Raw genomic sequence first — 112,927 nt, 5'->3', positions numbered from 1 at the left:
GTATCGATCGCATGAAGGCCTTCGACCTTTCGCTCTATCTCGTGCTCGATCCGGATCTCTGCGCCCCGATCGGCATGGTCGAGACCGCCCGGCTTGCCGTTGCCGGCGGCGCGACGATCGTGCAGCTGCGCGACAAACGGGCCGGCACGCTGGAGATGATCGAGACCGGCCGCGCCATGAAACAGGCGCTCGATGGCACCGGCGCCCGCCTCATCGTCAATGACGACGTCGAGGCGGCGATCGCCATCGGCGCCGACGGGTTGCATATCGGCCAGGAAGACATGGACGCGCGCACCGCGCGGGAGATGATCGGTCCCGAGATGATCCTCGGCCTCTCGGTCGAAACCGAGGCGCTCGCCGCCGCCGTCGATCCCGGTCTCGTCGATTATACCGGCGTCGGCCCGGTGTTTGCGACGCCGACCAAGGCCGACCACAAGCAGCCGATCGGCTTTGACGGTCTTGCCAGGCTGGTGCAGCTCTCGCCGCTGCCGTCCGTCGCCATCGGGGGGCTGAAGGCGGAGCATGTCGCCGAAGTCTTTGCCGCCGGCGCCAAGGGGCTTGCCGTCGTCTCCGCCATCTGCGGCACGCCGGATCCGGAAGCCGCCACACGCCGTATCGCCGCAGAAATCCGAAAGGTCCCGGCATGATCCGCAACGTTCTCTCCATCGCCGGCTCCGATCCGTCCGGCGGCGCCGGCATCCAGGCCGACCTCAAGGCCTTTTCCGCCCGCGGCGTCTACGGCATGGCGGTGCTGACCGCGCTGACGGCGCAGAACACGCAAGGCGTCACCGGCGTGCATCTGGTGCCGCCTCCATTCGTCGCCGACCAGGTCGAAGCCGTCTTTGCCGATGTGCGCGTCGATGCCGTCAAGATCGGCATGATCGCCAATGCCGCCATCGCCGACGCCGTCGCCGCCGCACTTTCTGCAGTATTGGCCGCAGCAACCGCCAACGGACACAGCATTCCCGTCGTCCTAGATCCCGTCATGATCGCCAAAGGCGGTGCCGCCCTGCTCGCACCCGAAGCGGTCGACGTGCTGACCCTCCGGCTACTACCGCTTGCCACGCTGCTGACCCCGAACCTGCCGGAGGCCGCCGCGCTGCTGCACCAGCCGGTCGCGACGAGCCGGGCTAAGATGGCGGCGCAGGCCGAACAGCTGCGCGCGCTCGGCCCGGCCGCGGTGCTGGTCAAGGGCGGCCATCTCGACAGCGACGAGAGCCCCGACGTGCTGGCCGCCGCCGACGGGCTGCACTGGTTCGAAGCCCGGCGGGTGCCGACCAAGAACACGCACGGCACTGGCTGCACACTGTCGAGCGCGCTGGCGGCCGAGCTTGCCAAGGGCGCCTCGGCGCGAGAAGCGGTCGCCATCGCCAAGGATTACCTTGCCGGCGCGGTCGCGGCGGCCGGACACCTTACCGTCGGCTCAGGCCACGGGCCGGTGCAGCATTTTCATGCGCTTTGGAAAGACGCCGAATAGGTCCCTTCACAGAGACGGAGACATCGCGACCACGATGGAAAACGGCCCCGCCTCCCGGGCCGTTTTTGCATTGCGCCACCTTGCATTGAAACCGCGGCCGCGGGTCGACGGCCGCGAGGCGCGATTTGAAATAGCCTGTTGACAAGACGGGTGAGATGGCCAAGTCTATGACATTAAAAGGGGATATGTTCCGCAATAACGGAATAAGGGGAGGAATGACAGGTGCCAGACCTGCTTGTGAGCCTATATTCCGCGCGGCTCGCCGACCTGAAACAGAAAGCCGATCATGTCGGCGCCTCCATCCGCCCGGCCCTCCCCCCGGAGCTGCATCTCGTCGTCAACTGGGTTCGCGAACACTTCAGCGAGAACTGGGCAAGCGAGGTCTCGGTCGCCTTCTCCCGCCAGCCCGTCGCCTGCCTGATCGCCGTCGAAGATCGAGGACTGCTCGGCTTTGCCTGCTACGACACGACGGCACGCGGCTTCTTCGGCCCGACCGGCGTTGACCCGCAAGCCCGCGGCAAGGGCATCGGGCTCGCGCTGTTTTCCGCCTGTCTTGAGACGATGAAGACGCTCGGCCATGCCTATGCCTTCATCGGCGATGCCGGTCCGGTCGATTTTTACGCCAGGACCGCAGGCGCCATCACCATCCAGGCCCCCGACAAGGGCATTTACGAAGGCATGCTGAGAAGCATGCCGAAATGACCATCTGATACCGGAGCACTAGACTTGTCCTCGATCCCACTCGCCCTTTTCGTCGGCCTTCCCAATCCGGTTCTTTCGGATGAGGAATTCGCGCTGTTTCGCGAGACCAATCCGCTCGGCCTCTTCGTCGGCCGGCGCAATCAGCGCGAGCCGGAGCAGACGAAGCGGCTGATCGAACGCTTTCGCGAAGCCGTCGGCCGCGACGACGCCCCCGTCTTCACCGACCAGGAGGGCGGCCGTGTCCAGCATCTCGATGCCGGCCCCTGGCCGCTCTTCCGCAGCTTCGGCCAGTTTGCCGAACTGGCGCGCCGCGATTTCGAGCTCGGCAAACGAGCCCTGCGCCTTTCCTCCCAGGCCATGGGGGCGATGATGACGGAACTCGGCCTTTCCAGCGGCTGCTCGCCCGTTCTCGACCTCGTCTTCGAGACGACGAGCGTGGTCATCGGCGCCCGCTCCTTCGGCCCGAATCCCGATGTCATCGCCGCCCTCGGCCGCGAAGTGGTGGACGGCCTGCTCGAGACCGGCAACATGCCTGTGATGAAGCATATTCCCGGCCATGGCCGGGCGACGCTCGACTCCCACAAGGAGCGGCCGGTCGTCGACGCCAGCCGAGAAACGCTGACCACGACGGATTTCAAACCCTTCGTCGCATTGAAGGACACACCCTGGGCCATGGTCGCCCATGTCGTCTACTCCGCCTACGACAGGGAATTGCCGGCCTCCGTCTCACCGATCATGCACGACGTCATCCGCAAGGACTTGGGTTACGGGGGCGTGCTGATCTCCGACTGCATCTTCATGGGATCGCTCTCCGGTACCCTGCCGGAACGCGTCAAACAGGTGCTCGACGCCGGCTTCGACATCGCGCTCCACAGCCATGGCGATATCAGGGAAAGCGAAGCAGCCGCCAAGGCGGCGCGCCCGTTGACCGACGCCGCACTGCAGCGGATCGCCGCCGGCAAGGCCCGCCTCGGCAATCTCAAGATCGACTATCGGGCCGCCCATGCCGAGGTCGAAGACATATTTGCAAGCGCGCTGGTCTCCTGACTGGCGCGCCAACTCTCACCGTATAAAAGAAGGGGAATAAAACATGAAAAAATATCTTCTCGCAGCAGCTGCCCTGACACTGCTTTCGGGCTCTGCCATGGCGCAGACGATCCTGACGGCCAATATCGAACCGGCGACGACCTGGGTGCGCAACTTCAATCCGTTCAACCAGACCTCGGCGCGCCAGTCGACTCTCGATTTCATCTATGAGCCGCTTGTTATTTTCAATCGCTTCGACAGCAACAAGCCGGTCTACCGTCTGGCCGAAAGCTTCAAGCTTTCCGACGACCTGAAGAGCATCGATTTCAAGCTGCGCCCAAACCTGAAATGGTCGGATGGTAAGCCGCTAACCTCAGCCGACGTCACCTTCACCTATGCCTATCTGAAGAAATTCCCGGCGCTCGATTTCGTCAGCATCTGGACCTTCGTTACCGACGTCCAGGCCGTGGACGGCGAGACGGTGCGCTTCACGCTCGCCAATCCGAGTTCGCTCGCCGCCGAGCAGATCTCGCAGCTGCCGATCGTCCCCGAACATGTCTGGAAGGATGTCGCCGACCCGGTCACGTTCGCCAACGAAAACCCGGTCGGCAGCGGCCCGCTGACCGAGGTTCCGCGCTTCACCGGCCAGACTTACGATCAGTGCCGCAACCCGAACTATTGGGACAACGCCCACCTGAAGGTCGATTGCATCCGTTTCCCGCAGCTTGCCGACAACAACCAGATCCTGACGGCAACGGCCGACGGCACGCTCGACTGGGGCGTCTCCTTCATTCCCGATATCGACAATGTCTATGTCTCCAAGGACCCGGCGCATTTCCACTACTGGTATTCGCCGAGCAGCATGGTCGCCTTCCTGTTCAACCTGGAAACAGCGAACGAGAACAACAAGAAGGCCTTCAACGACCTGAAATTCCGCCGTGCCGTGTCGATGGCGCTCGACCGCAAGACGATGATCGACGTCGCCGGCTATGGCTACCCGACGCTGAACGAAGATCCCGGCCTGATGGGCGAGCTTTACAAGAGCTGGGCGGATCCGTCGGTCAAGGCCGATTTCGGCAAGTTCGCCAGCTATGACGCCGACGCCGCCAAGGCGCTGCTCGACGGGGCCGGCTACAAGGACAAGGACGGCGACGGCTTCCGCGACAATCCCGACGGCAGCAAGATCTCCTTCTCGATCATTGTCCCGAACTCCTGGACCGACTGGGTCGATACCGTCAACATCGCCGTCGAAGGCATGCAGGCGGTCGGCATCGATGCCAAGATCGAAACGCCCGAAGAAGCGGTCTGGACCGGCAACCTCATCAACGGCAGCTTCGATGCGGCGATCAACAGCCTGCCGGCTTCGGCCTCGCCCTACTACCCCTACAAGCGCGCCTTCAGCGCTTCGGACAAGGGCAAGACGCGCTTTACCGCGCAGCGCTGGTTCAATCCTGAGGTCGAGAAACTCGTCACCGAGTTCACCCATACCGCGGATCTCCCCAAGCAGAAGGAAACGATGAACAAGGCGCAGCGCATCGTCGCCGAAAACATGCCGATGATTCCGGTGTTCAACAATCCGAATTGGTATCAGTACAACACCAAGCGCTTCACCGGCTGGTCGACCAAGGAAAATCCCTTCGTCAATCCGTCGATCTCGCGGACGAACCCGGCACGCCTCCTGAACCTGCTCGCGCTCGAGCCGGCCAAGTAAAGGCCTTGATCCCGGGAGCGGTGGCGTTCAACGCCGCTCCCGCCACGACGGAGTTCCCATGGCTTTCCTGCTTCGCCGCCTCGTCTTCTACATGGCAGCCTTCATCGCGGCAGCGACGATCAATTTCTTCCTGCCGCGGCTGATGCCGGGCGATCCGGTGCAGATCATGTTTTCGAGCGCCGGCACCGAATTGCCGCCGGAAAGCCTGCAGGCGCTGAAGCTCACCTTCGGCTTCGTCGACGGGCCGCTCTGGCAGCAATATCTCACCTATCTCGGCAGCATCTTCACCGGCGACCTCGGCCGCTCGATCAAGTATTTCCCGCTGCCGGTCACCTCGGTGCTCGGCCACGCCCTCGTCTGGACCGTCGCCCTGATGGGGACGGCGACGATCGTCAGCTTTGCGCTCGGCACCTTCCTCGGCATCCTCGCCGCCTGGCGTCGCGGCAGCAGGTTCGACGTCATCGTCTCCGTCGGCGCGATTTTCGCGACCTCGGTGCCCGCCGTCGTCACCTCGCTGATCGTGCTCTTCATCTTCGGTTTCACGCTCGGCTGGTTCCCGAACGGCTATGCCGCCGATCCCTCGCTCGATCCGGCCTTCAGCCTGCAATATCTCGGCAGCGTCGCCTATCACGGCATCCTACCGATGGTGACGCTCTGCACCGTGCTGATCGGCGGCTTCACCGTCACCATGCGCAACAACATGATCAACCTGCTCGGCGAGGACTATATCGTCATGGCCCGCGCCAAGGGCCTGTCCGACCGGCATGTGATGATCTGGTATGCGGCGCGCAACGCCCTGCTGCCGACCGTCTCCAGCCTTGCCATCGCCATCGGTACCATTCTCGGCGGCTCGCTGGTGACCGAGGTCGTCTATAATTATCCCGGCCTCGGCAACATTCTCTACCAGGCGATCCTCGCCCGCGATTATCCGGTCATCCAGGGCCAGCTGCTGATCATGACCGCGACCATGCTGATCGCCAATTTCATCGTCGACGTCAGCTACGTCATGCTCGACCCGCGGCTGAAGGGAGCGTGAAATGAAGACCCTGCTTCGGAACCGCAAGGCGCTCACCGGCCTCGTCATCATCGCCTTCATCGTCATCGTCGCGATCGCAGCGCCGCTGCTGACCCAATACGACCCCGCCGCCCGCACCGGGCGGCCGCACCAGCCGCCGTCGCTCGACCACATCCTCGGCACGACCCGCATCGGCCAGGATGTCTTTGCCCGGCTGATCTATGGCGCCCGCACCTCGCTGGCCGTCGGCTTCGGCGCCGGCCTGCTGATCACGCTGGTCGGTACTGCGCTCGGCATCATCTCCGGCTATCGCGGCGGCAAGACCGACGAGGTCATCAGCTTCTTCACCAATATGGTGCTGGTCGTTCCCAATCTGCCTTTGCTGCTCGTGCTCGCCGCCTTCATCGGCCAGGCAAGCCCGCTCGTCATCGCCCTCATCCTCGGCGCCACCTCCTGGGCCTGGGGCGCCCGCGTCACCCGTGCCGAGACGCTTTCCGTCAAGCAGAAGGATTTCGTCAAATCCGCCGAGATGATGGGAGAGCCGCAATGGCGGATCATGACATTCGAGATCTTCCCCAATGTGATCTCCATCGTCGGCATCAATTTCATCGGCAGCGTCATCTTCGCGATCATCACCGAGGCGACGCTGGAATTCCTCGGCCTCGGCGATCCCCGGGCGATCTCCTGGGGCACCATGCTCTACAATGCCCAGAAGGCCTCGGCGCTTTCGGTCGGCGCGTGGTGGGATATTCTCACCCCCTGCTTCGCGCTCGCCTTCCTCGGCATCGGCATGTCGCTCCTGAATTTCGCCGTCGACGAGATCGCCAATCCGCGGCTGCGCACCGGCAATCATCTGAAGCGCTGGTCGCTGCTCGTTCGAACAGGGGAGGGCCGCCTGTGACGCAACCGCTGCTTTCGGTGAGGAACCTCACCATCGATTATATCGGAGAAGAGAAGGATTTCCGCGCCGTCGACGATGTCAATTTCGATGTGGCGCCCGGCGAGGTCTTCGGCCTTGCCGGCGAATCCGGCTGCGGCAAGAGCACCATCGCCTTCGCCATCAGCCGCCTGCACAAGCCGCCGGCGCTGATCCGCAAGGAGAGCCGCATCCTGCTCGACGGCCGCGACGTACTCGATCTCGACCAGCGGGCGCTTGGCGCCTTCCGCTGGCGCGAGGTCGCCATGGTCTTCCAGAGCGCCATGAATTCGTTGAACCCCGTGCTGCGCATCGAGGCGCAATTCTACGACCTGCTGCGCACCCATAAAGGCATGAGCCGTGCGCAAGCCCGGGAGCGCACCGCCGAAATGCTGACGCTCGTCGACATCGCGCCGGACCGCATGCGCGATTATCCGCATCAGTTTTCCGGCGGCATGCGCCAGCGCATCGTCATCGCCATCTGCATGGCGCTCGACCCGAAGCTCGTCGTCATGGACGAGCCGACGACCGCGCTCGACGTCGTCGTCCAGCGCGAAATCCTGCAGCGGATCAACGAGCTGCGCCGCAGCTTCGGCTTCTCCGTGCTGTTCATCACCCACGATCTCGGGCTGATGGTGCAGTTCTGCGACCGCATCGGCATCATGCTGTCCGGCAGGCTGGTGGAGCAGAACAGCGCCGAGGCGATCTACAGGACGCCGGCGCACGCCTATACGAAGAAGCTCTGGGCCTCCTTCCCCTCACTTCATGGAGGCGTACTGCTATGAGCGAGGCCATCCTTGCGCTCGACACGGTGACAAAGACCTTCGGCCACGGCGCGTCCGCCGTTCATGCCGCCCGCTCAATCGCCTTTTCGCTGCACGCCGGCCGGGCGCTGGCGCTCGTCGGCGAATCCGGCAGCGGCAAGACCACCTGCGCCCGCATGGCGATGCGCGAATATCTGCCGACATCGGGCCGCATCCTCTACAAAGGCCGGCCGGTCGAGACGGCGAATTCCGCTGAAATCGCCCGCTACCGCCGATCCGTGCAGATGATCTTCCAGGATCCGTTCGCCTCGCTGAACCCCGCCCACGCCATCGCTCACCATCTGCGTCGGCCGCTGAAGCTGCATCGCCCCGATATCAAGGGGACTGAAATCAACGCGACGATCCGCGAACTGCTGGAGCGCGTCAGGCTCGATCCCGATCTCGTCGCGCCGAAATATCCGCATGAACTCTCCGGCGGCCAGCGCCAGCGCGTCAACATCGCCCGCGCCCTTGCCGTCAGGCCGGAGGTGATCGTCGCGGACGAACCGACCTCGATGCTCGATGTCTCCGTTCGCCTGGGCGTGCTCAACCTGTTGAACGAGATGAAGCGGGAGATGAATCTCGGCCTGCTCTACATCACCCATGACATCGCCACCGCGCGTTACGTCGCCGAAGACATCGCCGTCATGTATGCCGGCCAGATCGTCGAATGGGGCAGTACTGCCCGAGTGATCGACAATCCACTGCATCCCTATACCAGGTTGCTGCTCTCGGCCGTGCCCGATCCCGACGTCCGTTTCGAAGATCCGAAGGCGCGGCTGAGGCCCGACGAGGTCGAGGATATCCGCCGCCGTTCGGCCGCGCCGCAGGACGATGTCGTCGAAGTGGAGCCGGGTCATTTCATGCGGGTGATCTGACGCCGGTTTGCTGGTTTCGCTCATCTCCCTATGCTAGGGGACGGTTCTTTCAAGTGAGGCGAAACCGTCATGCTGCCCTGGATTCAACTCGATTCCGCGACCATTCCCGGCGAAGGCGGTGAACTCAGGCTGAAGCAGCGCGGCAGCGAGTTCTCGATCATGCTGGGCGCCAACGAGCTGATGAACAGCCGCCTCAGCGGCTCAGAAGAGGCGCTGGCGACCCTCTCCTGGGAGCGGATCAAAACGCATCCGAAGCCGAGGGTGCTGATCGGCGGGCTCGGCATGGGTTTCACCCTGCGCGCCGCGCTTGCCGTCCTTCCAGATGATGCCGGCGTCACCGTCGCCGAACTGGTGCCGGCCGTCGTCGCCTGGGCGCGCGGGCCGATGGCCGAGGTCTTCAAGGGCTGCCTCGACGATCCCCGCGTCGGCATCCATCAGGGCGATGTCGGCGAGGCGATCCGCGCCGGCAAGAACGCCTATGATGCGATCCTGCTCGACGTCGACAACGGACCGGATGGGCTGACCCGCAAATCCAACGACCGGCTCTACGATTTCGCCGGCCTGCGCGCCGCCCGCGCCGCGCTTCGCCCCGGCGGCGTGCTCGCCGTCTGGTCATCCGGGCCGGATCCTGATTTCACCCGCCGTCTCAGGGACAGCGGCTTTTCCGTCGAAGCGGTCAATACCCGCGCCAACGGCAAACGCGGCGGCGCCCGCCACGTCATCTGGCTGGCGATCAAGCCGGCCCGCTGACGAAGATCAGCTGCCCGAAGCGATCCGACGGGCGGCATTGATGGCGCGGCGGGCGCCGGCGCGCAGCTGTATGGTCTCGGCGCCGGCGATGACCAGATCAAAGCCGAACTTCAGCAGCTCGCCGGCCCGCTCGCCATCGCCGGCATAGGCACAGGCGAATTTGCCGTGGGCGCGGCAGCGCGCAACCGCGTGCTGCATGGCGCTGTCGATCTCTGCCGCATTCGGCGCCACCTGATCGCCGTTCGATAGGGCGATCGAAAGGTCGGCGGGGCCGACGAAAATACCGTCGATGCCGGTCACGCCAAGAATGCCGTCGATCGCATCGAGCGCGGCGCGGGTCTCGATCATGGCGACGGCGACGGTGAGCTCGTTGGCAGTCTTCAGATAGACGTCCGGCGACAGGCCGCTATGGTTCAGCGCCAGGGACGGTCCCCAGCTGCGCTCACCGAGAGGCGGATATTTCGTCGTCCTGACCAGGGCTCGCGCATCATCGGCCGAATTGATCATCGGCGCGATGATGCCGGAGGCCCCGGCATCGAGCAGCCGCGAGGCGGAGGCGAAATCGCCGATCGGAATGCGCGCGATGGCCGGCTTGCCGGCAAGACGTGCCTGAGCAACGGCATTTGCCGCCGACTGCATATCCCACATGCCATGCTGCATATCGAGCACGACGGCGTCGAACGCCTCCTGTGCCAGATGGTTGACGAGCATGGCGTCGGGAATACCGACCCAGGCGGAGATCATACCGCCCCGGTGTTTCCTGATACGGTCGGCAAAACCGTCGATTTCAGCTGCGCTCATGCCATTCTCCTCATTTCGACAGGCCGCCAGCGGCCGGATTGCCACCAAACGGCAGCAGCCATTCATCCTCTGCGGCGAAGCCGCGATATGACGACCATCACGACGATGCCCGCCGTCGCCAGAATGGCGCCCCAGAGCATCCAGATCTTTTGGGCAATCATGAAACTCGACGCCGGATAGGGAAAATAGCCGCTTCCCTGCCCGATCCAGATCAGGCCGAACACGACCATGAGCAGTCCGATGCCATATCCGATGGTTCGCATGCTTCAGCCGCCTTCGCTATCGATTCGCCCCACAATGTCGATCACTATCGCTGATGACAAGGCTTCTCCTGGGCACAAACGTCGGCGTTGAGGCGTGGTGAGCCGCAAGACTGCTGCTAGCCACCCAGATCGGCGGGCATCCATATGGCGCTTCTGAAATCCCGATATAGACCAGGAGAACGAAATACACCCGCCCACTTACCGAATGCCCTCTCTATTACTCATGTTGCATAGATCGCTAGCAAGCCACGATCCAGTACGGGAGGAAGAACTCCATCGAATCTCGCAAATCCGAAGGAATCACAACTCGCTGAAATCACGCAATTCTTTTCGAGGCAGCCTCTCATGCGCTTCAGCAACCAGCCATGGTCATAGTGATTATTGCTGTACGCCCAATGAATGACTTTAGATTCGTGAAAATATCTATCACTATGAGCCGCGTACAATCCCAACTAACGAGTCCAAGGGCGAATCATATTGCTTTGCTTTTCTTTGGTGTCTGATGATGTTGCACGCGAATTCTGCTGGGTAGAGCACGCCGGACATTGCCGTGCTGGAGTTTCGATGAAAAAGGTGGCGCCATGACCCATATTGCACTTCGCTCCCTAGCCAAGGGACTGGGTTCCTTTGTCGTTCCGCAACTGCGAAATACGCACGTAGAAGGGGGCACTGCTTCTGCGCGCCACTGTTATGACCTTTTCTTTCGCCACTACGGTCACCTAGCGCCTTGGCTGAACGGCAAAAGACCTGAAGTATTGGTCGAGGTCGGCCCCGGAAGTTCGCTTGGCGTTGGGCTTGCCGCACTGCTTGCGGGCGTCGACACGTACATCGGGCTGGATTTGCAAGACCACCGGAGCATCGAGCACGATCTTGAAGTCCTGAGCGGTTTGATTGAACTCTTCGGCGAGCGGGCCGCATTTTGGGATAACACCGTATCGGGCGACATCTTTTTTCCGCCTTCACCGACAAACTTCGCCTGGAATCGGATAGATGGGATCGTGCAACAGCGCCTCAGTGCGGAGGCAATCGACGCGCTGAAGGCGGACCTCGTGAATGGCAGCGAACGATTAAAGTTCGTCGCACCATGGACCGATTTCAACGTACTGCAGGCGGGTGTGGCTGACTGGCTGATGACGCATTCAGTCATGGAGCACGTGGACAACCTCGTTGATACCTATATCGCTATTGCCCGGTGGCTGAAGCCAGGAGGGTTTGCGACGCACCTGATCGACTTCCAATCTCACGGTCTGTCAAGCGACTGGAATGGGCACTGGGTTTTGAGCGCGCCCACGTGGACGATGATGCGTGGACGACGACCCTACCTGATAAATCGGAAGTGGCGCAGCCATCACATCAATCTGATGCAGGAGAGCGGCTTCGAAATCCTTGCGGAACTCCAGTACACCCGTACGGACGGACTAGGACGGAAGGAACTTCGAGCGCCGTTCACGTCAATGCCAGATGGTGACGAAAAAGTTGCGATGAGTTTCTTTGTGACGAGAAAAATCGGCTAAGAGTCGGACTCGAAAAGGCTTCAACTATATCCATATCTTGCGAGGCGTCTGGTGAGCATGCGGATGAGGCGATGGTTATCCGGGACAACCATCGCCTCATCCGCATGCGGCGCGGCTCGAGCTAGCCGACCTTCCCCGCCTCATCCGACAGCCAGGTGCTGAGCCTCTCGCTGTGGACGTTTGGAGATCGCGGAGGCACCAGCCAGTAACCGCGGTCTCGCGCCTCCAGCGACGGGCCGGCTTCCAGCAGCATGCCCGCCGAAAGGAGCGTGTCGACGAGCCCCATCCAGCCGAGCGCCACGCCCTGCTCGCTCAGCGCCGCCTGAACGACCAACGAATAGGTATTGAAGCTGATATCACCGCGGTCGGCGCGGGCGCCGCGCAGGACGGAGAATTCGCCAAAATATGTGCGCCAATCGAACCAGGGCGATGGCAGCGGCGCGTCGAGATGGATCAGCCTCGCTCCGGCCAATTGTCCTGGATCGTCGAAGGGTCCGTTGCGATCGAGGAACCCCCGCGTGCAGACGGGCACGACCCTCTCCGGCAGCAGAAGCGTGCCGACGGCACCGAATTCCGCCCGCGTTCCGAACACGACCGCGACGTCGGCCTCGTCGCGAAACCCGACCGCAAGCCTCTGCGTCGCGACGATCTGTATGTCCGTTTCCGGGTGCAGCAGGCGAAACCCATCCATGCGCGGGATCAGCCAAAGCGCCGAGAAAGCATAGTCGGTCCTGAGCCTGACGACCGGCCTCTGGGCTTCGAGGCGGAAACTGCGGGCGAGCGCATCGATATCGCCGACCGCCTTGGCGGCAATGTCCAGAAGCCGCTCCCCTTCGGCGGTCAATTCGACGCCACGATGCTGGCGGCGCAGCAGGCTGACACCGAACTGCTGTTCCAGCCGGCGGATCTGGTAGCTGACGGCCGGCTGGGTCAGCCCGAGAAGCGCTGCCGCCGCCGAAAAGCTCCCGAGCCGCGCGACCTCGACGAAGAGGCGCATCCAACCAAGTTCGGGTGGGCGGTCTAACATAAAGATTCCTTTAGGCAGCCATCGAAAAAAGCTGGCTTTACAGGCGTAATAATAGGCGTTTCAATAAAATCTTCAAATGGCAAAAGGTATTCACATGGCACGCCCGAACATTCTCATCCTGATGGTGGACCAGTTGAACGGAACCTTCTTTCCCGATGGCCCCGCCGATTTTCTTCACGCGCCGCATCTGAAATCACTGGCAGGCCGCTCCGTGCGTTTTGCCAATAGCTATACGGCAAGCCCGCTCTGCGCGCCGGCACGGGCGTCTTTCATGTCGGGCCAATTGCCGAGCCGGACGCGCGTCTATGACAACGCGGCTGAATTTGCCTCCGACATTCCGACCTATGCGCACCATCTGCGCGCCGCCGGATACCAGACGGCGCTGTCGGGAAAGATGCACTTCGTCGGCCCCGACCAGCTTCACGGTTTCGAGGAACGGCTGACGACGGACATCTATCCGGCCGATTTCGGCTGGACACCTGATTATACCAAGCCCGGCGAGCGCATCGACTGGTGGTACCACAATCTCGGTTCGGTCACCGGCGCCGGCATTGCCGAGATCACCAATCAGATGGAATATGACGACGAGGTCGCCTATCACGCCACCCGCAAGCTCTTCGACCTCTCGCGTGGTCACGATGAACGCCCCTGGTGCCTGACTGTCAGCTTCACCCATCCACACGACCCCTATGTCGCGCGCGGCAAATTCTGGGATCTCTATGAGGACTGTGCGGCCCTCGACCCGGCCGTAGCTCCGATCCCTTTCGAGCGGCAGGATCCTCATTCTCAGCGCCTGATGAAAGCCTGCGACCACGATGCTTTCGACATCAGCCAAGAGCAGATCAGGCGGGCAAGACGCGGCTATTTCGCCAATATCTCCTATGTTGACGAGAAGATCGGCGCGATTCTCGGTGTGCTGGAACGCAGCCGCATGGCGGAGAACACCATCATCCTCTTCGTGTCCGACCACGGCGACATGCTTGGCGATCGCGGCCTCTGGTTCAAGATGAACTTCTTCGAAGGATCGTCCCGCGTGCCGCTGATGATCGCAGTCCCCGGCTGGACGCCGAAGCGCATCGACCAGCCCGTCTCCACCCTTGATGTAACGCCGACGCTTGCCGGTCTTGCCGGAATCGATATCGCGTCATTGAAGCCGTGGACCGAAGGCCAAGATCTTGCAGCCCTCGCGAAGGGCACCGGCAGCCGTGGCCCGGTACCGATGGAATATGCCGCGGAAGGCTCGGAAGCGCCGCTCGTCTGCCTCAGGGACGGGCGCTACAAGCTCTCGCTCTGCGAGAAGGACCCGCCGATGCTGTTCGATCTCGAGGCCGATCCGCAAGAGCTCGACGATCTCGCGGGAAATCCGGCGCATGCCGAGACGCTGGCGCGGCTCGTCGAACAGGCGGGCCGGCGCTGGAACCTCTCCGCTTTCGACGCGGCCGTGCGCGAAAGCCAGGCCCGCCGCTGGGTGGTCTATGCGGCGCTGCGCAACGGCGCCTATTATCCCTGGGATTATCAGCCGCTGCAGAAAGCCTCGGAGCGCTACATGCGCAACCACATGGATTTGAACGTGCTGGAAGAAAGCCAGAGGTTTCCGCGCCAGGAATAACAGACCGTTCTAGGCGGTCCTGCTGACCGGCGCCGCGCGCAGAAAATCCTCGATGAAGGTCTTTTGCAGCAGGATGCCGTCCCATTCGTCGGCGAAGAAGGGCGAATCATAGATCAGCGTGAAGGGACCGGCGTAACCTGCCCTTTCGCACATCGCCAGGCACCTGCGGTAATCCTCCGCATCGAGGCCGGCAGCATTGTAATCGGCCTTGGCGTGGCAGATTTCCGCCCGCCGCATGATATCGGCCAGACCGTCATATTTCGCGGGGGCTGACCAGTTGCCGAGGTCGCCGTTGAGCCCGACCTTGCCATCCAGCTGGTCGAGCAGCCAATTCATCTCGACCGGCGACGGTAAGAGGTCGAACCAGTTCTCGACGACGATGCGCACGCCGCTGCCTTCCGCCTTCTCGGCCAGGCAGTTGAGCTGGCGGGCCGCACGGTCAAGGTTTTCCTCGCTCGGCTTCTGCTTGCCGGCGATGACGCGCATTCTCTGCGCCCCAAGGGCCGCCGCGATGCCGATCCACTCGGCCATCCAACCGATGTCGCGCTCGGCCGTCCCGGCATGGCTGGGATCGCCGTCCTCGACGAGCAGGGTCTGGAGCAGCACGTTCGACGCCGCCATCGCATCGCTGAGTTCGCCGATATAGGCGGCATCGAGGCTCGGCAGATGGAAAGAGCAGATCTCCAACCGATTGACGCCCCGCGCCGCCAGCATCGCCGGCACGTCGATCAGCGCCGCGCCGCCGGGGCCGTAGGGCTCCCTCGGCGCAGCGCTCTTGTCGGGGTCGGGGCTATAGGCGTGAACCGCGCCGAGCAACCGATGCAGCGACCATGTCGAAACCGCGAAGCGCCCGTTTTGCAAAAGCTGCATGTTCCCTCCTCCAATTCCTCTCGCGCCAGTCAGTGGCGACAAAATCGAAATCAATCGCGAACTCAGTCAAAATCCCCGCGGATGACTGCCTCCGCGGCAAGGGCCGTTCCCAGCAATACCTCGTCGCGACGGGCGGTGGCCGAAAGCAGCAGGCCGACGGGCATGCCCGCCTCGCCCGTGCCGCAAGGCACCGAGACACCGCACCAGTCGAGAAAATTGCCGAACATCGTGTTGCGCAGCGTCTTGTTGTTCGTGGCGAAGAAGAGCTCGTCATCCTGTTCCAGCGGCGCGATCGGCGCCGCCACATGGGCGACGGTCGGAAAGGCGATGAGGCGGTCGCCGACGATGCGGTCGACATCGGCAATGAGGCGGCGGCGGGCCTCGAGAAGCGCCATGTAATGCGGCGCCGTCGTCCTCGCTCCCAAGCGGGTGCGCATGACGACACGATGATCCATGCGGTCCGCTTCCGGCCCCGCCAACCGTTCCTGATGAAGGGCATAGGCTTGGGCAGTCACCAGCGGGCCGTACGTCGTCAGCAGATCGATGATCCCATTGAAAGCGGGGATGGTGATGCGCAAAACCCGAACACCGGCCCGTTGAAGGCGCTTCAGGGCTGCCTCGAAGGCGACGATGACACCCGGTTCGGCCCCATCGAAGACGATGTTTTCAGGCACGAGCAATTCCAGTCCCTGCAAGGAACGCTCGGCGACATCGGGTGCCGTCAGGCCGCACATCGCCGCATCGATCCAGACCGCGTCCTTGACGGTGCGGCAGAGCGGCCCCAATGAATCCAGGCTTTTCGCCAGCGGATAGACACCGTCCATGGCATGGCGGCCGCGTGTCGCCTTGTAGCCGACGATGCCGTTGAGGGCGGCGGGAATACGCACCGACCCGCCGGTATCCGTGCCCATCGCGACCGGCACCAGTCCAGCGGCGACGGCCACACCGGCGCCGGAGGAGGAGCCGCCGGGGATGCGCGGGCGGTCGGCGCTTCGCGGATTTGCCGGCGTGCCGTAATGCGGATTGATGCCGAGGCCGGAAAAGGCGAACTCGCTCATATTGGTACAGCCGATGGCAACCATGCCGGCATTCCTCAGCAAAGCGACGACGGCCGCATCCCGTTCGGCCGGCGCATCCCCTGCCAGGACGCGCGAACCTGCCGTCGTCGTCCGGCCTTCGATGTCGAAAAGATCTTTCCAGGCGATCGGAATACCGTCCAGCAGTCCGAGCGAGCGCCCTTGCCGCAGCCGTTTGGAAGACGCGCGCGCTTCTTCCATCGCCCGGTCTTCAAGCAGCGTGGTGAAGACGGCCTTGTCGGCGTAATTCGCGATGGCGTCGAAGACGGCCCCTGCCACATCGACTGGATCGGCTGCGCCGCCCTGAATGAGGACGGAAAGCTGGGCGACCGACATGGCGCCGAAGGATTTGCTCATGGGACCATCCAGACGAAATATCCCTCCGGATTACCGCGGATCATTTCGATGAGCCAGAGCTTCACGATATTTTGCATGCATTAGTTCGATTTTTTGAACACTGCGTTTGCAGATCGCCCCTTCAATTGCCGCGATTGAAGACACACATGATGCTCGCATTTGGAGTAGGATTCGGCGCGAGGGTGAGGGTTTACCCTCGGGACGCGACTCTGCATGTGTTGCAGGAGTAATTAGAATGACTGATAGTGAAACTTTAAGCCGTCACCAGGATATGGTGACCGTCCATGTGAAAGAGGACGAGACCGCCGGCGCCGGCGAGCGCGATTATGCGGAACATGTCAGTGCCCAGAAACTGTCGGGCTTTGAGCGCGTTGTCATTGTCGGCGCATTGCTTGTCTTGAGCTTTGCGGGTTTTGCCGCATATTCTTCCGGCAATACCGATCCGATGACGACATCGGCTATTGCCGCCCCCGCTGGCGATAATCCGCCGCATCATCCGGCTTACGGCCATTGCCGCGACAGCAGCCCCTACGCTGAAAGGGTCTGCTGACAGCTCGGCCCCTTCGCCGGACAGAAAAGTTTCGCCGGGCATGGAGCCCCTTGGCCCAGGCTGCAAAGACAGCAGGAAAAGGGAAAGAACCATGGCCGGTGATATCGACTTTAACCTAGACCGCTTCGTCGAAGCCCAGAACGGCATCTATCAACAGGCGCTCTCCGAGCTGCAAGCCGGGCGCAAGACCTCCCACTGGATGTGGTTCATCTTCCCGCAGATATCAGGGCTCGGCACGTCGGCGATGGCGGAAAAATATGCGATCCGTTCGGCCGAGGAAGCCGCCGCCTATCTCGCCCACCCCGTTCTTTCAAGCCGGCTGCTGCGCTGCGTCGAGGCGATTTTATCGGTCAAGGGCCGATCGGCGCATGATATCCTCGGCTCGCCCGATGACTTCAAGCTGCGCTCATCGATGACGCTGTTTGCCGCGATCACCGATCACGGCTCGCCCTTCCACCGGGTGATCGAGCGTTTTTATGAGGGACAGTTCGACGAGCGGACGATGGAGATCCTCAGCGCCAGGGAGTAGCCGCTTTGTTCTCCAAGGCGGCGATCTCGTCGGAGACCTCGCTCAAGCGCTGACGCAGATCGCTGTCGGTGCCGTCATCGACCTCTTCCTCGCCGAAACAATAGCGCGCATCGTGAAGCTCCAGCTTGGCTTCAAGCTCGGCGCGTTTGGCATATAGGCGTTTGAGATAGACGTGGTTCATCTCTGCCTCCACATCGCCTTCCGGTGATGGAAAAACGGCATGGAGGCGGTAAGGTTCCCCGGAAGGTCAGGTGAAAGAGGCGATCGCCGCCCTGCAGGCCTTGGCGAAATGGCCGCAGCAGTTGGCGGCACCCATCGCCTGGCGGCTGACGCGCGCGCCTTCGAGCAGCAGCGTCAGCGTATCGGCAAGAAGTTGAGGTTCGCGCGCACCGGCTTGCGAACAGAGCGCAGCCAGACGATCGCGCTGTCCGGCCTTGTGCCGCTCGATCATCTCGTGGGCAGGATGGCCCTCGCCCTTGAGTTCGATGGCGGCATTGGCGAGATCGCAGCCGGCGGGCTCGCCGTTCAGACACTGCGCCCGCATCTCGACCCAGGCATCCAGCTGCGCGCCGGGATCGCCGGGATGGGCCGCCTCGAGATCCCGCCAGATGGCATCCGCCTTTTCGGAGGCGCGGCGCAGCGTCTCGCAGACGAGCTCGTCCTTCGAGCCGAAATGCCGGTAAAGCGTCATCTTGTTGGTCGACGCCGCATCGGCGATGGCATCGACGCCGATGCCGCGAATGCCGTGTTCGCGGAAAAGCTCCGAGGCGGTCGAGACGATGCGCTCCCGCGGAGGGATGCGATCTTCTGGAACGGCGGCGGAGATTTCACTCGAAGTTTCTGATTTTTTTGCGGACGAAGTCCTTGACATCAATGTGACCGATCGGTAACAACTGTATTGTTACTTACCGGTAACACCACAGACCGCCAAAGTCAATGCCGAGGGCTTGGCGGCGCAAAGTGGAACACGGGCGACCGCCCACGAAAGGAGGACAAGCCATGAGAAAGACCAGAGACGACCTGACGATATCCGAAGCCCTCCGCGACCCCCTGATCGCCATGGTATTGCGCGCCGACGGCGTGAAGCTTGAAGATTTCAAGCAACTCCTGGAGACGGCCGCCGGCAACCGCGAACCGCGCCCGACGCCGGTCGGCAAAATGATCGGAGCTCTCGCAAGCCGCGCCAACCTGCCGGCGATGCCCTGCTTCGGCTGAAACAACTTTCTGAATACCGGGGGATCTCTCCCTGCCCGCGACAAGGGCTGTCGTCATAACGAGGCGGCGGCCCTTGCTGCTTGGTCGTAGTGGCCGGAAAGCGCCCTGAGCGTCGCCGCCACTGCCGATGTCACTGCCGGATCGAGCCCAAGCCCTCTGACCGAATCCACCAGCAGCGCTTCGCGCACGGCGCGATATTTTAGGCAGGTTTCAAGACCCTTGTCGGTGGCGGCGATCAACTTCTCCTTGCCCGCCCGCGTGCTTTTCACCAGACAGCGCTTTTCCAGTTTCTTGATTGCATAAATCACCAGATGCGTATCCTCGACGCCGAGCACGCTGCAAAGGTCGCCGAGCCGCTTCGGCCGCTGCCGGTGGGCCACCGAATGCAGCACCAGCACGTCGATTGCGGCGCAGCCCGGCTCGCCCGCCGCCGTCATGCAGCGCACCATCCAGCGGTCGAAGGCATTGCTGGCGAGGATGAGGCCGAATTCCAGTTCCGACAGAACAGGAAGCGCGCCATCGGCCAAATGTGCGGAGGAGACGATCGGCCCGATCTCCTGTCGTCCACGCCCTTCCGCCATTAGCAACACCTCCACGATCCAAGAGGAGAAACGTTGACATTTTATCGATAAATCGTCAATAAATTTTCAGTTCAACAGGAGGCCGGACGATGGGCGGACAGTGGGATTTCTGGATCGATCGCGGCGGCACGTTCACCGATATCGTCGCACGGCGCCCTGACGGCTCACTCATCGCCCATAAGCTGCTCTCGGAAAATCCCGAAGCCTATCGCGACCCGGCGGTGCACGGCATTCGCGACTTGCTCGGCCTCAAAGCCGATGATCCGGTCCCTTCCGACCGCATCGGCGCGGTGAAGATGGGAACGACGGTCGCCACCAATGCGCTGTTGGAGCGCAAGGGCGACCCGACCCTCCTGGTGACGACGAAGGGTTTTCGCGACGCTCTGGAGATCGGCTACCAGGCCCGCGCCGATATCTTCGCCAAGAAGATCGTCAAGCCGGAACTGCTCTATGCCGATGTCATCGAGGCCGACGAGCGTGTGCTGGCCGACGGCAGCGTGGAACGCCCGCTCGACGAGGATGGCTTGCGGCAAGCCCTGGAAGCTGCCTATGCCCAAGGGCTGCGCGCCGTCGCCATCGTCTTCATGCACGCCTATCGCTACCCCCAAAATGAGCAGCGGGCCGCCGCCATCGCGCGCGCGATCGGCTTCACCCAGGTCTCGCCCTCGCATGTGGTTTCACCGCTGATCAAGCTCGTCGGCCGCGGCGATACCGCCGTCGTCGATGCCTATCTGTCTCCGGTTCTGAGGCGCTATGTCGATCAGGTCGCAGCCGAGCTCGGCGCTGTCGAGGGACAAGGTCCGAAATTGATGTTCATGCAGTCCTCCGGCGGGCTGACCGACGCGCATCTCTTCCAGGGCAAGGACGCGATCCTCTCAGGCCCTGCAGGCGGGGTCGTCGGCGCGGTCGAGGTCTCACGCATTGCCGGTTTCAACAGAATGATCGGCTTCGATATGGGCGGCACCTCGACCGACGTTTCGCATTACGACGGTGAATTGGAACGCGCCTTCGAGACCGAAGTGGCCGGCGTGCGCATGCGCGCGCCGATGATGAAGATCCATACCGTCGCCGCCGGCGGCGGCTCGATCCTCAGCTATGACGGCTCGCGTTTCCGCGTCGGCCCGGAATCGGCCGGCGCCACACCCGGCCCGAAATCCTATCGCCGCGGCGGCCCGCTTGCCGTCACCGACGCCAACATCATGACCGGCAAGCTGCTGCCGGAATTCTTCCCTGTTATCTTCGGGCCCGAGCAGGACCAGTCGCTCGATGCCGAGGCCGTGCGCGCAGCCTTTGCCGAGATGGCAGAGACGATCGGCGGCGGGCGGACGGCGGAAGACGTCGCCGACGGCTTCCTCGCCATCGCCGTCGAGAATATGGCCAACGCCATCAAGAAGATCTCCGTCCAGCGCGGCTATGACGTTTCGGGCTATGCGCTCACCTGCTTCGGCGGTGCCGGCGGCCAGCATGCCTGCCTCGTCGCCGACAGTCTCGGCATGAAAACCGTGCTGATCCACCCGTTTTCCGGCATCCTCTCCGCCTATGGCATGGGGCTTGCCGACATCCGCGCCACACGCCAGCGCGCGGTTCTGACGGAGATTGCCGAGGCACTGACGACGATCGGCGGCATCAGGGCTGAACTGGAGAAAGATGTCCGCGAGGAGCTGACGCTGCAGGGCGTCAAGGGCGTCGATATGGAGATCGTCACCCGCCTGCACCTGCAATACAAGGGCACCGACACGGCCCTGCCGGTCGCCTTCGGGCCACAGGAGGAGATGGTGCAAGCCTTCGCCATTGCCCACAAGAAGCAGTTCGGCTTTATCTTCGAAGACCGCCCTGTCGTCGTCGACTCCATCGAAGTCGAGGGCATTGGCGGCGGCGCCGACATCGAGGAAGCGGCGACGCAGGCAGAAGCCTTCGCACCGCAAGCGCTGCGCACGACCCGCTTCTTTTCCGGCGGCGCATGGCATGAGGCCGGCATCTTCGAGCGCGGTGCGCTGAAGCCTGGCGCCGTCCTCAAGGGTCCTGCCCTCGTCATCGAACCACATCAGACGATCGTCGTCGAACCCGGCTGGCAGGCAAGGCTCACGAGCCTCGATCATATCGTCCTCGCCCGCGAAATTGCGCTTGCCCGCAATGCCGCGATCGGCACGAATGCCGACCCCGTCATGCTCGAAGTCTTCAACAACCTCTTCATGGCGATCGCCGAACAGATGGGCGTAACGCTGCAGAACACGGCGCATTCGGTCAACATCAAGGAGCGGCTCGATTTCTCCTGCGCCGTCTTCGACCGCACCGGCGCGCTTGTCGCCAATGCGCCGCACATGCCGGTGCATCTCGGCTCCATGGATCGGTCGGTCGAAACCATCATCCGCCTGAACGAGGGCCGCATCCGCCCGGGCGACGTCTTCGCGCTCAACGCTCCCTATAATGGCGGCACGCATCTACCCGATATCACCGTCGTCACACCTGTTTTCGACGACGCGGGAAAAACCATCCTGTTTTACGTCGCCTCGCGCGGCCATCACGCCGATATCGGCGGCAAGGCGCCGGGCTCGATGACGCCGCGGGCAACCAAGGTCGACGAGGAAGGCGTGCTGATCGACAATTTCCTGCTGGTCGATGAAGGCCGTTTTCGCGAAGCCGAATTCGCGGCGATGCTGACAGATCATCCCTATCCCGCCCGCAACCCCGCCCAGAACCTCGCCGACGTGAAGGCGCAGATCGCCGCCAATGAAAAGGGTGTTTGGGAATTGCGCAAGATGGTCGCACATTTCGGGCTCGACGTCGTCGAAGCCTATATGGGCCATGTGCAGGACAATGCCGAGGAGAGCGTTCGCCGGGTGATCGCCCGCTTGAGCGACAGCGAATTCACCTATCCCACCGATCAGGGTGCCGTCATCAACGTGAAGATCACCGTCGACCGGCAGGCGCGTGAGGCAACCGTCGATTTCACCGGCACGAGCGCGCAGCAGCCGACCAATTTCAATGCGCCGGAACCGGTGACGCGCGCCGCCGTGCTCTATGTCTTCCGCGTCATGGTCGAGCAGCCGATCCCGATGAATGCCGGCTGCCTGCGGCCGATCCGGATCATCGTGCCGGAGGGTTCGATGCTTCGTCCGGTCTATCCGGCCGCCGTCGTCGCCGGCAATGTCGAGACCAGCCAGCATGTGACGAATGCCCTGTTCGGCGCGCTCGGAACGCTGGCGGCAGCCCAGGGTTCGATGAACAACCTGACCTTCGGCAATGCCGTCTATCAATATTACGAGACGATCTGCGCCGGCGGGCCGGCCGGCCGGCTCAACGACGGCACCGGCTTCGACGGCGCCGATGGCGTGCACACGCATATGACCAATTCGCGGCTGACCGACCCCGAGGTGCTGGAATTCCGTTTTCCCGTCGTGCTCGAAGATTTCCACATCCGCCGCGGTTCCGGCGGCAAGGGACAATATAGCGCCGGCGGCGGCACCGAGCGCACCATCCGCTTTCTGGAAATGATGGATTGCAGCATTCTCTCCTCACATCGAACGATCCGGCCGTTCGGCCTGTTCGGCGGGGAAGACGGACAGCTGGGGAAAACCGAGATCCGTCGCGCGGACGGCACCGTCGAAAGGCTGGAAGGCTGCGACCAGTCAATGCTCGCCGCCGGCGACGCCGTGATCGTCACGACGCCGACCGGCGGCGGCTTCGGCAGGCCGCACTGAAGCGCGTCGCATCAGACTTGACCGGCACGCTTCAGCTCCTCGTTTCATGCAGGTCTTTGACCCGGAACCGCCAATTCCGTCCGACCTGCATCACAGGATCGGCTTGCCGCCGGTGACCGCGATTGTCGCGCCGGAGACATAGCTCGACAAAGGATCGGCCAGCATCACGTAGGCTGTTGCAAGCTCGGCCGGCTGGCCCGGCCGTTTCATCGGCACCTGCTTGCCGAAATTGCTGACGCTTTCCTCCGGAAGCGTCGAGGGAATGAGCGGCGTCCAGATCGGTCCCGGCGCCACGGCGTTGGCGCGAATGCCTTTCTCGGCCAGAAGCTGGGCAAGGCCGGCGGTGAAATTCTGGATCGCACCCTTGGTTGTCGCATAAGCAAGCAGTGTCGGGTTTGGATTGTCCGAATTGATCGAAGCGGTGTTGATGATGGCGCTGCCGGGCTTCATATGGGGGACCGCAGCCTTGGTCAGGTAGAACATCGCATGGATATTGACCTTGAAGGTCAGTTCCCACTCCTCGTCGCTGATTTCGTCGATGCTCTTGAAGCTCGCCTGATGCGCGGCATTGTTGACGAGAATGTCGATACCGCCGAGCTCCTTGACCGCCGTGTCGACGATCTGCCGGCAATGAGCCGGATCCTGGATATCGCCGCTGACGAGCACGGCCTTGCGTCCGGCCTGTTCGACGAGTCGCTTCGTCTCGTCGGCATCCTCATCCTCGTCGAGATAGGAAATCACCAAGTCGGCGCCTTCCCTGGCATAGGCGATGGCCACCGCCCGGCCGATGCCGCTATCGCCGCCGGTAATGATCGCCCGCTTGCCCTTCAACCGCTCGGAACCGCGATAGCTTTTCTCGCCATGGTCGGGAACGGGATCCATCTGTGCGGTAAAACCCGGCATGGGCTGTTTCTGGGACGGGAAAGGCGGTGTCGGATAATTCGTCATCATGACCTCCTGGGTTCGGGGTCAAACTCAGGCTGCGGCTTGTTGTTCCAGTTTATGATGGAGTTCTTCCCGAGCAGTCGCACCGCGCCGAGAACCATCCCCGCTTCGCATCCCCGCACGATCAACCTACAAGATGTTGCGATTTGCCACAGCGACCGCTATGCCATAGTAATGTAACATGATCGCAGTGTTAACGAGGTGCATGGAATTGGACGGAAAGACATCACCCGCAGTTTACTCCGAAGATGAGGGCCATGCCGACGAAGCCGCCGGCAAGGGCGCGCGCCGCGCGCGCGTCAGCGGCATCGACCGGGCGCTTCAGGTGATCGATCATCTCTACGAGACCGGATCGCCCGCCGGCGTCTATGCCATTGCCAAGGCGGTGAAGGCGCCGCTGTCGACCGTCTACGTCATCGTCGATGATCTGGTCGAGAAGAACATGCTGACACGCCAGGCGGACGGCTCGATCTGGCTCGGGGCGCGGCTTTATCACTACGGGCTCGCCTATGCCCGGTCGCTGGATTTCATGAGCATCGCCACCCACGAGATGCACGATCTCTGCCGCCAGGCCGGCGAAACCGTGCAGGTCTGCGGCCGCGACGGCGATTATATGCTGGTGCTTGCCATGGCCGATGGCCCGAGCCACTTCCAGGTGGCATCGCGCGTCGGCACCCGGGTGCCGCTGAACTGGACAGCGTCCGGCCGCCTGCTCGTCGGGCATCTTCCGGAGCAGGAGCGCATCGAGCTCTTCAAGCGCTGCGCCCGCTCGTCGCCGACCGGCCGCGCCGAGATCGATCCCCGCACCCTGTCGGAGGCGGCCGGAAAAGCTTTCGAGTCGCGCCTGTCGATCCAGGCGGGCGAATCGGATTATGCGGTCGCCTGCATCGCCTCGCCGATCTGCGACCGCGACGGCCAGTGCGTCGCCACCATTTCCATCGTGCTGCCGGAGCAGAAAGCCTTCTCCGACGAGAACCATTACACTGCGCATGTGCGCAGTTCGGCGGAGCGGATCGAAAAACTGATGGGCTGGCGCAACCGCTGAGATCTTAGACCTGAAATCCGACTGCTAAGTGCTGTCATTGACAGCGTCTGCTGGGAGTTTGGATATGGCCGTTCTGACAGTTCGCAACGTGCCCGATGAAGTGCATCGCGCAAGCCCGGCGGCGAATCCTACCGGTAGGAATAACCATGGCTATGGCGCACCAGCTTGCGCGCCCGCGGCACATAACGGCTGGCGGCGAAAGCATCGGCGCCCATCACCGCATAGCGCGGCTCGAACAGCTTGTTGAGAACCGAGACTTCGCCGTTGGAATCCGTCGCCTCGAGCTCGGAATCGACCAGGTCGAAAATCGTGAATTCGGCCTGCGCGCCGACCGAAAGCCGGTTCTCCATCGGCAACTTGATGACCGATGCCGGCGCATAGGTGACGGCCTCAACCACCTTGTCGAAGGGCATGCCGACGCTGAGTAGCTTCGACATCGTTGTCGCCAGATCCCAGACCGGAAAATTCATCGAATGGCCGTGCAGGTCGGTCGAGATCGAAAACGGCAGCAGACCGCGGGCGATCGCCGCCTCGGCGACCTTGAAGGAGAAGGAGGCGCCGCCATGGCCGATGTCGAGGCGGATGCCCTCCGAAGCGCAGCGCTCGGCGAGATTGAAAAGGTCCTCGTCCTCCATGATGCTCGAACCGGCCTTGCCGTTGAAGCAGTGGGTGACGACGTCGCCGGGACCAAGGATTTCGAGCACTTCATCATAGAGCGCCGGCGGCTCGCCGACATGCACCATCATCGGCACTTTGAGAATCTTGGCGATCTTCTTGCCGAGCTTGACGGGGGTCACACCCCAGGAGCCGGTGATGACGTGGCTGGCGCGCACCTTGATGCCGACGATGTGCTCGCTGTTTTCGGCATAGACTTCGAGGATGCGGTCGAGATCGATATCTCTGATATCCCTGAGTTCGGCGACACGGTTGCAGGCGACAAGACCGATCGAGCCGAGGTTCAGGAAGGCCTTGATGCGCTCGCGCGAGGGCTCGATGATATATTCGCGGAAACCGTGGAAATTCGCCTCGCCGGCCGATCCGGCATCGACAAGCGTCGTCACACCGCGCTCGAGACCGCATTCGGAGGGGCGGATCGAAATGTCGGTGCCGCCATGCCAGATATGCACATGCAGGTCGATCCAGCCGGGCGAGACGAAGGCACCCTTGCCGTCGATGCGCGTGACATCTTGAGAGACCGCGAGCGACGGACCGATCTCGGTGATCCTGCCCTCGGCATCGACGAGAATGTCGATCACCCCCTCGCCTGCGCCGGCACCGAAAGCCACCGGTTTGACATTGGTGAGGAGAAGCGGCTTCTTCGCCTGGTCGCCGGACATGATATGCGTTCCTTTCGAGGTCTCGAAACCTGTCTGCAGGTCACGATGAGAGGCAAATGGGGAGGTGGGAGGCGCCGCCGCCTGCGTCACATCGCGGCAATTCCACAATTATGATACATGAGGCCTTATAATAGAATAAAGCCGGGGGCATCGCTGTCAAGAAAAATGACGCCCCGCTCACGGTCAGCAATCGGACGGCGCGCCTCTTCGAAGCGCGCGGATTTCAAAGAACCGCCTTGTTCAATCCCGCAGGATCGAAAAGTCGAGCCGCTCCAACTGATCCGGATCGGCGACGGCATCGATCGCGACGATCCTCTTCTCATCGATCGTCAGCGTCACCGCGACGCGGATCTGGCCGTCAATGTGCACGACAAAGCCGAGCTCGCCGTCGACGATGGCCATTTCCGCCGCCTGCGCCCGGCCCTTGAAGGCCGCAGCGACGTCGGTCGCGCCGCGCATGGCGCCGATACCGTATCGGGCGGCCGTCGCATCCGGCCGGAAGACGACGTCGGGGGCGAGCACCGCAAGCAGCGCCTCCAGATCGCTGTTGCGGGACGCCGCCAGAAAGGCCTCGGCGATCGCCCGCTTGCGGCCAAGATCGACCTCCGCGCTTCGTCCATGCCCTGGACGCGGCGGCGGGCGCGGCTTGCGAGTTGCCGGGTGGCGGCAGAGGAACGGCCGATGATCGGCGCGATCTCGTCGAACGGCAGATCGAACATGTCGTGCAGCACGAAGGCGACACGTTCGGCCGGCGCCAGCGTCTGCAGCACCACGAGCAGCGCCAGACCGACGGAATCGGCGAAGGCTGCTTCGCGTTCGGGGTCCCCGGCCGGATCGGCGACTGCCGCATGTACGGGCATCTCCAGCGGCTCCTCGCGCCGGCTCCTGCGGGCGCGCAGCATGTCGAGGCAGATGCGCGCCACGACCGTCGTCAGCCAACCGCCGAGATTGCCGATCCCGGTCGCATCGGTGCGGCTCAGCCGCAACCAGGCCTCCTGGACGGCGTCCTCCGCCTCGCTGCGCGAGCCGAGCATCCGATAGGCCGCGGCCCTGAGATGCCCCCGGTTCGCTTCGAATTCATCGGCCAGCCATTTTTTCTCGTTCACGTGTCACATTCCTCCGCTGCGTTGCGTCAAGGCCATGACGAATGAAACCCGGCCGGTGTGACAGCGCCGGCGCATCGTCGAAGAGCAAACACATCAAGGAGACATATCATGCAGGAGAGAATGGGAAATCCCGCCCTCGTCCTTCCCGCGGCCATGCAGGCGCTGACAGCTCTCGGCAAAGTACCGGCGGAGGTCGGCCTTTCACCGAAGCTGCTCGAACTCGTCAATCTGCGCGCCAGCCAGATCAACGGCTGCAGCGTTTGCATCGACGGGCATCCACGCATCGCAAAGAAGCTCGGCGAGACCGATGAGCGGCTCTTTGCCGTCAGCGCCTGGCGCGACACGCCCTATTTCAGCGATGCCGAGCGGGCGGCGCTTGCGCTGACCGAGGCGGTGACCCGCACCAGCGACCGCGCCGATCCGGTGCCGGACGAGATCTGGGACGAGGCGACCCGGCACTATGACGGCAGGAGCCTTGCGGCCCTCGTCATCGCCATCGCCAACATCAATGTCTGGAACCGGCTGAACATCGCCACCCGCCAGATCGCCGGCGCCTGGAAGCCGTAAACGGCGATGGCCGACAGCGCGTCATCCGCACCGCCGGCCATCCTTTGTCTTCAGTTTCGAAATTCAGATGATACCGCCGCCGCCGGCAACGGAAGCCGGCCGCTCGGCCGCCACCTTGTTACGGTAGCCGCTGGCGCGGTAGGCGGCGATCGGGTCGATCGCGCCGCCGGCCCTGCGCCGGGCTTCCGCGAGGATCGGCTCGACATCGGCGCGATAGGCGCGCTTCAACGTTTCCGACGCCATCAGCGCGTCATTGTCCTGCTGGTAGTCCTCAAGCGCCTTGCGGTCGACGATCAGCGCCTGCGCATAAGCGCGGCGGATTTCGTTGGCGCTGTTGATCAGGCTCTCGATCGGGTCGGTAACATTGTGCGACTGATCGATCATATGGGCCGGGTTGAAGTCGTTGACGCCGCGCTGCTCGGCATCGACCAACTCGTTAAAGACGAGGAACAGCCGGTAGGGATCGATCGCGCCGGCGTCGAGATCGTCATCGCCATATTTCGAATCGTTGAAGTGGAAACCGCCGAGCTTGCCGAACTGGATCAGGCGGGCGACGATCATCTCGATATTGGTGTTCGGTGCATGATGGCCGAGATCGACGAGGCAATGGGCCTTCGGGCCGAGCGTCTGGGCGATCAGGTAATTGGTGCCCCAATCCTGCACGATCGTCGAATAGAAGGCCGGCTCGTACATCTTGTGCTCGGTGAAGAGCTTCCAATCGTCCGGCAGCGCCTTGTAGATATCCCCCATCGAGGCGAGGTAACGCTCGAATGCCCTGGTGAAATTGCTCTGGCCGGGAAAGTTCGAGCCGTCGCCGATCCACACAGTCAGCGCCTTCGAGCCGATCGCCTTGCCGATCTCGATGCATTCTAGATTGTGCTCGACCGCCTGCGCCCGCGTTGCCGCATCCGTATGGCTGAGCGAGCCGTATTTGTAGGAATGGGCCTGCCCCGGCGCATCCGAAAAGGTGTTGGAATTCATTGCGTCGAAGCCGAGGCCGAGCGCATCGCCCTTGGCCTTCAATTCCCGTGCATTCGCCTTGTCCCAGGGGATATGCAGCGAGACGTTCGGTGTCGCCTGCGTCAGCTGGTTGATGACGGCGCAATCGTCGAGCTTGTCGAAAATTCCGCGCGGCTCGCCGGCACCGGGAAAACGGGCAAAGCGCGTGCCGCCGGTGCCGACACCCCAGGACGGAACGGCGACGAAAAATTCGCTGACCTTGCGTGTCACCGCCTCGATATCGACGCCGCGCCGATCTAGCGTCGCACCCAATGCGTCGTAATCGGCTTTCAGCGCCGCCGCCCGTTTTTCATTTTCCGTTGCGACCAGATCCGGCGCAATCCTGAATTCAGCCATTGTTTCCTCCCACCTCGCGAACCACAGAACCGTGGTTTGCGTTCTAACGCTTGTATGTCTTCAAAACTCAGGAGCTACGATGGACATCGTCCGCATTCTTCTTGCGATCATCCTGCCGCCCCTTGGCGTATTCCTGCAGGTCGGGATCGGCCTGCATTTCTGGCTCAACATATTGCTGACGCTTTGCGGCTATGTGCCGGGGATCATCCACGCGATATGGGTGATCCTCCGAAAATAATTAGCGCGTAAAACTCTGCACGTTGCCGGCGTCGACGTTGATGATGTTGCCGGTCGACTTGGCCGAGAGATTAGACGCGAGGAAGTATACCGCTTCGGCGATGTCTTCCGGGAATACGTTGAGCTTCAGCATGGAACGCTTGCGGTAATGCTCCTCCAGGTCGTCCACCTCGATCTTCGAGGAAGCCGCACGCTGTTCGCGCCACTCGCCGCTCCAGATCTTGGAACCGCGCAGGACGGCATCCGGATTGACGGTGTTGACGCGGATGCCGGCATCAGCGCCTTCCAGAGCCAGGCAGCGGGCGAGATGGATTTCGGCGGCCTTCGCCGTGCAATAGGCTGACGCGTTCGGCGAAGCGGCGAGGCCGTTCTTCGATGCAATGAAGACGACGTTGCCGCCGAGCGCCTGCCGGCGGAACAGCCGGAAGGCCTCGCGCGAGACGAGGAAGTAACCGGTCGCCAGGATGTCGATATTGCGGTTCCACGTCGACAGCTCGGTCGTTTCGATCGGCGCCGAGGAGGCGATACCGGCATTCGAAATGAGAATATCGATGCCGCCGAATTCGACGCAGGACTCGGCGAAGGAGGCGATAACGGCGTCTTCCTTGGTAACGTCGAGCTTCACGGTACGCACGGCATCCGCGCCATATTTCTTCACGAAATCGGCTTCGGTCGATTCAAGCGCCGCCTGGTCGATATCGGCGAGCACCACACAGGCGCCCTCACCGACGAGGCGCGCGGCCGTCGCGCGGCCGATGCCGCCGGCGCCGCCGGTGACGAAGGCCACCCGGCCGGCCAGGCTCTTCGGCTTCGGCATGCGCTGCAGCTTGGCCTCTTCGAGCAACCAGTATTCGATATCGAAGGCCTCCTGCTCCGGCAGGCCCTGATATTCCGAGACCGTCGAGGCGCCGCGCATGACGTTAATGGCATTGACGTAGAATTCGCTGGCGATGCGAGCCGTCGCCTTGTCGCGGGCGAAGGAGAGCATACCGACGCCGGGAACGAGGAAGATGACGGGATTTGCGTCGCGCATGGCGGGCGAATTGTCATGCTTGCAGTCGTTGTAATAGCGGGCGTAATCGGCGCGGTAATCTTCCAGCGCCTGGTCGAGACCGGCAATGATCGCGTCGACATCCGGCTTGGCGGGATCGAAATCGACGATCAGCGGGCGGATCTTGGTGCGCAGGAAATGATCGGGGCAGCTGGTGCCGAGCGCGCCGAGCGGACGCAGATCCCTGGAATTGACGAATTCGAGCACGGCGTCCTGATCGTCGAAATGGCCGAGCTTGCGCTCCTGCTTGCCGATGCGGCCACGAATCTCCGGCATCAGCCGGGCGGCGATGGCGCGGCGTTCGGCAACCGGCAGGCTCTGCGTGACCGCGCCGCCGAAAATCGTCTTGCCTTCGGTCTTTTCGGCAAACCAGACGATCGCCTTGTTGATGATCTCAAGCGTCAGCTCGTAGCAGGCCTTCGCATCATTCGCCCAGGTGAAGAGGCCGTGGCTTTCGAGCACGACGCCCTTGGCATTCGGGTTGGCCTTGACGAAGGCTTCGAGATCGAGGCCGAGCTGGAAACCCGGACGGCGCCAGGGCAGCCAGCCTATCTCGCTGCCGAAGATCTGCTGCGTCAATTCTTTCGAATTCTTCGAGGCGGCAATGGCGATGATCGCATCGGGATGCATGTGGTCGACATGGGTGAAAGGCACAAAACCGTGCAGCGGCGTGTCGATCGAGGCGGCGCGGCCGTTGAGATTGAAGGTGCAGTGCGGCAGGAAACCGACCATGCGGTCTTCGTCTTCGACACCTTTATAGATGGATTTCAGCGATTCCAGCTTGTCCTGGTAGAGGGTGGCGAAACCGTCGAGCTTGATGGTGCCGACGTCGCCGCCCGAGCCCTTGACCCAGAGCACTTTGACCTTGCCACCATCAAGCGGATCGGTTTCCATCACCTTCGCCGAGGTGTTGCCGCCGCCATAGTTGGTGATGCGCTTATCGGCGCCGAGCAGATTGGAGCGATAGAGCAGCTTGCCGGGCTCGTCGAGGCCCGCCGCGTAACCATCATCCCACCGGTTTTCCAGAAGCCGGACGTTCGCCGCCATATCATCCTCCCATATCAGGCTTGTCGGGGGCCGCAATCAGCACGCCCTTTCGCTCACGGTATCGCGCATCAAAAGTGCGCTTGTCAATCGAAAACGATCAAAACCGATTATGCTGCATCGCAATATGAAAATTTATGATCGTTTGTGATTGACAGCCCTTAACGGATACGAAATAAATATGACAAGAGGAGGAGCCCAATGCACGAACGCGAACGCCATCGCATCATTTTGAGCGCCGTTCAGGAAAAGTCCGTCGTTACGATCCAGGACATTTCCGAGCTGACGGAAGCTTCCGAAGCGACCATCCGGCGCGATATTGCGGCTCTTCACGTGCAGGGCAAGATCCGCCGTGTCCGCGGCGGCGCGGAGGCAGTGCATCCGCCGCAGCTCGGCAATCTTGCCGGCCGACCCTTCCGGGTTTCAGAATCAGTCAACATCGATAAAAAGCGCGCAATTGCACGCGCCGCCGTCGATCTCTGCGAAGCCGGCGACGCCATCATCATCAATGGTGGCACGACGACCTTCCAGATGGTGCATTATATGGCCGGCCACCGCATGCAGGTCATGACCAACTCTTTTGCCATCGCCGAACATCTGGTGAAGCATTCCAAAAACACGGTGACGGTGCCGGGCGGCGCGATCTATCGCGAGCAGAGCCTAATCCTGTCGCCGTTCGACAATGACGCGATCCGCAATTTTTATGCGCGGCGCATGTTCATCGGCGCCCAGGGTGTCGGCCCGCTCGGCATCATGGAGGCGGATGCCCTCATCATCCAGAGCGAGCAGAAGCTGATGCATCAGGCCGACGAGCTCGTCGTCATGGTCGATTCGAGCAAATTCAATCGCCGGTCGAGCCTTATTCTCTGCGCGCTCGACCGCGTTTCCGTGGTCATCACCGATGACGGGATTTCGGAAGAGGCGGCGCGCATGGTCGAGAATGCCGGCGTCCGGCTCGTTGTCGCAAGCCCGGTGACCCAGGCTGTGAGGGAGGATTCCTCGTCGGTCGCATGAGGCGCCGCCGAGGTGTGGAAGTCTAATCTTTAAGGGAGGAAAGCACATGAAACTCGCAAAGACACTTGCGCTCGGCGTCGCGCTCGCCGTCGCCATGATGGCCGGCACGGCAACCGCCGCGGACATCAAGATCGGCCTCGTCGTGAAGTCGCTCGGCAACGGCTTCTTCGACGCCGCCAACAAGGGCGCCCAGGAAGCCGCCAAGGAACTCGGCGGCGTCGAGGTCATCTACACCGGTCCGACGTCGACGACGGCCGAAGGCCAGATCGAAGTCATCAACTCGCTGATCGCCCAGGGCGTCGATGCCATCGCCGTCTCGGCCAACGATCCGGACGCGCTCGTTCCGGCGCTGAAGAAGGCGACCCAGCGCGGCATCAAGGTCATCTCCTGGGATTCCGGCGTCGCACCGGAAGGCCGCATCCTGCAGCTCAACCCCTCGTCCAACGAACTGATCGGCAAGATGTGCCTGACGCTCGCCAAGGATCATCTGGAAGGCGGCAAGGGTGACTTCGCCATCCTGTCGGCAACCACCACCTCGACCAACCAGAACATCTGGATCGACCAGATGAAGAAGCAGCTCAAGGACTTCCCGGGCCTTAACCTCGTCACCACGGTTTACGGCGACGACCTCTCGGACAAGTCCTATCGTGAAGCCGAAGGCCTCTTGAAGTCGAACCCGAACGTCAAGGTCATCGTCGCTCCGACGACGGTCGGCGTTCTCGCCGCCTCCAAGGTCGTCGAAGACAAGGGTCTCGTCGGTAAGGTCTATGTCACCGGTCTCGGCCTGCCGTCCGAAATGGCCGGCGCGATCAAGTCGGGCGCCACGAAGGAATTCGCCATCTGGAACCCGATCGATCTCGGCTATTCCGCAACCCAGATCGCCTATCGCCTCGTCAAGGGCGAGACCGACGGCAAGCCGGGCAGCGAGATCAATGCCGGCCGCATGGGCAAGATCAAGGTCGGCGACAACGGCGAAGCCGCCATGGCCGATCCCTTCGTCTACAATGCTTCGAACATCGACCAGTTCTCCAAGGTCTTCTGATCGTTAAGACCCCTTCTGGCCTGCCGGCCATCTCCCCCACAAGGGGGAGATAATCTGAAGCAACGCCCCGCCCATCGCGAGCCTCGGCATCGCGGTGGGTCAAGCCCCTCCCCCTTGTGGGGAGGGGTTGGGGAGGGGTTTTCAAGGTGAAACGAACAATGCACGCCGCAACGCAAAAGCACGAAACGAGCCCCATGCCAGACGCGCCCGCCATTCTGGAAATGCGCGGAATCTCCCAGATCTTTCCCGGCGTGAAGGCGCTCGACAACGTCAGCATCGCCCTTCATCCCGGCACAGTGACCGCACTGATCGGCGAAAACGGCGCCGGCAAATCGACGCTCGTCAAGATCCTGACCGGCATCTACCGGCCGAACGAAGGCGAGATCCTGGTCGACGGCCGGCCGACGAGTTTTGCCAGCGCCCAGGCGGCGATCGATGCCGGCGTCACCGCCATCCATCAGGAAACCGTGCTTTTCGACGAGCTGACGGTTGCCGAAAACATCTTCCTCGGCCATGCGCCGCGCACGCGCCTGCGCACCATCGACTGGCAGGCGATGAACGGCCGCTCGAAAACGCTGCTGACTGCGCTTGAAAGCAATATCGATCCGACCATCCGGCTGAAGGACCTCTCCATTGCGCAGCGTCACCTGGTGGCGATTGCCCGCGCGCTGTCGATCGAGGCCCGCATCGTCATCATGGACGAACCGACGGCCGCCCTTTCCCGCAAGGAGATCGACGATCTGTTCCGGATCGTCCGGGGCCTGAAGGACCAGGGCAAGGCGATCCTCTTCATCAGCCACAAGTTCGACGAGCTTTACGAAATCGCCGACGATTTCGTCGTCTTCCGCGACGGTCGGGCCGTCGGCCAGGGGCGGCTCAAGGACACGCCGCAGGACGAGATCGTCCGGATGATGGTGGGCCGCGACGTCGAGAACGTCTTTCCGAAAATCGATGTTGCCATCGGTGGCCCGGTGCTGGAGATCCGCAACTACAGCCACCGCACCGAATTTCGCGACATTTCCTTCACCCTGCGCAAGGGCGAGATTCTCGGCGTGTACGGCCTCATCGGCGCCGGCCGCTCGGAACTGTCGCAATCGCTCTTCGGCATCACCAAGCCGCTTTCCGGCACGATGATGCTCGAAGGCCGCGAGATCACCATCCATTCGCCGCAGGACGCGATCCGCGCCGGCATCGTCTATGTGCCGGAGGAACGCGGCCGCCATGGTCTGGCGCTGCCGATGCCGATCTTCCAGAACATGACGCTGCCTTCGCTCGCCCGCACTTCGCGCCACGGCTTCCTCAGGGCGGCGAACGAATTCGCGCTGGCCCGCAAATATGCCGAGCGGCTGGATCTGCGCGCCGCCGCCCTTTCCGTGCCGGTCGGCACGCTGTCGGGCGGCAACCAGCAGAAGGTCGTCATCGGCAAATGGCTGGCGACGGCGCCGAAGGTCATCATCCTCGACGAACCGACAAAGGGCATCGATATCGGCTCGAAGGCGGCCGTGCACGGCTTCATCAGCGAACTCGCCGCCGAAGGCCTGTCGATCATCATGGTTTCGTCCGAACTGCCGGAGATCATCGGCATGTCCGACCGTGTCCTCGTCATGAAGGAAGGCCTCTCGGCCGGAATTTTCGAACGCGCCGAACTGTCGCCGGAATCACTGGTGCGCGCCGCCACCGGCAATGCATGAGGTAAAAGCATGGCAAGACTGATCAGAAAACGCGAAACCCTGCTGTTCCTCATCATCGTCGTGATGATCGCGATCTTCTCGACGCGGGCAGCCGATTTCGCAACGCCGGACAATCTCGCCGGCATCTTCAACGATACCTCCATCCTGATCATCCTGGCGCTGGCGCAGATGACGGTGATCCTGACGAAATCGATCGACCTGTCGGTCGCCGCCAATCTCGCCTTCACCGGCATGGCGATCGCGATGATGAACGCCGCATATCCCGGCCTACCGCTCGCCGTGCTCATCCTCGCCGCGATCGTCATCGGCGCGGCACTCGGCACGATCAACGGCTTCCTCGTCTGGCGCCTTGAGATCCCGCCGATCGTCGTGACGCTCGGCACGCTCACCATCTATCGCGGCATGGCCTTCGTGCTCTCTGGCGGAGCTTGGGTCAACGCGCATCAGATGACGCCGACCTTCCTCGCCGTTCCCCGTACGCCGATCCTCGGCCTGCCGGTGCTGAGTTGGGTCGCGATCATTATCGTCGCGCTGATGTACATGTTGCTGCGCTACAGCCAGTTCGGCCGTTCGGCCTATGCGATCGGCGGCAATCCGACCGCGGCGGTCTATGCCGGCATCGATACGGGCCGGACGAAATTCCTGGCCTTCGTCCTCTCGGGTGCCTTGGCGGGTCTCGCGAGCTATCTGTGGGTGTCGCGTTATGCTGTCGCCTATGTCGATATCGCCAACGGTTTCGAACTCGACAGTGTTGCCGCCTGCGTCATTGGCGGCATTTCGATTGCGGGCGGCGTCGGCTCGGTCGCCGGCACGGTCCTCGGCGCGCTCTTCCTCGGCGTTATCAAGAATGCGCTGCCGGTCATCGGTATTTCACCCTTCACGCAAATGGCGATATCAGGCACCGTCATCATCCTCGCCGTCGCCTTCAACGCCCGGCGCGAGCGCAACCGTGGCCGCATCATCCTGCGCGACCGCGCCGCAGCCGACACCAGAACGGAGGCCGCAGCATGAGCGCCGTTTCCACGCCGTCCGAAAAGCGGGTCATCCCCGACCGCCTCGGCACACCTTTCCGCCGCATTATCGCAAGCTGGGAAGTGCTGCTCTTTGGCGTCGCCGTCCTGATCTTCATTTTCAATTCGCTGGCTTCGCCCTATTTCCTCGATGCCTGGAACCTCTCGGACGCGACCTTCAATTTCACCGAAAAGGCGATGATTGCCTTCGCCATGGCGCTGCTCGTCATCTCGGGCGAGATCGACCTCTCGGTTGCCGCGATCATCGCGCTCGCCTCGACGGCGATGGGAGCGGCAGCTCAAGCCGGCATCGGCACGCCCGGCCTTGTGCTGATCGGCATTGGCACCGGCCTTGCCTGCGGTATCTTCAACGGTGTGCTCGTCTCCGTGCTGAAACTGCCGTCGATCGTCGTCACTATCGGCACGATGAGCCTTTTCCGCGGCATTTCCTATATCGTGCTCGGCGACCAGGCCTATGGCAAATACCCCGCCGATTTCGCCTATTTCGGTCAGGGTTACGTATACTGGGTCTTTTCCTTCGAATTCGTGCTCTTCATCGTCGTGGCGATCCTCTTCGCCATCCTGCTGCATGCGACGAATTTCGGCCGACAGGTCTATGCGATCGGCAATAACGACTTCGCTGCCCGCTTCTCCGGCATCCCGGTCGAGCGGGTCAAATTCATCCTCTTCCTGCTGACCGGCATCATGAGCGGTGTCGCCGCGGTCTGCCTGACCTCGCGCCTCGGCTCGACCCGGCCGTCGATCGCCCAGGGCTGGGAACTCGAGGTTGTCACCATGGTCGTGCTCGGCGGCATCTCGATCCTCGGCGGCTCGGGCAGGATCGGCGGCGTCGTCATCGCCGCCTTCGTCATGGGCCTCGTCACCTTCGGCCTCGGTCTGTTGAATGTGCCCGGCATCGTCATGTCGATCTTCATCGGCCTGCTGCTCATCATCACCATCGCCATCCCGATCATCGCCCGCCGCATCAAGCTCATGAGCTCCCGATGACCACAGAAAAACACGCCTTCAAGATGCAGCTCAATCCCGGCATGGAAGCCGAATACCGCAAGCGACACGACGAGATCTGGCCGGAACTGGTCGATCTCCTGCACCAGTCCGGCGCCAGCGACTATTCCATCCATCTCGACCGCGAAACCAACACGCTGTTCGGCGTGTTGACGCGGCCGAAGGACCACACGATGGCGAGCCTGCCGGAGCATCCCGTCATGAAGAAATGGTGGGCGCATATGGCCGATATCATGGCGACGAATCCGGACAATTCGCCTGTGCAAAGCGATCTCGTCACCCTCTTCCATATGCCATGACCGCAACTTCTTATCGCCGCATCGCCGTTCTCGACATCGGCAAGACCAATGCCAAGGTCGTCGTTCTCGACAGCGGGACGGGCGCCGAGATCGCCGTCCTGAAACGGCCGAACGTTACGATCAAGACCGGTCCCTACCCGCATTACGATATAGAGGCTCTCTGGTCCTTCGCGCTCGATGCCCTGAAGACGCTGGCGCGGGAAACAGGCTTCGACGCCATCTCGATCACCACCCATGGCGCCGCCGCCGCGCTGCTCGATCGGGACGGTCAGCTCGCCATGCCTGTGATCGACTATGAACACGAATATCCGCAAGTGATCCGCGATGCCTATACGGCCTTGCGCCCCTCCTTCAACGAGACCTTCTCGCCGCGCCTTTCGATGGGCCTCAATGTCGGCGCACAGCTGCATTACCAGAGAACCGCCTTTCCCGAGGCGTTCGCTGAGGTGGCGACCATCCTCACCTATGCGCAATATTGGACGGCGCGGCTGACGGGTGTTGCCGCCAGCGAGCTGACCTCGCTCGGCTGCCACACCGACCTCTGGAATCCCAGGGCGGGCTGCTATTCCTCGCTCGTCGACAGGCTCGGCATCCGCGCGCTGATGGCGCCGATCCGCTCCGCCTTCGATGCGCTCGGCCCGGTGCTGCCCGAGATTGCCGCGGAGCTTGGGCTCGCAGCCCCCGTGCCGGTGTATTGCGGCATTCACGATTCCAACGCCTCGCTGCTACCGCATCTCGTCCATCGCGAGGCCCCCTTCGCCGTCGTCTCCACGGGCACCTGGGTCATCAATTTCGGCGTCGGCGGCGATCTCGATCACCTCGATGCCAAACGCGATGCGCTCGCCAATGTCGATGCCTATGGCCGGGCCGTCCCCTCCTCGCGTTTCATGGGCGGGCGGGAATTCGAGATCCTGTCGGCCGAAATCGGCCCTGTCGACGAAAAGGCGGCCCAGGCGGCGATCGGCCCCGTCATCGAAAAGGGCATGATGCTGCTGCCCAACATCGCCCCCGGTTCCGGACCCTTTCCGGGAAAGACCAGCCGTTGGATCGGCGCTGAAGAGGCGAGCCGCGAGGAGCGGCATGCCGCCACCTGCCTCTATCTCGCTCTGATGACCGATGCCTGCCTCGAACTGATCGGCGCCAAAGGTCCGGTCATCGTCGAAGGGCCCTTTGCGCTCAACGAGATCTATCTGAAGCTGCTTGCCGCCCTTGTCGGCCGCGAGGTCCTCGCCCTTCCCGGCTCGACCGGCACCAGCCAGGGTGCTGCCCTTCTCACCGGCATCCGGCCGGTATCCGGAGCCGAGACGCATGTTCCGCCGGCCGAAATAGCGGAGCTCGCCGCCTATCGCGATCGCTGGTACGCGGCGATGGAATAAGAGCTTTTCCAACTTCGGCCCAAGACCCACTTGTTCATTGCTGCCCTGCCGCTAGTGTGCCACCTCGAAAATCAGCTCGAGGAGACAGCATGACAGAGGCATTCGATCCACGCGCCCTTGCGGCCAGACTGCACAGCCTGCGCCAGGCCGGCCGACAGGAGGAAACCGGCACTTTCGCGCTGCCGGCCGACCTGCATCAGGCGATGGAGGCGCAGAATTTCCTGACTGCGGCCGACGGTATTTCCAGCAATGCCTGGAAGGTGACGGTCTCGCCGCAGGGTCAGGCGGTCACCGGTCCGCTGCATCCCTATGCCGAAGCCGCCTCGGGCGCGAGCATCCCCTGGTATCCGGGCATGAAGTTCGAAACCGAGATCGCCGTGCGCCTCGGCAAGGATCTGCCGATCCGCACCGGCACTGCCTATAGCCGCGCCGAAGTGGTCGAGGCGATCTCGGCTGCCCATCTCGGCGCCGAGCTGCTGGTCAGCGCGGTCAGGGAAAGCGGCAGCATCTCCTTTCTGCTGTTTACATCAGACCGCCTCGGCAATAGCGGCTATGTACTTGGCCCGAAGCTCGACAAAAGCGCTGTCGATACCGCCGCCGGCACGCCGCTCAAGGTCACCCATGCCGGCCGCACGATCTATGATGGTCCGGCGCAGCACCCGAAGGGCGACGTTCTCGCCTGGCTCGTCGATTACGCCAATGACGGCCTGCGCCCGGAGACATCGCTGAGGGCAGGCGCGCTGATCACCACGGGCACGTTGAGCGGCGCGATCGAACTGGCGGAGCCAGGCGAGATCGATATCCTCTTCGGCGACAGCCAACTCCGTTTCTCGGTGTCGAAGCCCTGATCGGTCGCGGCTTGCCGTTCCCGGATCCGGACCTCATTCGGTGATTGTCATCCGGTTCCGCCTGCTGTAATAAACTTGAGTATTAATTGAAGGTTTATCTCCCGCCGCTTGGCCGGAGGCGGAAATGGAAATGACGTTTCAACCGCGGATGCAGAACAAGATCCAGGGCTTCTCCGTCATTGGCGGCGTGCATCGCCGCCAATGGAACGGCATCGTCGCCGATGTCTGGGACGTCAAATGCGCCGCTTATGCCGGCGGCTATTATGTCTCGCGGGATCCGCGGCTCTTTATCATGCTCGACAAACGGGGACCGGGCAATTCGCGCATCAAGCTGTCGCCGAAGGCCGAGGGCGCCGTTCAGGATGCGGAGAAGCGGCCGATCTCCTATGTGCCGGCCGGCATGGAAGTCTGGGCCGACCTCACCGGCGTGCATTCGGTGCGCCATCTCGATCTCCATTTCGACGCCGACACGATCGGCCGCCGGCTGATGGAAGATATCGATCCGCGCCGGTTCGAAAGCCCGCAGCTTCTCTTTTCCGATGATCGGGTGCTGGCGCTGGCGCAGCTGGTCGCCGCCGAATGCCTCAATCCGGAGCCGCTGCATGATCTCTATGGCGACGGCCTCGCGCTGGCGCTGATCATCGACGTCTTGAAGCTATCCAAGGCCGTGCCGCGCAAACGCAGCAAGCTGGCCTCCTGGCAACTTCGCCGCGCCACCGATTTCATCGAGGAAAACTGCCTGCGCAACATCCGCCTCGAGGAACTCGCCGGCCTGACCGGCCTGTCGCAATCGCATTTCAGCCATGCCTTCAAGGCTTCGACCGGCATCGCGCCGCATCAGTGGCAGACAAATGCCCGGCTCGACAGGGCCAAGCGCCTGCTCGTCGACAGCGAATATGCCTTGACCGCGATCGCCGCCGAAACCGGCTTTGCTGATCAGGCGCATTTCACCCGCGTCTTCCGCAAGCATGTCGGCAGCACGCCGGCCAGCTGGAAAAAGGCCCAGCTTGCCTAATTGCAACGGTTATCGGGCAATTGTTTGCGAGCCGGAGAATTGCCCAAAAACGTTCAAATTTCCCCGATCCGGACAAGCCGAGCCGGTAAAATTGAGTTAAACGCTCACCTTATTAAGGCTTCGCCGCGCCAGCGTCGCGGCACGAGTGGGGTGGACAAGACATGCGCGGGCAGACCAGGGGTCGCAATTTCAAGATAAATCTGTTGGCAGGCGTTGCGATCGACGGCCTGATGGCGGGCTCCGCCGCGGCACAGGACGCGACGTCGACGGAGCTCGAACCGATCGTCATCCAGGGCGGCGGCGACACCGCGACCAACCCCGTCAAAGGCTATGTCGCCAAGAACTCCTCCGCCGGCTCGAAGAGCGATACGCCGCTGAATGAAATCCCGCAGTCCGTCTCCGTCGTCGGCACTGAGGAAATGGACGATCGCGGCATCACCAACAAGATCGACGAGGCGTTGCTCTATACGCCGGGCGTCACCTCGCAGCCCTTTGGCAAAGACGGCGACACCGACTGGTTCTATATCCGCGGCTTCGACGCCGGCCAGACCGGCGTCTTCTTCGACAATCTGACGCTTTTCAGCTACGGCTTCGGCGGCTTCCAGCTCGATCCCTTCATGCTGGAGCGTGTCGAGGTGCTGAAGGGGCCGGCTTCCGTGCTTTACGGCGGCGCCAATCCCGGCGGCATCGTCAATCTCGTCCGCAAGCGCCCGCTCGGCGAGTCGCTCTTCTATACGGAGATCGGCATCAACAGCAACGGCAACGCCTTCACCGGCTTCGATGTCTCAGACAAGATCGGCTCCAGCGGAGCGATGAGCTACCGCATCACCGGCAAGGTTGCCGGCGGCGACAATTATTCGGATTTTTCCGAGGATTTCCGCGGCTTCATCATGCCGCAGCTGACCATCTCGCCGGATGACGGCACCAGCCTGACGGTCTGGGGCAGCCTCGCCGGCATCGATCAGGTGCATACCGGCAACGGCTTCTTCCCCTATGTCGGCACCGTCGAGGATGCGCCGTTCGGCAAGATCGACCGCGACGCCTTTTATGGCGAGCCCGACATCGACGACGGCAGCTATGTTCAGAAGATGATCGGGGTCGAATTCGAGCATGAGTTCGACAACGACATCAAGTTCTCTCAGAACCTGCGCTACGGCCGGCTCGACAAACACGAGATCGGCCCCTACCTGAACGGCTGGGTCGGTGGCGTTCCGACGGGTCCGGACTATCAGCTGGCGCGCATCGGTTTCGAGGGGCGCTCCGGCGTCGACACCTTCTCGATCGACAACCGGCTCGAAGGCGAGACCGACATCGGCGGTGCCACGCACAATCTGCTCGTCGGGCTTGATTACACTTATTACCGTCTCGACAATTGGCAGGCCTGCTGCGGCTCCAATTCGATCAGCGCCACCGACCCCGTCTACGGCACGGCGCAGGGCACCAATTTCGTCTATGCCGATGGCATCGTCACCAAGAACCAGATCGGCGTCTATGCTCAGGACCGCATCCATTTCGGTGATGGCTGGCTGCTGACGCTGAACGGCCGATACGATTATGTCGACATCAACCAGGATGCCAGGATCGGCACGACCTTCAGCACCAATGAAGGCGCACTCAGCGGCCGCATCGGCCTTGCCTATGAATTCGACAACGGCCTGACGCCCTATGTCAGCGCCGCGACTTTCTTCAACCCGCTGATCGGCACCGGCGTATCCGGCGCGCTGAAGCCGGAGGAAGGCGAGCAGTTTGAAGGCGGCATCAAATATGAGCCGAGCTTCATCGACGGCTCGCTGACTGCATCGGTCTTCAACATCACCAAGCGCAACAACACGGTCACCAATCCGGCGACCTTCGCCCAGAGCCAGCTCGGCGAAGTCGTCTCGCGCGGCGCCGAACTCGAAGGCAAGGTCAATATCAACGAGAACTGGAAGCTTCTCGCTTCGCTTACCTATACGGACATGGAAGTGACCGAGAATGAGGCCAACCCGTCCCTCGTCGGCAATTCACCCTATATCGTTCCGAAGGTTACCGCCTCGCTCTGGATCGACTATACGCTGACGACGGGAGCTTTCGAGGGCATGAGCTTCGGCGCCGGCGTGCGCCATCAGGGCTGGTCCTGGGCCGATGAGGCCAATACCGAGAAGGTGCCGGCGGCCACCCTCGTCGATGCGGCGATCCGCTACGAGAAAGAAAACTGGGGCGCCGCGCTCAACGTCACCAACCTCTTCGACAAGGATTACGTCAAGGGTTGCGGCGGCCTGACCGTCTGCGGTTATGGCGACGCCCGCACCGTCACCTTCAAGCTCAGCAGAAAGTGGTAAGTTGACAATCTGAGTTTAGTTTTGCAGGAACCTGCGGGAAAGGGAGGGCAAGCCCCTTCCGAACCCCGTTTGCAGCGACGAACCTGGAGCAGACCATGCCTTCGCCTTTCCTTGCCCTGTCGGGAATCGACTATGCCGTCGGGCCGAAATCCATTCTGCACGGTATCGACCTGACGCTCGCGCAGGGCCGCATCTACGGGCTGGTGGGGCCGAACGGGTCCGGCAAGAGCACACTTTTGAAGATCATCGCCCGCCAGGTCGCGCCGAAAGCCGGCGCCGTCGCCTTCGACGGCAAACAGGCGGCCGACTGGGGCGCCCGCGAATTTGCCCGGCACGTCGCCTATATGCCGCAATTCACGCCGGCGACCGACGGCATGACCGTACGGGAACTGATAGCGCTCGGCCGTTTTCCCTGGCACGGCACGCTCGGCCGCTTTAGCGCGACCGATCGCAGCAAGGTCGAGGAAGCGATCGTCCGCACCGAGCTCGAGGATTTCGCCGACCGTCTCGTCGCCAACATGTCCGGCGGCGAACGCCAGCGCGCCTGGATTGCCATGATGCTCGCCCAGGATGCCCGCTGCCTGCTGCTCGACGAGCCGACCTCCGCACTCGATCTCGCGCATCAGGCCAGCGTTCTCTCGCTGGTCAAGGAACTCAGTCACGAACGCCGACTGACCGTCATCGTCGTCCTGCACGACATCAATCTGGCCGCGCGCTATTGCGATGCGATCATCGCGCTCAACCGCGGCCGGATCACCGCTGAAGGCACGCCCGCCGAGATCATGCAGACCGAGACGCTGCAGTCGATTTTCGGCGTCGGCATGGGCGTCTTTCCGCATCCGGTTCGCAACGAACCGGTGAGCTATCTGTTGTAGGCATGGCTTTTCTGGCTTACTTCTCCCGCAGGCAATTTCTGGCCGGTGCGACGGCCTCGCTTTCCGCCCCCGCGCTGGTGCGGGCAGCGGAGGGCGTGCGCGTCGCCACGCTCGACTGGGCGCTGCTCGAAACCCTGCTGGCCATCGGCGCCAACGTCGTTGCGGCAACCGAATTGCGGCAGTTCCGCGAGGTCGCCGTTGCACCTGACGTGCCGGCGGCGGTGGCCGATCTCGGCCTGCGCGGCACGCCGAATTTCGAGGTGCTGCGGTTTGCGCGACCGGAGCTGATCTTCAATTCGAACTTCTATGCCTGGGCCGACGAGCGCATGCGCCTGATTGCACCGGTGGAAAGCCATGCGATCTACAAGCCCGGCGAAAGCCCCTTTGCGCTGGCCGAGCAGGTAACGCTTGCACTCGGCGAGCGTCTGCAGCTTCCCGCTGCCAGGCAGTTGACCGAGGCGCTTTCAGCCCGGCTCGACCGCCATCGCTCTCTTTTTACCGACGGCGACGGGCGTCCCGTTATCCCGATCAATCTCGGCGACGCCAGGCATTTCCGCGTCTTCGGCGCCGACAGCATGTTCGGCGAAGTGCTGAAACGCGTCGGCCTGACCAATGCCTGGCAGGGAGCGACCAGCTACTCGGCGGCGGCCCCCATCGGCATAGAGACATTGGCGTCGATGCCCGACGCCTGGATCGTCATGATCGCGCCGCAACCCGCCGATGCGTTCGTCACCCTTTCGGCGAGCAGCTTCTGGAATGCCCTGCCTGCCGTGCGCGAAAAGCGCGTGCTGATGCTCGGCTCGATCAATCCCTATGGCGCGCTGCCGGCCGCCGGCCGCTTCGCCGATCTGTTGGCGGAGGGGCTCGGCCATGCATGGAATGGTTAGCCGCGCCAGGCCCGCACGAAGCCAGGGCACGCCCGTCATCGGCATGATGCTCGTCGGAACCTGCATCACCGTCTTCACGCTTCTGATCGCAACGCGTCCGCTGGTGCCGAGCGACGCCGCTGATGCGGCTCTTCTGAACCGGATGCTGCTCTGGAACGGCATCTTGCCCCGCGCAGCACTCGCCCTGATCGCCGGCGCCGCACTCGGCCTTTCCGGTGCATTGCTGCAGCGTGTGCTGCGCAATCCGATCGCCGACGCCTCGACGCTCGGCATCGCCGCCGGCGCCGAACTGGCGATGACGGCGGCCATGAGCGTCTCGCCTCTGCTCATCGGTTTGCCGCGCGAGATGATAGCGTTTGGCGGCGGCATCACGGCTGTCGCCCTCGTGCTGGCTCTGAGCTGGCGGCGCGGGCTCGATCCGGTGACCGTGGCGCTTTCCGGCATGATCGTCAGCCTGATCGCCTCGGCGCTCAGCGTCACGCTGGTCCTTTCGCGCGGCGAATATGCCATGTCGATCTATATCTGGGGCGCCGGTTCGCTCAGCCAGCAGGATTGGAACGGTGTCCTGTCGCTCGGTCCCCGCCTTATCCTCGGCCTTGCCGCCGCCTTGCTGCTGGTGCGGCCGCTGCGCATCCTCGCGCTCGACGACAGCGGCGCCAGGAGCCTCGGCCTTGCCCTGCATTCGACCCGCCTGGCGATCGTCGCCCTCGCCGTCTGGCTTGCCGCCTCGGTGACCTCAGAGGTCGGCGTGATCGGCTTTCTCGGGCTCGCCGCGCCTGCGATCGCAAGACTTGCCGGCACGCGCAGCTCCGGCCGGCTGATGGTGGCAGCGCCGCTGACGGGCGCCGGCCTGCTCTTCCTGACCGATTGCCTCACTCAGATCCTCGGCCCCGGTTTTACCGATCTCGCGCCCACGGGCGCCGGAACCGCCCTGCTCGGCGGCCCGCTGCTGCTCTTTCTGCTGCCGCGCGTGCACGCCGTTTCAGCCATTGCCGCCCGGCCGGCAGGAGCGCTGAACAGGCTCGCAACGCCGATTCAGGCCCTTGCTTTGCTCTTCACGGCCCTCGTCCTGCTCTTTGCCGTCGTTCTCACGTTCGGCCCGGCCGATAACGGCTGGCATGTCGCGACCGGCGCGCTGTTTGCCGATCTCCTGCCCTTCCGCCTGCCGCGCACGAGCGTGGCCGCCGGCGCCGGCGCCATGCTGGCGGCGGCCGGCTTCATCATGCAGCGCATGACCGGCAATCCGATCGCCAGCCCCGAAGTGCTCGGCGTCAGCGGCGGTTCCGGGGCGGGCCTCACCATTGCGCTCTTTCTCTTCGGCTTCCCCTCGCCCGTCACCATGCTGCTTTCCATGGCGCTCGGGGCGCTGGCAGCCTTCCTCGCCATGATCGCCATTTCCGCCCGCGCGGGGTTCTCGCCGGACCGCATGCTGCTTGCCGGCGTCGGCGTCGGCGCCTTCGCCATGGCGATCGTGACCATGGTGCTCGCCCAGGGCGATATGCGCGGCTATATCCTGCTCACCTGGCTGTCCGGCTCGACCAACCGCGCCGGCGCCTTCGAAGCCTGGACGGCCATCCTCTCGCTCGCCGCGCTGACCGCACCCCTGCCCTTTCTCAGCCGCTGGCTGACGATCCTGCCGCTCGGGGCCGGCCTCGGTCGCGCTGTCGGCCTTCCTGTCGGGGCAAGCCGGCTGGTGCTCGCCATCCTCGCGGCGCTGATGACGGCGATCGCCTCGTTCCTCGTCGGCCCGCTCAGCCTCACCGGCCTCATCGCGCCGCATCTTGCGCGCCTTGCCGGCTTCCGCGCGCCGGGCCACCAGCTTGCGGCGAGCCTCATCTTCGGCGCCGGCGTGCTGATGGCGGCGGACTGGCTGTCACGCGTCGTCATCTATCCCTACCAGGTACCGGTCGGCCTCTTCGCCGCGCTGATCGGCGGCCCCTATCTCGTCTGGCTGCTGTCGCGAAAGTAGGGCGGCCGGCAGAACGTCGCCCCATTCTCTCTCATTCCTGTGCCTGTCACAGGAATCCAGCGCGCCCAAGTCCTTGGGCGCGGGAGACTCCCTTCAAGGCCTCATGGGTTCATTCACCGCGCAGACGCGGGGTGGCTGGATTCCAGGCTCAAGGCCTGGAATCCACAGCCACACCCCGTCCTGCTCGGCCTTGAGCCGAGCATCCACACCGCATCCATTGGCCGGTGTCGAAGGTTGCTTACTTCCGCTCGCGGAACATCTCGATAATCGCCGAAAAATCCCGTCCACCATTGCCCTGCTTCTCGAACAGCGCAAAAAGCTGGGCCGCCTCGGCACCCATCGGCGTCGAGGCGCCGCTTGCCAGTGCCGCCTCCTGCGACAGCTTGAGATCCTTCAGCATCAGCGCCGCGGCAAAACCCGGTTTGTAGCCGTTATTGGCCGGCGAGGTCGGCACCGGTCCCGGCACCGGGCAATAGGTATTGATCGACCAGCACTGGCCTGACGAGGTCGAGGCGACGTCGAACAGCGCCTGGTGCGAGAGGCCGAGTTTTTCGGCGAGCACGAAGGCTTCGCAGACGCCGACCATCGAGATGCCGAGGATCATGTTGTTGCAGATCTTTGCCGCCTGGCCGGCACCGGCCTCGCCGCAATGGACGATCCTCTTGCCCATGGCCTCGAGGATCGGCTTCGCCTTGGCGAAGGCCTCGTCCGAGCCGCCCGCCATGAAGGTCAGCGTGCCGGCGCTCGCCCCGCCGGTGCCACCGGAGACGGGTGCGTCGAGCGACAGGCAGCCTGCGGCCTTGGCCATCTCATGCGCCTTGCGGCTGCTGTCGACATCGATGGTGGAGCAATCGATCACCAGCGTGTCCTGCGCCGCCGTCTGCAGGATATCGGTCCAGGCCGTCAGCACGTGCCGGCCCTGCGGCAGCATTGTGATGACGATCTCCGCGTCCTTGACCGCCTGGCTGGCATGACTTGCCGGTTTGACGCCGCTCGCCTCGGCCGCCTTCAGCACCGACGCCGCGAGATCGAAGCCGAGGACCTCGTGACCTGATTTGACGAGATTGGCCGCCATCGGCCCGCCCATATTGCCAAGCCCGATGAATGCGATCCTTGCCATGGTCTTCTCCTATCGATTGTCTTCGAGGATCATCGCCGCCGCCTTTTCGGCGATCATGATCGTCGGCGAATTGGTGTTGCCTGAGGTGATCGACGGCATCACCGAGGCATCGGCGATCCTGAGCTTGCCGAGCGCCCGGAACCTCAGCCGGGGATCGACGACGCTGTCCCTGTCGGCGCCCATGCGGCAGGTGCCGACGGGATGGAAGATCGTCGTGCCGATATCGCCCGCCGCCCGCTCCAGATCGGCCTCGGTCTGATAGCTGGGGCCCGGCTTGAACTCCTCCGGCTTGAACCTCGCGAAGGAAGGCTGCGCGACGATCTTGCGCGTCAACCGTATCGAACGGACAGCTATGTCACGATCGCGCTGCGTCGAGAGGTATTTCGGGCTGATCGTCGGCTGGGCGGCAAAATCCGGGCTCGACAGGTGCACCGAACCCCGGCTTTCCGGTCGCAGATTGCAGACGCTCGCCGTGATCGCCGGGAAAGGGTGGACGGGATCGCCGAATTTTTCCAGCGACACCGGCTGCACGTGATATTGCAAATCAGGCGTCTCGCGATCAGGCCCCGAGCGGGTGAAGATGCCGAGCTGGCTCGGCGCCATCGCCATCGGCCCGGAGCGGCGAACGAGATATTCGAGCCCGATCGCCGCCTTGCCGATCAGCTTCGTCGCCTTCTCGTTCAGCGTCGGAACGCCAGTCACCTTATAGGCCAGACGCAGTTGGAGATGGTCCTGCAGGTTCTCGCCGACACCCTTGACCTCGGTGACGACATCGACGCCCGCCCGCTGCAGCACATCGCCCCGGCCGATGCCGGAGAGTTCGAGAATATGCGGCGAGCCGATCGAACCGGCCGAAAGGATGGTTTCTCGGGCGGCATAAGCGCGTTTCGCCACGCCGTCGTGCTGGAATTCGACGCCGGCGACGGCGCCCTCCTCCACCAGCAGCCGCCGGACCTGCGCCTTGGTCAGCACGGTCAGGTTGGAGCGCTTGCGCGCCGGGCGCAGGAAGGCTTTCGAGGTGTTCCAGCGAATGCCGGAACGCTGGTTGACGTCGAAATAGCCGGAGCCTTCATTGTTGCCGCGGTTGAAATCCGCCGTCTCCGGAATGCCGGCTTCTCTCGCCGCCTGCTGGAAGGCGTCGAGCACCGCCCAGCGCACGCGCGCCTTCTCGATGCGCCATTCGCCGCCGACGCCATGCATCTCGTCTTCGCCGCGATAAAAATCCTCGGACTTGCGAAAGAACGGCAGAACATCATCCCAGCCCCAGCCGGTGCACCCCATCTGCCGCCAGAGATCGTAGTCGCGCGCCTGGCCGCGCATGTAGATCATGCCGTTGATCGACGAGCAGCCGCCGAGCACCTTGCCGCGCGGATAGCTCAGCGCCCGGCCGTTCAACCCCGCTTCCGGCGCGGTGGTGAAGCACCAGTCGGTGCGCGGATTGTTGATGCAGTAGAGATAGCCGACCGGGATATGGATCCAGTGGTAATTGTCGTTGCCGCCGGCTTCGAGCAGCAGCACTATGCTCTTGCCGTCGGCAGAAAGCCGGTTGGCAAGCACACAGCCGGCGCTGCCTGCCCCGATTATGATGTAGTCGTAACGATCCATGTGCCCTGCACGAAGCCCCAGATGCCGCCCGTTCAGCGGCGATAGACGAAGCCCAGCTTCCGCCCCAGCCGCGAAGCGTAGAATTCGCCGATGATACCGCGGCGGAAGATCAGCACGCAGACCATGAAGACGATGCCGGTGATGATCGTCACCGGAAATTCCGAGGTGGCGAGGTAGTTTTCCAGCACGACGACCAATCCGGCGCCGAAGAGTGGGCCGATCAGCGTGCCGATGCCGCCGAGCAGCGTCATCAGGATCACCTCGCCCGACATCTGCCAGGCGACGTCGGTCAGCGTCGCGAACTGGAAGACGATCGATTTGACCGCGCCCGCCAGCCCCGCAAGGGCTGCCGACATGACGAAGGCGCCGAGCTTGTAGCGCGCCACGGAATAGCCGAGCGAGATCGCCCGCTGTTCGTTCTCGCGGATCGATTTCAGGATCATGCCGAACGGCGAATTGATGAAACGCCAGATGATCAAGATGCCGACGAGGAAGACGGCCAGCACGAAATAATACATGTTGGTCGAGCTGTTCAGATCGATGAACCCGAAGAGATGGCCGCGCGGCACCGACTGGATGCCGTCCTCACCTTCGGTGAACTCCGCCTGCAGGCAGAAGAAGAAGAACATCTGCGACAGCGCCAGCGTGATCATCGCGAAATAAATGCCCTGGCGGCGGATGGCGAAGAAACCCATGACGAGGCCGAGAAACGCAGCCCCCGCCACCCCGATCAGGATGCCAAGTTCCGGCGGCAGGCCCCATGCCTTCACCGTATAGGCGGTGAAATAGGCCGCGCCGCCGAAGAAGGTGGCGTGGCCGAAGGACAGCAGGCCGGTATAGCCGAGCAGCAGGTTGAAGGCGCAGGCAAACAGCGCGAAGCAGAGCAGCTTCATCAGGAAGATCGGATAGAAGAAGAACGGCGCGAGCAGGAGCAGCAGCAGCCCGATGGCGAGGAAAGCGGCCTGCACCGAAAGGGCGGTTCGGCTTTTTTCCGTTCGGATGGTTTCGGTGATGTCAGCCATGTCAAGCATCCCGGCCGAAGAGGCCCGCGGGCCTGATGAGAAGCACGATCGCCATAATGACGAAGATCACGATATTGGAGGCCTCGGGATAGAAGACCTTGGTCAGGCCCTCGGCAATACCGAGCACGTAGCCGGTGATGATCGCACCCATGATCGATCCCATGCCGCCGACCACGACCACGGCGAAGACGACGATGATCATGTTCGAGCCCATCAGCGGCGAGACTTGGTAGATCGGCGCGGCCAGCACCCCGGCAAAGGCCGCAAGCCCCGCGCCGAGTGCGTAGGTGAAGGTCAGGAGCATCGGCACGTTGACGCCGAAGACCTGCACCAGCACGGCGTTTTCGGTGGCGGCGCGGAGATAGGCGCCGAGCTTGGTCTTTTCGATCAGCAGCCATGTGCCGAGGCAGACGACGAGCGAGACGACCACCACCCAGCCGCGATAGATCGGCAGGAACATGAAGCCGAGATTGGCCCCGCCGGCAAGGGCGGGCGGCGTTGCGTAGGGCTGGCCGGACGAGCCGTAGAGATAGCGGAAGGTGCCTTCGACGGCGAGTGCCAGCCCGAAGGTGAAGAGCAGGCCGTAGAGCGGATCGAGATCGTAGAGCCGGCGCAGGAACAGCCGCTCGATGACCGCGCCGGCAAGGCCGACGATGACGGGCGCCAGGATCAGCGACGGCCAATAGCCGATGCCGGCATAGGTCAGCAGCAGATAGGCGACGAAGGCGCCAAGCATGTACTGTGCGCCATGGGCGAAGTTGATCACCCTGAGCAGGCCGAAGATGATGGCAAGGCCGAGGCTGAGCAGCGCATAGAACGAGCCGTTGATCAGGCCGATCAACAGCTGGCCGAGCAGCGCCTGCAGGGGAATGCCGAAGATCATCGTCATCTGGTCACACTCCCAGAACCTTGTGCAGCGTATCCATGCGCTGCGGCAGTTCGCCGACCGGGAATTCCGACACCATCTGCCCATGATCCATCAGATAGAAGCGATCGGCAATACGGCTGGCGAAGCGGAAGTTCTGCTCGACGAGCAGGATCGTCATGCCGCGTCCTTTCAGCGTCTGCAGCACCTCGCCGATGCGCTGGACGATGACGGGGGCAAGCCCCTCGGTCGGTTCGTCGAGAATGAGCAGCCGGACGCCGGTGCGCAGGATTCGCGCGATCGCCAGCATCTGCTGCTCGCCGCCGGAAAGCTTGGTGCCCGGGCTGCCGCGACGCTCGTAGAGATTGGGAAAGAGCTCGTAAATTTCGTCGAGCGTCATTCCGCCCTTCGCCACGACAGGCGGCAGCAGCAGGTTTTCCGACACGGTCAGCGTCGAAAAGATGCCGCGCTCCTCCGGCACGAAGCCGATGCCGCGATGCGCCGTCTTGTGCAGCGGCACCTGCATCATATCGCTGCCGGCAAAGCTGATCCTGCCCGTGCGGGCGCGCACGATGCCGGTAATGGTGCGCAGCGTCGTCGTCTTGCCGACGCCGTTGCGGCCGAGAATGGTGATCGTCTCGCCTTCGGCCACCCGCATGTCGACGCCGTGCAGGACATGGCTTTCGCCGTACCAGGCGTTCAGTCCCTGGACTTCAAGGAGAGCGGCCATCAATGCTCCTCCGTGCCCATATAGGCGACGCGCACGCGCTCGTCCTGGCTGACCGTGGCATAGTCGCCCTCGGCAAGAATCTCGCCGCGCTGCAGCACCGTCACATGCTGGCAGATATTGGCGACGACCGAGAGATTGTGCTCGACCATCAGCACCGCCCGGTCGCGGGCGACGTCGCGGATGATCGCCGAGACGACGCCGACGTCCTCAAGCCCCATGCCGGCCATCGGCTCGTCGAGCAGCAGCACCTTCGGGTCGAGCGCCAGCGTCGTGGCGATCTCCAGCACGCGCTTGCGGCCATAGGAAAGATCAGCGGCGATATGATCGCGCTCCTTGGAAAGCCCGACGCTGGCGAGCAGTTGCTCGGCGCGTTCGTTCAGCCGGTCGAGCGCCGAAAGCGGCCGCCAGAACTGGGTGGAAAGATTGTTCGGCCGCTGCAACGCCACCCGCACATTGTCGAGAACGGAGAGATGCGGGAAGACCGCCGAGATCTGGAAGGAGCGCACCAGTCCCATGCGCGCCACCCTGTCGGGTGCCGTCCCTGTTATGTCGGTGCCCATCAGCGTGATCGTGCCTGCGGTCGGCTGCAGGAACTTGGTCAGCAGGTTGAAGACCGTCGTCTTGCCGGCACCGTTCGGACCGATCAGCGCATGCACGCTGGCGTCATGCACGTCGAGATCGACGTCCTTGACGGCCGTGAAGCCGCCGAAATCGCGGCGCAGGCCGCGGGCGGATAGTACCACCCGCGGCTTTTCCTGCGTTTCAATCGCGGAAACCGCCATTTCGCTCACTTCACCAGGTCACAGCCGCTCTTGGCGGGATCGATATAGGCTTCCTTACCGGGAATGGTGGCAAGCACGTTGAAGTAATCCCACGGCTCCTTGCTTTCGGAAGGCTTCTTGACCTGCAGCAGGTACATGTCGTGGATCATGCGGCCATTGGCGCCGACCGTGCCGCCACGACCGAAGACGTCGTCAACCGGCATTTCATGCAATAGCTTGGCAACGGCCTCCGTCTCGTCGGTGCCGGCCTTCTGCACCGCCTTCAGATATTGCGTCACCGCCGAATAGGTGCCGGTATGGACCATGTTCGGCATCTTGCCGGTGCGGTCGAAGAACTTTTTGGCGAAGGCGCGGCTTTCGTCGTCGCGGTTCCAGTAATAGCCTTCCGTCAGTGTCAGGCCCTGCGCTGCTTCAAGCCCGAGGCCATGGACTTCGGCAAGCGTGAAGAGCAGCGCCGCCAGATGCTGGCCGCCTTGAGTGATGCCGAATTCAGCCGCCTGCTTGATGGCGTTCGAGGTATCGAGGCCGGCATTGGCAAGGCCGATCACCTTGGCGCCGGACGATTGCGCCTGCAGCAGGAAGGACGAGAAGTCCTGCGTCGACAGCGGATGACGGACGGCGCCGACGACCGTGCCGCCGCTCGCCTTGACGTATTCGCTGGTCTGCTGCTCCAGCGAATAGCCGAAGGCATAGTCGGCGGTCAGGAAGAACCAGCTGTCGCCGCCCTGCTTGACGAGCGCGCCGCCGGTGCCGACGGCGAGCGCATGCGTGTCGTAGGCCCAGTGGAAGCCGTAGGGCGAGCAAGCCTTGCCGGTGAGATCGGTCGTCGCCGCACCGGTGACGATATCGATCTTCTTCTTTTCCTTGCCGATCGCCTGCACGGCGAGCGCCACGGAAGAAGTCGTCAGCTCCATGATCGCATCCACCTGCTCGGTGTCATACCACTGGCGGGCGATATTGGAGGCAATATCCGGTTTATTCTGATGGTCGGCATCGACGATCTCGACCGGCACATCCAGCACCTTGCCGCCGAAATCCTCGACCGCCATCTTGGCGGCCTCGACGGAAGATTTGCCGCCGAAATCGGCATAGACACCCGACTGGTCGTTCAGAATGCCGATCTTGACCTTGCCGTCGGTCGCGCTCTGCGCGAGCACCGCCGTGCTGCTCGCTAGCAGAAATGCAACTGATGCAATGAGATTCTTACGCATATTATCTCCTCCCAGAGATTGGCCAGATTGCGGATCTGTTCAGATTTGGCCAGCCGCACTCCTCAGAACGGCGGACCCTCACCTTACGATCACGGAAATTCCGCGTTGAAGCAACGGGTGGTTTACAACTAATTCCAAACAGTATCTGTTCGTTTTTGAACAGAGGGGATCGCAATGAACAACCCACCGCAGTTTACTTGGGACGATCTTCAGTTTTTTCTAGCCGTCGCCCGCACGGGGCAGCTCTCGACGGCGGCCCGCCAGCTGCGCTCCAGCCATGCCACCGTCTCGCGCCGCATCGACCGGCTGGAATTCACCCTCAAGGTCAAGCTGTTCGAGCGCAATCCGCGCGGTTATGTGCTGACGGCCATGGGCACGCGCTTCGTCGAGACGGCCGAGAAGATGGAGCAGGAGACCGAGCGGCTGCGCGCCGACCTCGCTGACGGCTCGATGGCGCAGCGCGGCCTGGTGCGCCTGAGCGCCCCGGAAGGTTTTGCCAATTTCTTCTTCGCGACCGTGCTGCATCGGTTTGCCGCCCAGCATCCGCATCTGTCGCTCGAACTGGTGACGATCCAGCAGATCATGTCGCTGTCGCGCAAGGAGGCCGATCTGTCCGTCGTGCTCGACGAGCCGAAGGGCGGGCCCTATTTCGCCGAGAAGCTGACCGACTATCACCTGCAGATTTACGGCTCCCGCGACTACCTGGCGAACGCGCCGGCGATTACCTGCCGCGACGACCTGCTTGAGCATCCCTTCGTCAGCTATATCGAGGAGATGATCTTCGCGCCGGGCCTGGATTATCTCAGCGATGTGCATCCGCGCATCAAGCCGCAGTTCCAGAGCTCCAGCATCTTCGCGCAGCTGACCGCCACCCGAAACGGCCTCGGCCTCTGCATCCTGCCCTATTTTTTCGCCAGCCGTTATCCCGAGCTGGTGCGGGTGCTGCCCGCGGAAATCGACCTCAAGCGCCAGTACTGGATCACCTGCCATCGCGACCTGAAACAGGCGCCGCGCGTGCGCGCCGTCATCGACTTCCTGCGTGAGGCGGTGCGCGGCAAGGATGCACGCTTCGTGCCGCCCTATGTCACCGCCGCCGGCCCGGCGCGCCGGTCAGAATCCGAAAGCTGATTACTTGAGAAATTCGGCACGGTGCGGCGTGAAGGCATCGATCAGCCGACCCTTCTCCAGCGCCTTGACGCCGTGGACGAGATTGGGCGGCACAATGAAGCTGCCGCCCTGCCGCAGCACCTCGGTGCGCCCGTCGATCGTCACCTCGAAGCTGCCCTCGGCGACATAACTCGCCTGGATGTGTGGATGCGAATGGGCCGCACCGACAGCGCCGCTTTCGAACACCACCTCCACCATCATCATCTCCGGCAGATAGGTCATGATGCGCCTGGTAACGCCGGGCTCCGGATTGACCCATTCAGCGCCTTCGGCCGATACGAACAGATCGCTTGACGTCATTTCCGCCCTCCTCGTTCCAGAATCGAACGCGGGCAAAGTGGAGCATGCCGACGCTTTTGAAAAGATGGCGCGCGCCGTATTTTCGATAGGCTGGCTTCTGTTGACGCGGTCGGCTGGCGGGTCTATGCGACGTTGAGCGAGGAAGCCTGAATCGTGGGTGAGGAGACGCCGCCATGCAGCAGACGCGCGAGGTTTTCGACTGGGCCGATCCGTTCCGCCTGGTCGAGCAGCTGACCAACGAGGAGCGCATGGTGCAGGACACCGCCCATGCCTACGCGCAGCAAAAGCTCGCGCCCCGCGTTCTCGACGCCTTCCGCCATGAAAAGACCGATCCCGCAATCTTCCGCGAAATGGGTGAACTCGGCCTGCTCGGTCCGACGATTTCCCCCGATTACGGCGGCGCCGGCCTCGGTTACACCGCCTACGGCCTGATCGCCCGCGAGGTCGAACGGGTCGACAGCGGCTACCGTTCGATGATGAGCGTGCAGTCCTCGCTGGTCATGGTGCCGATCGAAACCTTCGGGTCTGAGGCGCAGAAGCTGAAATACCTACCGAAGCTTGCCAGTGGCGAATGGATCGGCTGCTTCGGCCTGACCGAGCCCGATCATGGCTCCGATCCCGGCTCGATGGCGACCCGCGCCAAGAAGGTCGACGGCGGCTACAGCCTTACCGGTTCGAAGACCTGGATCTCGAATGCACCGATCGCCGATGTCTTCGTCGTCTGGGCCAAGACCGAGGACGGCCTCATCCGCGGCTTCATCCTCGAAAAGGGCTGGAAGGGGCTTTCGGCCCCGGCCATCCACGGCAAGGTCGGCCTGCGCGCCTCGATCACCGGCGAAGTGGTGATGGACGCAGTCTTCGTGCCGGAGGAAAATCTTCTGCCCGGCGTCACCGGCCTCAAGGGGCCGTTCACCTGCCTCAACTCGGCCCGTTTCGGCATTGCCTGGGGCGCGCTCGGCGCCGCCGAGGATTGTTATGCCAGGGCACGGCAATATACGCTGGAGCGCAAGCAGTTCGGCCGGCCGCTAGCCGCCAATCAGCTGATCCAGAGGAAGCTCGCCGACATGGCGGCGGAGATTTCGCTCGGCCTGCAGGGCTGCCTGCGGCTCGGCCGCATGAAGGAGGAAGGCCATCCGCCGGTGGAGCTGACCTCCATCCTCAAGCGCAACAGCTGCGGCAAGGCGCTGGAGATCGCGCGCGCGGCCCGAGACATGCTCGGCGGCAACGGCATCTCCGACGAATTCGGCATCGCCCGCCATCTCGTCAACCTCGAAGTGGTCAACACCTATGAGGGCACGCACGACATCCACGCGCTGATCATCGGCCGGGCGATCACCGGCATCGCCGCCTTTGCCAACTAAACCGTCGGTTCGGCACGGCGAATTGCCACGCGCCTGACAATGTGCAACCTTCCCTCTCGCGGCACGACGCCGGCAATGAGGGGATCGCGCATGTTTCTGCTTCTTGCATTGCTGATCGGTGTCATCTCCGGCCTGCGCGCCATGACCGCGCCCGCTGCCGTCGCCTGGGGCGCAGCACTCGGCTGGCTCGACGTGTCGCAAACGCCGCTTGCCTTCATGGGTTACCGCTGGACGCCGTGGATCTTCACGGTTGTCGCCATCGTCGAGTTGATCACCGATCAGCTGCCCTCGACGCCGTCGCGCAAGGTGCCGGTGCAGTTCGCCGCCCGTATCGTCACCGGGGCGCTCGCCGGAGCGACGATCGGCGCCGCCAGCGGCCTGCTCTTCGGCGGGCTGATCGCCGGCGTGATCGGCGCCGTCATCGGCACCTATGGCGGTGCGGCCGTTCGCGCCAGACTGGCCGCCTCCTTCGGCAAGGACCTGCCGGCCGCCCTCATCGAGGATGCCGTCGCCGTCATCGGCGCGGCGCTGATCGTGGTGGCCATATCATGAAAAGCTTTGACGCCATCGTCATCGGCGCCGGCCAGGCCGGGCCGTTCCTCGCCGCCCGCATGGTCGAAAAGGGCATGAAGGTCGCGCTGATCGAGCGCAAATTCCTCGGTGGCACCTGCGTCAATGCCGGCTGCATGCCGACCAAGACGCTGGTCGCCAGCGCCCGTGCCGCCCATGTCGCCAGAAGTGCTGCCGCCTACGGCGTCAATATTCCGGGCGACATCGCCATCGACATGAAGGTGGTCAGAGCCCGCGCCGAAACGGTGACGATGAATGCCCGCAACGGCCTGATCGGCTGGTTTGCCGGGATGGACGGCATGAGCGTGCTCTATGGTCATGCCCGCTTCGAGGGTCCGAAGACCGTCAGCGTCAACGGCGAAACGCTGAGCGCGCCGCGCATCTTCCTCAATGTTGGCGCGCGGCCTGTCATTCCCGAACTGCCGGGTATCGATGACATCGACTATCTCACCAGCACCTCGATCATCCATCTCGACACGCTGCCGCGGCATCTCGCCGTCATCGGCGGCAGCTATATCGGGCTGGAATTCGCGCAGATGTATCGCCGCTTCGGCGCCGAGGTCAGCGTCATCGAGCACGGGCCGAAGCTTGCTTCGCGCGAGGACGAAGATATATCCGACGCGATCGCCGAGATCCTGCGTTCGGAAGGGATTCGCGTGCACACCGATGCGAAGGATATCGGTTTCGCAAGAAATGGCGACGGCGTGAGCGTCACCGCCGGCTCGGCGAAAATCGATGCGAGCCACGTGCTGATCGCCACCGGCCGCAAGCCGAATACCGACGATCTCGGCCTCGATGCCGCCGGCGTCGCCACCGACAAGCGCGGCTATATCACCGTCGACGATAAGCTCGCCACCAATGTCGACGGGATCTTTGCACTTGGCGACTGTAACGGCCGCGGCGCCTTCACCCACACGTCCTACAATGATTTCGAGATCGCCGCCGCCAATCTGCTGGACGGCGACGACCGCAAGCTCTCGAGTCGGATCCCGGCCTATGCGCTTTATATCGACCCGCCGCTTGGCCGCGTCGGCATGACGGAAAAGCAGGCGCGCGAGTCGGGGCGCAGGATCATGGTCTCGACCCGCCCGATGAGCCGCGTCGGCCGCGCCAATGAGCGCGGCGAGACCAAGGGATTCATGAAAGTGGTGGCCGACGCCGAAAGCAAGGAGATCCTCGGTGCGGCGATATTGGGCATCGAGGGCGACGAGGTGATCCACGGCCTGATCGACGCGATGAATGCCGGCACGACCTATCCCATGCTGAAATGGTCTGTGCCGATCCATCCGACGGTGTCGGAGCTGATCCCGACGCTGCTCGGGGATTTGAAGCCGATTTAGCCTTGACCTGACGCTTCGGAAACAGCTGGGGGCGGGCCGCCATGTCTATCGAACTGCTGATTGAGAATTACGGCCTGCTGGCAATCTTTCTCGGGGCTGCCTTCGAAGGCGAAACGGCCGCTTTCCTGGGCGGCGTGGTCGCTCATCGTGGCTTGCTTACCTATTGGGCGGCAGCGTCTGCGGCAACCGTCGGATCCTTCGCCGGCGACCAGTTCTGGTTCTTTGCCGGCCGATACGCCGCCCGATGGAGCCTCGTCCGCCGGCTGCTGGAAAGACCGGCGCTTGCCCGCGTCACCCGGCTTCTGGAAACCAACCCCACAGGCTTCATCCTTGCTTTTCGTTTCCTGGTCGGGTTGCGGACGATCAGCCCCGTCGTCATCGGGACGACTAGGATATCGACCGGGAAATTCGTCGTCCTCAATGCCGTGGCCGCACTGGTCTGGGGACAGCTTTTCACCGCGCTCGGTTATCTCTTCGGACACGGAATCCAGCAGACATTGGGCCACCTCCCCCTTCACCGCCATCTGCTGATCGCGGTCGGAGCCGCGGCTGTTGTCGCAGCCGCCGCGCTTGCCCTTCGCAAGATGAGATCGAGCGCCGGGCACTCATAGACGTGGTGCGGCGTGCTACTCCATGACGATCTGCAGCTTCACGTCGCTCGGCCGCGCCTCGACGGCACGATCGAAGGCCTTGATCGAATCCTCGAAGGTGAAGGTCTCCGATATCAGCGGCTTCAGATCGACGCGGCCCGAGCCGAGCAGCGCGATCGAGCGCTCATACTGATGAGCGTAACGGAACACCGTTTCGATGCGGATTTCCTTGGTCGTCGCCGTCGAGACGTCGAAACCAACAGGATTGACCGGCAGGCCGACGGCGACGATGACGCCGCCCGGGCGCGGCAGCGCCATGATCGTCTCCCAGGCCTTCGGCGAACCGGAGCATTCGAAGACGACGTCGGCGCCCCAGCCGTCGGTCAGCCTGCCCACTTCTTCGATCAGATTCATCTCGCGGATATTGACCGGTATGACGCCCTGATACTGCGCGGCGATATCGAGCTTCGGCTGGGCGAGATCGGCAACGATCGCTCGGGCGCAGCCGCCGGCAAGGGCGGCAATCGCCACCATCGTGCCGATCGGGCCGGCGCCAAGAACGATGGCCGTATCACCCGGCGCAATCTTGGCCTTGCTCGCCGCCTGCATGCCGACCGCGAAGGGTTCGACCATCGCGCCTTCGGCAAAGCTGACATTGTCGGGCAGCTTGAAGGTATAATTGGCGGGATGCACGACCTCCGGCGTCAGCACGCCATGAACCGGCGGCGTCGCCCAGAAACTGACGGCGGGATCGATATTGTACATCCCGAGCCGGCTTGCCTTGGAATTCGGGTCGGGGATGCCGGGCTCCATGCAGACGCGGTCGCCGACTTTCAGATGCGTGACACCGGACCCGACTTCGACCACCGTGCCCGCCGCCTCATGACCGAGCACCATTGGCGCGTTGACGACGAAGGGACCGATCTTGCCGTGGGTGTAATAATGCACGTCCGAACCGCAGACGCCGACGGTATGAACCCTGATCTTGACTTGCCCCGGTCCTGTCTCCAGCGGCAGATCGATATCGCGAAGCGCAAGCTCATGTTGGCGCTCCAGCACCAGCGCACGGACTTTGGTCATGATCGGTTTCCTTCCCTTTTGCCCCCGCGATTCATCGGGTGCCGTCGACACGGACTATAAGACCGTAAGCGGCGGTAATTCAATCGCGCCGATTAAGGCTTTTGCTCAACATGCGATGAAATGCCCATTTTCTATAATCCGAAAGATTCACGCTCCAAGACCTCCGTATGATTCCAGCCGAGGCCGACGGGGAGTACATTCTCAATTCGAGATCCCGGCGATGAGGACAGGCTGAGAGATGAAAAACGGCCCAACATTATCCAGGTCATTCCGGCAATTCTGGCAGCGGCTTGCGGACCTGATCGCCGCGCTGCCGAAAGGCCGCCAGCCGCGGCCGGTGCGCCTTATCGCAAAAACTAGGGATCGAAATCATCCCCCGCAGCGTTCATAGTGATGCGTCGGCATGGCGTCACGGAAGCATGAGGGCTCCGGGCACATGCAGGTCGGCACGATAAGGAAGACCATCATGAAGTCGATCGCGTCATTCTGTCTGTTCGCCTTCCTTCTCTTCACCGCAAGTGAAGCGTCTGCGGCCTTGGAACAAGCCTCGCTTCCATCGCAACCGCAGGAAGAACAGCTCGTTCCTGCCAATCTCGAGCTAACCTTCACCGGCCCGGTCGATCTTGCCCGTTCGACGGCGGTGCTGTTCGATGCCGAGGGTACGGCACTTCCCACAGGCAAGCCGTTTCTCTCCGGGCCTGAGGGATCGATCTTCAAGATTCCGCTCGATCCGGCCATGGCGCCCGGCCTCTATACCGTCGACTGGCGCGTCCTCTCGATGGACGGCCGCAGCGCCGAAGGCCGATACCAGTTCCGGGTCGATCCTTAATGCATGTCGCCTGGAAGTGTGCAGCGGTTCCGGGACAACGATATGCATAAAAGCAAACGGCTAGAGCGCGTCGCATGAATCAAATTTGATGCGACGCGCTTTAGCTCGCTTACTGAAAAGCCTTTATAAGATTTTTATATCGACGGCCGCTTGCCCGTCTCGAACCTTTATGCCCTTCGGCTCCATATTCATGGCCGAGAGATCGAACGATCATCTCCACGCCAGAAAGCATGAAAGGCGGCCCTCCCCAGGATGGCGCCCTTTGTCTTGTCTGACTCCGAGAAAACAACAGGAGTCACGATCATGATGGATATCATTCTGCTTGGCACCGCGATCATATTCTTCGCGCTGTGCTTTGCCTACACCAGAGCCTGCGACAGGCTGTGACCGGAGAAACGACGATGACCCTCGATTATGTCTTGAGCGGTGCCGTAACCGTGTTTCTCACCGTTTACCTCACCTACGCTCTCCTTCGCCCAGAACGCTTTTAAAGAGAACCGGCGCTTCTGAGGTCGCTCATGCGCGACCGGGAGCCAGCCGGGTATTGAAAGTTTACCTCCATGACCCTCAACGGATGGCTTCAGATCCTGCTTTATTGCGGGATCGTCCTCGTGCTCGTCAAACCGCTCGGCGGTTACATGACCCGTGTCTACAACGGCGAGCGCACGTTCCTGTCACCCGTCCTCGTTCCGATCGAACGGGGGCTTTACCGCGCTGCCGGCACCAGCGAAGGCGAGGAGCAGCATTGGACCTCCTATGCCTTTGCGATGCTGATGTTCAACTTGCTCGGCGTCCTCGTCCTCTACGCGCTCCTGCGCCTGCAGGACATCCTACCCTATAATCCGGCCGGCATGGCCGCCGTCCCGCCGGAGCTTTCCTTCAACACTGCCGTCAGCTTTCCCACAAATACGAACTGGCAGAATTACGGCGGTGAAAGCACGATGTCGTATCTGACCCAGATGGCCGGCTTCACGGTGCAGAACTTCCTGTCCGCTGCGACCGGCATGGCGATCGCAGTCGCTTTCATCCGGGCCTTCGCGCGGGCGTCCGGCAAGGCGATCGGCAACTTCTGGGTCGATATGATCCGTGGCACGCTCTACATCCTGCTGCCGATCTGCATCGTGCTGACGCTCGTCTATGTCTATCTCGGCGTGCCCCAGACGCTCGGACCCTATGTCAATGCGACGACGCTCGAAGGCGCGCAGCAGACGATCGCCGTCGGCCCCGTCGCCTCACAGCTGGCGATCAAAATGCTTGGCACCAATGGCGGCGGCTTCTTCAACGCTAATTCCGCCCATCCGTTCGAAAACCCCGATGCGATCTCCAACCTTATCCAGATGGTCTCGATCTTTGCGATCGGCGCAGCGCTGACCAACGTCTTCGGCCGCATGGTCGGCAACCAGCGCCAGGGCTGGGCGATCCTTGCCACGATGGGCGTGCTGTTCCTCGCCGGAGTTGTCGTCACCTATTGGGCGGAAGCCGCCGGCAATCCGCTGATGCACGCCTTCGGCCTTCAGGGCGGCAACATGGAGGGCAAGGAAGCCCGCTTCGGCGTGGCGCTTTCGTCGCTCTTTGCGGTCATCACCACCGCCGCCTCCTGCGGCGCGGTCAACGCCATGCATGGCAGCTTCACCGCGCTCGGCGGCCTCATTCCGCTGATCAACATGCAGCTCGGCGAGATCATCGTCGGCGGTGTCGGCGCCGGCTTCTACGGCATCCTGCTGTTCATCATCGTCGCCGTCTTCGTCGCCGGCCTGATGGTCGGCCGCACACCGGAATATCTCGGCAAGAAGATCGAGGCGAAGGAAATGAAGATGGCCGTCCTCGCCATCCTCTGCCTGCCGCTCGCCATGCTTGTCTTCACCGCGATCGCCACGGTGCTGCCCTCCGCCGTCGCCTCGGTCGGCACCGCTGGTCCGCACGGCTTCTCCGAAATCCTCTATGCCTATACCTCGGCTGCGGCCAATAACGGCTCGGCCTTCGGCGGCCTGACCGGCAATACGCCCTGGTACAACGTGACGCTTGGCATCGGCATGCTCGCCGGCCGCTTCCTGGTCATCATCCCGGCGCTTGCCATCGCCGGCTCGCTGATCGCCAAGAAGAGGGTTCCGGCCTCTGCAGGCACCTTCCCGACGGACGGCCCGCTCTTCGTCGGCCTGCTCGTCGGCACGATCCTGATCGTCGGCGGCCTGACCTTCTTCCCGGCGCTGGCGCTCGGGCCTGTCGTCGAGCACCTCGTCGGCCTCGCCGGCCAGACTTTCTGAGGCGATGCCGTGATCCTGCGTCACAGGTTTCGTTCGCCATCCTCGTTTCAAAGCTGGAGTCTCCTATGAGCCAGGCAAAATCCGCGAGCATCATCGATTCTCGCATTCTCGTTCCGGCCGTCGGCGCCGCCATGAAAAAGCTCGACCCCCGCGCGCTGGCCAGAAATCCTGTCATGTTCGTCGTGGCCACGGTCTCGGTGCTGACCACCGTGCTCTTCCTCCGCGACCTCGTCACCGGCAATGGCAATCTCGGCTTCTCCTTCCAGATCAATCTCTGGCTCTGGTTCACCGTGCTCTTCGCCAATTTCGCCGAAGCAGTCGCCGAAGGCCGCGGAAAGGCGCAGGCGGATTCGCTGCGCAAGGCGCGCACCGAAACCCAGGCGAAACTCCTGACCGGCAATAATGGCAACGACTATCGCATGGTGCCGGGCACCAGCCTCAAGGTCGGCGACATCGTGCTTGTGGAAGCCGGCGACATCATCCCGTCGGACGGTGAGGTGATCGAAGGTGTCGCCTCCGTCAACGAAGCGGCGATCACAGGCGAATCCGCCCCGGTCATCCGCGAATCCGGCGGCGACCGCTCGGCCGTCACCGGCGGCACCCAGGTACTGTCCGACTGGATCCGCGTGCGCATCACCGCGGCGGCCGGCTCCACCTTCCTCGACCGGATGATTTCGCTGGTCGAAGGCGCTGAGCGCCAGAAGACGCCGAACGAGATCGCGCTCAACATCCTGCTTGCCGGCATGACGCTGATCTTCGTGCTCGCCACCGCGACGATCCCGAGTTTTGCCATCTATGCCGGCGGCTCGATCCCGATCATCGTGCTCGTCGCCCTCTTCGTCACCCTGATCCCGACGACGATCGGCGCGCTTTTGTCGGCGATCGGTATTGCCGGCATGGATCGCCTCGTCCGCTTCAACGTGCTCGCCATGTCCGGCCGCGCGGTCGAAGCTGCCGGCGACGTCGATACGCTGCTGCTCGACAAGACCGGCACCATCACCCTCGGCAACCGCCAGGCGACGAGCTTCCGCCCAGTGCGCGGCGTCTCCGAACAGGATCTCGCCGACGCCGCCCAGCTCGCCTCGCTTGCCGACGAAACGCCGGAAGGCCGCTCCATCGTTGTGCTCGCCAAGGAGAAATATGCGATCCGCGGCCGCGACATGGCGAGCCTCAAGGCGACCTTCGTGCCCTTCACCGCCCAGACCCGCATGAGCGGCGTCGATCTCGAAGGCGCCTCGATCCGCAAGGGCGCGGTCGACACCGTGCTTGCCTATGTCGCCGGCGACGCCCCCTCGAAAAACCGCAGCGAGGTCGTGCGCGAGCTGCAGTCGATCGCCGACGAGGTCGCCAAATCGGGCGGCACGCCGCTCGCCGTTGCCCGCGATGGCCGGCTGCTCGGCATCATCCAGTTGAAGGACATCGTCAAAGGCGGCATCCGCGAACGCTTCACGGAGCTGCGCCGCATGGGCATCCGCACGGTGATGATAACAGGCGACAACCCGCTGACGGCAGCGGCCATCGCCGCCGAAGCCGGCGTCGACGATTTCCTCGCCCAGGCAACGCCGGAGATGAAACTGGCGCTGATGCGCGAGGAACAGGCCAAGGGCAAGCTGGTCGCCATGTGCGGCGACGGCACCAACGATGCCCCTGCGCTTGCCCAGGCCGATGTCGGCGTCGCCATGAACACCGGCACGGTCGCCGCCCGCGAGGCCGGCAACATGGTCGATCTCGACAGCGATCCGACCAAGCTCATCGAGATCGTCGAGATCGGCAAGCAGCTTTTGATGACGCGCGGCGCGCTGACGACCTTCTCGATCGCCAACGACATCGCCAAATACTTCGCCATCATCCCGGCGATGTTCCTGACCTTCTACCCGCAGCTCGGCGTGCTCAACGTCATGGGACTGTCGACGCCGCAAAGCGCCATCCTGTCCGCGATCATCTTCAACGCATTGATCATCATTGCGCTGATCCCGCTGTCCCTGAATGGCGTGCGCTACCGCCCGATCGGCGCCGGCGCGCTACTGTCGCGCAACCTGCTGATCTACGGCCTCGGCGGCGTCATCGTGCCCTTCATCGGCATCAAGGCGATCGACATGGCCGTCGCCGCTCTCGGCCTCGCCTAGCGGAAGATCCGGTTCCTCACCGGAACCGGTCTCCGCGTGAACTCTCCAAGGAGCAGAACAATGTTGAAAGAATTCCGCCCGGCCGTCGTCATGATCCTTGCCACCACCGTGATCATCGGCCTTCTCTACCCCCTTGCCATGACCGGCGCGGCCCAGGCCCTCTTCCCCACCCAGGCGAACGGCAGCCTCGTCGAGAAGAACGGCCAGGTGATCGGCTCGACGCTGATCGGCCAGGCATTCACCAGCGACAAATATTTCCACGGCCGCCCCTCGGCCGCCGGCGACGGCTACAATGCGGTAGCCTCCAGCGGTTCCAACCTCGGCCCGACCAGCCAGAAGCTGATCGACCGGGTCAAGGGCGACTACGAAGCCGCCAAGGCGGAGAACCCGAATGCGGCGGTTCCCGCCGACCTCGTCACCGCGTCGGGCAGCGGTCTCGATCCCGATATTTCGCCGGAGGCCGCCTATTTCCAGGTGGCCCGTGTCGCCAAGGCGCGGAGCCTTGACGAGGCCAAAGTGAAGGCGCTGGTCGACGGCGCCGTTCATCACCGCGAACTCGGCCTTCTCGGCGAACCCACGGTCAATGTTCTGGCGTTGAACCAGAGCCTTGATGCTTCTATGACTGAGTGATGTTCGTTGGCTGGGTGGAGAGTGAGCAGGCGGCCTGATGAGCATCCGAGACGCGGTGTGCTTGCTGGCCGGGGCGGCTTTGGCGAGAAGGCCAACCTCACTCTCCGTCATCCTCGGGCTTGACCCGAGGATCCATGCCGCGGGCCGCTGGTGGATGCCGTATGGATGCTCGGCTCAAGGCCGAGCATGACGGAGGGCGGAGCGGGCATAAGGAGCTATACGCGGCTAGAGACCCGGAATGCCTTCCGCCAGTTGTACCAAGCGACGTCGCCCGTCGGCTGAACTGATTTAACGAGGGGTCGCGAGGAGAACCCGCCCTCCATCACAGGTATCTGCAGAAAGACCACACGCATGCCAGACGACAATCGCGACCAGGCCGGCAGGCCATCGCCCGATGCGCTTCTCGAAAAAGCCCGGGCGGAGATGCGCGGCCGTCTGAAAATCTTTTTGGGGGCCGCCCCCGGTGTCGGCAAGACCTATGAAATGCTGATCTCCGGCCGCGCCAAGCTCGCCGATGGTCTCGACGTCGTCATCGGCGTCGTCGAAACCCATGGCCGCAAAGAGACGGAGGCGCTCGTCGCCGGCTTCGAGATCATTCCCCGCGTCGAAATCGACTATAAGGGCCGGCTGCTCGAGGAAATGGACCTCGATGGCATCCTCGCCCGCCGGCCGGATCTCGTGCTCGTCGACGAACTCGCCCACACCAATGCCGAGGGCAGCCGCCACCCGAAGCGCTACCTCGACGTCAAGGAGCTGCTCGATCGCGGCATCGACGTCTATACGACGCTCAACATCCAGCATGTCGAGAGCCTGAACGACGTCGTCTCGCAGATCACCCGCATCCGGGTGCGCGAGACGGTGCCGGATTCGATCATCGATCTTGCCGACGATGTCGAGATCATCGATCTGACGCCGGATGATCTGATCAAGCGCCTGCATGACGGCAAGGTCTACATGCCGCGCACCGCCGAGCGGGCGCTGACCAATTATTTCACGCCGGGCAACCTGACGGCGCTCCGGGAGCTGGCGCTGCGCAAGACCGCCCAGCGTGTCGACGACCAGCTGCTCACCCACATGCAGGCTCACGCCATCTCAGGCCCTTGGGCGGCGGGCGAACGCGTCCTCGTCTCCGTCGATCATCACCCGCGCTCGGCCTCTCTGGTGCGCTACGCCTCGCGCATGGCGTCGCGGCTGCGGGCGCCCTGGGCCGCCGTCTATATCGAGACCAACCGCTCGATCAACCTCAGCGAAGCCGAGCGCGATACGATCGCCGCCACACTGCGGCTTGCCGAACAGCTCGGCGGCGAGGCGATCACCATTCCCGGCCGAGAGGTGGCCGAAGAACTCGTTCGCCACGCCACCGCCAACAACGTCACCCACATCGTCATCGGCGCGCCGAAAAAGCCGACATGGCGCGACTGGTGGGGCCGGTCGATCACCGACGAGCTGATCCGCAAGACCGGCGAGATCAGCGTCCATGTCATCTCGGGCACCGAGAAGGACGGCACCACCGCGCGCGGGATCAAGGCCGCCGCCGCCGCGCCGCAACTGGATTTCCGGGCCTATCTGCTGGCGACCGTCTATGTCGCCATCGCACTCGGCGTCAGCATCGTGCTCGACCAGGTGCTCGATGTGCGCAACCTCGCCCTGGTCTTCCTGATGGCGGTGCTGACCTCCGCTGTCCTCCACGGCCTGCGGCCGGCGCTCTACAGCTGCATTCTCGGCGCGCTGTCCTTCAACTTCTTCTTCCTGCCGCCGCGCTACACGCTGACGATCAGCGATCCGGAAAGCGTGCTCGCTTTCTTCTTCTTCCTCGGCGTCGCCATCATCGCCAGCAATCTGACCGCGACCGTGCAGCGCCAGGCCGCCGCCGCCCGGCAGCGGGCGCGCACGACGGAAGATCTCTATCTCTTCTCGAAAAAGCTCGCCGGCACCGGCACGCTCGACGACGTACTCTGGGCGACGGCCTTCCAGCTCGCCTCGATGCTGAAGGTTCGCGTCGTGCTGCTGCTGCCCGAGGAGGGCACCATCGCCGTCAAGGCCGGTTATCCGCCCGACGACACGCTCGACGATGCCGATATTGCCGCCGCCCGCTGGGCCTGGGAGCACAATCACGCGGCCGGCCGCGGCGCCGACACCCTGCCCGGCGCCAAGCGCCTGTATGTGCCGCTCCGAACCGGGCGCACCGCCGTCGGCGTCATCGGCCTCGACAGCGACCGCCGCGAGGGGCCGCTGCTGACGCCCGAGCAGCAGCGGCTGCTCGATGCGCTGGCCGACCAGGCGGCCCTTGCCATCGAACGCGTCCAGCTCGTCGCCGATGTCGACCGGGCAAGGCTTGCGGCCGAAGCCGACCGGCTGCGCTCGGCTTTGCTCACCTCGATCTCGCACGATCTGAAGACGCCGCTCGCCGCCATCCTCGGCGCCGCCGGCACGCTGCGGGATTACTTCGCCTCGATGCCGGCGGCGGATCGCGCCGACCTGCTTTCCACCGTCGTCGACGAATCGGAGCGCCTCAACCGTTTCATCGCCAATCTGCTCGACATGACCAAGATCGAGTCCGGCGCAATGGAGCCGAACTCTGCGCTGCACTATGCCGGCGATATCATCGGCACGGCGCTCGCCCGCGCCGCAAAGATCCTGGAGCACCACAAGACCGAGATGAGCATCCCTGCCGAGCTGCCGATGGTGCGGGTCGATCCTGTCCTGTTCGAGCAGGTGATCTTCAACCTGCTCGACAATGCCGCCAAATATGCGCCTGCGGGATCGGTGATCCAAATCGAAGGCTGGGCCGATGCCGACAATGTCGTCGTGCAGGTCTTAGACGAAGGCCCGGGCATTCCACCGGCCGACCTTGCCCGCGTCTTCGACACCTTCTACCGGGTGCGCAAGGGCGACCAGGTGCGCGCCGGCACCGGGCTTGGCCTGTCCATCTGCCGCGGCTTCATCGAGGCGATGGGCGGCACGATCACGGCCGGAAACCGGAGGGGCCGCCCCGGCGCCGTCTTCACCATCCGCCTACCGAAACCCAACGACATTCCGAAACTGGATGAACTCAAATGACCGGTTCAGCCGTCAAGATCCTCGTCGTCGACGACGAGCCTCCGATCCGCAAGCTGCTCCGCGTCGGCCTGACCGCGCAAGGCTACGACGTCCAGGAGGCGCCGAACGCCGAAAGCGCCCGCCAGTCGGTCGCCGACGACATGCCCGACCTCGTCGTGCTCGACCTTGGCCTGCCCGACACGCCGGGTCATGACCTCTTGCAGGCGTGGCGCGACGGAGGGCTTTCAATGCCCGTCGTCATCCTCTCCAGCCGCACCGACGAGGCCGGCATTGTCAAGGCGCTGGAAAGCGGCGCCGACGATTACGTCACCAAGCCCTTCGGCATCAACGAGCTCGGCGCCCGTATCCGCGTGGCGCTGCGCCACCGGCTGCAGCAGCAGGGGGAAAGGGCGATCTTCCAGACCGGCGGGCTGTCGATCGACCTCGTCAAGCGTATCGTCAAGGTCGACGGCGAGGAACTAAAACTGTCGCCGAAGGAATACGACATTCTGCGCGTGCTCGCCCAGCATGCCGGCAAGGTGCTGACACACCAGTTTCTGTTGAAGCAGGTATGGGGGCCGGCAGCTGACGTGCAATATCTGCGCGTCTACATCCGACAGATCAGGCAGAAGGTCGAGAAAATTCCGGATCAGCCGCACTATATTACCACCGAGACCGGCGTCGGCTACCGGCTCAGAGAACCGGACTGACCTCCCCCTTCCCCGTTGCCGACTTCGAGCCGACTATATCGAGTATGACATGAACCTTCCCAACATCATCCGGCCGGAACACACTTTCCTCGGCGTGTCGGCTCCGACGAAATGGCGGGCGCTGCAGACCATTGCGGACAAGGCGGCCATGGCCTTTTCCGTCGACGCGCAGATCATCCTGAAGGCGCTCGAAGCCCGCGAAAAGCTTGGCTCCACCGGGATCGGCAACGGCATCGCCATTCCGCATGCGGCGATCGACGGCATGAGCAGCCCGCGTGGTCTGCTCTTCCGCTTTTCCCGGCCGCTGGATTTCGAGGCGATCGACGATATCCCGGCCGACATCGCCGTCGTGCTGCTTTTCGGAGAGAACAACCGCGGCGAATATCTGAACGTGCTGTCCGCCATCGCCCGGCGGCTGCAATCGGACGGCGTGCTTGCCGCCATGCGCAAGGCAAGAACGGCCGACGAATTCTATTCCGATTTCATCGCCGACTCGCGGGTATGAAAAAGGCGCGGCCCGAAGGCCGCGCCCGCTCGTCTGCAATCAGACGATCTTAGAAATCGCGCTGGAAGCGCAGGAAGCCGAACACTTCGTCGTCGCCCTCGTCCTCATCGTGATACTGCACGCTGAGCTTCGAACGCAGGTCTTCGACGATCTGGTAGTCGATCGTGACACCGGTCGTGTAGGCGCTGCCGCCGGTGAAGCCGTTGCCGTCAGCTTCGAGAGCGATGTTTTCGAAGTACTGGAAGCCGGGGGTGATCTTCCACTTGTCGTTGATCTTCAAGGCGTATTCCGCTGCGATCGTCCACTCGGACTCTTCGTAGTAGTAGTTGGCGCCGCTTGCCCAGATGCCGGCGATGCCGAGCGTGCCCGGGCCGATATCGGCATAGACGATGCCACGGACAGCGACTTCGCTGGTGTCGGTGTCATAACCAGCAAGCAGGTAAGCGCTGATGGCGCCGGCCTTGTAGGAGACCTGGCCTGCGACACCGAAGTTGTTCGGGCCTTCGCCCGGCTTGGTGGCGTAGTCTTCTTCCAACTCGTCGACCGAGAGGCCGGCTGCGAAAGCGCGGTTTTCGTACTGATAACGGATCGAGTTGTGGGTGGTCTCGTTGCTGGCGAGCGTATCGGTCTCGCCGCTCATGTCGTCGTCCCACCAGCTATAGAGCTTACCGACGCGGAAACCGGCAATGTCGATATAGCCTTCATCCAGCAGCGCTTCCTGGTCGGAGGCGTTGTCGACATTGTAACGCAGGGTCATGACGCCGGTCAGCGTGCCGAACTCGGTGTCGTTCTTCGCCTGGAAGGTGACCTGACCACGCGTCCAGAAGTTTACGTCGGAATCGCCGGCGATGTTGTCACCGAAGCGCACTTCGGTACGGATGTAACCTCCGATCGAAAGGCATGTTTCCGTTCCCGGAATATAAAAATAGCCGGTGCCGTAGGCATCGCAAACGCGAACATATTCCACGGGCTCGGGTTCCGCCGCCACGATGGCGTCGGCTGCGCGTGCTCCGGAGGCCGCGGCAAGGGCGGCAACGGAGGCAAAAAGGATAGTTCTGATATTCATTTTGAATGGCCCTAACAGGTTGGAATGCGAGGCGCATTTCAAGGGATGCCCCCACGTAGCGGCCGGCAAATACGACCGCACCGCCGCCATATAGGAATCCGCAAGTGTCATCGCGGCAAAATCCGGGCAAAAATCAGCATTGCCTGCGTCGCTTGCGAGGGAACTGTGGCCAAAAAAACACGGTTCTGCGGCAGAACAGCGGCGACCGGGCGATTGGCCGCGGCCAACTCCGGCACGTCTATTTCCAAATAACCGCTCAAATGGAATGGCATTCTAACAGGACCGCCGGAACCGGAAGATGTTTCGTTTCATTATACGACCGACTTGATAGAGTTAAGACAGTAAACAGGAGGGTCCCAATGCAGACACAACGGTTCACCCGGCTCGTCGCGGCCGCGGTCATGGCAGGCAGCTTCGTCTTCGGCAGCATGGCGCCGGCTTTCGCGGATCAGGCGGTGCTTAACGTCTCCTATGATCCGACCCGCGAATTGTACAAGGATTTCAACGCCGCCTTTGCCGCCAAATGGCAGAAGGACAATGGGGAAACCGTGACGATCAAGGCCTCGCACGGCGGTTCCGGCGCCCAGGCCCGTTCGGTCATCGACGGCCTCGACGCCGACGTCGTCACGCTGGCGCTCGAGGGCGATATCGATGCGATCGCCAAAGCGACCGGCAAGATCCCCGCCGACTGGAAGACGAAGTTCCCGAACAATTCGACGCCCTACACCTCGACGATCGTCTTCCTGGTCCGCAAGGGCAACCCGAAGGGCATCAAGGATTGGGCCGACCTGGTCAAGGACGACGTGCAGGTGATCACGCCGAATCCGAAGACCTCGGGCGGCGCCCGCTGGAACTTCCTCGCCGCCTGGGCATGGGCCAAGCAGGCCAATGGCGGCGATGACGCCAAGGCGCAGGATTATGTGACGAAGCTGCTGCAGCATGTTCCGGTCCTCGACACCGGTGCGCGCGGCGCCACGACCACCTTCGTTCAGCGCGGCCTCGGCGACGTGCTGCTCGCCTGGGAAAACGAAGCCTATCTTTCGCTCGAGGAACTCGGCCCCGACCAATTCGAGATCGTCACGCCAAGCTTCTCCATCCGCGCCGACCCGCCGGTCGCCATCGTCGACGGCAACGTCGACAAGAAGGGCACGCGCAAGGTCGCCGAAGCCTATCTCAACTACCTCTATTCGGACGAAGGCCAGAAGATCGCCGCCAAGCACTATTACCGGCCGATCAAGCCGGAAGTCGCCGATCCGGCCGACATTGCCCGCTTTCCGAAGCTGACGCTCGCGACGATCGATGATTTCGGCGGCTGGAAAGAAGCGCAGCCGAAATTCTTCGGCGACGGCGGCGTATTTGACCAAATCTACAAGCCGGCCCAATAATAGACTTCATGAAAGCACATAGCCCCACGCGGTGGCGGTTCAAGCGGCCGAGCGTCATTCCGGGTTTCGGAATGGCGCTCGGCCTTACCTTGACCTGGCTCACCCTTCTGATCCTCATCCCGCTCTCGGGCCTCGCCGTCCGGTCGAGCGCGCTCGGCTGGGAGAAATTCTGGTCGATCGCGCTCGATCCGCGCACGCTGAATGCACTGCGCATCAGTTTCGGCAGCGCCTTCATCGCCGCGATCGTCAATGCCGTCTTCGGCATCATCCTCGCCTGGGTGCTGGTGCGCTACCGCTTCCCCGGCAAGCGCATCATCGATGCCATGGTCGACCTGCCCTTCGCACTGCCGACCGCGGTTGCCGGCATCGCGCTGACGACGCTCTATGCGCCGAATGGCTGGGTCGGTCAGTTCCTGACGCCGCTCGGCATCAAGATCGCCTTCACGCCGGCCGGCATCGTCGTGGCGCTGATCTTCGTAGGCCTGCCCTTCGTCGTGCGCACCGTGCAGCCGGTCATGGAGGAAATCGACAAGGAGGTCGAGGAGGCCGCCGCGACGCTCGGCGCCAATCGCCTCCAGACGATTTTCCGCGTCCTGTTGCCGGGGCTGGCGCCCGCCGTGCTCACCGGCTTCGCGCTGGCCTTTGCCCGCGGCGTCGGCGAATATGGTTCGGTCATCTTCATCGCCGGCAACCTGCCGTTCAAATCGGAGATCGCGCCGCTGCTGATCATCATCAAGCTCGAAGAATATAATTACGCGGCGGCGACCGGCATTGCGGCGATCATGCTGATCCTCTCCTTCGCCATGCTGCTCGTCATCAACCTCATCCAGAGCTGGAGCAGGCGGAGGTACGGCTATGGCGCTTGATACGACCGCGCAACCCGTCAAGCTGCGTTCGGTGACCACCGAACACCGGATCGCGCGCTACAGCCTGATCATCCTGTCGCTGGTCTTCCTGCTGCTGATCCTGCTGCTGCCGCTTGCCGCCGTCTTCGTCGAAGCCTTCCGCAAGGGGGCCGGCCCCTTCATCGAGGCGCTGCAGGATGCGGAGACCTTCTCGGCGATCCGCCTGACGCTGATCGTCGCCGGCATCAGCGTGCCGCTCAATCTCGTCTTCGGAGTCGCCGCCGCCTGGGCGATCGCCAAGTTCGAGTTCAAAGGCAAGGCCTTCCTGACGACGCTGATCGACCTGCCCTTCTCGGTCTCCCCCGTTATCTCCGGCCTGGTCTTCGTGCTTCTCTTCGGCGCCAATACCTGGCTCGGCCAGTGGCTCAGCGCCCACGACATCAAGATCCTGTTCGCCGTGCCGGGGCTGATCCTCGCCACCATGTTCGTCACCTTCCCCTTCGTCGCCCGCGAACTGATCCCGCTGATGCAGGAACAGGGAACGGCGGACGAGGAGGCTGCGCTTTCGCTCGGCGCCAGCGGCTGGCAGACCTTCTGGTACGTGACGCTGCCGAACATCAAATGGGGCCTGCTCTATGGCGTGCTGCTTTGCAATGCCCGCGCCATGGGCGAGTTCGGCGCCGTCTCGGTGGTTTCGGGCCATATTCGCGGCCAGACCAACACCATGCCGTTGCAGGTCGAGATTCTTTATAACGAGTATAATTTTACCGGCGCCTTCGCCGTGGCCACGCTGCTGGCCCTGCTGGCGCTCGTCACCCTGGTTTTGAAGACGCTGCTGGAAATGCGTTATAGCGCGGAGATCTCCGCCAGCCGGCGGCACTGAAGGATTTGCAATGGAAGTACGCGTTCAAAATATTCGCAAGGAATTCGAGCGTTTTCCGGCGCTGCACGATGTCTCGCTCAGCATCCGCTCCGGCGAGCTGATCGCCCTGCTCGGCCCGTCGGGCTCCGGCAAGACGACATTGCTGCGCCTGATTGCCGGCCTGGAAAGCCCGACGGAGGGCCAGATCTTCTTCGGCGAAGAGGACGCCTCGAAGAAATCAGTACAGCAGCGCAATATCGGCTTCGTCTTCCAGCATTATGCCCTCTTCCGCTACATGACGGTGCTCGACAACGTCTCCTTCGGGCTGAGGGTCAGAAGCGGCGCACGCCGTCCTGCGAAGGCCGACATCCGCCGGCGGGCGCTGGAGCTGCTCGACCTCGTGCAGCTTTCCGGCCTTGAAACACGGTATCCGGCGCAGCTTTCCGGCGGCCAGCGCCAACGGGTGGCGCTCGCCCGCGCCATGGCCGTCGAACCGAACGTGCTGCTGCTTGACGAACCCTTCGGCGCGCTCGACGCTCAGGTGCGCAAGGACCTGCGCAAATGGCTGCGCGAGATCCACGACCGCACCGGCCACACCACCGTCTTCGTCACGCACGACCAGGACGAGGCGCTGGAGCTTGCCGACCGCGTCGTCGTCATGAGCCAGGGCGCGATCGAACAGGTCGGCACGCCGGATGAGGTCTACGACAACCCCAACTCGCCCTTCGTCTTCGGCTTCATCGGCCAGTCGAATTGCCTGCAGGTCGAAATCTCGGATGGCGACATTCGCTTCGAAGGCCGCTCGCTCGGCCTCAATGCCGGGGGTGAGCCCGATGGACCCGCGCAGCTTTACTTCCGCCCGCATGACGTCAGGCTCTGCGAATCGGCGGAAAACTGCATTGCCGGCCAGCGAGTCTCCAGCCGCCGCGTCGCCGGCACCCGTCATATCGAACTCGACATCGGCAATGACCGCCCGCATATCGAAATCGAGCTGCCGCCGAGCGAGGCCGACCGACTCGATCGCTACCGGGTGGCTTTCAAGCCCACCCGCTGGAAGCTGTTTCGCAGCTGACGGATCAAGAGCGCAAAGTGGGCTGCCGCAGTTTGGGCTGCTGCGTAATTCATTAAATTTTCGGAATTATGCAGCAGGCAGTCCGACACTCGCCGCCGAAGTCGCCTTTCGCGGGAGTTGATTTTGGTTTTTGTGATCTCCGGTTGTTTGTGTTTCAGTCATATGACGAGTAAAAGTTTTTTCGCATTAATCATAAAGGGCTGGACTAATCCCATAGGAGGCACTTGGCGTTGAGGGCGGAGATTTCCTTTGGAAAATCCCTGATCGGGATTTTATTCGTAGGATTGGCGGCAACAGGCTGCACCACAACACCGAAGCCGGCGACGACGGCGGCCAAGACCAAGCTTCAACCGACGAAGGTCGCTTTCAATTATACGGCAAAAGATCGCGATTGCCTGAAGCGTGCGATGTATTTCGAATCGCGGCATTCCGACGAAGACGGCTATCTGGCCGTCGGCACCGTCGTCATGAACAGGCTGACGTCGGGCGCCTATCCGCCATCGATCTGTGGTGTCGTCGCCCAGGAGCGGCAGTTTGCGCCCGGCGTCATGACGCGCGAGGTCAAGTCGCAGGCCGAACCGGAGCTTGCCACCGCGGCCGATGCGATCCTGCTGAAGGGGGCGCGGCATCCGGCGGTGAAGGATGCGATGTTCTTCCACACCGACGGGCTGAAATTCCCTTACGACAACATGCACTATGTGACGGTCGCCGGCGGCAACGCCTTCTACGAGAAGCGCGACTCCAACGGCATGCTCGAAACGCCGCCGCCGCTGCCCTCCTACGAAGTGGCGATGAATTATGTGCCCGGCGAAAGCATGCTGCCGCCGCAGTTCGACGCCCTGATCCCCTCGGCCGTTCCGGTTCCTCTGCCGGCGCCCGATCCCATGGCCACGGCGAGCACGGCACCGATGCGGATAACCGCGCCGGTGACCCCGCCGGAACCCTCGATCGCGCCCGAGCCGGGAATGCCGGTCGCCATCCCCACGCCCCGCCCCGCCTATGACAGCGTGATGCTACGCGGAGCTATCCCGGCGAACGGCGGCTAAGCCCGCCGTTCCGATATCTCCGTGAGGAGAGCGCCTTAAGCGCGCTCTTCCCAGACCTTCGCCAGTTCCACGATGGCTTTGACCGCCTTTTCCATGTCCTGGCGGCTGACCCATTCGAGCGGCGAGTGGAAGGCATGGCCGCCGGCGAAGATATTCGGGCATGGCAGTCCCATGAAAGAAAGGCGCGAACCGTCGGTGCCGCCGCGGATGCTGCCGCGCACCGGCGTCATGCCGGCCCGGCGCACGGCTTCAAGCGCATTTCCGACGATCTCCGGGTGACGGTCGAGCACCGCCTTCATGTTGCGATACTGCTCCGCCACCTGGAAATGCGCGGTCGAGCCGGGATAGGCAGCCATCACCTCCTTGACGATGGCGTCGAGCATGGCCTCCTTTTCCGCCAGTCCCGCTTCGGTGAAATCGCGGATGATAAAGCTCAGCGACGCCTTCTCCATCGAGCCGGTCACGCCGACCGGATGGATGAAGCCCTGCCTGCCTTCGGTGGTCTCCGGCGCTAGGTCCTTCGGCAGCCGATCGATGATGGCGCCGGCGATCTTGATGGCGTTCTCCATCCGGTCCTTGGCAAAGCCCGGATGGATCGCCACGCCTGAAATGCTGATCTCGACGCCATCGGCCGAAAAGGTCTCATCCTCGATATGGCCGGCCGTCTCGCCATCCATCGTATAGGCGAAGTCAGCGCCGAGTTTCTTCAAGTCGACCCTGTTGACGCCGCGGCCGACTTCCTCGTCGGGCGTGAACAGGATCTTGATCGTCCCGTGGCGGACATCGGGATTGTCTACGAGAATCTGGGCCGCGGTCATGATTTCCGCCAGCCCGGCCTTGTCGTCGGCGCCGAGCAATGTCGTTCCGTCGGTCGTGACGATGTCGTTGCCGATCTGGTTTTTGAGCTCGGGATGCTCGGAGACACGGATCACCCGGCTCGAATCGCCGACAAGCTGGATATCGCCGCCGGCATAATTCCGGATGATCTGCGGTTTGACGCCCCTGCCGGTAAAATCGGGCGCCGTATCCATGTGCGAACAGAAACAGATGACCGGTACCGCCTTGTCGCTATTTCCAGGAATGGTCGCATAGACATAACCGTGTTCATCGAGATGTGCGTCGGCAAGCCCGATCATCAGCAGTTCGTCGACCAGAACCCGGCCGAGATCCTTCTGCTTTTCGGTGGTCGGCTGCGTCGACGAGGCGGGATCGGATTGGGTGTCGATAACGACATAGCGGAGAAAGCGGTCGAGAACAGTGTCGGTCATGGCATCCAGTCCAGCAAGATCATTTAACGATATAGCCCTCGCGGGCGATGCGGCAAAAGCTTTTTCCGCTCGGCGAATACTTCATAGCGCCACAGTCGTTGATACGCGATCATACAATGGCGGGGACAAACAGTCCCCGTTCGTGCCAACTGGCGACAAGCCCTTTCCTTTTCAGGGATTTGGCCATCGCATCTGGGGAGCGGGGAGCGGCCGCTTGGCGGGGACGGCTGGATCCACGAGATCAAACATGCCGCCTGACACCGCCAAGCGCAAGGCCGCAGTTGGTGTTGGCGAGATCTTAATCGCCCGTGGAACGTCCTTTGGTCGCAGTGGCATCAGTCATATCAAAGACGGCAGCATTATCCTGGATTTCGCGAAGGCCTTTATACGAGGGGTGGCGGAGACTGCCCTCGCGCGTCCAGCCGCGAAACTCGATTTCGGCGATGAGGGTCGGCTGGGAAAAGACGAGGCGCTTTCCTTTCAGCGGCACAACAGGTTTTTTCGTTTGGAGACGGTTCAACGTCTTGCGCAAATCCTCCGCCTCCGTTCGATTGAACCCCGTGCCGACCGATCCGACATAGATCCAGCCTTGACCCTTGCGACCCGCAAGCAAAAGACTGCCGAGCCCGCCGCGGGTGCTGGCGGATTCCTCGTACCCGACGATCATGAAACTGTCGCTCTGGACGCACTTGATCTTCTGCCAGTCCCCGAGACGACCACTTCGGTAAGGGCTGTCCCTGCGCTTGGCAATAATGCCTTCCAGGCCCAGATGGCAGGCGTGCTCAAGCAGTTCCTCGCCAGCCAAATCCAGGTCTTGCGAGAACCGAATGGCACCATAGCCGGTCTCGGGAATCAGATCCTGCAGAAGATGACGGCGGACCGAGAGCTCGGTGCGCGTCAGGTCGTGACCATCGAAGTATAACAGATCGAAGGCGCAGAAGACGGATTCGGTTGAGATCCGCTTGCCGCCTCTGCCGCCGAGCGAGCGCTGCAACGCTCCAAAGTCGGACCGACCCTCTTCATCGAGAACGACGGCTTCTCCGTCGAGAATGCAGCTCGTTACACCGAGCTCTCTTGCCCCTGCGACGATAGTTGGGAATCGGTGGGTCCAGTCATGGCCGCCGCGGGTGAGGATGCGAATGCTCCTTGGCTCGATGTGGATCGCCAATCGGTAGCCGTCCCACTTCACCTCATAGAGCCAATCCGGCCCTTGCGGCACCGTTTGCTTCAACAACGCCAGGCAGGGCTCCACTCTGGACGGCATTGCATCGAACGGCAGGCTTGGCTGATCGGGATCACGCCGGCGGACAGGTCGAGATTGTATCGACGAACTGGACTCGCGAAGGAGGGGGACGGAGCGTTGCCGTGGTCTGGTCATTGCTCAATGCCTGCCGGATCGGTTCTCGGCATCGACGGATTTGCGCAGGGCTTCCATGATGTTGATGACGTTGCTGGGAGCCGGCTCTGCCTTTTCCCTGGCCTTCGATTTTACCCTGGCAGGCTTCTTCATCTGTTTCTTCTTGGCCTCGATGATGTCGAGCAGCCTATCCTGCACGGGGTCGGAGACCATCTTCGGGTTCCAATGCTGCGTCTGCTTCTTGATCAGCTGCTGAATCAGCGGCATCATTTGGCTGTCCGCCGGTTGATCATCCACCCGCTCGAAGTAGCTCTCCGCGTCGCGCACTTCGTCACCGTATCGCAGGGTCCAAAGGACGATCCCCTTGCCGCGTGGCTCCAGCATGACGGCGCGCTCGCGGCGCGCAATCACCAGCCGGGAGATGCCGACCATGTCCTCAGCCGCCATCGCATCGCGGATCACCGAGAATGCCTCCTGGCCCACCGGATCGTCGGGTGAAAGATAGTAGGGCGTGTCGAGCCAGATCCATTCGACGCTGTTGCGGGGCGTAAACACTCCGATATCGATCGTCTTGGTGCTTTCAAGCGCAACGTTCTCCAGCTCCTCGTCTTCGAGTAAGACGTATTCGTTCTCACCGCGCTGATAGGCTTTCACTTCGTCTTCATCTTTCACGTCCTTGCCGGTGACGGCATCGACATAATGGCTGACGACGCGGTTTTGAGTTGCGCGATTGAGCGTGTGAAAGCGCACCTTCTCGTTTTCGGAGGTGGCCGGCATCATCTGCACCGGGCAGGTGACGAGCGATAGCTTCAGATACCCTTTCCAATATGGCCGGATCGCCATGGCAACCTCCGATCACCCGGCCCGGCGCTGATGAGCGCCGCCGGGGCTGCGAGATTTCGGCGCCGATGCGCTTGCGGCCTTCTGCCTGCTCTTGCCGGCATTGGCATTTGCGGCGGTGCGCTTCGTCTTTGCTGGGGTCGTCATGCCGGCGCTTTCGCGCAGTGCCTGTAACAGGTCGCTCGGTTTTGCAGCGGGCGCGGCCTTTTTCTTCGGAAGAGTGCGGCCTTCGATTTTGGCCTTCACCAGTTCGGCGACGGCGGCTTCGTAACGGTCGTCGAATTCCTTCGGATCGAACTCGCCCTTCTTGGTGTTGATGATGTGCTTGGCAAGCTCCAGCATCTCGCCTTCGATCTTGAGATCCGGCATCTCCTCGAAAGCCTTCTCGGAGGAGCGGACTTCATAGTCGAAGTTCAAAGTGGAGCCCACTAGCCCTTTGCCAAGGGGGCGGATGAGAAGCGTCCGCAAACGCCGAAACAGCACCGTCCGGGCGATGGCCGCGACCTTGGCCTTCTTCATGCCATCCCTCAGAAGCTTGAAAGCGTCGCTGCCCATGGTGTCGGGGGCCAGATAATAAGGCTTGTCGAAATAGACGTCGTCGACCTCGTCATAAGGAATAAACGCCTCCACCTTCAGCGTTTTGTCGCTTTCGGGAATGGCGGCGGCGACCTCCTCGGGCTCGAGGACGACGTAGCGACCATCTTCGATCTCGAAACCCTTAACCTGGTCCTCGCGTTCGACCGGATCGCCGGTCTCACCGTCCACGAATTCTCGGCGCACCCGATTGCCGGTCTTCCTGTTCAGCGTGTGAAACGCAATCCGCTCGGATGTGGAGGCGGCGGTGTAGAGTGCCACGGGGAAAGCAACCTCCCCGAACTTGATAAAGCCTTTCCAATTCGCTCTCGGGGCAACCATTTCGCACGCGCTCCCTGCCGCAACCAGTGCGAGTCAACCGAATCACTTTACGATTGGTTCCGAATCAAAACGAATCAAATTTCAATAGCTTAGCCAAAATGATTCACGCGTTTTCCGAGTCTCGATCATCCCTTTGAATCTGATCGATCTTTTTCACGCCGGGGGCTTTCCGCGACGGGAGCAACCAGGAGGTGGGCAGCCTGAGGAGTGGTTTTGATCCTCGACTGCTCAATCGACGCGTCGTCCTTCGCCATCGAACACATGCAGATATTGTGGCGGGAAGGCGACGTTGACCTTCGGCCCTGCCTTCAGCGCTTCGCGGTCCAATGTGAAGATCTTGAAGGGCAGCCGGTGCAGGGCCAGGTGCAGGATAATGCCGAAGCCGGTGGGCTCGACGAGCTCGACATCAGTGGCAAGCCCCGCCCCGTCATTGGTCATCAGCACATGCTCCGGCCGGATGCCGAGCGTCACCTTGGCTCCATCCGCCAGCGGCAGCGGCTTTGCCAGCGGCACGATCGTACCGTCCTTCAGCCTCACACCACCTGCTTCATAGGTCGCGTCGAGGAAATTCATCCCCGGCGAGCCGATAAAGCCGGCGACGAAAAGGTTGGCGGGGCGGTCGTAGAGTTCCAGGGGGCTGCCGACCTGCTGCACCACCCCGCCATGCATGGCGACGATCCGGTCGGCCAGCGTCATCGCCTCGATCTGGTCATGGGTGACATAGATCGAGGTCGCCTTCAGCTCCCCATGCAGTTTCTTGATTTCGGCGCGCATCTGTTCGCGCAGGCGCGCATCGAGATTGGACAGCGGCTCGTCGAACAGGAAGGCCTTCGGCTGGCGGACGATCGCGCGGCCCATGGCGACGCGCTGGCGCTGGCCGCCGGACAGCGCCTTCGGCCGTCGTTCGAGCAGTGGATCGAGGCCGAGCTTGGCCGCAACGGCGGAGACGGCGCTGGCGATCTTCTCCTTCGCCGTTTTCCGGAGCCTCAGGCTGTAGCTCATATTGCCGGCGACGTTCATATGCGGATAGAGCGCGTAGGACTGGAACACCATGGCGATGTCGCGATCCCTGGGATGCCGCTCGTTCACTCTGGCGCCGGCAATGCGGATTTCACCAGATGTGACATCTTCGAGCCCGGCGATCATGCGCAAGAGCGTGGACTTGCCGCAGCCGGAGGGACCGACCAGCACGACGAATTCGCCGTCCCGGATTTCGAGATCGACGCCGTGCAGCACCTGCACATGGCCATAGGCTTTGCGGATATTCTGGATATCGATCGATGCCATTTGTTTAACCCTTGACCGCGCCGGCCGTCAGGCCCTGGACGAGATAACGCTGGATGAGCAGGAAGAAGAGGCCGGCCGGGATGAGCGCCATGACGCCGGCCGCCATCATCTGCCCGAAATCCACCGAGAATTTCGAAACGAAAGTGAGAAGGCCGACGGGGAAGGTCGCCGCATCATTGCCGTTGATCAGCATCAGCGCGAAGAGCAGCTCGCTCCAGGCGGCCGTGAAGACGAAACCGAGGGTGGCGGCGATGCCGGGCAGCGTCAGCGGCAGAATGATCTGACGGAAGGCCGTGAACTGCGTGGCGCCGTCGATCATCGCCGCCTCTTCCAAATCCCTGGGGATGCCGTCGAAGAAGGACTGCATCAGGAAGGTGGCGAATGGCACGTTGAAGGCGGTGTAGACGATGACGAGCCCGGTCAGGCTGTTGGTCAGATGTAAGGGCGACAGGATCTTGAAGATCGGCGCGACCAGCATGACGAGCGGAAACATCTGGGTCAGCAGCATCAGCGCGACGATCCAGTATTTCGCCCGGAAATTGAAGCGCGACAGGGCATAGCCGGAGAGCGAGGCGCAGACCGTCACGGTCACCGCCGTCGAGGCCGAGACGATCAGGCTGTTCTTGAAGAAGGTCGGAAAGGCGCTGTGCTGCAGCACGAAGGCATAATGATCCCAGCTCGTGCGCGACGGCCACATGCGCACGCCCTCGCTATAGAGCAGGTCGTTCGGCGTCACCGAGACCTTGAGAAGCCAGAACAAGGGAAAAAGCGCGAAGGCGATGTAGCAGAGGATCGCCAGACGGTGTGCGATGGTGGGGATGACGGATCGTCTCATAGTCTCAATCCTTGTTCAGCAGCGTCTGCCTGAGCAGGATGATCAGCATCGAATAGGCAAGCAGCAGCACCAGCAGCACCAGCGCGATCGCCGAGGCATAACCGAAATCGAGCCGCTTGAACGCGGTCGTGAAGATGTAGCTCGCGACGATCTGCGTGCGGTCGGCCGGCCCGCCATTGGTCATGACCACGATGAGATCGGCGAAATTGGAGATCCACACGGTGCGCAGAAGCACGGTGATGGCGATGGTCGGCGCGAGAAACGGCAGGGTGATCGAGCGGAAGCGCTGGAACCAGCCGGCACCGTCGATCGACGCTGCCTCATAGAGATCGCGCGGGATCGCCTGCAGGGCCGCCAGCAGCGTGATGGCGAAGAAGGGAATGCCCCACCAGACATTGGCGATGATCGGCCCCCACATCGCATAATTGGGATCGGACAGGATATTGCCCGGCTCGTGCATCAGCCCGAGGGCGAAAAGCCAGTGCGGGATCGGTCCGATGACAGGATTGAACAGCCAGGCCCAGTTGAGGCCGGCGAGAAAGGACGGCACGGCCCAGGGCAGGAAGACCAGCGCCTGGGCGATCGCCCTGCCCTTAAACGGCTTGTCGAGCAGCAGCGCCAGGATGAGCCCGAAGACGAATTGCAGGACGACGGAAGCGCCGGTCCACCAGAGCGTGTTCCTGAGCGCGCCATAGAAGGCGGCATCCGTAGAAAGCTCACGGAAATGTTCGAGCCCGACGAAGCCGCCGGAAAATGGATTGAGCAGCTGGATATCGCGGAAGGCGTAGGAGACACCCAATGTCAGCGGCACCAGCATCACCGCGATGATCAGGATCAGTGACGGGGTGCTGTAGAGATAGGGCTCCGAAGCATCGGCAAGACGACGCAGCCACGGCCTGCGGTCGCGACGCATGTCGAGCATATCGGCGGAAATGGTCATCAGTGCGTAATTTCCATTGTCTACCCGGTTGAGAATTCTCGCGCGGCTGATGCTTCTGAAAACTGGGCGACTGCGGCCCCCTCATCCGACCCTTCGGGCCACCTTCTCCCCGGTGGGGAGAAGGGGATGGAGAGGTTGCGGCATATTCCCTTCTCCCCACCGGGGAGAAGGTGCCGGCAGCCGCCCCCTTTCCCGCTATTTCTTGCTCAAAAACTTCTGCTGCGCCTTGGTCAGATAGTCCGCCCACTGGTCGGCCAGATCCTTCGCCGAGATGTCGCCGAGCAAGGCCTGCTGCGAGGTCTTGATCGCCAGCGAATCCTTGAAGAAGGCGAACTCCTCCAGATAGGTCGGCATCACGGTCGGCACCGTGTTCGGGTCCGCCAGTTCCTCGAACCAGCCCTTGAACTGATCACCGGCGTAGAAGGGATCCTTCTCGGCCGACGCATAGGCCGGCAGGGCGCCGATGCGCTTGTTCCATTCGAGATTGCCTTCTGGCCCTTCGAGGGTGGCGATCAGCTTCCAGGAGAGTTCCTTGTTGGCGCTGGTCGAAAACATCGACCAGCCGCCGTAGCCGATGGTCGGGAAGGACTTGCCGTCAGGGCCTTTCGGCAGCGGTGCGACGCCGAAATCCTCTTTCTTCATGCGCTCGGCGATGGCGATCAGCGCATCCGGATCCTGGTCGAGGAAGGCGCAGGTGCCGGAATAGAAGCCGGCGACGACTTCGTTGAAGCCCCAGTTGACGCTGTCCTTCGGCGCATAGCCCTTCTTGTAGAGATCGACCATCCATTCGATGCCCTTGGCCCAGCCGGGACTGTTCATCGTCGAGGTGCCGTCTTCGTTGAAGTATTTGTTCGAGCCGGCCATCGAGGCAGCGAAGATCATCCAGCCGTTGAGGCCGCCCGGCCCGCCTCGCATGCAGTAGCCGTATTTGCCCGGCAGCTTCGAGACTTTTTCGGACGCGGCAGTGAATTCGTCCAGCGTCTTCGGCGGCCCGGCGACGCCAGCTTCCGAGAGCAGCTTCTTGTTGTAGAACATCGCCCTCAAATAGAAGCCGTAGGGCAGCATATAGGCGGTGTTCTTGACGTCGCGGCCGAGTTCGAGGGCGCGCGGCGTCAGCTCCTTGGTGTGCTCCCACTTTTCGAGATAGGGCTCGAGGCTTTCAAGCATGCCGTTATTGGCATAGAGCGACAGCCAGGTATCGGGCATTTCCATCACGTCCGGCACGTCGCCGGCCGACACCATCGTGGCGAACTTCTGGAAGGCTTCGTTCCAGGGCAGCGAGATGATGTCGACCTTGGTGCCGGGATTGGCGGCCTCGAACTTGCCGACGATCGATTTCAGCGTTTCGGTGCGCTCCGGGCTGGTGATGACTTCGACCAGTTTCAGCGTCGTGTCGGCAAAGGCCGTGCCCGCCATCAGCGAAGCAAAGAGCGTCGAGATTATTAGTTTTTTCATGCTCAGTTCCCCCTTTTCGGTTTCTCTCGGGTTTCAGGATTGCGAGGCGGCGAGCGCCTCCTCGATGTCCCTCCACAGCGCCTCGGTTCCTTCGAGGCCGACATGGAGGCGTACGGATCGCGCATGGATGCCGAAGGTTTGCGCGGAATTCGGCTGTGCCTTCTGCTGCAGCACCACCTCGCCCGGTACGATCAGGCTTTCGTGCCCACCCCAGCTTACACCCAATTTGAAGAGCTTGAGGTGATCGGCGAAGGCGCGGATATCGACGCCTTCGCGAAAGATGAAGGAAAACAGGCCCGAGGTGCCGTTGAGCCCGGCCGGCAGGCGGTTGGCGAGGCCGGGATGGCAAACCGTCTCCACCACCTCAAGCCGCTGCAGGCGCCGGGCGATTTCCAGCGCCGACGCCTCATGCGCCTTCATGCGCAGCGGCAGCGTGCGCAGGCCGCGGATCAGCAGCCAGGCGTCGAAGGGCGAAAGCTTGCCGCCCAGATAAGGATAGGCCTCGGCCTTGATGCGCGCGATCATCTCCTTCGAGCCGGCGACGATGCCCGCCACCACATCGCTGTGGCCGCCGAGATATTTCGAGGCCGAATGGATGACGAGATCGACGCCGAGCGTCAGCGGCCGCTGAAAGAACGGGCTCGCCCAGCTGTTATCGATCATCGAGACGATGCCGTGGCGTTTGGCCAGGGCTGCGAGCGCGCCGACGTCATGCGCCTCCATCACCCAGCTCGTCGGGCTTTCCAGATACAGGAGCTTGGCGCCGGGCAGCGCTTTGGCGACCGCCTCCTCGTCGCGCCCGTCGACATAGGTCACTTCGATCTTCATCCGCTTCAGGATGGTGCCGAACAGGCGGAAGGCATCGGGATAGACATGTTTGACGGCGACGATGCGGTCGCCCGGCTCGACGAAGCTCAGCACGGATGACGAGATCGCCGCCATGCCGCTGGCAAAACCCAGCGCATCCTCCGCACCTTCGAGCTTGGCCAGCATTTCCTCGAAGGCGCGCACCGTCGGGTTCAGCCCGCGCGTATAGGTCGGCCGGACCTTCTCGCCACGATAGACGGTGATCATCTCGTCATAATCGGAAAAGGTGAAAAGCGATGTCTGGAAGATCGGCGGTACGACGGCGTCGGCGAAGTTGCCGTCGTCATGGGCAGTGATGATGGAGGCAAGATCGAACGGGTCGGCGCCGCTGCTCATTTGGACATTTCCTTGATGTCTTCCTCGACGATATCGAGAATTTTCAACGTTTCGGCGCGCGCCGCCTCGGCATCTCCGGCGGCGATCGCGTTGAAAAGGGTGCGGTGAAAGGGAAAGGACCGGCGGGCGAAATCCTGCCGGTCGAAGGGGTGCTCCCAGAAGCGCTCGAAAGTCTCGCGCATCTGCTCGAGCAGCTGGCGAAACAGGGGATTGTGGGTGGCGTCGTAGACGGCGAGATGGAAGGCGAGATCCTCCGGCCCGGATGTGCCCTTCTCCAGATGCACCCGCTCCATCGCGTTGAGTTTCTCCTCGATGACGACGAGATCCTTTTTCGTGCGCCGCCTGGCTGCGACCATGCCCGCCTCGCATTCGATGCCGCGGCGCACTTCGAGCGTCTGCAGCAGTGCGTCGCGCAGATGCGCCGCATCGAACGACAGCGGCATATGGATCGTTGCCCGGGACACCGGCTTCAGCAGATAGGTGCCGCTGCCCTTGCGCGTCTCGATGACGCCGAGCGCCTGAAAATGGCGGATCGCCTCGCGAATGGTCGAACGCCCGACGGCAAGGGCGGCCATCAGCTCACGCTCGGCCGGCAGCCGGTCACCCGCCTGCAGGCGCGCGTCTTCGACGTAATCCGCCAGCGCATCGGTCACCTGACGTGCGCGGTCGATAACCGGAAGCGGCCGGATTACCGGCCTGTCGCTACGATTTGCCTTCATGGTTCCCCATTTTTCTTCCAGGCAGTCGTGAAATTGGTCTGACATCTTAGCATTTCTCAAACGACGACAGCCGTCAAGTCGGCGACATCGATTTCTAATCCCTCCCTTCACATTGTCCTTTTGTCTGCCAGAAACCGCGCACGTACCTTCATTCTCGGAGACGATCTTCGCTGCCGCAGGCGGACTGACCGTAATTCCGAAACAGGGTGTGCAATTTTTTCGGTCTGACCTTGCCTGAAGGTCGTGGTCGGCCGTCTAGCGGATACGCCCGATCCGCGACAGCAGAATGGCCGGCAGAATGCCGATCAGCACAATGGCGAGCGCGGCAATCGAGGCCTCTTCGTAAGTGCCTCTCGCAGCCTCTCCATAAAGATGGGTTGCGAAAGTCTCGACATTGAGTGGCCGCAGGAGGAGCGTCGCCGGCAGCTCCTTCACACAATCGACGAAGACCAGCAGGGCGGCAGCCGAGATTGCCGCCTTCGAGAGCGGCAAATGCACGTATCGCAGCGTGCCTGCGGTAGATTGGCCCAGCGAACGCGAAGCATGATCAAGCGATAGGGAAATGCGCGAGAGACCGGCTTCTATACCGCCGGCGGAGATCGCCAGAAACCGCACGATAAGCGCATAAATGACGGCAGCACCCGATCCTATAAGGAGCAGGCCAGTCGACACGCCAAACAAGGAAAACGCGGCGCGATCGATAAACTGATCGAACCCGGCAAGGAGGATCAGCACGCCGATGGCGACCACGGTCCCGGGAGCAGCATAACCCATTGTGGAACAGCGCAGGAGCCAGGAGGACGGCTGGCCCGGACGCAGGCGGGTGGCGTAAGCAGCGAGAAGCCCAAGGATGACGGTCGCGGTTGTCGCCAGGGTGGCGATAACAAGCGTATTCACGGCCTCATCGATGATGCGAGGGGATATGCCGGCGAAACGATAGCGTTTTGCCGCTTCGATCAAGAGATAGAGCGCGGGCGCGAGGAAGCCGAGGATGACCGGCAGAAGACCGCCGAGAAACAGCAGCATGCCCTTTCCCAAGGATACCCGCCGCGGTTGGAAACGCCGCATCCGGCGTACATCGATCGAGTAGCGCTGCTTGCGTCGCGCCCATCGCTCGACCGCAACAAGCGCGACGACGATGAGAAGAAGGGCAAGGGCGATCTGCGACGCTCCCGATAAATCGGAGCGGGTGATCCAGGTCGTGTAGATGGAAACGGTGATCGTGCGGACACCGAGGAATTCGGCGGCGCCGATATCGTTCAACGTCTCCATCAGAGCAAGGCTGATACCCACGGCAACAGCCGGGCGCGCGAGCGGCAGGGCCACCCGCCAGAAGACCGCGCGGCGAGATGTGCCAAGCGTGCGTGCCGCGTCGACGAGATTACCGGATTGGGTCAGGAACATCGCGCGGGTCGGAATGTAGACATAGGGGTAGAGCACGATTCCGAGAAGCAGGATGCAGCCTGCCATGGAACGGACGTCCGGAAGGCGAAACTGGCGCGGGCTCTCGTAGCCGAGCAGCCAGCGCACGGCATCCTGCACCGGACCGATCGGATGCAGTATATCCAGATAGGCATAAGCGACGATGTAGGTCGGAACGGCAAGCGGCAGAAGCAACATCCATTCCAGAGCACGCCTGCCGGGAAAATCATAGGCCGTCACCAGCCATGCCGTCGTCGTGCCGACCACGGCAGTGATGACCCCGACCCCAGCAAGGAGGACGACGGTGTCGAGAAGCGCGACCGGAAGGATGGTGGAGAAAAGATGTCCCCAAAGACCGGCCGAGCCCTTCGAGGCTTCGATAAGCAATCCCCCGATCGGCAGAATGGCAATGAGGGCGATAGTAACACCAATTGCCAGCCATGCGCTGCCAGGGCGCTTTGCAGAGCGGGCGGGCGCCTGGCTGGGAAACATCACGCGATCCATTCTCGGGGAGGAAGGCGCCTCTCAGCGGCGCCTTCCCTGTTCTTTAGTTGTCAAAGCCGACCTTGTCCACGAGTTCGCTCGCCTGCTTGCGATGGCTGACGATCTCGGACAAGGGCTTGCTGTCGATCTTCAGTTCGCCAAAGGATGCGATGATCGGATCGGCCGCGACGCCGGCCTTCACGGGATATTCGTAATTGGCCTCGGCATAGATCTTCTGCGCTTCGTCAGAGACGAGATATTCGAGAAGCTTGACGGCTTCGGCCTTGTTCGGTGAATGCTTGGCGATTGCCGCGCCGCTGACATTCACTTGCGTCCCGCCGTTCTTGAAGGTCGGCAGGACGACCTTGATGGCATCGCCCCATTTGACCTGCTCTTCGCCACCCTTGCCGGATCGCATCAAGCCAACATAATAGGAGTTGGCGATACCGATATCGCAAATGCCGCCGAGGATATCCTTGGCCGCATCGCGATCGCCGCCGGCTGCCTTGCGGCCGAGGTTGTCCTTGACACCCTTCAGCCATTTCTCGGCGTCTGCCGCGCCGTAATGGGCGATGTAGTCAGCAAACAGGGCCGTATTATAGGGGTGCTGGCCCGAGCGAATGCAGATCTTGCCCTTCCACTTGGGGTCGGCAAGCTCCTCGTAATTGAATGCGCTGATATCAAGGTCCTTGGCCGCGTAAAGCACGCGGGCGCGCATCGAAAGCGCAAACCAGTTGCCCTTGGCATCACGCAGCTGTTCCGGGATAGCCGAGTTCAGCACAGATGATTCCACCGGTTGCGTTACTCGTTTATCGACCAGATCGACAAGGTTGCCGGCATCGACGGCCATCAGGATGTCAGCTGGCGAGCTGGCACCTTCGGAGGCGACACGCTCTGCGAGGCCGTCCTTCAGGAAAATGGTATTGACCTTCGTACCGGTCGACTTGGTGAATGCCTCCAGAAGAGGTGCAATCAGAGCCGGTTCTCTCGTCGTGTAAAGGTTGATTTCTGCAGCGGCGGCGATGCCAGGCGACATCAGCGCCGAAGCAGCAAGCAGCATGGATGTGAGGATAGAGCGCGAATTCATTATGTCCCTCCGCGAATGAATGCGCATTGCTTGCAGCAGTTCATGACCCTGAGAGTCAAGTTTTCCGCGGAACTTGAACCCAAATATCACGGAAACTTGATGCGGAGGTTAGCAGAATGCGCTCACCGTGAGCTTTCAAAAAGCCAGCAGCCGCTCGGGGAGGATTGAGATCTCAATATCCTCCGCATCAACGGGCAACCGCTCCAAGGCTCTCGCCTTAAGCGGCACCTCAAGGCGATCGACCTTCAACGTGATCTGCTCGAATTCACCATGCAGAACGCGGTTTTCGATACGAGCGGGGATTCCCGAGCCGGGGGACAGCGCGACAGCATGCGGCCGGATATAAACGGTCACGGAGCTTGCCGGCGGACGGTCGAGCGTATAGGCGAAGTTGCCGATCGCGGTCTCGATCCATCCGCCACGGTAAACGCCGGGAACTTTGCTGGACGCGCAAAAAAACTCTGCCGCATAGGCATTCGTCGGTCGGTCGTGCAGATCATAGGCGGAGCCGGACTGGACGATTTCACCTGCCCGCATCAGGACCACCTGGTCGCCGACGGAAAGTGCTTCCTGGGGATCATGCGTCACGATGATCACAGTCGTGCCAAGTGCCCTCAACAGGCTCAAGGTGTCGCTGCGTACCCTCCCGCGCAGACCCTGATCCAGATTGGAAAAGGGCTCGTCCATCAGGACAATACTCGGTCGGGGCGCCAGGGCGCGGGCGAGCGCGACACGCTGCTGTTCACCGCCGGAGAGGGTGTGCGGATAGCGATGCGTCAGATGTTCGATTCCGACCTTGCTGATCATCTCCTCTGCCCGCGCGGCTGCTTCGCTCTTCGGAAGTCGCTTGAGACCGAAGAGGACATTGTCCCGTACGGTCAGATGCGGAAAGAGAGCATAGTCCTGGAAGACGAAGCCGACGCCACGCGCCTCCGGCTCGACGAAAGTAGCCGAACTTGCGACCTCGCGACCGTCGAGGACGATGCGGCCGGATTCCGGTATCTCGACACCGGCAATCATGCGCAGGAGCGTAGACTTGCCGCAACCGGAATGGCCCACGAGCGAAACCGCGTCTCCGCGCCGAATATGAAGAGAAAGATCGCGCACGGCTGCAGTGATGCCGAAGCGACGGCTAACATTTTCCAGACGTACTGCGATTTCGCTCATTTCAGCTTTCATGCTCGCCGGCGGGTTCCAGTGCAAGTCCTGCCCCCTAGAACACACCGAGGCGAATGGGGACAAGCGCAATCTGTCCCTCCATGAGGCAATCTGCAGTCACTGTCACCCTTGGAGGCGTGAACGCGATCAACTGTACCGTTTCGATATGTACGGGCATTTGCACAGGGCCAGCCATTGTCCGTTCGAGCAGCTCATGACATCCTCCGGAGGTTGCAGCCAAAACATGGGCTCCGAAGCATGCGCGACTATGTGAAAAGCAAGGACTTTCACCGCCATATGCGGTCGCTGCTGGCCTCACGATTTCAGGAGCTCGGCTGGGAATCGCAAGCAACCGGCAAATGCAGCTTTGTCCGTGGCAGGAGGGTTTTCTGGTTACAGATATCCCAATATTCAAACAGCGTGACCGGCGCCAAATTTACCATCAACATGACCGAGGGCTCCGGCGCCGCCAACGACACACGCATATTGCGTCAGCTGGACGACGCGGATCGAGCCGCTGGCAAAGCTTTGGAAGAGCGCATCATCGCGCGTCTTCCCCGGCCGGATCCCGATCCGGACGTTGAAGTCGTCGGCGACCACGGTGAAACCGTCTTGGTAAAACTCGGTGATCTGGCGAAGGCAAATCCGAGACAATGGGATGGCCCCTCCGACGTCTGGCTGCCTTACTTCAGCAGATCCGACCTCGACGATTGGGCTGCCTTTCTCTTGCCGCGCCTCGACCGGCTGGTTGCGTCCTCCTCGCCTGAAATGACCGATCAGTTGCTATGGACTCAGCGGTTTCGCCAACTCATCGGATTTCTTCGTCCGAAATAGGCGATGCCGTAGATTTGACTGACTTGGCAGTAAGCCAACCAGCTAGCGACCTCCGAAGCGCCCCGGTTCCTGGCACATGATGCGTCGCAGCCACAGAAATGGCGCGAATCTCCAATAGTCACTTGTCGCGATTGATAATGGACCACGTTCGATGTAATCGACGGAAGATGGGCAATATGTACCGTACCATGTTGAGCAGACTGCTCTTCTTCGTACGGCTGGCGATCGTCGTATCGCTGGCTGGGTACAGCATATCCAACGTCGATGCCGCCATGCACGGCCCTGGCCTGCAAGTGGAAAAGACGGTATCGAGCGCCACAGCGCACGGCAACCACGACGACATGGCCAGCGTTTCAAATCACACGCACTCACATGGCGATGCGGCCGACGACGATGGTTCCTCCAAGGTCGTCAAACAGGAATGCTGCAAAGATTTTTGCGGCGGCTTCGTGCTTCTGTGCGCGGGCCAGAGCTTAGGCGGGCCGGTTGTCGCCTCGATCCGGCAGTTTGTCGACGACCAGCACCTGCTGGGGGAATTGCCGCTCCTGGATCGCCCGCCGAATATCTGATGAGGGATACACCCGCTTGATCGGGTCCAGTCGGTCGCCTGCCTGCATCTGGGCAAGCACACCGCAGGCTATCTCTTTTTCGGAAATTTCATAATGAGACTCTCGCTTTTCGTGGTGGGGCTGCCGCTTGTCTGCGGTGGCTGCGCATCAACGCTTCCTCCCGACGTCGTGGCGTCTTCCGCCGCGGTCGAAGAGCCGTCCGCGCGCCCGGTCGCCTACCGGTCACCAGTTTCGGGCTATGTCACCAGGCAGCCGGTCGATCCCAAGCCGTGGCGCAGACAGAACGATCTGCAGTCTCCTCAGAAGGGAGGCGACTCATGATCGGCCCTAGAAGATTCGCCACGATGCTGGCATTCCCGGTGATATTGAGCGGCTGCGTCACGGGTGCCGAATATTCAAGCAAGCAAGCGGGCTTTGCTTCCGTTGCCGACAAGACGGCGATCGTGACGACGAAGCAGGCGGTCTGGATACAGAACCAGAACCAGGCCCGATCGGCGGCGGCGCAGGTAAAGAGCCTGCTCGCGCGAAAGAAGACCCTCGATGTCGAGATTGCAGTTCAGATCGCCCTGCTCAACAACAAGGGCCTCCAAGCCGCCTATGCCGATCTCGGTGACAGCGCCGCCGACGCCTGGCAGTCGACAATGTTCATCAACCCGACCGTCTCCATTGGCACAACGGGAATCGGGACGCCGGAGCTGGAGGCGTTCAAGACCATCGAAGGGATGATCACGACGAACATCCTGGCGCTCGCGACCAGGAACCGGGACGTGGCAATCGCCGACACCCGTTTCCGGCAGGCGCAACTGACCGCGGCCGTAAAGGCGCTCCAGCTTGCCGCCGATACCCGACGTGCCTGGATCGGTGCAGTGGCGGCCTGGGAGACTGTCGGGCAGCTGCAGCGCGCCCAGGCGGCGGCGGACGCGGCTTCCGAGCTGGCGGAGAAGCTGGGCGAGACCGGCGCGATGACCAAGGGCGCCCAGGCCCGCGAACATGTGTTCGTCGCCGAACTTGCCGGAGAGACGGCCAAGGCCCGCCTGTCGGCACGCCTTGCCAAGGAGGAACTGACGCGGCTCATGGGCCTATGGGGCACCGACCTCGACTATCAGGTACCGAACAGCCTTGCGCCGCTACCAAAGATCGTCGCCAAACGAGACGCGATCGAGGCCGAGGCACTCCGAAACCGGATAGACCTTCAGGTCGCAAAACTCGAAATCGAGGCTATCGCCAGGTCCTACGGGCTCACCGAGGCGACACGCTATGTCACCGACCTCGAGATTCTGACCGGCTTCGAAACGGAACGGGAAATCGAGGATGACGAGAAGAAGACGAGGACGACCAGCCAGGTCGAGCTGGAGTTCGCCATTCCGATCTTCGACACCGGGAAGGCCCGGATGCGCAAGGCTGAGCTGGCTTACATGCGGGCGGCGAACCAGCTCGCCGAAAAGGCCGTCAACGTCCGCTCGGAGGCGCGCGCCGCCTACGAAGCGTATCGCTCGAACTACGACATCGCGCGACACTACCGCAACAATGTCGTGCCGTTGCGCACCAAGGTCGAGGAGGAGTCACTGCTGTCCTACAACGGCATGATCACCAACACCTTCGAGCTGCTGGCTGACACGCGCGACAAGATCAATGCCATCCTGCTCTCCGTCAATGCGAAACGCGACTTCTGGCTGGCCGAAGCCAATCTCGCGCCCGCGATCTATGGCGGCGGCGCGGGGACCCTGTCCGCCGAGACCGAGGTCGCCGCTGCTTCCGAAAGCAGCGGTGGCGGCGGCCATTGAAAAAGGAGCCCACCATGTTCAACAGAAGACAACTGTTCGGAGCAAGCGCGGCCCTGCTGGCCGCCGGCGCCTGGACGAAGACCTCGGCCATGGGTCTCCCGGACGCTGCCACAATGGAATCGGCGGACATGCAGCCGCCGCTCCACCCGACCTCAGGGCCGGACTACCAGCCGGTCGTCACCCTCAACGGCTGGACCCTGCCTCACCGGATGAACAACGGCGTCAAGGAGTTCCACCTCGTCGCCGAACCCGTGGAACGTGAGATGGCCGACGGCATGACCTCGTACCTGTGGGGTTACAACGGCCAGTCGCCAGGACCGACGATCGAGGCTGTCGAAGGCGACCGGGTTCGCATCTTCGTTACCAACAAGCTGCCGGAACACACGACGATCCATTGGCATGGAATGATCCTGCCATCGGGAATGGACGGCGTCGGCGGCCTGACGCAGCCGCACATCCCCGTCGGCAAGACCTATGTCTACGAGTTCGACCTGGTGAAGTCCGGTACATTCATGTACCACCCGCATTCCGACGAGATGGTGCAGATGGCGATGGGCATGATGGGCTTCTTCGTCGTCCATCCGAAGGATCCGACGTTCATGCCCGTCGACCGCGACTTCGTCTTCCTGCTCAACGCTTACGACATTGATCCCGGCTCCTATGTACCGCGCGTCATGGAGATGACCGACTTCAACATGTGGTGCTGGAACAGCCGCGTGTTTCCGGGCATCAGCCCGCTGGTCGTCTCGAAGAACGACAGGGTGCGCGTGCGCGTCGGCAACCTGACGATGACCAACCACCCCGTTCACATGCACGGCTACGACTTCCAGGTGACATGCACGGATGGCGGATGGGTGCGGCCGGAAGCACGCTGGCCCGAGGTCAGCATCGACGTCCCGGTCGGTGCAATGCGGGCCTATGAGTTCGACGCCAAATATCTCGGCGATTGGGCGATCCACTGCCACAAGTCGCATCATACGATGAACGCGATGGGGCACGACATCCCGACCTTCATTGGAGCTGACAAGTCGAAGGTCGCCGAGAAGATCAGGAAGCTGCAGCCTGAATACATGCCCATGGGCACCAAAGGCATGGCCGACATGGGCGAGATGGAAATGCCCATCCCCGAAAACACAATCCCCATGATGACAGGCTGGGGGCCGCACGGTCCTATCGAGATGGGCGGCATGTTCTCGGTCGTGAAAGTCCGCGAAGGCATCTCCGCGGACGATTACTCCGATCCGGGCTGGTATGAAAACCCTCCCGGAACACAGGCCTGGGAGTGGACCGGCGAACTGCCGGACGCGACCAAGGCGAAAGACGCAAAGACGCAAATCACCCCGAAGCCGACAAGGGGCTAAGGCTCAATTCCCACGTCCAGAAAGGATATATGTATGAAGAACCATCTACTCGCATTGGCGTTCGTCGCCTTGGCAAGCCCGGCTTTCGCATCCGGCAATCACGCCGGCGGCCACGGTGAGAAAATGGCGGTTGGCGAGCCTGGCGACAAGGCAAAGGCAACGCAGACGATCCGCGTCACGATGACGGAAACCGACGATGGCAAGATGCTGTTCACGCCGGCCGTCTTCTCCGTCCGCAAGGGGCAGACGGTTAAGATCGCGATCAGGAACGCAGGCACGGTCGACCACGAATTCGTACTCGATCAGCAAGACAAGATCCTGGAGCACAAGAAGGTCATGGAGAAGTTCCCGGAAATGGAACATGCCGATGCCAACTCCATCCGCCTCCCGGCCGGTCAATCCGGCGAGATCGTCTGGAAGTTCACGAGCGACGGCGCGTTCAAGTTCGCCTGCCTGATCCCTGGCCATTACGAAGCCGGCATGCATGGCGATGTCACCGTCTCCAGGAAGTGAACCTCAATAAAGGAGCAATGAAAATGAAATCCGCAATAATCAAATTCGGGCTGGCCGCTTTGCTCTCAACCTCGGCAGCCGCGGGTGCGTTCGCCCAGGAATTCACCAAGGGCTTCGTCAATAAGGTCGACGCCAAGGCGAAGAAGGTCACCATCAAGCATGAAGACCTGAAGAATCTCGACATGCCCGCGATGACCATGGTCTTCCGGGTAGAAGACCCCGCTCTTCTCGAAAAGCTGAAGGAAGGTTCGAACATAGAGTTCGTCGCCGAACGCCTGAATGGCAAGCTGACCGTCACTGAGTTAAAATAGCGAACGGCTGCCGCCCGGGGCCTAGCTGGGCGGCAGCACATCGAGGAGTGTATACATGCGCAGGAGAAGCTTCATCGCAATTGCGGCGTCCGCACTGGCGTTCCCTGGCCGATGGGCCCTTGCCGCCATGGTGAAGATGACGGTCTACAAGGATCCCGCTTGCGGCTGCTGTCATGAATGGTCGAAGGCGATGGCCGCGGCAGGATTCTCCGTCGACGCCCGCGACACCGACGACCTCGCCGCGGTAAAGGCGCGGCTGGGCGTTCCTTCCGACCTTGAGGGCTGCCACACCGCCGTCGTCGGGGATTACTATCTTGAGGGACACGTGCCGCTCACGGCCGTCCAGCGACTGCTGCTGGAGCGGCCGGCGCTCCGCGGGTTGGCCGTGCCGGGCATGCCGTCGGGTTCATTGGGAATGGGCGACGACCTGCAGGCGTCCTATGACGTTTATGCGATCCCCTCCGGGTCCGGGGCACCATACGTGTTCACGGAGGTCAGGCCCAGGTAGGGCTGATGACCAAGGTCCATCAGCCATGTCGGACTGCCGCCCAAGAAACCGGAGCGTCGTAGAGCCCCGCCCGAAGATCGGCTTCAGCCGACACCCGGCTGCGCCGACACGTCGACCGCGTAGTCTACTGAATTGATCCGCCATGACAGCCGAAACGCAGCGCACGCCTCCTGGTGTTTTCCCGTGTCCCGATAGAGCACTGTCGCCACCGCCGAGTTCCGTTCGCCCAATTCAGGCCAGCGAACTTTGCGCAATTTTATTGGAGCTGATTTATCTGCCCGCCTGTTGCAAGTTCACCAGCGCCTTGATCGGCAAATGGTCCGAGGCGATGCGCGCCAGCGGCGTGTCATGCGCTTCCACTTCGGTGATGATCCCCTTGCGGTTGGCGATGATGCGGTCGAGGGCGAGCAGCGGCAAGCCGGCGGGAAAGCTGGGGACCGCGGGCGGCAGCTCTCCGAAGGCGGATTGGAAAGTGTTGAGCGAGGAGCGGTCGCCGAGCCGCCATTCGTTGAGATCGCCGAGCAGGATGGTCGGCATTTCGTGTCTGTCCTTGATCAGTTCGACCAGTGTGTGGGCCTGCTGGGCTCTGTTATGGCGCAGCAGGCCGAAATGCGCGGCGATGATGCGCAGCACGCCGCCCTCTTCGAGCTCGATCTCCGCGACCAGGGCGCCCCTCGGCTCCAGCCCCGGCAGCTTGATCTGATGCACGTCATGCACCAGCCCTTTCTTGAAGAGTACGACATTGCCGTGCCAGCCATGCGCCTTTGCCATGCCGGCGATCGGCACCGGGATCAGTCCCGTCTCCCGCTCCAGGCGGCCGAGGTCGAGAATCCCCGTGCGCTCGCCAAAACGGGTATCGGCCTCCTGCAGCGCGATGACATCGGCACCGATTTCGTGAATCACCCGGCTGGTGCGTTCGGGATCGAAGCGACGGTCGGTGCCGACGCATTTGTGCACATTGTAGGAGGCGATCAACGTTCCGGCGCTTCGCGGCCTTGCCTCCATATGCGCCGCATCGAGCCGCTTTTTCCTGCTCCTGATCGAGGCGAGGATACTGGCGGGAAGACTGTCTTTCCTGGCGTGCATCGGGCGGCGCACTTGTTCCGTTGATCAAAGGGCTACTCATTCCGCAGTATAGGCGGCCGAGCCGAACTTGCCACGTCAGAACGCAAAAAATCCGTCAAAGATAGGGCGAACCGAGCCACAGCACCTTCTCGATCAGCCGCATCGGGAAGGGTCGCGCACGCAAGCCCTCCAGCGTCACCAGCGTCGCCGCTTTCAGGGTTTCGTCGATATGCTCGTCGATCTCGGCAGCAAAGCCCTCGTTAAGCACCTCGAGATCGACCTCGAAATTCAGTCTCAGCGAGCGCGGGTCGAGATTGGAAGAGCCGACATAGGCCCAGGTGCCGTCGATCGTCAGCAATTTTGAATGGCTGAAGCTGCCGGTCGAGCGCCAGATGCGGCAATAGTTCTTGAGGATCTGATCGAATTGCGCCGTCATCGCCCGGTCGACCAGCATGAGGTTGTTGACGTCAGGCACGATGATATCGACATCGACGCCCCGGCGCGCCGCCGTCACCAGGGCACTGATCAATTCGCGGTCCGGCAGAAAATAGGGCGACATGATGCGGATCGATTGGCGCGCGACGGAAAAGGCGCCCATCAGCATCTTGTGGTTGGTTTCGACGCTGCGATCCGGCCCGGAAGCGACGACGCGCATCAGGATGGGATCGCCGGGGTTGCGCTGCGGCGGTTCGATGCGCCAGGCTTCACCGTTCAACAGCTCCTCGGTGGTGAAACGCCAGTCTTCGGCGGCAAGGTCGAAGAGGTCGGCGACGACAGGGCCGGTGACGCTGAAATGCGTATCATGGGCGAAGCTTTCGCCCGTCGCCTCTTCGCTGAAGCCCGCCCTGATATTCATTCCGCCCGTCAGCGCAATACGGCCGTCGGCGATCATGATCTTGCGGTGGGTGCGCAGATTGGCATAGGGCAGCCGCAAGCCCATGATGACGTTGCCGTTGAAAACGGCGACGGTGACCCCGCCCTCTTTGAGATAGCCGAGAATGCTCGGCACCGAATAACGCGCGCCGACCGCATCGATCAACACCCGCACCACAACGCCGCGCTTGACCGCCCCAATCAGCGCGTCGGCGATGCGCAGCCCGATCGCGTCGCGGTCGAAGATATAGGTTTCGAGCAGGATGCTGCGGCTCGCCTCGTCGATGGCTGACTTCATCGCCGCATAGGCCTCGTCGCCGGTCTCCAGCATGTCGATCGCATTGCCCGAGGTCAGCGGGTTGCGGGTCACCCGGTCGCCCAGCGTCTGCAGCGCCGCAAAGCGGCGGCCGAACTGGCTGATCACCGTCTCGGCCTCGGCGTCGAAGGTCTCCAGCTCGTCGATGCCGGGCGCAAGCAGCAGGGCGTCGCGGCGAATGCTCAGCGATTTGCGGCGGATGCGGTTGATGCCGGCAATCGCATAAAGCAGCGCGCCGACGATCGGAGACAGGATGATGACGCCGACCCAGCCGATCGCGGCGCGCACTTCCTCCTTGGTCATGGCGGCGTGGATCGCCGCCGCAGCCCCCATGGCGACCGAAACGACAAAGAGGATATGCGGCCAGTAGGTCGACAGGAGATAGAACATCGCTGGCCAATATAGCTGCGAAACGGCGGCGTTCAATTGCGCCGGCTCTCTCCCATGGCGCGAAATTTCTCGCGCGTTGCCATTCTTCCGCAGGCGGCGCCGGCTCGGCCGCGGGAACAATCCCCGTTGCGAGCGATTGATCCCGAGGAAACGAGGATCGCGATCATGAATATCGCCGCAAACCTCGGCCCGGCCTTGACGCTCGAAGTCGCGGATGCGGACAGCATTGCCAAACTGCGCCATCAGGCCGAAGGCTGCACCCGCTGTGACCTCTACAGGAACGCCACGCAGATCGTCTTCGGCGAAGGCTCAGACAAGGCCGAGATCGTTCTTGTCGGAGAGCAACCGGGCGACCGGGAAGATATCGCCGGCAGGCCTTTTGTCGGCCCCGCCGGCCGTCTGCTCGACCACTGTCTCGAGGAAGCCGGTCTCGATCGCGAGCGCTGCTACGTCACCAATGCGGTCAAGCATTTCAAATTCACACCGCGCGGCAAAAGGCGCCTGCATGCCAAACCCAATGCCGGCGAGATCCGGCGTTGCGCCTGGTGGCTCGGCGCCGAACTCAACATCCTGCAGCCGAAGCTCGTCGTGGCGCTGGGCGCAAGCGCGCTCTACGCACTGCTTGGACCGAAGGCGAAACTGACGCCGGAGCGCGGCCATATCCTGCAGCCGAGGAACCATCCGCCCGTTCTCGTCACCATCCATCCTTCCTTTCTCCTGCGCATCCGTGACGACAAGGAGAAGCACCAACAGCGCCAGGCGTTCGTGTCAGATCTGCACAAGGCGGCGGAATTTCAGTCTCGATGAATGCCGATTCTCAACCCTGATATGCTGCGACGCGAAATATTTAGGGTTGTAGGCCGATTTCGCTTGAAACAGCGGCCCTCCTCTGGAACCATCCGGGCAGTATCGCGTTCGAACGACGGCATTATGTGACTGGAGATCAGCGATGGCAGAAACTCGGGAAGAGTGGATCAAAAAACGTGCATACGCCCTCTGGGAAGAAGAGGGCTATCCGACAGGGCGAGATTCCATTCATTGGGAACAGGCACGCCACGAGCGCGAAGCGCTCGAAGGCTCTGCTGCCTCGTCCAACGGCAAGGAAGCCAAGCCCAAGGCCAAGCGCGCCGTAACGGCCCCGAAGAGTACTGCAACCGGCGCCAAGACGAACGGCGTCGTCACGCCAACGCCTAAGCGGACTGCGAGCCGCAAGACGGCGTCCTGAAACACGGCATACCGAACACTTCAATCAAAGGGCGTCGTCGCGACGCCCTTCGACCTTTCTTTGTCATATGCCTGAACTAGTTGTGTTTTATGAAGGTTCGGAGGTGGGCTATCCATGCGGGGGTGAACAGAGGCCGGATGACGCTGCAAGCTTTGAGGCTTCCAGAAGCTGACCCCTCGCCCGATCGTCGGGAACATGCCCGTACCAGGGCTGTTTGCGGCGAAACCGGGGAAATTATTATGACCGACGGCCCTGCAGTGATCCTTGCCTTGCCCGTTTCCGCAACCTGCGGCCGCGCCTTCACCGTGGTCGTATGAGATATGGAGATCCCGCTCCTGCTCGTCGCTGCGCTGCTCTATCTCGGTCTCGCCCTCGGATTGATCCTTGTCGTCGACAAGCTCGTCGGACTGGTTTTCCGCGATCCCCGCAGGCCGCTGCAACTGCCCTCATTCGACATTGGCCGCGCCCTCGCAGCGTCGCAAAAATTCTACCGAAAATAACTGCCCGAAGACGGCTGCCAGCGGTTGATGATATTTCGACACTACCCTTTCCCTGCCCTCGCAAGCCGCTATCTTGACGGTTGGATGAGCTGAACCCCTGCAGCCGCGCCTCTTTCAGACGTGCGAAGGAGGCTGCAGGACTTTCAATTGCTGGTGCCCACGCCGGCGCGGCGGGCGACAAGAAAGCGTTTTGAATGCGAAGCTTCGGCAACGGCTGGCCGAGAGGCGGCGGCGAAATCGGCGAATTGCTGCGGCATCCGGCCTTTGACGCCGTCGGTCTCGGACCGGTTGAAAGCTGGCCTGCTTCTCTCAAGCACATCGCCGAAATGGTTTTGAATTCGCGCCAGCCGAAATTCGTCGCCTGGGGTCCCGATCTCGCCTTCCTCTACAATGACGCCTATGTTCCCGTTTTCCCCGAGCGGCATCCCGCCGCACTCGGAAGACCGTTCCGCGAAGTCTGGGCGGACATTTGGGAGCAATTCTCGCCGATCGTCGCGAGCACGCTCAGCGGCAGCCCGCAGCTCTTCAAAGAGCTGCTCATTCCGATGCGCCGCGACGGCCGCACCGAGGACACCTGGTTCACCTTTTCCTATACGCCGTTGCGCGACGATGACGGCACCATCGCCGGCATCCTCTGCGCGACCCTCGACGTCACCGACCAGGTGGCGGCCAAACGCGGCGAGAAGCTGGCGCTGGAAGAGCTGCGCGCCAAGTCGGAGGCGCTTGCCGTCGTCAATCGGGCGGGTGCGGCGATCACCGTCGAGCCGGACGTCGAACGCCTGACACAGATTGTCGTCGATGCCGGCGTGACGCTCACCGGCGCCGAATTCGGCGCCTTCTTCTACAACGTCGATGATGGCGGGGGCGGCAGCTATATGCTTTACGCGCTCTCCGGCGTCGACCGGAAGAACTTCGAAAAGTTCCCGATGCCGCGCAATACCAAGGTCTTCGCGCCGACCTTCGGCGGCGAAGGCATCGTGCGCTCCGACGACATCCTGCTCGACCCGCGCTACGGGCAGAACGCGCCGCATTCCGGCATGCCGAAGGGGCATCTGCCGGTCAGGAGCTATCTTGCCGTGCCGGTGAAATCGCGCGACGGCAGCGTCATCGGCGGCCTGTTCTTCGGCCACGGCGAAGCCGGGCGTTTTTCCCAGGCGGCAGAGGCAAGCCTCGTCAGCCTCGCCGGCCAATCGGCCGTGGCGATCGACAATATCCGGCTCTTCCGGGCCGCCAAGCTCGAAATCGACCAGCGCCGCGACATGGAAGATCAGCTGCGCAAACTCAACGAAATGCTCGAGGTGCGCGTCGCAGCCGAGATCGCCGATCGCCAGCAGGCCGAAGCGGCGCTCCAGCAGGCGCAGAAGATGGAAGCGATCGGCAAGCTCACCGGCGGCGTCGCCCATGACTTCAACAATCTGCTGCAGGTCATCTCGGGCAATCTGCAGCTTCTCGGCAAGGACGTGGCGGAAAACGGCCGGGCCAAGGAGCGCATTGCCAATGCGCTCGTCGCCGTCGAACGTGGTTCGCGGCTGGCTAGCCAGCTGCTCGCCTTCGGCCGCCGCCAGCCGCTGGAACCGAAGGTCATCAATATCGGCCGTCTCGTCACCGGCATGGACGATATGCTGCGCCGCGCGCTCGGGGAGGAGATCGAAGTCGAGACCGTCGTCGCCGGCGGCCTCTGGAACACCTTCGCCGATCCGCTCCAGATCGAGAACGCCCTGCTCAACCTTGCGATCAACTCGCGCGACGCGATGAATGGCGCCGGCAGGTTGACGATCGAGGTCGGCAACGCCTTCCTCGACGATTCCTACAGCCGCACCCATCCTGAAGTGAAGGCCGGCCAATATGTCGTGCTCGCGGTCACCGATACCGGCTCCGGCATGACCGAGGAGGTGAAGGAGCAGGCCTTCGAGCCCTTTTTCTCGACGAAACCGGAAGGCAAGGGCACCGGTCTCGGCCTGTCGATGGTCTACGGCTTCGTCAAGCAGTCCGGCGGCCACGTAAAGATCTACAGCCAGGCCGGCGAAGGCACGACCATCAAGCTCTATCTCCCCCGATCGTTCCGCAGCGAGGATCACGTCAGTACCGTCGACACCGTGCCGGCAACCGGCGGAACCGAAACCATCCTTGTCGCCGAGGATGACGAGGGTGTTCGCACCACGGTCATCGAGATGCTGTCGGATCTCGGCTATTACGTCTTGAAGGCCAAGGATGCGCAAAGCGCGCTGACCGTGATCGAGAGCGGCGCCCATATCGACCTGCTCTTTACCGATGTCGTCATGCCCGGCCCGTTGAAGAGCCCGGAACTTGTGCGCATGGCACGCGCGCGTCTGCCCGACATCGCCGTGCTCTACACATCCGGCTATACGGAAGATTCGATTGTCCATGGCGGCAGGCTCGATCCCGGGCTGGAGCTGCTCTCCAAGCCCTATACGCGCGAGGAGCTTGCCCGCAAGATCCGCAACGTGCTCACCGACCAGCCGCGAGGCGGCCGACCGGCAGCCGACGCCGCCGCGCCCCATTCCACACCTGCCGATCCAAGACATGCCGAGACTGCCGGAAAGCTGAAGCTGCTGCTCGTAGAAGACGACGCCTTCATCCGCATGGATACCGCGGAGATCCTGCAGGATCTCGGCTATGACGTCATCGAGGCCGAGAGCGGTGAACAGGGCGCGGATATCCTTGGCCATACCATCGTCGACATCGTCGTCGTCGATGTCGGCCTGCCCGGCATGTCGGGTTCGGCCTTTGCCGCCAGAGCGCGGGAAGTGCTTCCCTCGGTAGGTCTGGTCTTTGCCACGGGCGACAGCGACCTGCCCGACGCCAATCGTTTCTCCGGCTCGGTGCTGCTGACGAAACCTTTCGACAGCGCCGCGCTCGACCGGGCCGTCAAGACCGCCCTGCAGCAGCGGCTCTAAAACTGTCGAACTCCGGATATTTGCCCATCAGATCAGCCTCGCTGGTGCAGCTGTCGTCGCGCGCCGTCAGCTCGATCGAAATCGCTTCGGCAGGATCCAGGCGGCCACCGTCGTGATGACCGTCACCGTGATGGTTGGCACCATCGTGATATACAGGAATACGCGCGCCGCTCTGGCTGACGAGCACGGCATCACGGTTGAAACCCCTCTGCAGCAGCCAGTCGCGCGGCGCCATCCGGCGGAATCGACCTGATAGGAATGGCCCATTCCCTCCTTGAAGCTGACAGTGTAGGTGACCGGCGATATCTGGCCGTTCACGTCGATCATGCCGGTTCCATCGGCTTTGACGAAGTGTTTTTCCATGTTCTCGGCTCATTGCTATATCAGGATTATGCAGGTTTTCCCCTCGAAAACCTGACAAAATCGGCTTTTGTTCCGAAATCCGGGGCAATGACCTTCGAGGGAACTTTTGCGCTCCGCACCGGTTGGATTCTCCTAAAAACGCATTCCATCGCTTTGCAAACAACAGGAGGCGAAGATGCCGCGAGGAGACAAATCCGACTATACCGACAAGCAGAAGCGCAAGGCCGAGCATATCGAGGAAAGCTACGAGGATCGCGGCGTTTCCGAGAAGGAAGCTGAACGGCGTGCCTGGGCGACGGTCAACAAGGAAAGCGGCGGCGGCAACAAATCCGGATCCGGCCGCGGCAAGAAGGATACGCATGAATCCTCAGAAAAGGGCGGCCGCGCCGGCGGCGCTGCATCGGCGGCGCGCTCGAAGGAGGAACGGTCCGCCTCGGCCAAGAAGGCGGCAGCGACGCGCAAGCGCAACGAACACCACAGCCACCACTAAGGATGGCGGAAACGGCGGCGGCCTGCGCCGCCCGTCTCCGTCAAAAGGATTCGCAATGGCCAAATCGAAGAAGAAATGGTCGCAGGACGTCACCGAACACAGCGACGCAATGGACCTGAAGGAAGGCGTGTTCAAATCGGACGATCCGAAGAAGATTGCCCGCTCGGTCAAGCATTCGGCCGAGGAGAGCCATCGCCGCAAGTCGAGTCCGTTTCGCGCGGCCATGTCGATGCTGACCTTCTACATCAACCGCGCCGGCGACCAATTGACAAAAAAACGGCGGGCCACCCTTGAAGAGGCCAAGGACGAACTGCGAAAAGACTTCGGTCGTAAACCGAAGGATTGAGCTGAGATGGCCTATGAGCTTTATTATTGGGACGGCATCCAGGGGCGCGGCGAATTCGTACGGCTGGCACTGGAAGAGGCCGGCGCCGATTATGTCGACATTGCCCGTGACCCCGGCCGCGGCACCGGCGCCATGTTCGAGATCCTGGAAAGCGAAAGCGAAGCGCATATTCCATTCGCGCCACCCTTCCTGAAGGATGGCGATCTGATTATCCCGCATGTCGCCAACATCCTGTTTTATCTCGGCCCGAGGCTGGGGCTTACGCCTGGGGATGAGGGCCTTCGGCATGTCGCCAACGGCCTGCAGCTTACCGTCACTGACTTCGTCGCCGAGGTGCACGACACCCATCACCCGATCGACATGGGGCGATATTACGAAGAGCAGAAGCAGGAGGCGAAGGCCCGCTCGGCGGCCTTTATCGGCCAGCGCGTTCCGAAGTACCTTGGTTATTTCGAGCGTGTGCTGCGGCAAAACCCTGATGGTTCCGGCCATATCGTCGGCGACGTTCTTACCTATGTCGACCTTTCGCTCTTCCAGGTGATCGAAGGCCTGACCTATGCCTTTCCGAAGGCCATGGCCAAACGCAAGGCGGATTACCCCGCCCTTCTGGCCCTGCATGCTGCGGTGGCAAAGCGGCCGAACATCGCCCGCTATCTCGCCTCCCCTCGCCGCCTCGCCTTCAACGAGGAGGGGATTTTCAGACATTATCCCGAACTCGACAGCACGGAATGAGCGGGCCATTCATTGCAGCGGCACGGCTGCATCGAAGAATTCACCCCAGGGATCGCGCGGCCTGGTCTCCAGCCGCTGCGGCACATTGGCGAGAGTGAAGGCGGCCGGACCGATGAGTTCCTTCAGGTCGGACCAATCGAGCGGCATCGACACCGGCGCACCCGGCCGCGCCCTGGTCGAATAGGGCGCGACCGCCGTGCTGCCGCGGCCGTTGCGGAGATAATCGATATAGATATGCCCACCGCGTTTTGCCTTCGTCGCGGTTGCCAGATACTTCTCCGGCGCATCGGCCGACATGCTTTCGGCAAGCGTATGGGCGAAATCCTTCACCTCGGCCCAGCCGGCCTTCGGCGCAAGCGGCGCCACCACATGCAGCCCCTTGCCGCCGGAGGTCTTGACGAAGGCGGCAAGCCCGCGGGCTTCCAGCCGCTCCTTTACGTCAAGCGCTGCCGATGTCACCGCGCTCCAGGCCACGTCCTCGCCAGGATCGAGATCCATGATGATCATATCAGGTCTTTCCCAATGATCGGTCGTCGTGCCCCAGGGGTGAATTTCAAGTGCGGCCGATTGCACCAGCGCGACAAGCCCGTCGAAATCGGAAATGCGCAGCAGTTTTTCGCCGTCCGCGTCCTGCGGGTCGGCGATCTCCTCGATATGGGAATTCATGCCCTTCCAGCCATGTTTCTGGAAAAACCGCTGGTGGCTTTTAATGCCGTCCGGCAGGCGCAACAGCGCCAACGGCCGGTTGACGAGATAAGGTGCCATGAAACGCCAGACAGCGGCGTAATAATCCGCCAGCTTCTGCTTGGTCACACCCTCGTCCGGCCAGTAAAGCCGGTCGGGGTGGGTCAGGGATACGTCCGATGTCGGCGGGTTTGCAGGGCTCATTCCTCGATCTCGCGTGTCAGGAAATCAAGTAGCCTGTTTTCTTCCGCCCGCAAGCCCCGCAGCGGCTCGTTGCGATCCTCGATCACAGGATGGTCATTGCCGGCGAGCGCGATGATCGCCGGATGGATGTAGCTCGAGCGTGAAATTGCCGGCGTATTGTGCAGCGCGTCGGCCGCCGCCTCCGACATTTCCTTGACCGTCGGCCGGCGGCCGCCGGCAATTCTTTCGCGCGCCATGCCGAAGGCCGCCAGGGATCCGGCCCAGGTGCGAAACGTCTTGGCGGAGATCGGAATGCCCGATATCTCGGCCAGATAAGCATTCAGCCGGCCGGAATCGACCGGTTTCAGCGCCCCGCCTTGATCCTTCCAGACGAACAGCTGGCGGCCGGGCAGATCGGCAATCTCTTCCAGGATCTTCTGCAACCTGGGATGCTTGAGGCTGCGCTGGACGCGCTTGCCGCCCTTGGCGCGGAACTTCAGCTCGATCCGCCCGTCAACGATTTTCAGGTGCCGCTTCAACAGCGTCGTTGCGCCATAGGTGCCGTTCTCCCTGACATAGGCCTGGTTGCCGACCCGCAGATGCGCCTCGTCGAGCAGCGTCGTCAAAGCCGCCAGCACGCCTTTGACATCCTCCGCACCGGTATCGAGATGGCGCAGCACGGTGCGGCGGATCTTCGGCAATGCTCGGCCGAATTCGATCAGCTGGTGGAATTTTCCGGCGCTGCGGAAGGATTGCCACTCCTTGTGATAACGGTATTGCTTGCGCCCGCGCGCATCGATGCCGGTCGCCTGGAGATGACCGTTCTCGTAGAGACAGATCCAGACATTCTCATAGGCCGGCGGCAGGCCGAGCGCGCCGATGCGCGCCCGCTGCAACTCATCGGAAAGCGTCGTGCCATCAGGCATCACATAGCTGAAGCCCTTGCCTTTCCTTCGTCTGCGAATGCCCGGTTCGGTATCGCTGACATAGATGAGGCCAAGATCGGTGATGGCTTCGGCATTCATGCTGTTGACGACCTGCTATTTGCCGCGACGGCCAAACTGGAACCACCGGCGGCGCTGGGCCTTCGTTGCCCCCTCCGGCGGCTGGGTCTGTCCTTTCGGCGCAAACACGGCCAGGCTCTGAGTGTAGACCATGAAGGGATTGTCCTGATCGTGCACATCGAAGGCACCGGTCTCCGCTCCGGTGTCTAGAACCCGGGACCACTTTTTCAGGCCGTTGACGACAGGTAGATGAACTTCGCAGTCACCGCCGGCGTTGAAGACCAGGAAGAGGTCGTCCATCGCCTCGGTATCCGGCGCATGCGCGCTTTTCGAGAGGTAGACGCCGAGCACTTGCAGTCCGTCGTCGTTCCAGGCCCCGTCATCCATGAAACTGCCGTCCGGCTTGTACCAGGCGATCTCGATGCGCCCGTCCTCGCTCACCTCGCCGGTCAGGAACCGCTCCTGCCTGAGGACCGGATGGGCCTTGCGGAAGGCGACGGCCTGCCGGCAGAAATCGAGGAAGGGATCATCGAGGCCATCCCAGCCGGTCCAGCCGATCTTGTTGTCCTGGCAATAGGCGTTGTTGTTGCCGCCCTGGCTGTTGCCGAGCTCGTCGCCGGCCAGGATCATCGGCACGCCCTGGGAGAGCATCAGCGTCGCCATCATGTTGCGCCGCCGCCGCGCCCGCGCGGTGTTGATATCGGCGTTATCGGTGGCGCCCTCGGCGCCCATATTGTCGGAATGATTGTCCGAATGGCCGTCCCGGTTGTCCTCGCCGTTCGCCTCGTTGTGCTTGCCGTCGAAGGAGACGGTGTCCATCAGGGTGAAGCCGTCATGGGCCGACAGGAGATTGATCGAGGAGGTCGCCCCCCGGTCCGAATGGTTGAACTGCAGCGCCGAGCCGGTGATCCGCGCCGCCAGTTCCGACACCATGCCGCCGTCGCCCTTCCAGAAACGGCGCACGTCGTCGCGGAACTTGTCGTTCCACTCTCGGAAAGGGTGCGGGAACCCGCCGACCTGATATCCGCCTTCGCCGATATCCCAAGGTTCGGCGATCAGCTTGACGCCCGAGAGGATCGGATCCTGCCGGATAGCGCCGAAGAACAGGCCCTGACGGTCGAATTCCAACGCCTGCCGCCCGAGCGTGCTGGCGAGATCGAAGCGGAAGCCGTCTATATGCATGACGCCCACCCAGTAGCGCAGGCTGTCGAGCACCATGCGCATCACCATCGGATTGGCGACATTCAGCGTATTGCCGGTGCCTGTGGTGTCGAAGGTGTGGCGGGGATCATCGGGGGAAAGAATATAATAGCTCGCATTGTCGAGGCCGCGGAAGGAAAGCGTCGGCCCCTTCTCGCTGCCTTCGGCGCTGTGGTTGTAGACCACATCCATGATGACTTCGATGCCGGCGGCATGGAACCGCTTCACCATGGTCTTGATTTCGGTGATCTTGTCGCCGGACATGTAGCGCGATTGCGGCGCAAAGAAGCCGAGCGTCTGGTAGCCCCAGTAGTTACGAAGGTTCTTCTCCAGGAGATAACGATCGTCCAGGAAATACTGGATCGGCAGGAGCTCAATCGCCGAAATGCCAAGCTTGACGAGATGATCGATGATCGGATCGCTGCACATGCCGAGAAAAGTGCCGCGCAGCCGGTCCGGCACTTTCGGATGCGTCATCGTCAGGCCGCGCACATGCGCCTCGTAGATGATGGTGTCGGTCCAGGGCCGACGGATGGCTTCTTCACCGGCCCAGTCAAAGTCCGGATCCTGCACCACGCTCTTGACCATGAAGGGGGCGCTGTCGCGATCGTCGAAGGAAAGATCGTCCTCGCCGATCCGGTAGCCGAACAGCGCGTCGTCCCATTTCAGCTCACCCGTTACCTGCTTGGCATAGGGATCGAGCAGGAGCTTGTTCGGATTGAAGCGATGACCGGCCTGCGGGTCATAGGGCCCATGGGCGCGATAGCCATAGACGGTGCCAGGGCCGACGCCGGCGATATAGCCCGACCAGATGTCGCCCTCGCGTTTCGGCAGCGGCAGCCGCGCGATCTCTTGCTTTCCGTCGGGAGAGAAGAGACAAAGTTCGATCTGTTCCGCATGGGCCGAGAAGACGGCGAAGTGGGTGCCTGAACCAATATATTCCGCCCCGAGTTCCGGTTTGAGGAAGTCGAGTTCCGAAAATGAAAAGCTCATAGTGCCCCGCTTGAAAATATGGCCAAGCGGGAAACGTGACGGCGGTTCGAAAGTTCCCTTGCGAGGGAAAAGGAAGAGAGAACCTCCGGGGAGAATGACTTATGGCATCAGCTGACCGCCATTGACCTCGATGATCTGCCCGGTGATGTAGCCTGAAAGCGTCGGCGAGGCGAGAAAGAGATAGGCGCCGACGCAATCCTCAGAGGTGCCGACGAAACCCATCGGGATCGACTTGCGCTGCAGCTCCATCTGCTCGTCATCGGTATAACGCTCGTGGAAAGGAGTGGCGATGACGCCCGGCGCCACGGCGTTGACGCGGATCCTGTCGGCGACGAATTCCTTGGCATGGCCGCGGGTGATCGTCGAGACGAAGCCCTTGGACGCCGCATAGAGGATCGCGCCATTGCCGCCGCCGTTGCGCGCCGCGATCGATGTCGTGTTGATGATGAAGCCGCCCTGCTTTTTCAGCCAGGGATGGGCCGCCCGCGTCGCCGCCAGCACCGAGCGGGCATTGAGATCCATCACCGCGGCATAATGCGCGTCGGTATATTCCGAGGTCGGCTTGCGCCCCAGCATGCCGCCGGCATTGTTGATGAGGCCGTCGAGATGACCGAAGGTCTTCGCCGTCTCTTCGACGACCCGCTCCGTCTCGCCTTCCCTGGCGACGTCGCCCTGGATCAGATGCACGAAGCCGCCAGCAGCCCGGATCTCCTCGGCGAGCTTTTCCGCCGGTTCGCGGCTGGCATTGTAATGCACCCCGACCTTGGCCCCTTGGGCGGCAAAGGCGCGGGCAAGCGCCGCCCCGATCCCGGTCGAGGCGCCGGTAATCAGCACGGCCTTGCCGGCAAGATCCGGCAGTTTGATGGATGCGAGCGATTGAGCAAGTTCTGTCATGGCTAAAACAGCCTCCCGAAAAACAAGCACATAGGTGATGAAACAGATGGGGGAAGTCTAACAGGCGAAATCGATGATGGGCAATGCACGAAAAGGCGAGAATACACGAGAGCTTCGGAACCCGGCAGCCGCCATGGGTCCCGCCGGCGGGCAGCTCATGCTGCAAGGCCTGATCTGGCACCTCAGTCGCGGGGCAGGCCCGCCGGCCTTAGATGCTTCCGCAGCGCGGCGATCCTGAAGATGGCATTGGCGGCCCCATAACCGCGATAACCGCGCCGCTCGACGATCTCGAAGAACAATCCTTCGCCATAGGTGGGGCTGTAGAGCTGGAAATACTCACCTGAGTCA

The 112,927-nt window shown here is 62.5% G+C and carries 107 protein-coding genes and 2 pseudogenes (1 of these 109 cut by a window edge); 66 read left to right on the top strand and 43 right to left on the bottom strand.

The annotated features are described in order from the left end of the window. The 11 genes from thiM to K6M89_RS21870 all read left to right on the top strand — a co-directional run. On the top strand, positions 1-15 hold the 3' end of the coding sequence (gene thiM / locus K6M89_RS21920; protein ID WP_222140953.1) for a hydroxyethylthiazole kinase. Its footprint begins 789 nt before the window's first position; the window shows 15 of its 804 coding nt (coding positions 790-804); its start codon lies off the left edge, out of view; the stop codon is at positions 13-15. Then, complete coding sequence (thiE, locus tag K6M89_RS21915; protein WP_222140952.1) at positions 12-647, top strand: thiamine phosphate synthase; 636 nt, start codon at positions 12-14, stop codon at positions 645-647. Before thiM ends, thiE begins: the two co-directional genes overlap by 4 nt. Then, the gene (gene thiD, locus K6M89_RS21910) at positions 644-1,477 is read left to right on the top strand and encodes a bifunctional hydroxymethylpyrimidine kinase/phosphomethylpyrimidine kinase (protein ID WP_222140951.1); all 834 of its coding nucleotides are present in this window, start codon (positions 644-646) and stop codon (positions 1,475-1,477) included. Before thiE ends, thiD begins: the two co-directional genes overlap by 4 nt. A 222-nt stretch (positions 1,478-1,699) precedes the next feature. Next, on the top strand, positions 1,700-2,179 hold the full coding sequence (locus K6M89_RS21905) for a GNAT family N-acetyltransferase (RefSeq protein WP_222140950.1): 480 nt from the start codon (positions 1,700-1,702) through the stop codon (positions 2,177-2,179). Positions 2,180-2,203: 24 nt separating this feature from the next. Further along, the gene (locus tag K6M89_RS21900; RefSeq protein ID WP_222140949.1) at positions 2,204-3,226 is read left to right on the top strand and encodes a glycoside hydrolase family 3 N-terminal domain-containing protein; all 1,023 of its coding nucleotides are present in this window, start codon (positions 2,204-2,206) and stop codon (positions 3,224-3,226) included. 43 nt (positions 3,227-3,269) lie between these two features. Then, positions 3,270-4,916, top strand: a complete 1,647-nt coding sequence (locus K6M89_RS21895) for an ABC transporter substrate-binding protein (protein ID WP_222140948.1) — start codon at positions 3,270-3,272, stop codon at positions 4,914-4,916. Between the two features lie 58 nt (positions 4,917-4,974). Further along, a complete protein-coding gene (locus K6M89_RS21890) occupies positions 4,975-5,952 on the top strand; it encodes an ABC transporter permease (RefSeq protein ID WP_222140947.1) in 978 nt (325 codons plus the stop codon). Position 5,953: 1 nt separating this feature from the next. Next, entirely contained in the window at positions 5,954-6,832 is an 879-nt protein-coding gene (locus K6M89_RS21885) for an ABC transporter permease (RefSeq protein ID WP_222140946.1), read from the top strand. Continuing rightward, entirely contained in the window at positions 6,829-7,632 is an 804-nt protein-coding gene (locus tag K6M89_RS21880) for an ABC transporter ATP-binding protein (protein ID WP_222140945.1), read from the top strand. The genes K6M89_RS21885 and K6M89_RS21880 overlap by 4 nt, the downstream gene beginning before the upstream one ends. Beyond that, positions 7,629-8,528, top strand: a complete 900-nt coding sequence (locus tag K6M89_RS21875; protein WP_222140944.1) for an ABC transporter ATP-binding protein — start codon at positions 7,629-7,631, stop codon at positions 8,526-8,528. The genes K6M89_RS21880 and K6M89_RS21875 overlap by 4 nt, the downstream gene beginning before the upstream one ends. A gap of 69 nt (positions 8,529-8,597) precedes the next feature. Next, positions 8,598-9,278: a spermidine synthase gene (locus tag K6M89_RS21870; protein ID WP_097582221.1), complete on the top strand. Its 681-nt coding sequence runs from the start codon at positions 8,598-8,600 to the stop codon at positions 9,276-9,278. 6 nt (positions 9,279-9,284) lie between these two features. Here the strand turns inward: K6M89_RS21870 and K6M89_RS21865 are convergent, their stop codons facing one another. Next, positions 9,285-10,079, bottom strand: a complete 795-nt coding sequence (locus K6M89_RS21865) for an HpcH/HpaI aldolase family protein (RefSeq protein ID WP_097582219.1) — start codon at positions 10,077-10,079, stop codon at positions 9,285-9,287. 62 nt (positions 10,080-10,141) lie between these two features. Then, on the bottom strand, positions 10,142-10,342 hold the full coding sequence (locus K6M89_RS21860; RefSeq protein ID WP_222140943.1) for a hypothetical protein: 201 nt from the start codon (positions 10,340-10,342) through the stop codon (positions 10,142-10,144). A 581-nt stretch (positions 10,343-10,923) separates the two neighbouring features. Between K6M89_RS21860 and K6M89_RS21855 the strand changes: the two genes are divergently transcribed. After that, entirely contained in the window at positions 10,924-11,856 is a 933-nt protein-coding gene (locus K6M89_RS21855) for a hypothetical protein (RefSeq protein WP_222140942.1), read from the top strand. 121 nt (positions 11,857-11,977) lie between these two features. Here K6M89_RS21855 and K6M89_RS21850 read toward each other — a convergent pair whose 3' ends face one another. After that, positions 11,978-12,883 (bottom strand): choline sulfate utilization transcriptional regulator, encoded by a 906-nt coding sequence (locus K6M89_RS21850; protein WP_222140941.1) that lies wholly within the window; start codon positions 12,881-12,883, stop codon positions 11,978-11,980. A gap of 94 nt (positions 12,884-12,977) precedes the next feature. On the opposite strand from K6M89_RS21850, the gene betC reads away from it, so the two are divergent. Continuing rightward, positions 12,978-14,492, top strand: coding sequence for a choline-sulfatase (gene betC, locus K6M89_RS21845; protein ID WP_097582214.1), 1,515 nt, complete (start codon positions 12,978-12,980; stop codon positions 14,490-14,492). Between the two features lie 9 nt (positions 14,493-14,501). On the opposite strand, the gene K6M89_RS21840 is transcribed toward betC, so the two are convergent. Then, positions 14,502-15,362 (bottom strand): sugar phosphate isomerase/epimerase family protein, encoded by an 861-nt coding sequence (locus K6M89_RS21840; RefSeq protein ID WP_222140940.1) that lies wholly within the window; start codon positions 15,360-15,362, stop codon positions 14,502-14,504. Positions 15,363-15,424: 62 nt separating this feature from the next. Further along, positions 15,425-16,795 carry an amidase gene (locus K6M89_RS21835; protein ID WP_222140939.1) on the bottom strand — a complete coding sequence of 457 codons (1,371 nt, stop codon included), beginning with the start codon at positions 16,793-16,795 and terminating at the stop codon, positions 15,425-15,427. Between the two features lie 271 nt (positions 16,796-17,066). Here K6M89_RS21835 and K6M89_RS21830 point away from each other — a divergent pair, with 271 nt between their 5' ends. Together K6M89_RS21830 and K6M89_RS21825 are read left to right on the top strand one after the other, a co-directional pair. Continuing rightward, complete coding sequence (locus K6M89_RS21830) at positions 17,067-17,345, top strand: hypothetical protein (RefSeq protein WP_097582211.1); 279 nt, start codon at positions 17,067-17,069, stop codon at positions 17,343-17,345. Between the two features lie 91 nt (positions 17,346-17,436). Then, positions 17,437-17,874 carry a DUF1810 domain-containing protein gene (locus K6M89_RS21825; RefSeq protein WP_222140938.1) on the top strand — a complete coding sequence of 146 codons (438 nt, stop codon included), beginning with the start codon at positions 17,437-17,439 and terminating at the stop codon, positions 17,872-17,874. On the opposite strand, the gene K6M89_RS21820 is transcribed toward K6M89_RS21825, so the two are convergent. Then, on the bottom strand, positions 17,858-18,055 hold the full coding sequence (locus K6M89_RS21820; RefSeq protein WP_222140937.1) for a hypothetical protein: 198 nt from the start codon (positions 18,053-18,055) through the stop codon (positions 17,858-17,860). The genes K6M89_RS21825 and K6M89_RS21820 overlap by 17 nt on opposite strands. A gap of 66 nt (positions 18,056-18,121) precedes the next feature. Continuing rightward, complete coding sequence (locus K6M89_RS21815) at positions 18,122-18,745, bottom strand: TetR/AcrR family transcriptional regulator (protein WP_222140936.1); 624 nt, start codon at positions 18,743-18,745, stop codon at positions 18,122-18,124. 128 nt (positions 18,746-18,873) lie between these two features. Here K6M89_RS21815 and K6M89_RS21810 point away from each other — a divergent pair, with 128 nt between their 5' ends. Beyond that, complete coding sequence (locus K6M89_RS21810) at positions 18,874-19,089, top strand: hypothetical protein (RefSeq protein ID WP_097588444.1); 216 nt, start codon at positions 18,874-18,876, stop codon at positions 19,087-19,089. Positions 19,090-19,142: 53 nt separating this feature from the next. Here K6M89_RS21810 and K6M89_RS21805 read toward each other — a convergent pair whose 3' ends face one another. Then, positions 19,143-19,670 (bottom strand): winged helix DNA-binding protein, encoded by a 528-nt coding sequence (locus K6M89_RS21805; protein ID WP_222140935.1) that lies wholly within the window; start codon positions 19,668-19,670, stop codon positions 19,143-19,145. Between the two features lie 89 nt (positions 19,671-19,759). On the opposite strand from K6M89_RS21805, the gene K6M89_RS21800 reads away from it, so the two are divergent. Beyond that, positions 19,760-23,371, top strand: a complete 3,612-nt coding sequence (locus tag K6M89_RS21800) for a hydantoinase B/oxoprolinase family protein (protein WP_222140934.1) — start codon at positions 19,760-19,762, stop codon at positions 23,369-23,371. Positions 23,372-23,461: 90 nt separating this feature from the next. Here K6M89_RS21800 and K6M89_RS21795 read toward each other — a convergent pair whose 3' ends face one another. Continuing rightward, a complete protein-coding gene (locus K6M89_RS21795; RefSeq protein WP_222140933.1) occupies positions 23,462-24,319 on the bottom strand; it encodes an SDR family oxidoreductase in 858 nt (285 codons plus the stop codon). A 202-nt stretch (positions 24,320-24,521) separates the two neighbouring features. Between K6M89_RS21795 and K6M89_RS21790 the strand changes: the two genes are divergently transcribed. Beyond that, positions 24,522-25,361 carry an IclR family transcriptional regulator gene (locus tag K6M89_RS21790; protein WP_222140932.1) on the top strand — a complete coding sequence of 280 codons (840 nt, stop codon included), beginning with the start codon at positions 24,522-24,524 and terminating at the stop codon, positions 25,359-25,361. 128 nt (positions 25,362-25,489) lie between these two features. Here the strand turns inward: K6M89_RS21790 and K6M89_RS21785 are convergent, their stop codons facing one another. Next, entirely contained in the window at positions 25,490-26,698 is a 1,209-nt protein-coding gene (locus K6M89_RS21785) for an amidohydrolase/deacetylase family metallohydrolase (RefSeq protein ID WP_222140931.1), read from the bottom strand. A gap of 240 nt (positions 26,699-26,938) precedes the next feature. Then, positions 26,939-27,804: pseudogene (locus K6M89_RS21780) on the bottom strand (sigma-70 family RNA polymerase sigma factor). 108 nt (positions 27,805-27,912) lie between these two features. Here K6M89_RS21780 and K6M89_RS21775 point away from each other — a divergent pair. Continuing rightward, positions 27,913-28,371, top strand: a complete 459-nt coding sequence (locus K6M89_RS21775) for a carboxymuconolactone decarboxylase family protein (RefSeq protein WP_097582197.1) — start codon at positions 27,913-27,915, stop codon at positions 28,369-28,371. Between the two features lie 63 nt (positions 28,372-28,434). Here the strand turns inward: K6M89_RS21775 and rhaI are convergent, their stop codons facing one another. Further along, complete coding sequence (gene rhaI / locus K6M89_RS21770) at positions 28,435-29,727, bottom strand: L-rhamnose catabolism isomerase (RefSeq protein ID WP_097582195.1); 1,293 nt, start codon at positions 29,725-29,727, stop codon at positions 28,435-28,437. Between the two features lie 79 nt (positions 29,728-29,806). Between rhaI and K6M89_RS21765 the strand changes: the two genes are divergently transcribed. Continuing rightward, positions 29,807-29,965 (top strand): YqaE/Pmp3 family membrane protein, encoded by a 159-nt coding sequence (locus tag K6M89_RS21765; protein ID WP_088689959.1) that lies wholly within the window; start codon positions 29,807-29,809, stop codon positions 29,963-29,965. Here the strand turns inward: K6M89_RS21765 and K6M89_RS21760 are convergent, their stop codons facing one another. Next, positions 29,966-32,062, bottom strand: coding sequence for a bifunctional rhamnulose-1-phosphate aldolase/short-chain dehydrogenase (locus K6M89_RS21760; protein ID WP_222140930.1), 2,097 nt, complete (start codon positions 32,060-32,062; stop codon positions 29,966-29,968). Between the two features lie 198 nt (positions 32,063-32,260). Here K6M89_RS21760 and K6M89_RS21755 point away from each other — a divergent pair, with 198 nt between their 5' ends. From K6M89_RS21755 to fhuB, 13 genes are all read left to right on the top strand, one after another. Further along, a complete protein-coding gene (locus K6M89_RS21755; protein WP_064684517.1) occupies positions 32,261-33,073 on the top strand; it encodes a DeoR/GlpR family DNA-binding transcription regulator in 813 nt (270 codons plus the stop codon). Between the two features lie 46 nt (positions 33,074-33,119). Next, complete coding sequence (gene rhaS, locus K6M89_RS21750) at positions 33,120-34,115, top strand: rhamnose ABC transporter substrate-binding protein (protein WP_097582193.1); 996 nt, start codon at positions 33,120-33,122, stop codon at positions 34,113-34,115. A 158-nt stretch (positions 34,116-34,273) separates the two neighbouring features. After that, complete coding sequence (locus tag K6M89_RS21745) at positions 34,274-35,806, top strand: sugar ABC transporter ATP-binding protein (protein WP_222141002.1); 1,533 nt, start codon at positions 34,274-34,276, stop codon at positions 35,804-35,806. A 9-nt stretch (positions 35,807-35,815) separates the two neighbouring features. Next, positions 35,816-36,817, top strand: coding sequence for an ABC transporter permease (locus tag K6M89_RS21740; protein WP_222140929.1), 1,002 nt, complete (start codon positions 35,816-35,818; stop codon positions 36,815-36,817). Then, on the top strand, positions 36,814-37,824 hold the full coding sequence (locus K6M89_RS21735; RefSeq protein ID WP_222140928.1) for an ABC transporter permease: 1,011 nt from the start codon (positions 36,814-36,816) through the stop codon (positions 37,822-37,824). The genes K6M89_RS21740 and K6M89_RS21735 overlap by 4 nt, the downstream gene beginning before the upstream one ends. Then, positions 37,821-38,141 (top strand): L-rhamnose mutarotase, encoded by a 321-nt coding sequence (rhaM, locus tag K6M89_RS21730; RefSeq protein WP_222140927.1) that lies wholly within the window; start codon positions 37,821-37,823, stop codon positions 38,139-38,141. Before K6M89_RS21735 ends, rhaM begins: the two co-directional genes overlap by 4 nt. Continuing rightward, on the top strand, positions 38,138-39,517 hold the full coding sequence (locus K6M89_RS21725; RefSeq protein ID WP_222140926.1) for an FGGY-family carbohydrate kinase: 1,380 nt from the start codon (positions 38,138-38,140) through the stop codon (positions 39,515-39,517). The genes rhaM and K6M89_RS21725 overlap by 4 nt, the downstream gene beginning before the upstream one ends. An 89-nt stretch (positions 39,518-39,606) precedes the next feature. Then, positions 39,607-40,365, top strand: a complete 759-nt coding sequence (locus K6M89_RS21720) for a fumarylacetoacetate hydrolase family protein (RefSeq protein ID WP_222140925.1) — start codon at positions 39,607-39,609, stop codon at positions 40,363-40,365. Positions 40,366-40,495: 130 nt separating this feature from the next. After that, positions 40,496-41,380, top strand: a complete 885-nt coding sequence (locus K6M89_RS21715; protein WP_222140924.1) for a helix-turn-helix domain-containing protein — start codon at positions 40,496-40,498, stop codon at positions 41,378-41,380. 161 nt (positions 41,381-41,541) lie between these two features. Then, entirely contained in the window at positions 41,542-43,701 is a 2,160-nt protein-coding gene (locus tag K6M89_RS21710; protein WP_222140923.1) for a TonB-dependent siderophore receptor, read from the top strand. 95 nt (positions 43,702-43,796) lie between these two features. Next, complete coding sequence (locus K6M89_RS21705) at positions 43,797-44,576, top strand: ABC transporter ATP-binding protein (protein WP_222140922.1); 780 nt, start codon at positions 43,797-43,799, stop codon at positions 44,574-44,576. Between the two features lie 2 nt (positions 44,577-44,578). Continuing rightward, positions 44,579-45,463, top strand: a complete 885-nt coding sequence (locus K6M89_RS21700; protein ID WP_222140921.1) for an ABC transporter substrate-binding protein — start codon at positions 44,579-44,581, stop codon at positions 45,461-45,463. Further along, complete coding sequence (gene fhuB / locus K6M89_RS21695; protein WP_222141001.1) at positions 45,456-47,432, top strand: Fe(3+)-hydroxamate ABC transporter permease FhuB; 1,977 nt, start codon at positions 45,456-45,458, stop codon at positions 47,430-47,432. Before K6M89_RS21700 ends, fhuB begins: the two co-directional genes overlap by 8 nt. Positions 47,433-47,670: 238 nt before the next feature. On the opposite strand, the gene mmsB is transcribed toward fhuB, so the two are convergent. Genes mmsB through K6M89_RS21660 form a run of 7 tightly spaced genes read right to left on the bottom strand, consistent with a single transcriptional unit; the run spans position 47,671 to position 54,767 of the window. Further along, entirely contained in the window at positions 47,671-48,552 is an 882-nt protein-coding gene (gene mmsB, locus K6M89_RS21690) for a 3-hydroxyisobutyrate dehydrogenase (protein ID WP_064684504.1), read from the bottom strand. 9 nt (positions 48,553-48,561) lie between these two features. Beyond that, positions 48,562-50,157 (bottom strand): GMC family oxidoreductase, encoded by a 1,596-nt coding sequence (locus K6M89_RS21685; protein WP_222140920.1) that lies wholly within the window; start codon positions 50,155-50,157, stop codon positions 48,562-48,564. A 32-nt stretch (positions 50,158-50,189) separates the two neighbouring features. Then, positions 50,190-51,179: a branched-chain amino acid ABC transporter permease gene (locus K6M89_RS21680; protein ID WP_097582180.1), complete on the bottom strand. Its 990-nt coding sequence runs from the start codon at positions 51,177-51,179 to the stop codon at positions 50,190-50,192. A 1-nt stretch (position 51,180) separates the two neighbouring features. Next, complete coding sequence (locus tag K6M89_RS21675) at positions 51,181-52,068, bottom strand: branched-chain amino acid ABC transporter permease (protein WP_222140919.1); 888 nt, start codon at positions 52,066-52,068, stop codon at positions 51,181-51,183. Between the two features lie 4 nt (positions 52,069-52,072). Continuing rightward, positions 52,073-52,774 carry an ABC transporter ATP-binding protein gene (locus K6M89_RS21670; protein WP_222140918.1) on the bottom strand — a complete coding sequence of 234 codons (702 nt, stop codon included), beginning with the start codon at positions 52,772-52,774 and terminating at the stop codon, positions 52,073-52,075. Then, positions 52,774-53,556: an ABC transporter ATP-binding protein gene (locus K6M89_RS21665; RefSeq protein WP_097582178.1), complete on the bottom strand. Its 783-nt coding sequence runs from the start codon at positions 53,554-53,556 to the stop codon at positions 52,774-52,776. Before K6M89_RS21665 ends, K6M89_RS21670 begins: the two co-directional genes overlap by 1 nt. Before the next feature lie 5 nt (positions 53,557-53,561). Next, complete coding sequence (locus K6M89_RS21660) at positions 53,562-54,767, bottom strand: ABC transporter substrate-binding protein (RefSeq protein ID WP_097582177.1); 1,206 nt, start codon at positions 54,765-54,767, stop codon at positions 53,562-53,564. A gap of 174 nt (positions 54,768-54,941) precedes the next feature. Between K6M89_RS21660 and K6M89_RS21655 the strand changes: the two genes are divergently transcribed. Then, entirely contained in the window at positions 54,942-55,895 is a 954-nt protein-coding gene (locus K6M89_RS21655) for a LysR family transcriptional regulator (protein WP_222140917.1), read from the top strand. On the opposite strand, the gene K6M89_RS21650 is transcribed toward K6M89_RS21655, so the two are convergent. Then, the gene (locus K6M89_RS21650; RefSeq protein WP_097582174.1) at positions 55,896-56,234 is read right to left on the bottom strand and encodes a cupin domain-containing protein; all 339 of its coding nucleotides are present in this window, start codon (positions 56,232-56,234) and stop codon (positions 55,896-55,898) included. It lies immediately after the preceding gene. 173 nt (positions 56,235-56,407) lie between these two features. On the opposite strand from K6M89_RS21650, the gene K6M89_RS21645 reads away from it, so the two are divergent. The 4 genes from K6M89_RS21645 to K6M89_RS21630 all read left to right on the top strand — a co-directional run bounded on the left by K6M89_RS21645 (position 56,408) and on the right by K6M89_RS21630 (position 60,116). Then, a complete protein-coding gene (locus K6M89_RS21645; protein WP_097582173.1) occupies positions 56,408-57,595 on the top strand; it encodes an acyl-CoA dehydrogenase in 1,188 nt (395 codons plus the stop codon). 90 nt (positions 57,596-57,685) lie between these two features. Continuing rightward, positions 57,686-58,147 (top strand): DUF4126 family protein, encoded by a 462-nt coding sequence (locus K6M89_RS21640; protein WP_222140916.1) that lies wholly within the window; start codon positions 57,686-57,688, stop codon positions 58,145-58,147. After that, on the top strand, positions 58,144-59,505 hold the full coding sequence (locus K6M89_RS21635) for an FAD-containing oxidoreductase (RefSeq protein ID WP_222140915.1): 1,362 nt from the start codon (positions 58,144-58,146) through the stop codon (positions 59,503-59,505). The genes K6M89_RS21640 and K6M89_RS21635 overlap by 4 nt, the downstream gene beginning before the upstream one ends. Positions 59,506-59,546: 41 nt before the next feature. Next, a complete protein-coding gene (locus K6M89_RS21630; protein ID WP_222140914.1) occupies positions 59,547-60,116 on the top strand; it encodes a DedA family protein in 570 nt (189 codons plus the stop codon). Positions 60,117-60,131: 15 nt separating this feature from the next. Here K6M89_RS21630 and K6M89_RS21625 read toward each other — a convergent pair whose 3' ends face one another. Further along, positions 60,132-61,175: an NAD(P)-dependent alcohol dehydrogenase gene (locus K6M89_RS21625; RefSeq protein ID WP_222140913.1), complete on the bottom strand. Its 1,044-nt coding sequence runs from the start codon at positions 61,173-61,175 to the stop codon at positions 60,132-60,134. Between the two features lie 466 nt (positions 61,176-61,641). Between K6M89_RS21625 and K6M89_RS21620 the strand changes: the two genes are divergently transcribed. The 8 genes from K6M89_RS21620 to K6M89_RS21585 all read left to right on the top strand — a co-directional run bounded on the left by K6M89_RS21620 (position 61,642) and on the right by K6M89_RS21585 (position 71,278). Continuing rightward, entirely contained in the window at positions 61,642-62,004 is a 363-nt protein-coding gene (locus K6M89_RS21620; protein ID WP_097582346.1) for a copper resistance CopC family protein, read from the top strand. A gap of 401 nt (positions 62,005-62,405) precedes the next feature. After that, on the top strand, positions 62,406-62,495 hold the full coding sequence (locus tag K6M89_RS21615) for a K(+)-transporting ATPase subunit F (protein WP_003547774.1): 90 nt from the start codon (positions 62,406-62,408) through the stop codon (positions 62,493-62,495). A gap of 69 nt (positions 62,496-62,564) precedes the next feature. Next, a complete protein-coding gene (gene kdpA, locus K6M89_RS21610; RefSeq protein WP_222140912.1) occupies positions 62,565-64,268 on the top strand; it encodes a potassium-transporting ATPase subunit KdpA in 1,704 nt (567 codons plus the stop codon). A gap of 65 nt (positions 64,269-64,333) precedes the next feature. Continuing rightward, positions 64,334-66,394: a potassium-transporting ATPase subunit KdpB gene (gene kdpB / locus K6M89_RS21605; RefSeq protein WP_222140911.1), complete on the top strand. Its 2,061-nt coding sequence runs from the start codon at positions 64,334-64,336 to the stop codon at positions 66,392-66,394. Positions 66,395-66,454: 60 nt separating this feature from the next. Further along, the gene (gene kdpC, locus K6M89_RS21600) at positions 66,455-67,024 is read left to right on the top strand and encodes a potassium-transporting ATPase subunit KdpC (protein WP_222140910.1); all 570 of its coding nucleotides are present in this window, start codon (positions 66,455-66,457) and stop codon (positions 67,022-67,024) included. 351 nt (positions 67,025-67,375) lie between these two features. Further along, on the top strand, positions 67,376-70,084 hold the full coding sequence (locus K6M89_RS21595) for a DUF4118 domain-containing protein (RefSeq protein ID WP_222140909.1): 2,709 nt from the start codon (positions 67,376-67,378) through the stop codon (positions 70,082-70,084). Continuing rightward, positions 70,081-70,773, top strand: a complete 693-nt coding sequence (locus tag K6M89_RS21590) for a response regulator transcription factor (protein WP_222140908.1) — start codon at positions 70,081-70,083, stop codon at positions 70,771-70,773. The genes K6M89_RS21595 and K6M89_RS21590 overlap by 4 nt, the downstream gene beginning before the upstream one ends. Positions 70,774-70,822: 49 nt before the next feature. Further along, positions 70,823-71,278, top strand: coding sequence for a PTS sugar transporter subunit IIA (locus K6M89_RS21585; protein WP_222140907.1), 456 nt, complete (start codon positions 70,823-70,825; stop codon positions 71,276-71,278). 49 nt (positions 71,279-71,327) lie between these two features. On the opposite strand, the gene K6M89_RS21580 is transcribed toward K6M89_RS21585, so the two are convergent. Continuing rightward, positions 71,328-72,344 carry a porin gene (locus tag K6M89_RS21580; protein WP_222140906.1) on the bottom strand — a complete coding sequence of 339 codons (1,017 nt, stop codon included), beginning with the start codon at positions 72,342-72,344 and terminating at the stop codon, positions 71,328-71,330. Positions 72,345-72,703: 359 nt separating this feature from the next. Between K6M89_RS21580 and K6M89_RS21575 the strand changes: the two genes are divergently transcribed. The 5 genes from K6M89_RS21575 (at position 72,704) to K6M89_RS21555 (ending at position 77,554) form a co-directional block, all read left to right on the top strand. Beyond that, entirely contained in the window at positions 72,704-73,729 is a 1,026-nt protein-coding gene (locus K6M89_RS21575; protein ID WP_222140905.1) for a sulfate ABC transporter substrate-binding protein, read from the top strand. Positions 73,730-73,737: 8 nt separating this feature from the next. Beyond that, positions 73,738-74,595 carry a sulfate ABC transporter permease subunit CysT gene (gene cysT, locus K6M89_RS21570; protein WP_222140904.1) on the top strand — a complete coding sequence of 286 codons (858 nt, stop codon included), beginning with the start codon at positions 73,738-73,740 and terminating at the stop codon, positions 74,593-74,595. Further along, on the top strand, positions 74,585-75,457 hold the full coding sequence (gene cysW, locus K6M89_RS21565) for a sulfate ABC transporter permease subunit CysW (protein WP_222140903.1): 873 nt from the start codon (positions 74,585-74,587) through the stop codon (positions 75,455-75,457). The genes cysT and cysW overlap by 11 nt, the downstream gene beginning before the upstream one ends. Positions 75,458-75,467: 10 nt before the next feature. Next, positions 75,468-76,508 (top strand): sulfate/molybdate ABC transporter ATP-binding protein, encoded by a 1,041-nt coding sequence (locus K6M89_RS21560; protein ID WP_222140902.1) that lies wholly within the window; start codon positions 75,468-75,470, stop codon positions 76,506-76,508. 230 nt (positions 76,509-76,738) lie between these two features. Continuing rightward, positions 76,739-77,554: a cell wall hydrolase gene (locus tag K6M89_RS21555; protein ID WP_222140901.1), complete on the top strand. Its 816-nt coding sequence runs from the start codon at positions 76,739-76,741 to the stop codon at positions 77,552-77,554. 35 nt (positions 77,555-77,589) lie between these two features. Here K6M89_RS21555 and pepT read toward each other — a convergent pair whose 3' ends face one another. From pepT to K6M89_RS21490, 13 genes are all read right to left on the bottom strand, one after another. Beyond that, positions 77,590-78,822: a peptidase T gene (pepT, locus tag K6M89_RS21550; RefSeq protein ID WP_222140900.1), complete on the bottom strand. Its 1,233-nt coding sequence runs from the start codon at positions 78,820-78,822 to the stop codon at positions 77,590-77,592. A 298-nt stretch (positions 78,823-79,120) separates the two neighbouring features. After that, the gene (gene ligD, locus K6M89_RS21545) at positions 79,121-80,200 is read right to left on the bottom strand and encodes a non-homologous end-joining DNA ligase (RefSeq protein WP_222140899.1); all 1,080 of its coding nucleotides are present in this window, start codon (positions 80,198-80,200) and stop codon (positions 79,121-79,123) included. Positions 80,201-80,203: 3 nt separating this feature from the next. Next, a complete protein-coding gene (ku, locus tag K6M89_RS21540) occupies positions 80,204-81,022 on the bottom strand; it encodes a non-homologous end joining protein Ku (protein WP_222140898.1) in 819 nt (272 codons plus the stop codon). A gap of 12 nt (positions 81,023-81,034) precedes the next feature. Continuing rightward, complete coding sequence (ku, locus tag K6M89_RS21535) at positions 81,035-81,934, bottom strand: non-homologous end joining protein Ku (RefSeq protein ID WP_222140897.1); 900 nt, start codon at positions 81,932-81,934, stop codon at positions 81,035-81,037. 228 nt (positions 81,935-82,162) lie between these two features. Next, positions 82,163-83,221 carry an ABC transporter ATP-binding protein gene (locus tag K6M89_RS21530; protein ID WP_222140896.1) on the bottom strand — a complete coding sequence of 353 codons (1,059 nt, stop codon included), beginning with the start codon at positions 83,219-83,221 and terminating at the stop codon, positions 82,163-82,165. A gap of 4 nt (positions 83,222-83,225) precedes the next feature. Continuing rightward, entirely contained in the window at positions 83,226-84,056 is an 831-nt protein-coding gene (locus K6M89_RS21525; protein ID WP_064685763.1) for a carbohydrate ABC transporter permease, read from the bottom strand. Positions 84,057-84,060: 4 nt separating this feature from the next. Further along, positions 84,061-84,996, bottom strand: a complete 936-nt coding sequence (locus tag K6M89_RS21520; protein WP_222140895.1) for a carbohydrate ABC transporter permease — start codon at positions 84,994-84,996, stop codon at positions 84,061-84,063. Positions 84,997-85,191: 195 nt separating this feature from the next. After that, positions 85,192-86,451, bottom strand: a complete 1,260-nt coding sequence (locus K6M89_RS21515) for an ABC transporter substrate-binding protein (protein ID WP_222140894.1) — start codon at positions 86,449-86,451, stop codon at positions 85,192-85,194. 33 nt (positions 86,452-86,484) lie between these two features. After that, a complete protein-coding gene (locus tag K6M89_RS21510) occupies positions 86,485-87,654 on the bottom strand; it encodes a PLP-dependent transferase (RefSeq protein ID WP_222140893.1) in 1,170 nt (389 codons plus the stop codon). Next, complete coding sequence (locus tag K6M89_RS21505) at positions 87,651-88,373, bottom strand: FadR/GntR family transcriptional regulator (protein WP_097584438.1); 723 nt, start codon at positions 88,371-88,373, stop codon at positions 87,651-87,653. Before K6M89_RS21505 ends, K6M89_RS21510 begins: the two co-directional genes overlap by 4 nt. A gap of 255 nt (positions 88,374-88,628) precedes the next feature. Next, complete coding sequence (locus tag K6M89_RS21500; RefSeq protein ID WP_222140892.1) at positions 88,629-90,287, bottom strand: ABC transporter permease; 1,659 nt, start codon at positions 90,285-90,287, stop codon at positions 88,629-88,631. A 55-nt stretch (positions 90,288-90,342) separates the two neighbouring features. Further along, complete coding sequence (locus tag K6M89_RS21495; protein ID WP_438826589.1) at positions 90,343-91,338, bottom strand: extracellular solute-binding protein; 996 nt, start codon at positions 91,336-91,338, stop codon at positions 90,343-90,345. Positions 91,339-91,500: 162 nt separating this feature from the next. Beyond that, positions 91,501-92,532 carry an ABC transporter ATP-binding protein gene (locus tag K6M89_RS21490; protein ID WP_097584440.1) on the bottom strand — a complete coding sequence of 344 codons (1,032 nt, stop codon included), beginning with the start codon at positions 92,530-92,532 and terminating at the stop codon, positions 91,501-91,503. Positions 92,533-92,781: 249 nt separating this feature from the next. On the opposite strand from K6M89_RS21490, the gene K6M89_RS21485 reads away from it, so the two are divergent. From K6M89_RS21485 to K6M89_RS21455, 8 genes are all read left to right on the top strand, one after another. Next, complete coding sequence (locus K6M89_RS21485; protein WP_222140890.1) at positions 92,782-93,357, top strand: hypothetical protein; 576 nt, start codon at positions 92,782-92,784, stop codon at positions 93,355-93,357. 167 nt (positions 93,358-93,524) lie between these two features. After that, positions 93,525-93,926 (top strand): hypothetical protein, encoded by a 402-nt coding sequence (locus K6M89_RS21480; protein WP_097584444.1) that lies wholly within the window; start codon positions 93,525-93,527, stop codon positions 93,924-93,926. 93 nt (positions 93,927-94,019) lie between these two features. After that, entirely contained in the window at positions 94,020-94,247 is a 228-nt protein-coding gene (locus K6M89_RS31155; protein ID WP_246642616.1) for a hypothetical protein, read from the top strand. Continuing rightward, complete coding sequence (locus K6M89_RS21475) at positions 94,244-95,710, top strand: TolC family protein (protein WP_222140889.1); 1,467 nt, start codon at positions 94,244-94,246, stop codon at positions 95,708-95,710. Before K6M89_RS31155 ends, K6M89_RS21475 begins: the two co-directional genes overlap by 4 nt. A 14-nt stretch (positions 95,711-95,724) precedes the next feature. Continuing rightward, positions 95,725-97,071, top strand: coding sequence for a multicopper oxidase family protein (locus tag K6M89_RS21470; protein ID WP_222140888.1), 1,347 nt, complete (start codon positions 95,725-95,727; stop codon positions 97,069-97,071). A 33-nt stretch (positions 97,072-97,104) separates the two neighbouring features. Beyond that, positions 97,105-97,584, top strand: coding sequence for a cupredoxin domain-containing protein (locus tag K6M89_RS21465; protein ID WP_222140887.1), 480 nt, complete (start codon positions 97,105-97,107; stop codon positions 97,582-97,584). A 23-nt stretch (positions 97,585-97,607) separates the two neighbouring features. Then, positions 97,608-97,895 carry a copper-binding protein gene (locus K6M89_RS21460; protein WP_222140886.1) on the top strand — a complete coding sequence of 96 codons (288 nt, stop codon included), beginning with the start codon at positions 97,608-97,610 and terminating at the stop codon, positions 97,893-97,895. 55 nt (positions 97,896-97,950) lie between these two features. Beyond that, positions 97,951-98,403, top strand: a complete 453-nt coding sequence (locus K6M89_RS21455) for a DUF411 domain-containing protein (protein WP_222140885.1) — start codon at positions 97,951-97,953, stop codon at positions 98,401-98,403. A 270-nt stretch (positions 98,404-98,673) separates the two neighbouring features. Here the strand turns inward: K6M89_RS21455 and K6M89_RS21450 are convergent, their stop codons facing one another. Continuing rightward, positions 98,674-99,489, bottom strand: a complete 816-nt coding sequence (locus K6M89_RS21450; RefSeq protein ID WP_222140884.1) for an endonuclease/exonuclease/phosphatase family protein — start codon at positions 99,487-99,489, stop codon at positions 98,674-98,676. Positions 99,490-99,583: 94 nt separating this feature from the next. Beyond that, positions 99,584-101,047 carry a phospholipase D-like domain-containing protein gene (locus K6M89_RS21445; RefSeq protein WP_222141000.1) on the bottom strand — a complete coding sequence of 488 codons (1,464 nt, stop codon included), beginning with the start codon at positions 101,045-101,047 and terminating at the stop codon, positions 99,584-99,586. A 165-nt stretch (positions 101,048-101,212) separates the two neighbouring features. On the opposite strand from K6M89_RS21445, the gene K6M89_RS21440 reads away from it, so the two are divergent. The 4 genes from K6M89_RS21440 to K6M89_RS21425 all read left to right on the top strand — a co-directional run bounded on the left by K6M89_RS21440 (position 101,213) and on the right by K6M89_RS21425 (position 105,690). Then, positions 101,213-101,854, top strand: a complete 642-nt coding sequence (locus K6M89_RS21440; RefSeq protein WP_222140883.1) for a UdgX family uracil-DNA binding protein — start codon at positions 101,213-101,215, stop codon at positions 101,852-101,854. 142 nt (positions 101,855-101,996) lie between these two features. Next, positions 101,997-102,272 carry a DUF2934 domain-containing protein gene (locus K6M89_RS21435; RefSeq protein WP_183843742.1) on the top strand — a complete coding sequence of 92 codons (276 nt, stop codon included), beginning with the start codon at positions 101,997-101,999 and terminating at the stop codon, positions 102,270-102,272. A gap of 320 nt (positions 102,273-102,592) precedes the next feature. Continuing rightward, a complete protein-coding gene (locus K6M89_RS21430) occupies positions 102,593-102,772 on the top strand; it encodes a hypothetical protein (protein WP_222140882.1) in 180 nt (59 codons plus the stop codon). A gap of 194 nt (positions 102,773-102,966) precedes the next feature. Next, positions 102,967-105,690, top strand: coding sequence for a hybrid sensor histidine kinase/response regulator (locus K6M89_RS21425; RefSeq protein ID WP_222140881.1), 2,724 nt, complete (start codon positions 102,967-102,969; stop codon positions 105,688-105,690). Here the strand turns inward: K6M89_RS21425 and K6M89_RS21420 are convergent. Beyond that, positions 105,662-106,053 (bottom strand): annotated as a pseudogene (locus tag K6M89_RS21420) (hypothetical protein). The gene K6M89_RS21425 and the pseudogene K6M89_RS21420 sit on opposite strands and share 29 nt — an antisense overlap. 175 nt (positions 106,054-106,228) lie before the next feature. On the opposite strand from K6M89_RS21420, the gene K6M89_RS21415 reads away from it, so the two are divergent. The 3 genes from K6M89_RS21415 to K6M89_RS21405 are packed head-to-tail and all read left to right on the top strand — an operon-like array spanning position 106,229 to position 107,621. Beyond that, positions 106,229-106,543, top strand: a complete 315-nt coding sequence (locus tag K6M89_RS21415; RefSeq protein WP_040111419.1) for a hypothetical protein — start codon at positions 106,229-106,231, stop codon at positions 106,541-106,543. Between the two features lie 55 nt (positions 106,544-106,598). After that, positions 106,599-106,889, top strand: a complete 291-nt coding sequence (locus K6M89_RS21410) for a DUF3175 domain-containing protein (protein WP_064685727.1) — start codon at positions 106,599-106,601, stop codon at positions 106,887-106,889. A gap of 6 nt (positions 106,890-106,895) precedes the next feature. Then, positions 106,896-107,621 carry a glutathione S-transferase gene (locus K6M89_RS21405; RefSeq protein ID WP_222140880.1) on the top strand — a complete coding sequence of 242 codons (726 nt, stop codon included), beginning with the start codon at positions 106,896-106,898 and terminating at the stop codon, positions 107,619-107,621. 9 nt (positions 107,622-107,630) lie between these two features. Here the strand turns inward: K6M89_RS21405 and ligD (K6M89_RS21400) are convergent, their stop codons facing one another. The 4 genes from ligD (K6M89_RS21400) to K6M89_RS21385 all read right to left on the bottom strand — a co-directional run bounded on the left by ligD (K6M89_RS21400) (position 107,631) and on the right by K6M89_RS21385 (position 112,579). Further along, the gene (ligD, locus tag K6M89_RS21400; RefSeq protein ID WP_222140879.1) at positions 107,631-108,509 is read right to left on the bottom strand and encodes a non-homologous end-joining DNA ligase; all 879 of its coding nucleotides are present in this window, start codon (positions 108,507-108,509) and stop codon (positions 107,631-107,633) included. Continuing rightward, complete coding sequence (locus tag K6M89_RS21395) at positions 108,506-109,513, bottom strand: DNA topoisomerase IB (protein ID WP_222140878.1); 1,008 nt, start codon at positions 109,511-109,513, stop codon at positions 108,506-108,508. The genes ligD (K6M89_RS21400) and K6M89_RS21395 overlap by 4 nt, the downstream gene beginning before the upstream one ends. A 15-nt stretch (positions 109,514-109,528) precedes the next feature. Further along, on the bottom strand, positions 109,529-111,685 hold the full coding sequence (gene glgX, locus K6M89_RS21390; protein WP_222140877.1) for a glycogen debranching protein GlgX: 2,157 nt from the start codon (positions 111,683-111,685) through the stop codon (positions 109,529-109,531). A gap of 99 nt (positions 111,686-111,784) precedes the next feature. Next, the gene (locus tag K6M89_RS21385; protein ID WP_222140876.1) at positions 111,785-112,579 is read right to left on the bottom strand and encodes an SDR family NAD(P)-dependent oxidoreductase; all 795 of its coding nucleotides are present in this window, start codon (positions 112,577-112,579) and stop codon (positions 111,785-111,787) included. Between the last annotated feature and the right edge of the window lie 348 nt (positions 112,580-112,927).

It is taken from the genome of Rhizobium croatiense (assembly GCF_019793465.1).
Taxonomy (GTDB): Bacteria; Pseudomonadota; Alphaproteobacteria; order Rhizobiales; family Rhizobiaceae; genus Rhizobium; species Rhizobium croatiense.
Note: the sequence above shows the minus strand (reverse complement) of the source record. Positions and strands in the feature narration are given on the sequence as shown.

What these genes read in the sequence shown, in the direction of transcription:
- K6M89_RS21590 (WP_222140908.1), top strand. Translation starts at nt 70,081, where the DNA reads ATGACCGGTTCAGCCGTCAAGATCCTCGTCGTCGACGACGAGCCTCCG.
- K6M89_RS21645 (WP_097582173.1), top strand. Translation starts at nt 56,408, where the DNA reads ATGCAGCAGACGCGCGAGGTTTTCGACTGGGCCGATCCGTTCCGCCTG.
- K6M89_RS21515 (WP_222140894.1), bottom strand. Translation starts at nt 86,451, where the DNA reads ATGAAAAAACTAATAATCTCGACGCTCTTTGCTTCGCTGATGGCGGGC.
- K6M89_RS21800 (WP_222140934.1), top strand. Translation starts at nt 19,760, where the DNA reads ATGGGCGGACAGTGGGATTTCTGGATCGATCGCGGCGGCACGTTCACC.
- K6M89_RS21710 (WP_222140923.1), top strand. Translation starts at nt 41,542, where the DNA reads ATGCGCGGGCAGACCAGGGGTCGCAATTTCAAGATAAATCTGTTGGCA.
- K6M89_RS21635 (WP_222140915.1), top strand. Translation starts at nt 58,144, where the DNA reads ATGAAAAGCTTTGACGCCATCGTCATCGGCGCCGGCCAGGCCGGGCCG.
- K6M89_RS21415 (WP_040111419.1), top strand. Translation starts at nt 106,229, where the DNA reads ATGCCGCGAGGAGACAAATCCGACTATACCGACAAGCAGAAGCGCAAG.
- K6M89_RS21410 (WP_064685727.1), top strand. Translation starts at nt 106,599, where the DNA reads ATGGCCAAATCGAAGAAGAAATGGTCGCAGGACGTCACCGAACACAGC.
- fhuB (WP_222141001.1), top strand. Translation starts at nt 45,456, where the DNA reads ATGGTTAGCCGCGCCAGGCCCGCACGAAGCCAGGGCACGCCCGTCATC.
- rhaI (WP_097582195.1), bottom strand. Translation starts at nt 29,727, where the DNA reads ATGGCTGAATTCAGGATTGCGCCGGATCTGGTCGCAACGGAAAATGAA.
- K6M89_RS21460 (WP_222140886.1), top strand. Translation starts at nt 97,608, where the DNA reads ATGAAATCCGCAATAATCAAATTCGGGCTGGCCGCTTTGCTCTCAACC.
- K6M89_RS21855 (WP_222140942.1), top strand. Translation starts at nt 10,924, where the DNA reads ATGACCCATATTGCACTTCGCTCCCTAGCCAAGGGACTGGGTTCCTTT.
- K6M89_RS21760 (WP_222140930.1), bottom strand. Translation starts at nt 32,062, where the DNA reads ATGGCGGCGAACGTCCGGCTTCTGGAAAACCGGTGGGATGATGGTTAC.
- K6M89_RS21495 (WP_438826589.1), bottom strand. Translation starts at nt 91,338, where the DNA reads ATGCTGCTTGCTGCTTCGGCGCTGATGTCGCCTGGCATCGCCGCCGCT.
- thiD (WP_222140951.1), top strand. Translation starts at nt 644, where the DNA reads ATGATCCGCAACGTTCTCTCCATCGCCGGCTCCGATCCGTCCGGCGGC.
- kdpB (WP_222140911.1), top strand. Translation starts at nt 64,334, where the DNA reads ATGAGCCAGGCAAAATCCGCGAGCATCATCGATTCTCGCATTCTCGTT.
- K6M89_RS21575 (WP_222140905.1), top strand. Translation starts at nt 72,704, where the DNA reads ATGCAGACACAACGGTTCACCCGGCTCGTCGCGGCCGCGGTCATGGCA.
- K6M89_RS21840 (WP_222140940.1), bottom strand. Translation starts at nt 15,362, where the DNA reads ATGCAGCTTTTGCAAAACGGGCGCTTCGCGGTTTCGACATGGTCGCTG.
- K6M89_RS21455 (WP_222140885.1), top strand. Translation starts at nt 97,951, where the DNA reads ATGCGCAGGAGAAGCTTCATCGCAATTGCGGCGTCCGCACTGGCGTTC.
- K6M89_RS21805 (WP_222140935.1), bottom strand. Translation starts at nt 19,670, where the DNA reads ATGGCGGAAGGGCGTGGACGACAGGAGATCGGGCCGATCGTCTCCTCC.
- K6M89_RS21405 (WP_222140880.1), top strand. Translation starts at nt 106,896, where the DNA reads ATGGCCTATGAGCTTTATTATTGGGACGGCATCCAGGGGCGCGGCGAA.
- K6M89_RS21665 (WP_097582178.1), bottom strand. Translation starts at nt 53,556, where the DNA reads ATGGCGGTTTCCGCGATTGAAACGCAGGAAAAGCCGCGGGTGGTACTA.
- K6M89_RS21490 (WP_097584440.1), bottom strand. Translation starts at nt 92,532, where the DNA reads ATGAGCGAAATCGCAGTACGTCTGGAAAATGTTAGCCGTCGCTTCGGC.
- K6M89_RS21705 (WP_222140922.1), top strand. Translation starts at nt 43,797, where the DNA reads ATGCCTTCGCCTTTCCTTGCCCTGTCGGGAATCGACTATGCCGTCGGG.
- kdpA (WP_222140912.1), top strand. Translation starts at nt 62,565, where the DNA reads ATGACCCTCAACGGATGGCTTCAGATCCTGCTTTATTGCGGGATCGTC.
- K6M89_RS21395 (WP_222140878.1), bottom strand. Translation starts at nt 109,513, where the DNA reads ATGAATGCCGAAGCCATCACCGATCTTGGCCTCATCTATGTCAGCGAT.
- ku (WP_222140898.1), bottom strand. Translation starts at nt 81,022, where the DNA reads ATGGCGATCCGGCCATATTGGAAAGGGTATCTGAAGCTATCGCTCGTC.
- K6M89_RS21580 (WP_222140906.1), bottom strand. Translation starts at nt 72,344, where the DNA reads ATGAATATCAGAACTATCCTTTTTGCCTCCGTTGCCGCCCTTGCCGCG.
- K6M89_RS21655 (WP_222140917.1), top strand. Translation starts at nt 54,942, where the DNA reads ATGAACAACCCACCGCAGTTTACTTGGGACGATCTTCAGTTTTTTCTA.
- K6M89_RS21430 (WP_222140882.1), top strand. Translation starts at nt 102,593, where the DNA reads ATGGAGATCCCGCTCCTGCTCGTCGCTGCGCTGCTCTATCTCGGTCTC.
- K6M89_RS21745 (WP_222141002.1), top strand. Translation starts at nt 34,274, where the DNA reads ATGCACGCCGCAACGCAAAAGCACGAAACGAGCCCCATGCCAGACGCG.
- K6M89_RS31155 (WP_246642616.1), top strand. Translation starts at nt 94,020, where the DNA reads ATGAGACTCTCGCTTTTCGTGGTGGGGCTGCCGCTTGTCTGCGGTGGC.
- K6M89_RS21830 (WP_097582211.1), top strand. Translation starts at nt 17,067, where the DNA reads ATGGTGACCGTCCATGTGAAAGAGGACGAGACCGCCGGCGCCGGCGAG.
- K6M89_RS21470 (WP_222140888.1), top strand. Translation starts at nt 95,725, where the DNA reads ATGTTCAACAGAAGACAACTGTTCGGAGCAAGCGCGGCCCTGCTGGCC.
- K6M89_RS21755 (WP_064684517.1), top strand. Translation starts at nt 32,261, where the DNA reads ATGCACGAACGCGAACGCCATCGCATCATTTTGAGCGCCGTTCAGGAA.
- K6M89_RS21385 (WP_222140876.1), bottom strand. Translation starts at nt 112,579, where the DNA reads ATGACAGAACTTGCTCAATCGCTCGCATCCATCAAACTGCCGGATCTT.
- K6M89_RS21875 (WP_222140944.1), top strand. Translation starts at nt 7,629, where the DNA reads ATGAGCGAGGCCATCCTTGCGCTCGACACGGTGACAAAGACCTTCGGC.
- K6M89_RS21510 (WP_222140893.1), bottom strand. Translation starts at nt 87,654, where the DNA reads ATGAGCAGCGGCGCCGACCCGTTCGATCTTGCCTCCATCATCACTGCC.
- K6M89_RS21735 (WP_222140928.1), top strand. Translation starts at nt 36,814, where the DNA reads ATGAGCGCCGTTTCCACGCCGTCCGAAAAGCGGGTCATCCCCGACCGC.
- ligD (WP_222140899.1), bottom strand. Translation starts at nt 80,200, where the DNA reads ATGACCAGACCACGGCAACGCTCCGTCCCCCTCCTTCGCGAGTCCAGT.
- K6M89_RS21505 (WP_097584438.1), bottom strand. Translation starts at nt 88,373, where the DNA reads ATGAAGGCAAATCGTAGCGACAGGCCGGTAATCCGGCCGCTTCCGGTT.
- thiE (WP_222140952.1), top strand. Translation starts at nt 12, where the DNA reads ATGAAGGCCTTCGACCTTTCGCTCTATCTCGTGCTCGATCCGGATCTC.
- K6M89_RS21530 (WP_222140896.1), bottom strand. Translation starts at nt 83,221, where the DNA reads ATGGCATCGATCGATATCCAGAATATCCGCAAAGCCTATGGCCATGTG.
- cysT (WP_222140904.1), top strand. Translation starts at nt 73,738, where the DNA reads ATGAAAGCACATAGCCCCACGCGGTGGCGGTTCAAGCGGCCGAGCGTC.
- pepT (WP_222140900.1), bottom strand. Translation starts at nt 78,822, where the DNA reads ATGACCGACACTGTTCTCGACCGCTTTCTCCGCTATGTCGTTATCGAC.
- K6M89_RS21660 (WP_097582177.1), bottom strand. Translation starts at nt 54,767, where the DNA reads ATGCGTAAGAATCTCATTGCATCAGTTGCATTTCTGCTAGCGAGCAGC.
- K6M89_RS21595 (WP_222140909.1), top strand. Translation starts at nt 67,376, where the DNA reads ATGCCAGACGACAATCGCGACCAGGCCGGCAGGCCATCGCCCGATGCG.
- K6M89_RS21435 (WP_183843742.1), top strand. Translation starts at nt 101,997, where the DNA reads ATGGCAGAAACTCGGGAAGAGTGGATCAAAAAACGTGCATACGCCCTC.
- K6M89_RS21700 (WP_222140921.1), top strand. Translation starts at nt 44,579, where the DNA reads ATGGCTTTTCTGGCTTACTTCTCCCGCAGGCAATTTCTGGCCGGTGCG.
- K6M89_RS21795 (WP_222140933.1), bottom strand. Translation starts at nt 24,319, where the DNA reads ATGACGAATTATCCGACACCGCCTTTCCCGTCCCAGAAACAGCCCATG.
- K6M89_RS21865 (WP_097582219.1), bottom strand. Translation starts at nt 10,079, where the DNA reads ATGAGCGCAGCTGAAATCGACGGTTTTGCCGACCGTATCAGGAAACAC.
- K6M89_RS21685 (WP_222140920.1), bottom strand. Translation starts at nt 50,157, where the DNA reads ATGGATCGTTACGACTACATCATAATCGGGGCAGGCAGCGCCGGCTGT.
- K6M89_RS21440 (WP_222140883.1), top strand. Translation starts at nt 101,213, where the DNA reads ATGAATATCGCCGCAAACCTCGGCCCGGCCTTGACGCTCGAAGTCGCG.
- K6M89_RS21765 (WP_088689959.1), top strand. Translation starts at nt 29,807, where the DNA reads ATGGACATCGTCCGCATTCTTCTTGCGATCATCCTGCCGCCCCTTGGC.
- K6M89_RS21820 (WP_222140937.1), bottom strand. Translation starts at nt 18,055, where the DNA reads ATGAACCACGTCTATCTCAAACGCCTATATGCCAAACGCGCCGAGCTT.
- K6M89_RS21790 (WP_222140932.1), top strand. Translation starts at nt 24,522, where the DNA reads ATGGAATTGGACGGAAAGACATCACCCGCAGTTTACTCCGAAGATGAG.
- K6M89_RS21740 (WP_222140929.1), top strand. Translation starts at nt 35,816, where the DNA reads ATGGCAAGACTGATCAGAAAACGCGAAACCCTGCTGTTCCTCATCATC.
- K6M89_RS21650 (WP_097582174.1), bottom strand. Translation starts at nt 56,234, where the DNA reads ATGACGTCAAGCGATCTGTTCGTATCGGCCGAAGGCGCTGAATGGGTC.
- K6M89_RS21560 (WP_222140902.1), top strand. Translation starts at nt 75,468, where the DNA reads ATGGAAGTACGCGTTCAAAATATTCGCAAGGAATTCGAGCGTTTTCCG.
- K6M89_RS21860 (WP_222140943.1), bottom strand. Translation starts at nt 10,342, where the DNA reads ATGCGAACCATCGGATATGGCATCGGACTGCTCATGGTCGTGTTCGGC.
- K6M89_RS21620 (WP_097582346.1), top strand. Translation starts at nt 61,642, where the DNA reads ATGAAGTCGATCGCGTCATTCTGTCTGTTCGCCTTCCTTCTCTTCACC.
- cysW (WP_222140903.1), top strand. Translation starts at nt 74,585, where the DNA reads ATGGCGCTTGATACGACCGCGCAACCCGTCAAGCTGCGTTCGGTGACC.
- K6M89_RS21615 (WP_003547774.1), top strand. Translation starts at nt 62,406, where the DNA reads ATGACCCTCGATTATGTCTTGAGCGGTGCCGTAACCGTGTTTCTCACC.
- K6M89_RS21675 (WP_222140919.1), bottom strand. Translation starts at nt 52,068, where the DNA reads ATGACGATGATCTTCGGCATTCCCCTGCAGGCGCTGCTCGGCCAGCTG.
- K6M89_RS21775 (WP_097582197.1), top strand. Translation starts at nt 27,913, where the DNA reads ATGCAGGAGAGAATGGGAAATCCCGCCCTCGTCCTTCCCGCGGCCATG.
- K6M89_RS21630 (WP_222140914.1), top strand. Translation starts at nt 59,547, where the DNA reads ATGTCTATCGAACTGCTGATTGAGAATTACGGCCTGCTGGCAATCTTT.
- rhaM (WP_222140927.1), top strand. Translation starts at nt 37,821, where the DNA reads ATGACCACAGAAAAACACGCCTTCAAGATGCAGCTCAATCCCGGCATG.
- betC (WP_097582214.1), top strand. Translation starts at nt 12,978, where the DNA reads ATGGCACGCCCGAACATTCTCATCCTGATGGTGGACCAGTTGAACGGA.
- K6M89_RS21890 (WP_222140947.1), top strand. Translation starts at nt 4,975, where the DNA reads ATGGCTTTCCTGCTTCGCCGCCTCGTCTTCTACATGGCAGCCTTCATC.
- K6M89_RS21670 (WP_222140918.1), bottom strand. Translation starts at nt 52,774, where the DNA reads ATGGCCGCTCTCCTTGAAGTCCAGGGACTGAACGCCTGGTACGGCGAA.
- K6M89_RS21870 (WP_097582221.1), top strand. Translation starts at nt 8,598, where the DNA reads ATGCTGCCCTGGATTCAACTCGATTCCGCGACCATTCCCGGCGAAGGC.
- K6M89_RS21465 (WP_222140887.1), top strand. Translation starts at nt 97,105, where the DNA reads ATGAAGAACCATCTACTCGCATTGGCGTTCGTCGCCTTGGCAAGCCCG.
- rhaS (WP_097582193.1), top strand. Translation starts at nt 33,120, where the DNA reads ATGAAACTCGCAAAGACACTTGCGCTCGGCGTCGCGCTCGCCGTCGCC.
- K6M89_RS21885 (WP_222140946.1), top strand. Translation starts at nt 5,954, where the DNA reads ATGAAGACCCTGCTTCGGAACCGCAAGGCGCTCACCGGCCTCGTCATC.
- K6M89_RS21625 (WP_222140913.1), bottom strand. Translation starts at nt 61,175, where the DNA reads ATGACCAAAGTCCGTGCGCTGGTGCTGGAGCGCCAACATGAGCTTGCG.
- K6M89_RS21825 (WP_222140938.1), top strand. Translation starts at nt 17,437, where the DNA reads ATGGCCGGTGATATCGACTTTAACCTAGACCGCTTCGTCGAAGCCCAG.
- K6M89_RS21445 (WP_222141000.1), bottom strand. Translation starts at nt 101,047, where the DNA reads ATGTTCTATCTCCTGTCGACCTACTGGCCGCATATCCTCTTTGTCGTT.
- K6M89_RS21485 (WP_222140890.1), top strand. Translation starts at nt 92,782, where the DNA reads ATGCGCGACTATGTGAAAAGCAAGGACTTTCACCGCCATATGCGGTCG.
- K6M89_RS21425 (WP_222140881.1), top strand. Translation starts at nt 102,967, where the DNA reads ATGCGAAGCTTCGGCAACGGCTGGCCGAGAGGCGGCGGCGAAATCGGC.
- K6M89_RS21850 (WP_222140941.1), bottom strand. Translation starts at nt 12,883, where the DNA reads ATGTTAGACCGCCCACCCGAACTTGGTTGGATGCGCCTCTTCGTCGAG.
- K6M89_RS21585 (WP_222140907.1), top strand. Translation starts at nt 70,823, where the DNA reads ATGAACCTTCCCAACATCATCCGGCCGGAACACACTTTCCTCGGCGTG.
- kdpC (WP_222140910.1), top strand. Translation starts at nt 66,455, where the DNA reads ATGTTGAAAGAATTCCGCCCGGCCGTCGTCATGATCCTTGCCACCACC.
- K6M89_RS21520 (WP_222140895.1), bottom strand. Translation starts at nt 84,996, where the DNA reads ATGACCATTTCCGCCGATATGCTCGACATGCGTCGCGACCGCAGGCCG.
- K6M89_RS21895 (WP_222140948.1), top strand. Translation starts at nt 3,270, where the DNA reads ATGAAAAAATATCTTCTCGCAGCAGCTGCCCTGACACTGCTTTCGGGC.
- K6M89_RS21475 (WP_222140889.1), top strand. Translation starts at nt 94,244, where the DNA reads ATGATCGGCCCTAGAAGATTCGCCACGATGCTGGCATTCCCGGTGATA.
- K6M89_RS21480 (WP_097584444.1), top strand. Translation starts at nt 93,525, where the DNA reads ATGGGCAATATGTACCGTACCATGTTGAGCAGACTGCTCTTCTTCGTA.
- K6M89_RS21720 (WP_222140925.1), top strand. Translation starts at nt 39,607, where the DNA reads ATGACAGAGGCATTCGATCCACGCGCCCTTGCGGCCAGACTGCACAGC.
- K6M89_RS21785 (WP_222140931.1), bottom strand. Translation starts at nt 26,698, where the DNA reads ATGTCCGGCGACCAGGCGAAGAAGCCGCTTCTCCTCACCAATGTCAAA.
- glgX (WP_222140877.1), bottom strand. Translation starts at nt 111,685, where the DNA reads ATGAGCTTTTCATTTTCGGAACTCGACTTCCTCAAACCGGAACTCGGG.
- K6M89_RS21450 (WP_222140884.1), bottom strand. Translation starts at nt 99,489, where the DNA reads ATGCACGCCAGGAAAGACAGTCTTCCCGCCAGTATCCTCGCCTCGATC.
- ku (WP_222140897.1), bottom strand. Translation starts at nt 81,934, where the DNA reads ATGGTTGCCCCGAGAGCGAATTGGAAAGGCTTTATCAAGTTCGGGGAG.
- K6M89_RS21725 (WP_222140926.1), top strand. Translation starts at nt 38,138, where the DNA reads ATGACCGCAACTTCTTATCGCCGCATCGCCGTTCTCGACATCGGCAAG.
- K6M89_RS21525 (WP_064685763.1), bottom strand. Translation starts at nt 84,056, where the DNA reads ATGAGACGATCCGTCATCCCCACCATCGCACACCGTCTGGCGATCCTC.
- mmsB (WP_064684504.1), bottom strand. Translation starts at nt 48,552, where the DNA reads ATGGCAAGGATCGCATTCATCGGGCTTGGCAATATGGGCGGGCCGATG.
- K6M89_RS21715 (WP_222140924.1), top strand. Translation starts at nt 40,496, where the DNA reads ATGACGTTTCAACCGCGGATGCAGAACAAGATCCAGGGCTTCTCCGTC.
- K6M89_RS21680 (WP_097582180.1), bottom strand. Translation starts at nt 51,179, where the DNA reads ATGGCTGACATCACCGAAACCATCCGAACGGAAAAAAGCCGAACCGCC.
- K6M89_RS21835 (WP_222140939.1), bottom strand. Translation starts at nt 16,795, where the DNA reads ATGAGCAAATCCTTCGGCGCCATGTCGGTCGCCCAGCTTTCCGTCCTC.
- K6M89_RS21815 (WP_222140936.1), bottom strand. Translation starts at nt 18,745, where the DNA reads ATGTCAAGGACTTCGTCCGCAAAAAAATCAGAAACTTCGAGTGAAATC.
- K6M89_RS21500 (WP_222140892.1), bottom strand. Translation starts at nt 90,287, where the DNA reads ATGTTTCCCAGCCAGGCGCCCGCCCGCTCTGCAAAGCGCCCTGGCAGC.
- K6M89_RS21810 (WP_097588444.1), top strand. Translation starts at nt 18,874, where the DNA reads ATGAGAAAGACCAGAGACGACCTGACGATATCCGAAGCCCTCCGCGAC.
- K6M89_RS21640 (WP_222140916.1), top strand. Translation starts at nt 57,686, where the DNA reads ATGTTTCTGCTTCTTGCATTGCTGATCGGTGTCATCTCCGGCCTGCGC.
- ligD (WP_222140879.1), bottom strand. Translation starts at nt 108,509, where the DNA reads ATGAGCCCTGCAAACCCGCCGACATCGGACGTATCCCTGACCCACCCC.